The following is a 93,289-nucleotide window of genomic DNA, read 5'->3' on the forward strand; positions in this document are numbered from 1 at the left end:
CGACTCCTCTCGGGCGCGCCATAATCTACATGAAATCGGGAAGTAGCTCAGCTTGGTAGAGCACATGGTTTGGGACCATGGGGTCGCAGGTTCGAATCCTGTCTTCCCGACCATTCTTGGGGCCTTAGCTCAGCTGGGAGAGCGCCTGCTTTGCACGCAGGAGGTCAGCGGTTCGATCCCGCTAGGCTCCACTTGGTTTCAATAAATATTTATTTGGCGGTGTAGCTCAGCTGGCTAGAGCGTACGGTTCATACCCGTGAGGTCGGGGGTTCGATCCCCTCCGCCGCTACCAATGGACCTTTAGCTCAGTTGGTTAGAGCAGACGGCTCATAACCGTCCGGTCGTAGGTTCGAGTCCTACAAGGTCCACCACTATATGGAGGAATACCCAAGTCTGGCTGAAGGGATCGGTCTTGAAAACCGACAGGGGTGTCAAAGCCCGCGGGGGTTCGAATCCCTCTTCCTCCGCCATATATATTCTTAATCATCGCGGGGTGGAGCAGTTCGGTAGCTCGTCGGGCTCATAACCCGAAGGTCGCAGGTTCAAATCCTGCCCCCGCAACCAAAATATGTGAATGAAACAAGGAGTACCTGAAGGGTACAACACCAACAATTCACTTTATACATATGGTCCGGTAGTTCAGTTGGTTAGAATGCCTGCCTGTCACGCAGGAGGTCGCGGGTTCGAGTCCCGTCCGGACCGCCATTTAAATACTTAGGCTCGGTAGCTCAGTTGGTAGAGCAACGGACTGAAAATCCGTGTGTCGGCGGTTCGATTCCGTCCCGAGCCACCATTTATCAATATATATTTTGGCGGTTGTGGCGAAGTGGTTAACGCACCAGATTGTGGCTCTGGCATTCGTGGGTTCGATTCCCATCAATCGCCCCAAATAAAATTGCGGGTGTAGTTTAGTGGTAAAACCTCAGCCTTCCAAGCTGATGTCGTGGGTTCGATTCCCATCACCCGCTCCATTTCTAAACTGTCATGGGCCTGTAGCTCAGCTGGTTAGAGCGCACGCCTGATAAGCGTGAGGTCGGTGGTTCGAGTCCACTCAGGCCCACCATGGCTTATATTCCACAGTAGCTCAGTGGTAGAGCTATCGGCTGTTAACCGATCGGTCGCAGGTTCGAATCCTGCCTGTGGAGCCAAATGGAGAAGTACTCAAGTGGCTGAAGAGGCGCCCCTGCTAAGGGTGTAGGTCGTGTAAGCGGCGCGAGGGTTCAAATCCCTCCTTCTCCGCCATAAGATTACAGATATAAGTTCTCAACCATCGGCCCGTTGGTCAAGCGGTTAAGACACCGCCCTTTCACGGCGGTAACACGGGTTCGAATCCCGTACGGGTCATCCAGAAACCTTGCATATCCTGCAAGGTTTCTTTATTTTTTATAAATGCTGATATGGCTTAGATATCATTCTATATTCTATAAACAGGCAACAAAAATCTTCATATTCGGAAAATGAAGTTAATTGTCAATGAGTATAAGCGCTTTCATGAGAAGGCTTTTTTTATTTCTTCGAATAAATACTATAAATGAAAACTATGATGTCAGAGGAGAACAGCATGTGATGCACAAAGCGAATGAAAGTGGCATTTGGACGATGTTTATTCCAGATTTAGGAGAAGAGGGACGATATAAGTATAAAATCGTGACGAAAAGCGGTGAGATCAGGCTGAAGGCAGATCCATACGCTATTTCATATATGACGTTCAGGTGAAACCGCTTCATGCATACAAACGGCAGTTGCTGAATGTTCTTCATATTATGTATTTGTATAATCGGCTCAAAGAGGACTCGGGATTTTCAATCTATCCGCAAACCTTTATTTTCGGGGCAAAGGCTTCACCAAGCTATTATTATGCCAAGAAAATCATTAAGCTGATCCATTCTGTCGCAGAAAAGGTCAACTATGATCCGGCAGTCAAACAGCTGATCAAGATCGTTTTTTTGGAAAATTACAGAGTTTCTATGGCTGAGCGGATTTTTCCGGCATCAGATGTTAGTGAACAAATTTCAACTGCAAGCAAGGAAGCGTCTGGTACAGGAAATATGAAGTTCATGATGAACGGCGCCTTGACGATTGGCACGCATGATGGCGCAAATATTGAGATACTTGAGCGGGTGGGGCCTGATTGTATTTACACATTTGGCTTAAAGGCGGATGAAGTTCTATCGTATCAGGAAAACGGTGGCTATAGATCGAGGGAATATTATCATGACCGCAGAATTAGGCAGGTAGCGGATCAACTGATCAACGGTTTCTTTGAAGGGGAAGCAGATGAATTTGAATCGATCTATGACTCGCTGCTTCCGCATAATGATGAGTATTTTGTGCTGAAGGATTTCAGCTCATATGCAGATGCCCAGGAGCGAATTCAGGCTGATTATCGCGATCGGAGGAAATGGTCTGAGCGTTCGATTGTAAACATTGCCCATTCTGGATATTTCTCAAGCGACCGCACGATCCGGGAATATGCGAAAAACATTTGGGGGATCAGGCCGATGATATGAAAAGCCGCTTAAGCGGCTTTTTAATTACAGATTCATGGAATAGATTGTGAAGGATAAAAATGTCGCAAACGCACTCCATAAAACATAAGGCAAAAGAAGATAGCTTGCGGCTCTGCTGTATTTTCTCGCTATGATCATTAAAACGAGTGCAGTGATGGCGACAAGCAGGGAGTCAATCGATGCAGCAAGCAGATTCTTTTGGGTAAATTGAAAATAGCTGAATGCCTGATTAAGCACATAATTAATCAAAAGCGTAAGCCAAAAGCTTTTCGCATTTTTAAATGAAAACGCGGCATACACAATGGCAGCTGAAAGGGAGATCAGGGCAAAAAGGATGGCCCAAACGATGCCGATCGCAGATCCGGGTGGTGTCCAGTCCGGTTTTTTCAGTGAATTGTACCATTCTTGGTCAATTGGAAACAGGTAGTCTGCGGCTGAAAACAACGCATATGTAATCACAAAAACCGCGATTGCGCCGACAATCTTCTTCATATTTGAACCTCCGTATGTATTTATTTTACATTCATTCTTACCCTTTATTTTATAAAGATCAAACCCCCGATATGCGGGGTAAATAATGGTCTTAAATCCCTGTAACGCGTTCATATTCAACTGCCTGACTCTAAGTCTTCCTGCGGCGGTAAAGCAGACTTGCGGGCGTATTTTTCGCGAATGACATCGTAAAGTTCATAAAGTTCATAAGGAAACAGCATATCAGTTTTTGTTCGTCGGCCTCTGGCTTCATATGCGTTCAGTATCACATGAAATGTTTCTACATCCCTAACGTATCTAAAAGCGGAATAATCATTTTTTGTAAATCTCGTATAGGAAGATCAAAAGATACGGTATTTATGTCGATGATTCTGCCATTAAAGGTCACATTTTTTTACTGTTTTACTTCTACCTTATAACTTGACTATAAAAGAATCTGGTTTTTTACCCGTTTTGTTTTTGGGGCAATTCCATTCCGCACAAATTGGTTTTTCAATCAACCGTTATCTAACTTGCAGGAATGGAGCTATGTTGAAAATAACACTGATCGCCACAGAGAGCTTCCTGTCCCCTCGGCTCAAGGAGGCGTTATTCAAATCTACCTCTTGCAGTAAAAAACAGCCCGTATTTCAGCCCGAGCTGTAGGTTTTATGATTTTGCTTTCATAAAAGCTGGTTGAAAGATGATAAATCAAGGTTTTGTTAGAAAAGGCAGCGGTAATTGTTTGTTTTCCGGTGTCAGAACGGATTGGTAAACGGCATTGAGCCTTTTGGTTACATGGGTAAAGGTAAATAAAGATTCTACATTGTGCCGGCCGTTTTTTGTGATTTTGTTTATTAATTCTTGGTCTGAAAAGGCTCTGTCTATTGCTTTCGCAAATGAAGAGGGTTTGTTGTAGCTGTCGATGACAAGACCATTGACTTCGTGTTTTACAACTTCTCCGTTTCCGCCCCGGTTTGTGGTAATTAAGGGAGTTCCGGCCGCCATTGCTTCATAATTCACACGGGCGAGGGGTTCATCCCACTGAGAGCTACACACAAATACATCTGACATCAGAAAGAGGTTTGGTATGTCGTCTGCGGGGATGAATTTCGTGAATATTATGTGGTCCCTGTATGGCAGCGCCAGCTTGCGCAGATAGGTTACATAGTGGTTTTCACCGTCATCGCTGAACCACTTCCCGCCTGCTATAACAAGCACAGCGTCGGGATGCTGCTGTAAAATCCGTTTCATGCTGTGAATGAGAAGGTGAGGCCCTTTTGTGGGGCTTAAACGGCCAGCAAATAAAATGACTTTCTTATCCTCAATGCCGTATTTTTTCCGGTATGTTTCTCTGATAGCCGAACCTTTCAGCGTCCAGACAGGCGGATAAGAGTGGATGTCAACACCGGAGTATACGACTTGGGTAATGTCCTCGGCTTCAGGGAACCGTTCAATGACCGTTTGTTTAATAAATTCGCTGACGGTTGTGATCATGGAGACATTGTCGAGTACTTCTTTTCCTTGCGCGAAGGTCATCTTTTTTTCAGAAAACATTTCGTTATGCAGGCTCAGAACAATCTTGCTGTTTGGTGAGGCTTTTTTATATAGAGCAACATTTAAAGGCCTATTGAACACGTGAATAAGGTCAAAGGAAGAGGCTCGCAGTTCCTCGGTTACCGCCTCGCGGTAATGCTCTTTTGGCAGATGGATATACTGTACGCCGTCTTTTGTTTCTTTTTTTGGAAGTGATGGATCTTCTATTGAAAAAATGGTCAGATCGTACCGTTTGCTAAAATACGGCGTAACACCGTCGATCATCATTTGAATTGCGCCGCCGCGTACCGCGGGCGCCGGCAGCTTTTCTGTACAGATAAAGGCAAGCTTCATTTTCATTCCCCCTGAACAGCGACGATAAATATGCGAATTCGTTGGCCAAACCATCTTTGAAATCTCTGCTCACGTTTTGCTTGGTTCCCCTATTATTTTGACCGATAAGTGTAGTGCTGCTTTTTTACCGAAAATGTCTTCAATGAGGGAGACAACCTTTAAGATTTAAAGCACCTTTGCGCTTCCCCTGTTTCGCCAATAAGATGTGGTTTCCCAAAAACAGCGTTGATGCCTTTGACACAGTCGTCGATATAGGTAAAATCTTTTAACTGCTGCCGTTACCGAAGATGGTGAGCGGCTTTTGCTGAAGCAAAATTACTGATCATATACCAATATCCTATTAAATAAGGGCTGGTTCGTGATTCCGCTTTATGCCCAGTTTTTTCGCCTCATTTCTGATGTACAAACATCGGGGTATGCTTTTGGAATATCATGTAATTCACAGCCAGCAGCTGAGGGGAAAAAGCGGCCATTCTTGCCGACGGGAACAATGCGTTGTGATAAAAGGGGACTAGAATATGTGAAAAAGCCTAAACAAAACCCACTGTCACATACCGCAGCAGGGCGTTAAATTTTTACACCGTATACTTTTGATGAGCTGGAAACATTAGAAGCTAGTCCCGATATGCTGAATACGTAAAAGAACCCCCGACAACCGGGGGTTCAATCAGCGTGGAGGTCGCCGAATGTTGTCATGATTCCCTCTTCATCGAGTTCTTCCTCATAACGCTCATGAGCTCTGCTTTGATAAACTGTAATTTCTTTGCCTGTGATATCTGTAGCGATGAAATTTTCGTACGACTCCGTATTGCCGATATTTTCTTCGGCATTCATCGTCATATCATCATAGCTGAGCGGAGGGTTTTCCATATCCTGCGGTGTTTGCGAATTCCCGTATTTTTCGACGTCCTGGTAGGAATCTTCACTGTCATAAGGTGCTCTGATTTCTTCATCATCGTCAAATTCAAATTGCCCGAAAGGTGTTTCTTCTTCGATTGGACGGTCTTTGGAAACGACATCCTGTGACGAATACTCTGCGAGCGTTGTGGCAGTTGGAAACGCTTCAAGACGTTCGTAAGGGATTTCCTTTCCGCTGACTTCACAAATACCGTACGTACCGTTTTCTATCGCCTTCAATGAATGCTCAATGTCTCGGAGGTGCTCTCTCTCATGCAAGTCGAGGGCAATGTCTTTCTCACGCTCGTAAAGCTCTGTCGCCTGATCGCCGGGGTGGTTGTCGTAAGCCGAAAGCTCACCCCATGAATCATAAGGAAAGGCAGAGTTAAGCTGGAAATGATCATTGTCTTTGAAACGGTTTAAGATATCTTCTTTTGTTTGTTCCAGTTCCTGTTTCAAGTGTTGAAGCTGGTCTTTTGTAAGCAATGTGATCGCCTCGTTTCTCTGTGGTGCATACCTTTAGTATGAACAGATCGCCTGAGAACTTTCATAAATGACGAGTGGAGGAATATAGGAGATTTTCCTTATATGGTAAGCGGATACAACCTTTGCTATCAGTGGAGAAAGAAATTTAAGGTTTGTTTCTTTTTCATTTCTGGAATTAGGTTTATAATAGGTAAGGCAGGCCATTTGGACTGCAGGATCTGTGTGTTTGACACAAAGGAGACACAGGTGTATGGTATTAAAAGCATTTTAAGGATTATGGAGGAATGTCTCATGGTGACAACGGTGCAGCGTACGTTCCGAAAGGAAGTTCTACATGCATTACATAAAGCCAAAGAAGTCAACCATGCTGTCTTAATAAGCTATTCGAGACAAATCGAGTCTCTTGACCCTCTATCATTTTTCAATTACGGAGCAAAAAAATATACAGGCAATCGATTTTTTTGGTCAGATCCTGAAAGTGAATTGACAATAGTCGGTCTTGGCAAAGAAGCGGTTTTCCAGACAAATCAAAAAAACAGCGAGCGGTATCGCGAGGTTTTTGAACAATGGGAGCGCTTTAAAAAGACGGCTTTTCATATTTATGAAGAAGAAAAGCTGCAGCATTCTGCAGTGGGACCTGTGTTATTCGGAGGATTTTCCTTTGACCCTTGCGAAGAAAGAGGTACACAATGGGACCATTTCTCGGAAGGGGATTTCTTTATGCCTGCGCTTATGCTGACGATGACTGCCGAAGGCCCGTTTCTAACAGTCAACAGATGGGTAAGCGGAGAGGAAGACGCAGAGACAGTTTTGGAAGGCTTAAAGTCTCTTGCAGCCGAATGTAAGGTTCCTGCTTTACACCAAGAAGATCAAGCTGAAATTACAGCATCTCAAGAGCTGGATAAGGATGATTGGCTGAAAGCAATCGAAACGGCAACAAGCCAAATGAAAGAGGCACAATATGATAAGGTGGTTCTTGCCCGAGAGCTGCTGCTCACGTTTGAAGGGCCGATCCAAATTGAACCGGTGCTTAAAACGCTTCTGAACGATCAGCAGACAAGCTATGTTTTTGCAATCGAGCAGGAAGGAAAAACCTTTGTCGGCGCGTCTCCAGAAAGACTGATTAAAAAAGACGGCAGCACTGTCATGTCTTCTTGTCTGGCAGGCTCCATTAAACGCGGCACGAATGAAGAAGAAGACCGCCGGATAGGCCTAGAATTATTAAACGATGAGAAAAATCTGCTGGAGCATGATATTGTTGTAGGCATGATTCATAATGCTTTTGCATCAAGCTGTTCTGAGGTTGAAAAGCCTGATGGACCTGTGTTGTATAAAACGAAAAGTGTTCAGCACTTATTTACGCCGATTGTCGGGCAGCTTCGTGAATCTGCTTCACTTTTTGATTTAATTGAGAAACTGCATCCTACGCCGGCGCTTGGGGGAGCACCTCAAAAAAAAGCCGTTGAAGTGATCAGAGAGATCGAACCAATGTCCCGTGGCTGGTATGCGGCCCCTATCGGCTGGATTGACAGCCAGGATAACGGAGAATTCGCAGTGGCCATTCGCTCAGGACTGATCGAAGGCAGCACAGCAAGGCTGTTTGCCGGGTGCGGCATTGTGGAAGATTCGGAGCCACAGTCTGAATATGAAGAAACACAGATTAAATTGAAGCCGATGATCTCTGCATTAGGAGGTGAGAGGCGTTGACAGCCAACCCAATTACTCATTACATCGGAAGTTTTATTGATGAATTCGCCCTTTCCGGGATTACGGATGCCGTCGTCTGCCCGGGCTCAAGATCCACACCGCTGGCTATTCTTGCAGCCGCGCATCCCGATATCAGTATTCATGTCCAAATTGACGAAAGATCTGCCGGTTTTTTTGCTTTAGGGCTGGCAAAAGCGAAGCAGCGTCCCGTGCTTTTGATATGTACATCAGGAACAGCCGCGGCCAACTTTTATCCGGCTGTGATTGAAGCCCATTATTCAAGAGTGCCCATTATTGTGTTAACTGCTGATCGGCCTCACGAGCTGCGCGAGGTAGGCGCACCGCAGGCTATTAATCAGCACTTCTTATTCGGTAACTTTGTTAAGTTTTTCACAGACTCTGCTCTACCTGAAGAGTCTCCGCAAATGCTGAGATATATTCGAACACTGGCCGGCCGCGCCGCCGGGGAAGCACAAAAGCGCCCAATGGGACCTGTGCATGTGAATGTGCCGCTGCGTGAACCGCTGATGCCGGATCTTTCGGATGAGCCGTTTGCAAGAATGAGAACAGGCCGTCATGTGTCTGTAAAAACGGGTACGCAGTCTGTTGACCGCGAAACCCTCTCTGATGTAGCTGCAATGCTGGCAAAGGCTGAAAAAGGAATGATCGTCTGCGGAGAGCTCCACAGTGATAAGGAAAAAGAACACATTATTGCGCTGTCAAAAGCGCTTCAGTATCCGATTTTAGCGGACCCGCTGTCTAATCTGAGGAACGGCGCTCATGATAAAAGCACTGTCATTGATGCGTATGATTCATTTTTAAAAGATGATGAGCTGAAGGCGAAATTGCGTCCTGATGTCGTCATTCGTTTTGGGCCGATGCCTGTCTCAAAACCGGTTTTCTTATGGCTCAGGGATGAGCCGGCAATTCAGCAAATTGTGATTGACGAAGATGGAGGGTGGAGAGACCCGACACAGGCAAGCGCGCATATGATTCACTGCAACGCATCATCTTTTTCTGAAGCCATCATAAAAGAACATACTGACAGGATTAGATCATCAGAATGGCTGGAAAAGTGGCAGTTTGTCAATGAACGGTTCCGTGCGCATTTGCAAACAATGAGCAGTGAAGAGGTTTCATTTGAAGGCAATCTCTATCGAATTCTTCAGCATCTTGTGCCTGAAAACAGCTCTCTGTTTGTCGGTAACAGTATGCCGATCAGGGATGTTGATACATTTTTTGAAAAACAGGAACGTGCTTTCCGAATTTATTCAAACCGGGGCGCAAACGGGATAGACGGTGTCGTCTCCTCTGCTATGGGGGTATGTGAAGGAACAAAAGCGCCTGTTACACTCGTGATTGGAGATTTATCTTTTTATCACGATTTAAACGGACTGCTGGCGGCCAAAAAGCTGGGCATTCCTCTTACTGTGATTCTCGTGAATAATGACGGCGGAGGGATTTTCTCATTTTTGCCGCAGGCTTCTGAAAAGACACACTTTGAAGATTTGTTCGGCACACCGACAGGGCTCGATTTCAAGCATGCGGCTGCACTATACGGCGGAACATATTCATGCCCGGCCTCGTGGGATGAATTCGAAACAGCTTACGCGCCCCAGGCAGACAAGCCCGGACTCCATTTGATAGAAATCAAAACGGATCGCCAATCGAGAGTTCAGCTCCATCGCGATATGCTGAACGAGGCAGTGCGGGAAGTGAAAAAACATTGGGAACTGTAAACATAACTGTTTCAGACGGTGTCCGATATGCTGTGACAGATGAGCGGCCGGATGCTTCCGAGGCCGTCGTCTGTCTGCACGGGTTTACCGGCAGCAAACAATCATGGAATTTCCTTGATGGGATGCTGCCTGATTCCCGTTTGATCAAAATTGATTGTCTAGGGCATGGCGAAACCGATGCCCCGCTGAATGGGAGAAGATACAGCACAAACCGGCAAGTTTCTGACCTTGCAGAGATTTTTGATCAATTAAAACTTCACAAAGTGAAATTGATTGGGTATTCTATGGGAGGAAGGCTTGCTTATTCTTTTACGGTGGCATATCCCGAACGGGTATCGGCACTGGTGCTAGAAAGCACAACGCCGGGGCTCAAAACGCTTGAGGAACGGCGTGAGAGAATCATGCGGGACCGGGTGCTTGCCGATTTTATTTTGCGTGACGGGATCAAAGCCTTTGTGCAGTATTGGGAGAACATTCCTTTGTTTTCATCCCAGCAGCGGCTGGCTGAAGATATTCGGCACAGGATACGATCCGGCCGTCTGCGAAACAATAAGATTGGGCTTGCAAATAGTTTAACGGGCATGGGCACTGGTTCACAGCCTTCCTTGTGGAGCCGTGTAGAAGAAATAGCCGTGCCTGTGCTTCTAATCTGCGGGGAGTGGGACAAAAAGTTTTGCGCCATTAATCAAGAGGTGCATAAGAAGCTTCCATCTAGTAGAATAGAGATTGTTCCAAAAGCCGGCCATACGGTCCATGTGGAACAACCGAGATTTTTTGGTAAAATAGTGAGTGAGTTTTTGACAAGCTTGACTCATTCACATAGAGAATAAAGGAGGTCATCATATGGCTGCAGAATGGAAAACAAAACGGACATACGATGAAATATTGTATGAAACGTATAATGGTATTGCAAAAATAACAATCAACCGCCCTGAGGTACATAACGCGTTTACACCTAAAACGGTTGCTGAAATGATTGATGCGTTTGCTGACGCAAGAGATGATCAAAACGTTGGGGTTATCGTGCTTGCCGGTGCCGGAGACAAAGCGTTTTGTTCAGGCGGAGACCAAAAAGTGCGCGGCCACGGCGGATATGTAGGAGACGACCAGATTCCGCGTCTAAACGTACTGGATCTTCAACGTTTAATCCGCGTTATTCCAAAACCGGTTGTTGCGATGGTGTCCGGATATGCAATCGGCGGAGGCCATGTGCTTCACATCGTATGTGATCTGACAATCGCTGCCGACAACGCGATTTTCGGACAAACTGGCCCTAAAGTGGGAAGCTTTGATGCTGGTTACGGTTCTGGCTACTTAGCTCGAATTGTAGGACATAAAAAAGCCCGTGAAATCTGGTACCTTTGCCGTCAGTACAACGCACAGGAAGCGCTTGACATGGGTCTTGTCAACACAGTTGTTCCTTTGGAACAACTTGAAGAAGAAACGATTAAATGGTGTGAAGAAATGCTTGAAAAAAGCCCGACCGCACTTCGTTTTCTTAAAGCTGCGTTTAATGCGGACACAGACGGACTTGCTGGAATTCAGCAGTTTGCAGGGGATGCTACCCTTCTTTACTACACAACTGATGAAGCAAAAGAAGGCCGTGATTCCTTTAAGGAAAAACGCAAACCTGATTTCGGACAGTTCCCTCGTTTCCCGTGATCAGCAATATTTAGTAAACAAACAGCTTGAGACTTTGCGGTCCAAGCTGTTTTCTTTTCAATACAGACATTTTACCTCGGAGATGATGACATGCTGACAGAACAGCCCAACTGGCTCATACAGCGGGCACAGCTGACACCTGAGAGAATCGCTCTCATCTATGAAGACCAAACCGTGACATTTGCAGAATTGTTTGCTGCGTCTAAGCGAATGGCGGCGCAGCTTGCTGCTCATTCGGTTCGAAAAGGAGATACTGCGGCGATTTTGCTCCAAAACCGTGCAGAAATGGTTTACGCCGTTCACGCTTGTTTTTTGCTTGGTGTGAAGGCGGTACTTCTGAATACGAAGCTGTCAACACCTGAAAGGCTGTTTCAGCTGGAGGATTCCGGCGCCCGCTTTTTACTGACAGATTCAAACTTTGACCAGCAAGATTATGAGCATACCGTTAAAACCATTGATGTGGACGAACTGATGAAAGAAGCCGCTGAAGAAATTGAGATCCAGCCTTATATGCAATTGGATGAAACGGCAACGCTGATGTATACCTCGGGTACGACAGGCAAGCCCAAGGGGGTTCAGCAAACGTTCGGAAACCATTATTTCAGTGCGGTGTCATCCGCGCTTAATTTGGGTATAACAGAACAAGACCGCTGGCTTATCGCATTGCCACTCTTTCACATCAGCGGATTGTCCGCGTTATTTAAATCTGTGATTTATGGAATGACTGTCGTGCTTCACCAGCGTTTTTCCGTAAGCGATGTGCTGGATTCTATCAGCAGGCATCAAGTGACAATGATATCGGCGGTGCAGACAATGCTGGCCAGTCTTTTGGAAGAAACAAGCCGCTGCCCTGAAACCATCAGGTGCATTCTGCTCGGCGGAGGCCCTGCACCGCTGCCATTGCTTGAGGAGTGCCGCGAGAAAGGATTCCCTGTCTTTCAGTCATACGGAATGACAGAGACATGCTCACAAATTGTTACCCTGTCGCCGGAATTCAGTATGGAAAAACTCGGATCTGCGGGTAAACCGCTGTTTTCATGCGAAATCAAAATAGAGCGGGACGGACAGGCGTGTAAACCGTTTGAACACGGTGAAATCATGGTCAAAGGCCCGAATGTGATGAAAAGCTATTTTAACCGGGAGAGCGCAAACGAAGCCTCCTTTCAAAATGGCTGGCTGAAAACAGGTGATCTTGGGTATTTGGACAGCGAAGGCTTTTTATATGTACTGGACAGACGTTCAGATTTGATCATATCAGGCGGTGAAAACATTTATCCGGCTGAAGTGGAGTCAGTGCTGCTTTCACACCCCGCTGTAGCCGAAGCCGGTGTTTCAGGGGCAGAGGACAAAAAATGGGGGAAAGTGCCCCACGCCTACCTTGTCCTTCACAAGCCTGTGAGCGCAGAAGAATTGACCGCCTACTGCAAAGAACGCTTGGCAAAGTATAAAATTCCGGCAAAATTCTTTGAACTGGACTGCCTGCCGCGCAATGCGTCTAATAAGCTCATGCGAAATCAGCTGAAGGATGCGCGTAAAGGAGAACTGCTATGATCGAAATAGAGAAAATTACGCTTTACCATTTGAGCATGAATTTAAAGAAACCGTTTAAAAACAGTATTGAAACGCTTCAAGAGCGGAAATTTCTAATTGTGGAAGCTATTGATACATCCGGTGTCACAGGCTGGGGAGAAGTGTCTGCGTTCTCTTCGCCTTGGTACACCGAGGAAACCATTGAAACATGTTTGCACATGTTAAAGGATTTTTTTATTCCCAATGTTGTGGGGCGTGAATTCAATCACCCTTCCGACGTTCCGGACAGTTTGGCGCGCTATAAAGGAAATCGGATGGCAAAAGCGGGACTTGAATCAGCTGTCTGGGATATCTTTGCGAAAAAGAAGGGCATATCCCTCGCTGAGGCATTGGGCGGGACAAGAGATAAAGTGCCTGCTGGGGTGGTTGTCGGCCTGGCGCCCCTAGATGATATGTTGAAGGAAATTGAGAGTTATCAAAAAGAAGGGTATCAAAGAATAAAAATAAAAATTCAGCCTGGACAGGATGTGGAATTGGTTAAGGCCATCCGCAGCCGATTCCCAAACATCCCGCTCATGGCCGATGCCAATTCCTCCTATGAACTGAAGGATATCAGCCGATTAAAGGAGCTTGACGACTATCATTTGATGATGATTGAGCAGCCGCTCCAAGCTGACGATATCGTTGACCACCGCCACTTGCAGAAACATTTGAAAACGGCCATTTGCCTTGATGAAAGCATTTGTTCAGCCGATGATGCGAGACGGGCGATTGAGCTCGGAAGCTGTAAAATCATTAATATTAAGCCTTCCCGAGTCGGCGGTTTAACAGAAGCCTTAAAAATTCATGATTTGTGCAGAGAGCATCATATGCAGGTTTGGTGCGGAGGAATGCTGGAAACAGGCATATCCAGAGCGCAAAACGTGGCGCTAGCTTCACTGCCGCAATTCACATTACCCGGTGATATTTCATCATCTTCACGCTATTGGGATGAGGATATTGTGACCCCTGATATCCGTATCGATAATGGGTTTATTTCTGTGTCAAAACAGCCTGGTTTAGGGGTTGAAGTGAATCAGGACATTATGCGAAAATATGTGACCAAAATGGATGTTTTCACACAACATGGATGAGAAAAAAGCATTTTGCCATTTTGAGCGAGTGTCAGTGTGCTGTTATAGTAAAAGCGTTCGATGAATACATCCCTTCTCGTTTGGACCGGCTGCCCAGCCGGTTTTTTTATGCATTTGTTGCTTGACAAAAATGGACAAACGCGATATTTTTGCACAAAGGAAACTTTTTGTCCTGTCTAAATAAAATATGCTTTTGGCTAATTTAATGTCACATGTCTAAGAAATAAAAACATAAGATAATACAATCGGACATTGTGGCAAGGAGGAGGGAAATGATGAAACAGTTACTGAAGGCAGCAGTACTTTCCGCTTGCTTTGCGTTAACAGGATGCGGTACCGATTCAGCCGGGAAAAGCAACGATCAGCGATTGCAGGTAACGGCAACAACATCCCAAATTGCCGATGCAGCCGAAAACATTGGAGGAAAGCATGTAAAAGTCACCTCTTTAATGGGACCAGGGGTCGATCCGCATCTTTACAAAGCCTCACAAGCTGATACGAAAAAATTAATGTCAGCCGATGTTGTGCTTTACAGCGGATTGAATTTGGAAGGGAAAATGGAGGATGTTCTTCAAAAAATAGGCGAACAAAAACAAGCAGCGGCAATTACTGAGGCCATACCGAAAAGCAAGCTTATTTCTGCCGGAGCAGGTAAGACGTTTGATCCCCACGTTTGGTTCAGCATTCCGTTATGGATCTATGCGGTGGATGAAATCGAAACGCAATTCAGTAAGGCGATGCCTGAGCACGCGAATGATTTTAAGAAAAATGCCAAAGAGTACAAAGAAGATTTGCAATATTTAGATAAATGGGCGCGTCAGGAGATCACACACATTCCGGAGAAAAGCCGTGTGCTTGTTACGGCTCACGATGCCTTTGCGTATTTGGGGAAAGAGTATGGTTTTCAGGTGAAAGGCCTGCAGGGACTAAGCACAGATTCGGATTACGGATTGAAGGATGTTCAAGAACTTGTCGATCTCCTAACAGAAAAACAAATAAAAGCTGTTTTTGTAGAAAGCAGTGTGTCTGAAAAATCAATAAATGCAGTCGTGGAAGGGGCTAAAGAAAAAGGCCATACAGTCACAATCGGCGGTCAGCTCTATTCAGATGCCATGGGTGAAAAAGGCACAAAAGAAGGCACATACGAAGGAATGTTCCGCCACAACATTAACACTATTACTAATGAGCTTAAATAAAGAAAAGAGGTGAGGGACATGTTCCCTGTTGAGCTCGATAATGTAACGGTCGCCTACCATAAAAAGCCTGTTCTGCAGGACATTTCGCTGCAGGTCCCTGAAGGAAAACTGATTGGCATTATCGGTCCAAACGGCGCGGGCAAATCAACCTTGATCAAAACCATTCTCGGTCTTGTGCCCAGGGCGTCAGGAGACATCTCTATTTACGGCAAAGACTATAAGGATCACCGGACAAGAATCGGATACGTTCCGCAGCGAGGTTCAGTTGACTGGGATTTTCCCACAAACGCGCTCGATGTCGTGCTAATGGGGAGATACGGCCGGATTGGCTTATTGAAAAGGCCGAAAAAAGCCGACGTGGATATGGCGAAGGCTGCTTTAGAAAAAGTCGGGATGCTTGATTATGCGAAGAGGCAGATCAGCCAGCTGTCAGGAGGCCAGCAGCAGAGGGTGTTTCTTGCCAGGGCACTATGCCAGGACGCTGACATTTATTTTATGGATGAACCGTTTGCCGGCGTTGATGCAGCGACGGAGCGGGCAATTATGACGCTTTTGGCAGAACTGAAAGAAAAAGGAAAAACAGTGCTTGTCGTCCACCATGATCTGCAGACTGCCGAGGATTATTTCGATTGGATTCTACTGCTTCATCTAAGAAAAATCGCTTTCGGACCTGCGAAAAATGTTTTTACAATCGAAAACTTGCAGAAAACGTATGGAGGAAGGCTGACATTTCTAAAAGATAAAGTGCTGGCAGAAGGACATAAGGGGTGAGAGTATTGTTTGAAAGTTTGTGGCTGCAGCTCCAGCACCCGAATACACAGTGGGTGCTGGCTGGAACGCTTTTGCTGGGAGCGGCAAGCGGTGTTTTGGGCAGCTTTGTGCTGCTTAGAAAGCAAAGTTTAATCGGCGATGCAATGGCCCATTCAGCTCTGCCGGGAGTGTGTCTCGCTTTTTTGTTTACCGGGCAAAAATCACTGCCTTTCTTTTTGCTGGGGGCAGCGCTTGCCGGGCTGCTCGGAACGTGGTGTATTCAGCTGATTCCACGGCTTTCAAAAACAAAAGAGGACTCGGCAATCGGGATTGTTCTCTCAGTGTTTTTTGGCGTTGGGATCATACTACTGACATATATTCAGCAGCAGGGAACAGGAAGTCAAAGCGGGCTTGATTCTTTTTTATTCGGCCAGGCCGCTTCATTGGTCAGGCAGGATATCATTTTGATTGCAGGAATATCAGCTGTTCTATTGCTCCTTTGTGTAGTTTTCTTTAAGGAGTTTACGTTGATTACTTTCGATCTCGCGTTTGCAAAGGGATTGGGACTGCCGGTGCGTTTTTTAAACGGGCTTTTGGCTTGCCTTATCGTCTGTGCTGTCGTCATCGGGCTTCAGGCAGTTGGTGTGATATTAATGGCAGCTATGCTAATTACACCTGGCATAGCTGCAAGGTTTTGGACCGAAAGATTTACCGGAATGTTAGTCATTGCCGGGGTCACAGGCGGGGTCAGCGGTGTGGCCGGAACCTTGCTGAGCACGACGATGAAGGGGATGGCGACAGGGCCATTAATGATCTTATCAGCAACAGTGATTTTTCTATTTTCAATGATTTGCGCGCCTAAGCGGGGATTGGCTGCAAAAGCAATAAGGCTGATCAGGCTGCGGCGCAAAACAAGCAGGGAGCAGGTGCTGCTGACGATATATGAGCAGTATGAAAAGAACGATCTTTATATAATAGCTGAACGTGTTAGAAAGACAAGGCGCCTATCCCCTTCATTATGCCATAAGGTATTGAATGGCTTGGAAAAAGAGAGGTGCATCGTGCGGGTTGAAAATGGGATTTGGCAAATAACACGTACCGGGATAGAAAAGGGCTATCACATGGCTTTGAAGCATCGGATGTATGAAATGTACCTCATGCACGAAATGGAGCTTGCGAATCTGGAAATTGATCAGGATCATTTTGACCCGGATCGTTTGCCTGGGGAAACAAGAGAGCGGCTTCTTTCACTCTTAAAGCTGTATGACCGGATGCCTAAGCTTCAAAAGGCGGCTACTGATACCGGGAAAGGACAGATCGCAAATGAGTTTTGAAGCATGGATTATAGCTACAGGTGTACTAGTCGGTGTAAGCTGCGCATTGATCGGAACATTTCTCGTGTTGAGAAGAATGGCGATGCTGGCCGACGCGATCAGCCATACAGTGTTGCTTGGCATTGTCGGTGCTTTTCTTGTGACAGGAAGTCTTGACGGAATTCCTATGTTGATCGGCGCTGCAATTTCTGGTCTGTTAACGGCATTTTTGGTTCAGCTTCTTCACAGCAAAGGGGTTCAATCTGATGCCGCGATAGGAGTTGTGTTTACATCTTTATTTGCAGTTGGCGTTATTTTGCTTTCTGTGTATGGAGCGAATGTCCATCTCGATATTGAGCACTCGTTAATGGGAGATATCACGTTTGTGCCATGGAATACGCTCTCAGTATTCGGAGTTGACATCGGGCCGAAAGCGTTTTGGATGCTGGCATCTGTCCTAGTTTTAAATGTCTTGTTGATCAGTGTGTGCTATAAGGAATTCAAAATCGCTTCGTTTGATCCGCAAATGGCTTTAGCTCTGGGGATACCGGTTTTGCTGATTCATTATGTGCAAATGGGCATGTTGTCGCTAACGACCGTTGCTTCCTTTGATTCGGTTGGTGCTGTCTTGGTTGTAGCCATGCTGATTGTCCCACCTGCTGCGGCTCATTTGCTGACGGACCGGCTGCTTTATATGCTGATTCTCAGCGCGCTGATCGGCGGGCTGTCGGCGTTTATGGGCTATTTCTTCGCAACATGGCTTAATGTTTCAATTTCCGGAGCAATGGCGGCCATGACAGGTGTATGTTATGCCGGCGCCATTTTGTTTTCGCCTGCAAACGGGATCATGACAAAAAAGCTGAGAACACTGAACATGAAAAAAGAAAGAGCTGGCTGACGCAGCTCTTTCTTATGATTACAAATCATGCGGCTTAAACGTTTTGCAGTCCGTTTCCTGGCTGTTTTCAGCCGTTTCACCAGTATGGCTGACAACATAAATGGCATCAGCGGTGCATTTGTTTCCTTTGCCCCAATAAGAACAGTTGTTGACTTCGCATAGAATTTTCTGCTCCATGCCATCCCCTCCTTATAAAGGTTCTGGCTTAGTATAGCCGTCGGGTATGTCCGCTATTCCTCTTGGCGGATATACCGTTTATCTCGCATAAACATTTTCCAGAAAAAATAAAATCCTGGAAAGAGAATGATAAATGCAACGATATACGTCGCAAACAGCGCTCTGAACGTTGCTGGCTCTGTGAAACCCGACATGATTGTCACATCGGGATAAATCATATACGGGAGATGCGCCCGTCCGTACGCGTAGCTTGCCAGAAAATACTGGATTGCAATCGCGACAAGTGCAAGCCGCGGCTTTCCGATGTTTTTGCCAAAGCTCTTGTTTGGCAGAAAAAGTGCGATTCCCGCGATGACAAATGTAATGAACGATGCAATAATCCAAGAGAAATCATTCATCATTCCGCTGTACAGCCAGTTTGCTTCATTCCGCAATGTCATTATAATGCTAACAGCAAATAGGAGTGAAATTGGGCCTGTAATCAAGGCGCTTTTTCTGTAGGCGCGGTACGCGTCCTGTTCCTCCGCCACATTTGAAAAATCAGCAAGCAGCAGCGAAGACAAAAACAAAGTGCTTAAAATTGCAAACCCGATAAATGAGTAGGCATTGGGGCTTGAAAAGATTTTAGACATGTTCAAGTTATAGATTCCGTTCGTTTTTTCTATAAACCCTCCGTGTGTCACAGGAAGCACTAATATTAAAATAGCAGGGATGATAAAGCCGGAGATACCGGAAATATATCTTAATATCTTCCGCTCCTTTGCTGTGTTAGAAAAAACGAGAAAACCGCTTCGAATCGCTAAAAAAAGTAAAATCATGCTGCCGGGAATTAATAAAACGGTTCCGAGCACAAATGTCGCGCCAGGAAAAAAGCTGAAGAGCGCCACGACGATGGCCACAATAAAAACGTTTGTGACCTCCCAAGTCGGGGACAGAAAGCGGTTCGCAATATCGGTGGCCTTCATGTGCTCCTTGTTTAAATAGATCATAGACCAAAATCCCGCTCCAAAATCCATAGTCGCCATGACGGCGTAAATAAACACAAAGCCCCAGATAATTGAGATGGCGATCAGAGCGTCAGTTGAAATGTCCATTTGTCGATCTTCCTTCCATTTGGTTTCCTGTTTGCGGAGCCATTACGACTCCGCAGTATTTAAATCCTCGTCAACCGGGTGCTTGCGGAAATAGTACAGCAGCACATAGACGACAGCTGCGCCTAACACGGCGTAAACAAATGTGAAAAATAAAAAGAGCACCCCGATCGAGCCAGTCGTTGTCACGACATCCGACGTTTTTAGGAGATGATAGATGACCCAAGGCTGCCTTCCCGTACAGGCGAAAATCCAGCCGAATTCAATGCCGATGAGACTAAAAGGGCCTGCTGTAATGAAAATGACCAATAGCCACGTTGGGAAGCGGTCTTTCTTGAGTACCTTTCTCCAGACCACACCGATAATGGAATAAAGAATAAGCAGCATTCCTACGCCGACCATCGCATTAAACAGCGTGTGAATGAAGAGCGGCGGCCATTCGTCTCTAGGAAATGCATTTAATCCCTTTACAACAGTATCAAAGCGGTTCGCTGCCAGAAAGCTTAACGCCCATGGAATCTCGATGGCCCATTTTACTTTCTCTTCCTTCGGGTCTGTAAAACCTCCGATAGCAAGAGGGGCGTGAGATCTTGTTTCAAACAAGCCTTCGGCGCCTGCTAATTTTTCAGGCTGATATTCGTACAGCATTTGTGCGGATTCGTGCCCGTTCAAAGCGGTCAGCAGTGAAAAAATGCCGCCGATCGTCAGTGCAAGCAAAAGGGCTTTCCGGTGAAAGCGATAGACCGTTTCCTTTTTTCTCGACCGAATCATTTTATATGCAGCAACAGAAGCAACAATAAACGCGCCCGTCATAAATGCGGATAAAACGACATGTCCTGCGGTGATAAAAAAGCTTGGGTTGAAGAATGCAGCCCACGGATCAACATCTGTAATTTTTCCGTTTGAAATTTTAAAACCAGCCGGCGTTCCTTCAAAGGCATGGACATTCGTGATCAGAACAGCTGATGCTGCTGCCCCAACTAACACAAAGAAAACGGCAACAATCCTCATTGCAGGTGACAAGCGGTCTGCGGCGTATACATAAATCGACATGAAAAGGGCTTCAATAAAAAAAGCATAAATCTCAATTTGAAACGGCAGGGACATGACCCGGCCGATGACCTCCATAAAACCGGGCCATAAAAGCGCGAGCTGAGTGCCCGCAATCGTCCCGGTCGGTATGGCGACCCCCAGCAAAACGGCTTGTGCTTTCGTCCATCTTTTTGCCATGATCGCATAATGGTCATCTTTCGTTTTTTGATAGATCAATTCTGCCACTAAAATCATGAGCGGCAGACCTACTCCAAGCGTTGCGAAAATGATATGAAAGCCCATTGTCGTGCCAAAAAGGCTTCTGGCCAAAACTAAATCATCCACAATCATAAACCACCTTTCTAAAAAGACGTTCTGTATGTATTTTGGGTTTATTATTTGCTTCCTCGGCTAGATTATTCTTCCTATTCTTAAATGCGATGAGGTTTACAATGCAAAGACGCAGGGAAGGATGTAGGAAGATTGACAAAACGTCTGTGAGGATATAAAATAAAACGTAATTATTACGATTTGAGGAAGGGAGATATACATGAAAGAAGGAATTCATCCAAAGAACCATAAAGTCATATTTCAGGATATCAACAGCGGCTACCGTTTTCTTAGCACCTCTACTAAAACATCTCATGAAACAGCAGAGTGGGAAGACGGCAACACATATCCGGTCATTAAAGTAGAGGTCAGCTCTGACACGCATCCGTTTTATACAGGCCGCCAGAAATTCAATGAAAAAGGCGGAAGGGTGGAGCAGTTCAAAAAACGTTATAATATGGGAAAATGAGGCAGACCCTGAGGGTTTGTCTTTTTTCTTGCCCAGTTTAATTTTTGATAAGATGACGAAAAGACAAATGCTGTGATATATTTGAGAGTAAAAAGACCAGAAAGGAATACAGTTAGCTATGAGCCTTCTAAATGATATTCTTGATTTTAACAAGACATTTACTGAACATAGGGAGTACGAAAAGTATCAAACATCAAAATTCCCGGATAAAAAAATGGCGATTCTTTCTTGCATGGACACTCGTTTGGTTGAATTGTTGCCGCATGCAATGAATATGCGAAACGGTGACGTGAAAATCATTAAAAGTGCCGGTGCGCTTGTGACACACCCATTCGGAAGCATCATGAGAAGTTTGCTCGTTGCTGTGTACGAGCTCAACGCAGATGAGGTATGTGTGATCGGGCATCACGATTGCGGCATGAGCAAAATCAGCAGTGAAAGCATGCTTGATAGAATAAAGGAAAGAGGAATTCCGGAAGAACGGATTGAAACATTGAAGTACTCCGGAGTTGACTTTGATCAATGGTTTAAAAGCTTCGATTCAGTGGAAGCGAGCGTAAAAGACAGCGTGAACGTCATTAAACATCATCCGCTGTTCCCGGAAAATGTGCCTGTCCATGGTTTAGTCATCGATCCTGAGACAGGAAAACTGGATGTTGTCGTGAACGGCTATAACGATTAATGCTTTCGTTTCTTTTCAGGAACAGGATCGACCCCTCCCGGATGGAACGGATGGCATTTCAAAATCCGTATGATTGTCAGCCAGCCGCCTTTTAAAGCGCCATGCGTTTTAATCGCTTCGATTCCATATTGAGAACAAGTCGGATAAAAGCGGCATGTTGGGGGCGTCAAGGGAGAAATGAATTTTTGATATCCTCTGATCAGCGCGATAAATAGGGTTTTCATATGTCTTCAGCAACCTTTCTGATGCAAGTATAAGAAAAAAAACACAGATTGAAAAGTTATTTGATAATTCTTATCGGAAAGGTGTGTTATAATGAATGTACATTTTTTTAAAAGGAGAGTGCCATTATGCCTTCAGTAGAAAGTTTTGAGCTTGATCATAATGCGGTTGTTGCTCCATATGTAAGACATTGCGGCGTGCATAAAGTAGGAACAGACGGCGTTGTAAATAAATTTGATATTCGTTTTTGCCAGCCAAATAAACAGGCGATGAAGCCTGACACCATTCACACACTTGAGCATTTGCTCGCGTTTACGATTCGTTCTCACGCTGAGAAATACGATCATTTTGATATCATTGATATTTCTCCAATGGGCTGCCAAACAGGCTATTATCTTGTTGTGAGCGGAGAGCCGACATCAGAAGAAATCGTTGATCTGCTTGAAGACACAATGAAGGAAGCGGTAGAGATTACCGAGATTCCGGCTGCGAATGAAAAGCAGTGCGGCCAAGCGAAGCTTCATGATCTGGAAGGCGCTAAACGTTTAATGCGTTTTTGGCTGTCACAGGATAAAGAAGAATTGCTGAAAGTATTTGGTTAAACAGTAAGGGACCTTTTTGCGCTTATGCAAAAAGGTCTTTTTTGTGTCGTGTCATTTTTTTGCTACCATTTGCTGTAAGCGTTTGCTACTATTTATGTAAATGATGAAAGGGTGATGGCATGAAAAAGATGTTGGTTGTTCTGCTTTTTTCTGCTTTTTTGCTTAATGGATGCGGTACTGGTGAAAACAAAGCAAATACTGCAGCTGAGACGCCTGAGGTATTGGATGTCAAGCTGACTGGCCCTGAAAAAGTAAATCCAGGAGAAAGCGCCGCGTATGAAGCAGCGGTATCATATGGTAACGAAGCGGTGACGGATGCCGATGAAGTGGAGTTTGAAGTGTGGAAAGAAGGAGAGAAAGACGCCAGCCAAATGTTTAAAGCGAAACAAGAAAAGGGCATATATCGATTGGAAACAACGTTTAAGGAAGCTGGTGTCTACACTGTCCAATCCCATGTCACAGCAAAAAAACAGCATAGCATGCCGACCTTAAAAGTCCAAGTCGGTGACGCCGATGCTGTCAGCAATCAGTCTGAAGACGCGCATTCACATAATCATTGATTTTTTGAATCAACACGAGTTTCTTGCGGAGGATCAATGGTGTGTTTAACATTATAAGCTTTGACAGTCGTCCAAATGGTGACAAGCAAAACAGCCAGCACAATCAAGATACTTATTGTAATGAGAAGCGCCATGACATTCCACCACCTCCCGTTTTTTAACAATTGTAGCATAGGAAAAGAAATCTTGACAGATAAGGGTAAAAAAGAGGTTTTGACGTACGATATAGAGGGTATACATAGTCATATAACAAGGAGGAAGATAATCATGTCAGAACAATTGATTCAAGCAGTGAACAAACAAGTAGCCAACTGGACAGTCATGTATGTGAAACTACATAATTATCACTGGTATGTGAAAGGGAAAGATTTCTTCACTCTTCATGAAAAGTTTGAGGAGCTGTATAACGAAACAGCAACTTATATTGACGACTTAGCAGAACGTCTTTTGGCGCTGGACGGTAAACCGATTGCGACAATGAAGGAATCCCTGGAAACGGCTTCTGTAAAGGAAGCGTCAGGAAATGAAACGGCTGAACAAATGGTTCAAAGCGTATATGATGATTTCACAATCATTGGGGAAGAGCTGAAAAACGGCATGGATTTAGCTGATGAAGTCGGTGATGAAACAACAGGAGACATGCTTCTTGCGATCCATCAAAATATTGAAAAACACAACTGGATGCTGAAAGCTTACCTGGGTTAAGTCCAAAAAAAGTAGAGCCGGATGTCTTATAATTAGACGTCCGGCTTTTAATTTTACATTCAAAAAAATAGGCGACAACTAGTCCATTTTTCTGAAAAATCCAATCCGTTCGGCTTGTTTTCCATAGAATATCGTAAGGCCGTTTCTGTGAAAGGATGTTGGGATAAATGGATAGAGACTTTGGCATCTTTTCATTAATAGCAGTCAGCGTTTCAGCAGCGGGGTTTTTCTTCGGAGGTTTTCAGTATTCATTTCTGATTTTGCTCTCTCTAATGGCAATTGAATTTATCAGTACGACCTTGAAGGAAACGATTATTAACAGGTTGGCGTTTAAAAAGGTATTTGCCCGGCTTGTCAAAAAATTAGTCACGCTGGCTCTGATCTCTGTATGCCACTTTTTTGATCAGCTGCTGAATACACAGGGGTCAATACGTGACTTGGCTATTATGTTTTATATTCTTTATGAATCTGTGCAAATTGTAGTAACAGCCAGCTCTCTCGGTATACCGGTCCCTCAGATGCTTGTCGACCTTTTAGAAACGTTAAGAAATAAATTCAAACGCAAACCGTAACTTTTGCCTGTTCACGGGTCATAATAAAGCCCAGAGCGTCAGTCGCACATTCTGGCAAAAAGCACAGCAAAAAACTGTACGAGCTGGTCTGCATGCTTTAGTCCTTGATGGCGTGCTGGGTTTCCCTTATTTTTTGATTAAAGGCTTCCGAAGAAACATAACTGTGGTATGATGTATGGAAGATAGTAGGAACGGATTTGAGGGATAAACATGTACGAGTTTAAAGATTATTATCAGAATACTGTTCAGCTTTCCTTTGACGATCAGCCTTTCTCGGACAGCCCGAAGCATGTCTGGGTGATTTGCCGTTTTGGCGGCAAATGGCTTTTAACAGAACATGAGGACAGAGGCTATGAGTTTCCAGGCGGGAAAGTAGAGCCGATGGAGTGCGCAGAAGAGGCGGCGCTCCGGGAAGTCAAGGAAGAGACGGGCGCGAGAGTGAAAAGCCTCAAATACCTCGGACAGTATAAAGTTCTCGGTAAAGAAAAAGTGATTGTGAAAAATATCTATTTTGCAATTATAGAAAAGCTTGAAAAGCAAGCTGATTACTATGAAACGAAAGGCCCGGTTTTGTTTCATGAGCTTCCGGAGAACCTTTCCCGCAATAAAAAGTTCAGCTTTATTATGAAGGATTCCGTTCTTCCGATCAGTTTGAGTAGACTGAAAGAAGCTGGATGGATTGAATAAAAAAACCGGCATATTTGCCGGTTTTTTTATGCCCTGCCCTTCGTCCATTTCTTTTCCAGCAGCTCTACGCCCTGATACATCAAAGTGGCGAATATGGCGATGATCAGCAGACTTAAGAAGACGAGTGTAAAATTAAAGACTTGGAAACCATAAATAATCATATATCCTAATCCGACCTTAGAAACAAGGAATTCTCCTACAATGACGCCAACCCATGATAAACCGACATTTACTTTTAATGTTGAAATAATAGCGGGAGAGGATGCGGGCAGAATCACTTCTTTAAAAATGACCCATTTTTTTGCGCCAAATGTTTTCATGACTTTTATATAGTTTTCGTCCACTTCCTGGAAAGCAGTGTACACGACGATGGTTGTGATAATAACGCTGATGATGGCCCCCATCGCAATAATGCTGATAAAACTGGGACCGAGCGCGACAATCAGGATCGGGCCGAGAGCCACTTTGGGCATTGCATTCAGAATAACAAGATACGGATCTAAAATCCTGGCAAGCCGGTTGGACCACCATAACAAGGCAGCGAGGCACGTGCCCATAAACGTACCAAGCAAAAAGCCAAGCACCGTTTCAAATAAAGTGACGCCGATGTGGGACAGTAAAGACCCGTCACCGAGCTTCTCCAGCAATAAATGCCATACAGCTGACGGAGAGCTGAAGATCAGCGGATCAATCCAGCCGAGCCTGCTGGAGATTTCCCAACCCGCGAAAAAGAGAATAAATATGGCAAGCTGAAAGGAATGGACATTCCGTTTTTCCTTTTTCTGTTTGAATTGATATTGCTCGTGAAGCAGATCAATCGTTTCTTTGCTGTTTCTCAAGAGAATTCAGCTCCTTCCATATCGTTTGAAACAGCGTCTGGAAGGATGGCTCCTGGCGGGCGTCAAAAGGCATCATCGCGGCCAATTCTTTAGGAATGGTAAAAATCTGATGGATGGTGCCCGGCTGGTTTGAAAATAAAAATATTGTATCGCTCATCGCTATCGCTTCCCCAATATCATGTGTGACAAGCACTGCAGTTTTTTGATACTCCTTTAATGTACGGAATACCAGATTTTCCAGTGCCAGCTTTGTCTGAAAATCAAGCGCGGAAAATGGCTCATCCAGCAAAAGCAGACTTGGATTTGGCGCAAGAGTTCTTGCAAGCGCGGCTCGCTGGCGCATTCCGCCCGACAGCTCCTTCGGATATTTTTTCTCCACATCTATGAGGCCGAACTCCGGCAATAAACCGAGTGCAGCAGCCTTGCTTTCTTCCGTCAGCGTGTCGGCGATTTTTAAACCGAGAAGCACATTTTCCTCGATAGATTTCCAGGGAAATAAGTAATCCTGTTGAAGCATGTAGCCGATATTATGTTCTTTTTGATTCGGCTCACGGCCTTCAATCAGAACTCTGCCTTCCGAGGGCTCAATCAGGCCGGCAATAATAGAAAGCAGTGTTGTTTTTCCGCAGCCGCTTGGGCCGAGAAATGAAATGAAATCACCTTTTTCGGCATTGAAATGAATATCCCGTACGGCCGTCGTTTTTTCTTTAACAGAAAAATAAGTATGGGTTACATGGTCGACATGTAAGAAAGACATAGATGGCGCCTCCTATTTTTCCGAGGTGACTTTTTCGGCAATTTGTTTATTTACAAGCTGATTGTATGGAATATGTTTCGGCAATTCTCCCGATTGATCCATAATGGTTTGGAGCAGCTCCCATTCTTTTTCGTTGAGAAGAGGGTCTGGCGAATACGAATGCTGTTTTTTATATCGTTCAATGGATGTTTCAATGACTTCTGGATCGGTATCATCAAATTCATCTTTAATGGCGTCTGTGATTTCTTTCGCCGAGTGTTTTCCCACCCACTGCTGCGCCTTATAAATAGCTCTTGTAAACTTGACGGCTGTGTCTTCATGTTTTTTCAGATAGCTTTGTTTTGCCATAAAAGTCGTGTAAGGAACCTGGCCTGATTGTTCTCCGAACGAAGCCACGATATGGCCGATGCCTTTTTTCTCAAAGAGTGAAGCTTGAGGTTCAAAGAGCTGCACATACTCGCCTGTTCCAGAAGCAAATGCATTGGCGATATTGGCGAAATCTATGTTCTGGATGAGGTCAATATCCTTGTGCGGGTCAATCTTATGGTTGTTCAGAACAAACTCGCCGACCATTTGCGGCATGCCGCCTTTTCTTTGGCCGAGAAACGTTTTTCCTTTCAGCTGATCCCATTCGAACTTTTCAACATCTTCTCTCGCGACGAGAAAGGTTCCGTCTGTCTGAGTCAGCTGGGCGAAATTAATGACAGGATCTTTAGCCCCTTGCGCTTCTACATAAATAGATGTTTCTGCCCCGACAAGTGCGATGTCTGAGCCGTTTGAAAGAAGCGATGTCATGGTTTTGTCGCCGCCCCAGGTCGTATTTACATCGACATCAAGCCCTTCTTCTTTGAAAAATCCTTTAGACTCAGCAACATATAAAGGCGCGTAAAAAATTGAATGGGTCACTTCGGATACTTTGACTTTGGTGAGCGTTTCCTCCTGCTTGCAAGCCGCTAGGGCGATCATCAGAAATATACTGCCGACACAGGCACAGCCCAGCCTTAACCATTTGTTCACATAGACAACCTCCTTATTTAGCATCAAGTTAATATCCTTTTTTGCTTTACATATCGTATGATGGGTATAAAAATGTGTGAATGCCTAATCAGGTTCTCAGGATGTAATTTTGGAGTAAGGAAAGCATATAAAAAAAGGAGGCGGATGCTATGATTGTTGAGAAAAGAAGATTTCCGTCGCCAAGCCAGCATGTGCGTCTGTATACGATCTGCTATCTTTCGAATGGCTTACGGGTAAAGGGACTTCTGGCTGAGCCGGCGGCACCGGGACAATATGACGGATTTTTATATTTGCGCGGCGGGATTAAAAACGTGGGCATGGTTCGGCCGGGCCGAATCATCCAGTTTGCGTCCCAAGGGTTTGTTGTGTTTGCTCCTTTTTACAGAGGAAATCAAGGGGGCGAGGGGAATGAAGACTTTGCAGGAGAAGACAGGGAGGATGCTTTTTCCGCTTTTCACCTGCTTCAGCAGCATCCGAATGTCAAGAAGGACAGAATACATATTTTCGGTTTTTCCCGCGGCGGCATTATGGGAATGCTCACTGCGATTGAAATGGGCCGGCATGCTGCTTCATTTGTTTCCTGGGGAGGCGTCAGCGATATGATCCTTACATATGAGGAGCGGCAAGATTTGCGGCGAATGATGAAAAGAGTCATCGGCGGAACACCGAAAAAGGTGCCTGAGGAATACAAATGGAGAACACCGTTCGACCAACTTTACAAAATTCAGGCACCCGTGCTATTAATCCATGGAGAAAAAGACGAAAACGTTTCGATTCAGCATTCCTATTTACTTGAAGAAAAGCTAAAACAGCTGCATAAGCCAGTGGAAACATGGTACTACAGTACATTCACACATTATTTCCCGCCAAAAGAAAACCGGCGTATCGTGCGGCAGCTCACGCAATGGATGAAAAACCGCTGAAGGTGAAATATGTTATGATAGAGCAAAAAGAGAACGAAAGGGGATTTCACTTTGGGAATGCCTGTTGAATTTAATACACTGATTGTGACAAAAGGAAAAGAAGTTCGCATAGATGAAAATATATTCACGTTAAAGAAAGACGGATACCGTGTGTATCCGATGGAGATTCCGATGGATGTGCGCAAAACAAAGTTCGGCGAAAAGTCAGGCACAGCTGAAGTGCAGAAACTTCAATGGGAAGACGGTCGGACCATTATTACGTACAAGCTGACTTCTTTGCATTCTGTCAATTAAAACAAGCCAAGAGCGTAATTGCTCTTGGCTTTTGCTTTTTAAACGAGAGGGCCGCCTGCCAGTGCAATGGCATCTGTATGCGCGAACTTTTTAAAATTCTCTTTGAAATCATTTGCGAGATAGACAGCCTTTTCTCTGTAATCTTTCTTGTTGCTCCACGTGTTTTCAGGCTGAAGGATTTGATCAGGAACGCCAGGAACATGGACCGGTATATGCAGGCCAAAAATATTGTCAGTTATCGTATCTGTATTCTCTAATTTGCCTTCAATCGCTGCTTTGACCATTGCTCTTGTGTAAGAAAGCTTCATGCGTTCGCCTGTACCGTAGCCGCCGCCGGTCCAGCCGGTATTAACTAAGAAAACGTCTGCACCGTGTTCATCGATTTTTTTGCCGAGCATTTCAGCATAGACGTGAGCAGGAAGCGGCAGGAACGGTGAGCCGAAGCATGTGGAAAACGTCGTCTCAGGAGATGTCACACCGCGTTCGGTTCCGGCTAGCTTGCTCGTATAACCGCTCAAGAAATGATACATCGCCTGCTCCTTCGTCAGTTTGCTGATCGGGGGCAGGACTCCGAATGCATCAGCCGTCAAAAATACAATTGTTGACGGGTGGCCTGCCATGCTTGGTGTCACGATGTTGTCAATCATATGAATCGGGTAAGCCGCACGCGTATTTTCGGTATAGAAGGAATCATCATAATTGGCTTCTCGTGTATCTTCATCAACAACAACATTTTCGAGAACAGCCCCAAAGCGGATCGCGTTAAAGATCTGAGGCTCCTTTTCTTCGCTTAAATGAATGCACTTGGCGTAGCATCCGCCTTCAATATTAAAGACGCCTGTGTCAGACCATCCGTGTTCATCATCGCCGATCAGTTTGCGGTCAGCATCGGCTGAAAGAGTGGTCTTGCCTGTACCAGACAATCCGAAGAAAAGGGCAACATCGCCTTTTTCACCGACATTGGCAGAGCAATGCATAGATAAAATATCTCTTTCAGGGAGCAGGAAATTCATAATGGAGAAGATGGACTTTTTCATTTCTCCGGCATACTCTGTTCCCCCGATTAAAATCGTCCGTTTTTCGAAAGAAACAATAATAAAGGTTTCGGAATGGGTGCCGTCTGTTTTTGGATCGGCTTTGAACTTCGGAGCAGAAAGAATGGTAAAAGGCTGTTCAACTGTTTTCTTATCATTGCCTTCCGGGCGGATAAACAGCTGTCTGGCAAATAAATTGTGCCATGCGAACTCATTTACGACGGTGATCGGCAGTCTGTATTTTTCATCTGCGCCGGCAAATCCTTCAAAAACAAACAACTCATCTCGCTGTTTCAGATAGCTGACGACTTTCGTGTACAGCCGCTCGAACGCTTCTTCTGAAATCGGCTGATTCACCGTTCCCCAATCGATCTTATTCTTCGTGCTTTCTTCCTCCACGATAAATTTGTCTTTAGGAGAGCGTCCTGTATAAGCGCCTGTTGTCGCCCGAACAGCACCCGTAGAAGTTAACATCCCTTCGCTCCGGGAGAGTACTTTTTCTGTAAGCTGTGCTGCTGATAAATTATGACGCACATTTGGGCTTGTTAATAAGGCTTGTAAATCAGCGGTTAAATCAACTGAGTTCATATATGAAACCTTCCTTTACCGTTTTTTGTGTTATACTAATTGTGAATTAGTATAACATATATTTTCAAATAGTCTATACTATTTAACGTTTTTTGTGTGTGCGTTTTCCAATGTTTTCCCTCAATACAGGCGCCTATTTCTTCTGAATCATATTGACATTGCAAACCCTTTTACGATAAGATATTTCATTGAGCGGATACTCTTATCCCGAGCTGGCGGAGGGACAGGCCCTATGAAGCCCAGCAACCGGTTTCTCTGTCATTTATTATGTGAACTGTGTGAGACAACCAAGGTGCTAACCTGTTGCAAGGTTGTATGATTCCTTGAGCGATAAGAGTGAAAGGCACAAAGACCAAACCCTTTCCTCGATGGAAAAGGTTTTTTTATTTCATAAATATGCCAATTAACATTCTCTAATATAACGTTACATTGTATAAGAGGGAGCGAGTTCCGTATCATATATACAAGGTCTTTCGGGAGGCCTTGTGCAGGAGGAAGCAAATCATGAGTGAAAATCGTCGTTTATTTACATCAGAATCTGTTACGGAGGGGCATCCGGATAAAATCTGTGACCAGATTTCTGACAGCATTTTAGATGAAATACTAAAGAAAGACCCTAACGCGCGTGTTGCTTGTGAAACGTCTGTGACAACTGGATTGGTTCTTGTCAGCGGAGAGATCACAACATCTACGTATGTTGACATTCCGAAAACGGTTCGTCAAACCATTAAAGAAATCGGATACACACGTGCGAAATACGGATTTGATGCGGAAACTTGTGCAGTTTTAACATCAATTGACGAGCAGTCTGCGGATATCGCGATGGGTGTAGACCAGGCGCTTGAAGCCCGTGAAGGCACAATGAGCGACGAAGAAATTGAAGCGATTGGTGCGGGTGACCAAGGTTTAATGTTCGGTTACGCGTGCAACGAAACGAAAGAGCTTATGCCTCTTCCAATTTCACTTGCTCATAAATTGGCCCGCCGCCTGAGTGAAGTCCGTAAAGAAGATATTCTTCCGTACCTTCGTCCTGACGGCAAAACACAGGTAACGGTTGAGTATGATGAAAATAACAAACCTATCCGCATTGATGCGATTGTTATTTCAACTCAGCATCACCCTGAAATTACGCTTGAGCAAATCCAGCGCAACATTAAAGAACATGTGATCAATCCGGTTGTTCCTGAAGAGCTGATTGATGAAGAAACAAAGTATTTCATCAACCCTACGGGACGTTTCGTTATCGGAGGCCCTCAAGGGGATGCGGGACTTACAGGACGCAAAATCATTGTTGATACGTACGGCGGCTATGCACGCCACGGCGGAGGCGCGTTCTCTGGTAAGGATGCAACAAAGGTAGACCGTTCTGCAGCTTATGCAGCGAGATACGTTGCGAAAAACATTGTTGCGGCTGAGCTTGCTGATTCTTGCGAAGTACAGCTTGCTTACGCGATTGGTGTTGCACAACCTGTATCAATCTCAATCAACACATTCGGTTCCGGAAAAGCTTCTGAGGAAAAACTGATTGAAGTTGTCCGCAATAACTTTGATTTACGACCTGCCGGCATTATCAAAATGCTTGATTTACGCCGTCCGATCTACAAACAAACTGCTGCGTACGGCCACTTTGGACGCCACGATGTTGATCTTCCGTGGGAACGTACAGACAAGGCGGAGCAGCTGCGTAAAGAAGCGTTAGGAGAATAATTTTATAGCCGCTTACTGGTTAAGCGGCTTTCCCTTTTTTATGTTGTATTCATGATTATTTTTTTACATAACCGTGAAACCAAATACTATTCCCAGCGTCTATAAATAGGGGTTCAATGATGACAATTTTAATTATGGAGGCAATACTATGTGTGGATTTGTCGGGGTTTTTAACAAGCATCCGTTAGCTCAAACCGCTGATCAAGAAGAACTAATCAAACAAATGAACCAAATGATCGTTCACCGCGGTCCTGACAGTGATGGATATTTCCATGATGAGCACGTTGGATTCGGATTCAGACGGCTCAGCATTATTGATGTAGAAAATGGCGGACAGCCTTTATCATATGAAGATGAAACATATTGGATTATCTTTAACGGAGAAATCTATAACTATATTGAACTGAGAGAAGAACTTGAAGCAAAGGGGTACACATTCAACACGGATTCGGACACAGAGGTTCTTCTTGCGACATACCGTCACTATAAAGAAGAAGCGGCGTCCAAACTCCGCGGTATGTTTGCCTTTCTGATTTGGAATAAAAACGATCATGTGCTTTATGGAGCAAGAGATCCATTCGGCATTAAACCGTTGTACTACACAACGATCAATGATCAGGTTTATTTTGCCTCAGAGAGAAAAAGTTTAATGGTCGCACAAAATGATATTGAAATAGATAAAGAGGCATTGCAGCAATACATGTCTTTCCAATTCGTTCCTGAACCAAGCACGCTTGATGCCGATGTGAAAAAAGTGGAACCGGGTTCACAGTTCACAATCCGCCCGGACGGTGATATTACATTCAGAACGTATTTCAAAGCGAACTTTAAGCCAGTTCAAACTGAAGAAGACAAGCTTGTAAAAGAAGTGAGAGACGCGATCTACGATTCTGTAAACGTTCATATGAGAAGTGACGTTCCTGTCGGTTCATTCCTGTCTGGCGGAATTGATTCTTCCTTTATTGTATCCGTTGCAAAAGAATTTCATCCAAGCTTAAAAACATTCTCTGTCGGATTTGAACAGCAGGGCTTCAGTGAAGTCGATGTAGCGAAAGAAACTGCAGCGGCACTTGGCATTGAAAATATCAGTAAAGTCATTTCGCCTGAGGAATACATGAACGAGCTTCCGAAGATCGTATGGCATTTTGATGATCCGCTTGCAGATCCGGCAGCGATTCCTTTGTATTTTGTTGCAAAAGAAGCGAAAAAACATGTAACGGTTGCTTTATCAGGGGAAGGTGCCGATGAGCTCTTCGGCGGATATAACATTTATCGTGAGCCGCTTTCGCTTAAACCGTTTGAACGCATTCCGTCAGGTCTGAAAAAGATGCTGCTGCACGTTGCAGCTGTTATGCCTGAAGGCATGAGAGGAAAGAGCCTGCTTGAGCGCGGCTGTACTCCGCTTCAAGATCGTTATATCGGTAACGCGAAAATTTTCGAAGAATCTGTCAAAAAACAGCTGCTGAAGCATTATGATCCGAATCTTTCATATCGTGATGTGACAAAGACTTACTTTACAGAAAGCAGCTCATACAGTGATATCAACAAAATGCAGTATGTCGATATCCACACTTGGATGCGCGGCGATATTTTGTTAAAAGCGGATAAAATGACGATGGCGAATTCTTTGGAATTGCGTGTGCCGTTCTTGGATAAAGTCGTATTTGACGTCGCTTCTAAAATTCCTGATGAGCTGAAAACGAAGAACGGCACGACGAAGTATCTTCTTCGCAAAGCCGCTGAAGGAATTGTGCCTGAGCACGTATTAAACCGCAAAAAGCTTGGTTTCCCTGTACCGATCCGTCATTGGCTAAAAAACGAAATGAACGAATGGGTGCGAAACATTATTCAGGAAAGCCAAACGGATGCTTATATCCACAAGGATTATGTTCTTCAGCTCCTTGAAGACCATTGTGCGGACAAGGCTGATAACAGCCGGAAAATCTGGACTGTACTGATCTTTATGATCTGGCACAGCATCAATATCGAAAAACGGTACATGCCTGAAGAGCTGAGCCATCAGCCTAAAGAAGTCATCTTTGTGTAACAGACAACAAGGCTTTCGATTAATCGAAAGCCTTGTTATTATCCTTTTATTTCTTCATCATCATTGATTTACCCAATCCACACGGAAAATTCAGAAAAATGATTTATTGATATTTTTTTCTAGGGGAGAAGAAAGCATGCAAAAACAAAAACAAGAGCTGCACCGCGGACTCGAAGAAAGGCATATTTCTTTAATGTCTTTAGGAGCTGCCATAGGGGTGGGATTGTTTCTCGGCTCCGCATCAGCTATTCAATTAGCGGGTCCGGGTATTTTGGGAGCGTATGCCATAAGTGGGATGGTCATGTTTTTTATTATGAGAGCGCTTGGAGAAATGGCCATTCAAAAACCAGTCGCTGGCTCTTTCAGCCGCTATGCCCGTGATTATTTGGGACCGCTTGCGGGCTATTTAACAGGGTGGAACTACTGGTTTTTATGGGTTGTAACCTGTATGGCTGAAATCACTGCTGTCGGGATTTATATGGGGTACTGGTTTCCGGACGTACCAAACTGGATTTGGGCACTATCGGCGCTGGTCATTATGACGGGTGTTAATTTCCTAGCTGTCAAAGCTTACGGAGAGCTTGAATTTTGGTTCGCTTTGATTAAAATTGTCGCGATTTTATCTATGATTGCTGTCGGTTTATTGATGATCATCGCAGGGGTCGGCAATGGAGGCATCGCAACTGGAATCAGCAACTTGTGGAACAACGGAGGATTTCTTCCACATGGAATAAAAGGGGTTTTATTGTCACTGCAAATGGTGATGTTCGCCTATTTAGGGATTGAAATGATCGGGGTGACAGCTGGCGAAGTGAAAAATCCGCAAAAATCGTTAGCCAGGGCAATTGATACGGTATTTTGGCGTATTTTGATTTTTTATGTAGGCGCTTTATTTGTCATTATGTCTATTTACCCATGGCAGGAAATAGGCTCACAAGGAAGCCCGTTTGTCCTCACATTTGAAAAGGTGGGCATTCCATCGGCAGCAGGCATCATTAACTTTGTCGTCTTAACAGCCGCGCTGTCTTCATGCAACAGCGGCATTTTCAGCACAGGGCGGATGCTGTTTAATTTAGCGGAGCAGGGTGAGGCGCCGCAAGCATACGGGCAGCTGACGAAAGGCGGTATTCCGGGTAAAGCTGTTCTGGCTTCAGCGGGCGCTTTATTAGTCGGAGTGCTGTTAAACTATGTTGTTCCTGCAAAGGTGTTTACTTGGGTCACAAGCATTGCGACATTCGGAGCGATTTGGACGTGGGCGATCATTTTGCTTTCTCAAATTAGATACCGGAAAAGCTTGCGGCCAGAAGAAAAGAAACACTTAAAATACAAAATGCCTTTCTTTCCGTTTACATCTTATGTATCATTGGCATTTTTAGCATTTGTCGTGATTCTTATGGCTTACAGTCCAGATACAAGAGTAGCTGTGATTGTCGGACCGGTTTGGTTTCTTATCTTGCTTGCTGTTTATTATGGAAAGGGTTTTCATAAGAAAAACGCGGCTGATGCCAGCGAAAGAAATATCAGCTGACCAAAAGAGCTCCCAGCGGGCTCTTTTTGTGTGTGCTCATAGAAAATAGAGAACAGGAAAGAATAGGAATATAATTTTTGCAGAGGCAGCTTACAATTGCGGAACATGTTTTATGATAAGATAAAAGTCATACGTTTGATGCCGGATGTGAACGTTTTATGGAGAAAACAAAACCCGAACTGTCATTACGTCCGGGTCAGCAATGGTTATTGCTTTCAAACATAATTTGAAAAATGGTAAAGTAAGACGAAGCAGGTCTTATGCTTTTTGAAGTGATTTATAGTATTGGCCCTTTGTTACATATTCCGACCGTATTCTATGCATATCTTGTCGGTCTTCTTCGGTCAATGGGCGGAAGACTTTTGCAGGACGGCCAAAAGCGAGATGGCCAGGCGGAATGATCTTTCCCGGTGGGACAAGACTGCCGGCACCAATAAAGGCACCTTCGCCAATCTCGGCTCCGTCTAAGATGATTGAGCCCATGCCGATTAAGGCGTTCTTGCGGATAACAGCGCTATGAAGTGTAACCTGATGGCCTATCGTGGCGTCATCTTCAATGAGAAGCGTCCGGTTCGGGCTTTGATGGAGGCAGCTTAAATCTTGTATATTGACTCTGTTTCCGATTCTAGTCGGCGCGACATCTCCCCTTATGACAACAGAAAACCAAATGCTGGACTGTTCTCCGATAACGACATCACCGGTAATTGTTGCATTATCAGCTACAAAGGCTGTTGGGTGGATATCTGGTATGTGTTCCTTATAAGGGTAGATTATAGTATTCATCCTTCTTTCTCTATTTAAATTTCGTATGAGGTGAAGAGCATGTGGACCTGGAAAGCAGATAGACCTGTTGCCGTGATTGTGATGATCCACGGGGCAAGTGAATATCACGGGCGATATAAATGGCTGATTGAAATGTGGAGATCTTCGGGTTATCACGTTGTCATGGGCGACTTGCCGGGTCAGGGGACAACGACAAGAGCCAGAGGTCATATTCGCTCATTTCAAGAATACATTGATGAAGTAGATACTTGGATAGATAAAGCACGAACCTTTGAGCTGCCGGTTTTTCTTCTCGGTCACAGCATGGGCGGCCTGGTCGCGATTGAATGGTTTAAACAGCAAAGAAATCCCCATATTACGGGAATTATTTTATCATCACCGTGTCTCGGACTGCAAATTAAAGTCAACAAAGCGCTTGACCTTGCATCAAGAGGTCTGAATGTCATCGCTCCGTCGCTTAAGGTTGATTCGGGATTATCAATTGATATGGCGACGCGTAATGAGGAGGTCATCGAGGCCGACCAAAATGACTCGCTATACGTCAGGAAAGTATCTGTCAGATGGTACAGAGAACTGTTAAAAACAATTGAGTCAGCGATGGTGCCGACGGATGCGTTTTTGAGAGTGCCGCTCCTTGTGATGCAGGCCGGTGACGATAAGCTTGTTGACAAAATGATGGTCATCAAGTGGTTCAATGGTGTAGCTTCCCACAATAAAGCGTACAGAGAGTGGGAAGGGCTTTATCATGAAATATTTAATGAACCCGAAAGAGAAGATGTCTTTAAAGCGGCAAGAGCGTTTACTGATCAATATATTTGAACTAGTTGGGGGTGCATGTGTTGACAGTACCGGAACATCCTTTTGGACTGATGGCAAAAGTATATCGAGATATATTTCCGCTCGTTCATCAAGAGCTGGACATATGGAAGCAAAAATCAGAATCAATTTCTAACAGTGAATTAAAAGCACAGGCAACCGCAAGTATTCGAGACAAAACGTTCCACTGTGAGGGCGGCGGCATACTGGCCTTGTTGTCAGGCAATCAAAAGCAGAAATGCGTCGAGTTTATCATTGCGTATCAAACGATCAGTGATTATCTGGACAATCTGTGCGACCGGAGCACCTCACTTGACCCGCAAGATTTTCGGATGCTCCACACCTCAATGCAGGACGCACTGACAGTGGGAGCGGAACCGCAAAATTATTATCAATTCAGAGAAGAACAGGATGACAGCGGATATTTGCATGAACTGGTCAAAACGTGCCAGCGTGTTCTTGGTTCCATTGAGCACTACGACATGATTAAACCTTACCTGCTTGAACTGTGCGGCTATTATTGCGATTTGCAGGTACATAAGCACGTCATTGAGCATGAGCGTGTTCCGCGGCTTGAGAAGTGGTTTATTCAGTATGAATCAGAGCTGCCTGAGAAGATGGAATGGTATGAATTTTCAGCGTGTGCAGGCTCTACGTTAGGCATATTCTGTCTTGTTGCATATTCGTTCCAGCCTGATTTCACAGAAAACACCGCTAAAAAAATCCGCAATAGTTATTTTCCTTACATACAAGGTCTTCACATTCTGCTTGACTATTTGATTGATCAAGAGGAGGACTTGCTGGAAGGGGATTTGAATTTCTGCTCGTATTACGAGTCGCATGAAGAAATGATGAAGCGGCTTGAACACTTTATCCAAAAAGCCGACGAACATTTACAAGGCATTCCGCATGAAAATTTCCATCGTTTAATCAATCGCGGCTTGCTGGGCGTTTATTTGTCAGATGATAAGGTGGCTGGCCAAAAGGAAATGGGCCGGCTCGCGAAGAAGCTGATCAAGGCAAGCGGAAAAACCTCCTTTTTCTTTTATATCAACGGCAGAGCCTACCGGAAATTTCAAAAAATGGGCTGGATGAAAAACGCAAAGAAAAAAGCTCAAATCATTTGCTGATTTGAGCTTTTTTTTCGATGGCAACAATAAATGGCGGGTCATTTTGTTGATTGATAAATCCGTATGTTAAGACACGGGCTGCTTGCTGATCCAAGTTCCGGCAAAAGTCAAGCACGTCGTTTTTTTCAGCTTTGCCTTCCGGGTGACCATGATAGACGACCAAAACAATCAGGCCATTATCTTTCATGATGCTGAGAAGCTGTTCAATTGCTTTGATCGTTGAACTGCCGTTCGTTGTAATCGATTTGTCCCCGCCCGGCAAATAGCCGAGGTTAAACACAGCGGCCGCCACTTTGCCGTGTGTTTCCGGCGGAAGGGATTCAGCGATTTTGTCATGGCTTTTGTGAAATAACGTTGTTCGCGCTTGATATGTCTCACCGAGCCGTTCCTTCGTATTGGCGACGGCTGATTCCTGGATGTCGAATGCGTACACATGGCCGTGTTCACCGACCAGCTCCGCTAAGAACTGTGTATCGTACCCGTTGCCCATCGTTGCATCGACGACGATATCTCCTTCTCCCGCGGCCATTTTCAGCAGTTCTTTGCTGTAAGGGAGGATTTTTTTCAAAATCATAGAGCTGATTCCTCCTCAAATCGCTGAAAGAACTTCCCTTGATAGCTGCCGCGATTTTCAAGCTCTTTATTAATGGCGCCAAGCACTTCCCATTTGTTGACGCTCCACATCGGCCCAATCATCAATTCTATCGGTCCGTCACCTGTAATGCGGTGGACGATCATTTCCGGCGGAATGATCTCAAGCTGATCGCAGACGAGCTGAACATATTCGTCTTGAGAAAGGAATTCGAGTTTTCCTTTTTCATATTGCTTGACCATCGGTGTTCCCTTCAATAGGTGCAGCAGATGGATTTTAATGCCCTGGACGTCCAAATCTGCGACAGCCTTAGCAGTTTCCATCATCATGTCCCGGTCTTCCAAAGGCAGTCCGTTGATAATATGCGAGCAGACACGTATGCCGTGTTTTCTTAATTTATTGACGCCTTCCACATAGCAGGTGAAATCATGTGCGCGGTTGATCAGAAGAGCAGTCCGTTCATGAACCGTTTGAAGCCCAAGCTCCACCCACAAATACGTGCGTTCATTCAGCTCTGCCAAATAGTCAACGACATCATCAGGCAGACAGTCCGGACGTGTGGCAATCGAAATGCCGACCACATCATCAAGTGCGAGGACAGATTCAAATTTCTCACGAAGCACCTCAACCGGCGCATGCGTATTGGTGAAGGCCTGAAAATAGGCGATGTATTTGCCGTCCTTCCATTTTTCGTGCATGCGGTTTTTGATGTCATGGAATTGCGTAATTAAATCATCGGCCCGGTTCCCGGCAAAATCGCCGGAGCCTGCTGCACTGCAAAATGTACAGCCGCCGTGGGCAACGGTGCCGTCCCGGTTCGGACAGTCAAAGCCGCCGTCCAGCGCCACTTTAAACACCTTATGGCCGAAATGTTCTCTGAGATGATAATTCAATGTATGATAGCGTTTTTCCGTATTTGAATAAGGAAAAGGATTGTTCTGCATCACAATTCATGTGCCTCCTTGCGTACGATTGCATCCTAAAATTGTAGCACGCATTTGACAAGAGAACAAATGAATATCGACCATAAATTACTTTATTGAACGAAGTCAGATGGGGCTACAATATGAATGATGGATTGTTTCCATTACCAAGAGGAGGGGTTACTGTGGCAACAAGACAATCAGTAGATGAACATCTCCAGCAATGTATGCAGGCATATGATTATGCTGAAGAACAGCTGACAATCGCTTCTAAACAAGAGCATTATAATGACCAGGAATACAGCGATGCACAAATGCAGCTTGAAAATGCGGTAAATGCCATAAATAAGCTGTGGCTGTCATCAAATGATCAGCAAAGAGAACAGCTGTACAGAATGAGGCTTCAGCTTCAAGCTTTACAAAATAATATGATCCTGCAGCACCCTCTTGATGTGTAAGAAACGGACCCTTTTGATAAGGGTCCGTTTTTTTGTAGAAAAGGATTGACTTTGTGGATCATAGTGTTTATTGTATTAGGTGTACTAATTGAAGTAATACACTATAGACACTGATGAAAGTCATTTATATATTGAAATTAAAGGGAGGCAGTTATGAAACATAAAAAACGTAACAAACGCAATGTGCCGATGCTGATCGCGGCATCTGTGATCGCTTGTTCTTTTTTTCTTATTCTTGTGATGATCGGATTTGAATGGCAAAAAAGTATAATTGATCAGTTTTATCTATAAAAGGTTCAGATCGTATAGAAAGTAGGGAAGTAAATGATTCAAATCGATCCAAGGAGCTCAACACCTATTTACGAACAAATTATTCAGCAGATGAAAGAGCTTTGTTTGAAAGGGATCATGAAGCCTGGTGATAAGCTTCCTTCTGTCAGAGAATTGGCGACGATCATTATTGCGAATCCGAACACTGTCAGCAAAGCGTATAAAGAGCTTGAGCGAGAGGGGATTATTGAAACGCTTCGGGGCAGAGGGACCTATATATCGGAGAATGCAAAAACGACACTGGTTGAAGGGAAGATGACGATGATTAAAGAGCAACTGAAACAGCTCATCATCGATGCCCATTATGCAGGGGTTGAGCTGGAAAAACTGCAGGATTGGATGAAGGAAATCAGCGCTGATGTGAAAGGAGGGCGAGAGAATGATTGAATTACGGCAGCTGTCAAAAACGATTGACGGAAATCAAGTATTAAAAGATGTTTCATTGACAATTGAAAAAGGAGAAATCTTCGGGCTGCTCGGCCGCAATGGGTCAGGCAAAACGACAATGCTTCGCTTAATCCAGCAAATCATTTTCGCCGACAGCGGGACGATCTTGTTTGATGGCGTAGAAATCAAAAAGCATCCGAAGGTCAAACGGAATATCATCTACATGCCTGTTCAAAATCCTTTTTACGACAAGTATACATACAAGCAGCTAGTCGATATCCTAAGAAGAATTTATCCGAAATTTGATGTCACGTACGCGAATGAGCTGATGAACAGATATGAAATTCCAGAAACGAAAAAATACCGCGAACTGTCGACAGGTTTGAAAAAACAGCTGTCGCTCGTTCTGTCGTTTGCAGCGAGACCGGCACTGATTCTTCTTGATGAGCCAACGGATGGAATAGACGCGGTGACAAGACATGATGTATTGCAGCTGATGGTCGATGAAGTGGCGGAGCGTGATACGAGCATCCTGATCACCTCCCACCGCCTTGAGGACATTGAGCGGATGTGCAACCGAATTGGTTTTCTCGAAGATAACAGACTAACCAACGTCATGGATCTTGATGAGTTAAAAGAAGAATACATTAAAATTCAAATGGCCTTCGATACAGATGTCAATTTGGCCATCAGAGAGCAAAACATTCCGATGCTCGATCAGGCCGGTGTGTTTTACACGGTGCTGATCCCGAAAAGCGATGAGGAGAACAAGAGCTTTTTGAGAGAGCTGAAGCCAAAAGTGTGGAATGAGCTTCCTGTCAACTTGGAAGAAGTGTTCATTGCGAAGTTTGGAGGGAAGCGGAGATGGTAGACCGAGGTCTCCTCTATCGAGAGTGGAAGCAGAATCAAGTGGTGATTTTGTTAAGTATTGTGTTTTTAGTGCTGGCAAATCCGCTTTCTATCGTTAATACGTATTTGTCTTATCAAGGGTGTTTGGCTCATCATGACCCGCAATATTGTGATTTTATTGTGAATTATCATGTAAGCAATCTGATAGATATCAACTGGGTGCCGGGTGTCATTTTAGCGGTCTGCTTCCTGGGAATGGAACGTTCCAAGGGCACGATGGATTTTATACTAAGCCTCCCATATAACAGAAGCCACATTTTTCAGACGAAATTTTGGTTAGGCGGTTTAGTGATTGTACTATCACAATTGATTGGCTTTTTACTCGCATGGCTGCTGATACTTGTTTACCAACCTGAGCATGTGTACTATTTCGAGCACAGCAGCGTTGGTGTAATGGTGATTAGTTTTATGGCTTACTGTTTGTTAATGGCCGCAGGGGCATTAACGGGGAACGTTTTTGCCCAATTATTAACGGCATTTGCTACTGCGCTATTGCCCTATTTAATTGTTGCTTTGCCAGCTGGAAACGTTGAAGTCGTGCTTGGAGTGAGTATATGGGAACTATTCCCTTCCCCAAAGGCTTATTTTTCTCTAACGAGCAATTTATTGTATCTAGTACCGATTAGTTACGTTGCAAATGAATGGCTGGCTAACAGTAAATATATTTTGTTGATTCCATCGGTAATGAGCATTCTATTTTACTTGATTGGCTTTATAAGCTTCAAAAAGCATCCAAGTGAACGAAACGGACACTTTTTCCTTTGGAAGAGATTAGACCGTCCGGTACAAATACTGGTTATGTCTTTCGGAATTCTTGGATTTGGGTTATTTGGATATTACTCTGGAAATTCCTTCATTGGTTATGTTTTGGGGATGGTTATTGGAGCTGTAGTTGGATTCTTTGTGAGCTACTTCTCTATTTATAAGAAAACGAAACATTAAGAAATACTTTCGGTTTGGAGGGAAGTGATTTGCCGGACTTTGGGCTGTTTTATAAAGAGTGGAGGCAAAATAAAGCTCTGTTAACTACGATTTTTGTGGCATTTATGATTAACAATCCTTTTACCGTTTTAAGTAAGTATAACTCATATCGAGGCTGCGCCGCTCAACAGAGTGAGTGGGGAGGAACCTGCCTATTTACAATCGATTATTTTCACGGCACATTTATCTCATTGTTTTGGATTTGGGGTGTCGTTTTGGCCGTCAGCCAGATTGGGATTGAACGTAGTAAGGGTTTGTCTGAATTTACTTTAAGCCTTCCTTATACAAGAGGCCAGGTATTTAACGCAAAGTTTATTATAGGCGGAATGGTGATTGTGGTACCGCAACTCATAGGCTATGTTTTATCTGTTTTGTTGCTGGTGCTTTTGAAACCTGATCAGGTGTTTTATTTTCATTACTACAGCTTGGGCATGATTATCGTCAGCATGTTGGCTTATTCTCTTGTCATGGCGGGCGGAGCTCTTACAGGCCATATTTTTGCCCAGCTGCTAGTGTCATTTACCGTCGTTATTTCACCTTTTTTAGTTATTACCTTGCCTGCAATTAGTATGGATATCCTTTTTGGCGGGAGATTGGCATTTTTGGATTTCCCTATACCAGAATGGATGATGTATGTATTTCCGATTACGTATGTTGTTCCAAACTGGGTTGGGCATTCACCGTATTACTTAGTAATTCCGACTGTGATGAACATCATGTTTTACATCATCGGGTACATTAGCTTCACCAAAATGTCAAATGAACGAAACGGGTCCTTCTTTTTGTGGAAAGCATTGGATCTACCGGTGCAAGTGATTGTCATTATATTTGGCATTTTAGGCTTCGGCTGCTTCGGGTACGCCGCAAGCGGGGGTATCGGAGGCTATCTCTTTGGCATGGCCGCAGGCGCTGTGATTGGTTTTCTTATCAGCTATTTTGCGATTTATAAAAAAACAAAACATTTATAAGGGAGAGAGAAAAGATGATTGATGTTCAGCATATTAACCATTCTTTCACGATCGGAAAAAAGGGCCGTGAGAATGAAGTGCCTGTCTTAAAAGATGTCTCGTTGACTGTTGCGAAAGGGGAAATCGCCTGTATCGTCGGACGAAGCGGGTCGGGGAAGTCAACGCTTCTGAATTTGATTTCAGGCTACATCTCACCAACAAAAGGGCGTATTGTGATTAACGGAACTGATGTCACGGGCTTTAATGAAAAGGAATGGGCTCAATTCCGCCTTGAACACTTTGGGTTTATATTTCAAAGCTTTCAGCTTATCCCGGGGTTAACGACGTATGAAAATGTTGAAATGCCGCTGGCGTTAAAAGGGATTAAACCATCTGAGCGCAAGCAAAAGGTGCAGGACATGCTGAAACGCGTCGGTCTGGAAAATCACGCCGCCCATTATCCGAATGAACTGTCAGGCGGCCAGCAGCAGCGTGTCAGTATTGCGCGAGCGTTGATTTTAAACCCATCCATTATTTTAGCGGATGAGCCGACGGGAAGCCTTGATTCAGAAACGGAACAGGAAGTGCTGAATTTGATTCAACAGCTAAACCGTGAGCGGGGCATTACATTTGTGATCATTACTCACGATGATGAAGTGGCTTCCATCGGACACTCGAAATTTCAGCTTCATGACGGCGTGTTAAAAGGGGGAATTACCGTTGAGGTTTAAGGATCAGGTTCATTTTATTAGAAGAAATATGAAGAAAAACAGGCTCCGTGTCTTTATGACAGTGCTGGCGACGACAATGGCGTGTGCGTTTTTGGTTGTGCTGTCATCTGTTGGATTCGGCATTCAAAAGACGATTACGGATATCACGATGAGCCAGCAGGTTGTGACCAAAGTCAGTGTAATGGGCAAGGAAGGCGATAAGCCCATTAAAAAAGCTGATTTAGAGAAATACAATCATGTAAGATCAGTTGTAGAAAGAACGCAAGTATATGAACCAAACAAAGCAACTTTAGGCAATCGTACAAATGAAAGCTCTAATTTAGTCTTTACCAATATGAATGATGAACTGAAGGCCAATATGGAGTTGGAAAAAGGAAGAGTCGCAAAGTCGGAAAACGAAATCGTAGTAGGATACGACTTTGCAAAGAGATTATTAACGAAAAAAGAATCGGAAGATTATAACAAAAAAATCGAGGAAGCAAGTGGAAACCTGGATGATATAAAAGAACCAGAGGGCTATACGAAAGATATTCTGAACAAAACGATTGAATTAAGTGTATCAAAAACAGATTCTAAAACAGGGGATGTTGAAAAAACAAAAACATATGACTTTAAAATTGTCGGTATTACAAAAAAGCCATCTCAAGATTGGATGGAGGACTCAAACATTTTTATCAGTGAGCAATTCAAGAAAGATTTTTCGGAATTCTTAGACTTCAAAGGCGGAAATGCTGAAACAAACATTAGCGTTTTTGCTGATAAATTTGATAACGTGGAACAGCTGACAAATGATCTGACAGATGACGGATACTATGTCACATCAGTTACGACCGAACTTGAAGGAGTCAACACCTTCTTCATGGTCTTTAAAATCGGCTTGATCTTTGTCGGATGTATCGCTGTAGTTATCTCAGCAATCGGCATTTTTAACACGATGACGATGGCAGTTACTGAAAGAACGCAGGAAATCGGCATTATGAAAGCGATTGGGGCGAGCCCGTCTATCATTCGCCGAATGTTTCTAATGGAAAGCGCGTATATTGGGATTTTAGGCTGTGTGATTGGGATTATTATTTCTTACGGCGTGAGCTACCTTGTCAACCTGGCCGTTCCAGTGATTCTCGCGGCGACAGGCGGAGGCGAAGCGGGCGATTTGAATTACACATTCTCCTATATCCCGGGCAGCCTTGTGATCATTGCCGTTGTGATTTGCGGAGGGGTTGCGGTGATTTCCGGTATGAACCCGGCAAGAAAAGCGACCAAAACCAACGTGCTGACTGCGTTGAGAAGAGAATTATAATGGTTACGAGCCGGCTGAGACAGCCGGCTTTCTCTATAGCGTATGAAGGTGTTTTGCTATACACTTGATAAAAAAGGAAAAAGTGCGGTGAGTCGATTGTTTAAACTTTTGCTGATTGAAGATGATGAATCGCTGTTTCATGAAATCAAGGATCGCTTAACGGGATGGTCCTATGATGTATATGGCATTCAGGATTTCAGTCAAGTGCTGCAGGAATTTGCGGCGGTTAAGCCTGATTGCGTCATTATTGATGTCCAGCTTCCTAAATTTGACGGGTTTCATTGGTGCCGGCTGATCCGCTCCCGGTCAAATGTTCCGATTCTCTTTTTATCCTCCCGTGATCATCCTGCTGATATGGTCATGTCCATGCAGCTTGGTGCAGATGACTTTATTCAAAAGCCGTTTCATTTTGATGTGCTGATTGCGAAAATCCAAGCGATTTTCCGGCGCGTGCATCATTATAATACGGAGCCGAGCACGATCAAAACATGGTGCGGGGCTGCCATAGACACAGAGCAGAACATCGTCAGCAATGACGAAGGCTCTGTTGAACTGACTAAAAATGAAATGTTCATTCTAAAACAGCTAATAGAACAAAAAAACAAGATCGTCAGCCGGGAAGAGCTGATCAGAAGCTTGTGGAACGATGAGCGTTTTGTGAGTGATAATACGCTGACCGTCAATGTCAACCGCCTGCGGAAAAAACTGGATGACTTGCAGCTTGGCACATATATCGAGACAAAGGTCGGCCAAGGCTACATGGCGAAGGAAGAGGATCATTTCTATGATTAAAGCATTCCTTACCGAAAGGCGAAGCTGGATTGCCGTGTTTTTGTTTCAGCAGGTTTTAATTTTATTCGTTGCTCTTGTTGATCCCTCTATTTCATTTGAAAATGTTCTTTATATGGTGTATTTGTGCGGCTTGTTCTTTATGATATTTCTTCTTGCCCGCTATCGGAAAGAAACGGTGTTTTATAAAAGCCTGCAAACATGGGAGAACAATCTTGATGTGACAGCGATAAATGAACCGGAAACGCCGTTTGAATCAATGGTTGAAAGAAGCATTATCGGGCAAACGGAACACTTGAAGCAGACAGCAGCCCGGCATCGCTTGGCATTAGAAAATGAAAAAGATGAGCTGATGGCATGGATCCATGAGGTCAAAACCCCATTGACAGCGATGCATTTAATCATTGATAGAATGGAAGACCAAGCTTTGAAATCCCAGCTATCATATGAATGGCTGCGTATTCACCTGCTTTTAGATCAGCAGCTGCATCAAAAGCGCATTTCATTTATTGAAAACGATCTGTCTGTGGAATTCATTCAGCTTCAGCCATTGATCTTTAAGGAAATCAAAGATTTACAATCGTGGTGTATTCAAAAAGGGATCGGCTTTGATATTCAGCTGGAGGCTGAAGAAGTGCTGAGCGATGCAAAATGGCTGGCGTTTATGATCAGGCAGCTGCTTACAAATGCGGTGAAATACAGCGAAGCCTCTGAAATTGAAATCAAAAGCTTTCAAAAAGGGGAACAGACACAGCTCCAAGTGAAAGACTTTGGCAGGGGCATTGCGCCAAAAGATATGCCGCGTATTTTTGAGAAAGGATTTACATCTACAACGGACCACCATGATCAAGCGTCCACTGGCATGGGACTGTACTTGGCAAAAAAAGCTGCGGCGCCGTTATTGATCCATATTGATGTTGATTCAAAGTTAGGTATGGGGACAGTTTTTACATTAACCTTTCCGAAACGGAATCAATTTGAACGTGTCATAAGCATGTGACGAAAATGTCACATGCTTTTCTTTTTTGTTCGCCGTATCGAAGGAAAAGCCCGGCATTCCTTTTTATAATGAGATTATCCAATATAAAGGAGATTATAGAAATGATGATCTTACAAGCAAATAAGATTCGAAAAAGCTATGGAAACAAGCTGAATAAACAAGAAGTGCTCAAAGGCATTGATATCCATATCCAAAAAGGCGAATTTGTCAGTATTATGGGGGCATCAGGGTCCGGGAAAACCACATTGCTTAACGTACTGTCTTCGATTGATCAGGTCAGTCACGGAACGATCAACATTAACGGAAACGAAATGACTTCTATGAAGGAAAAGCAACTGGCTGAATTTAGAAAACAGCATTTAGGGTTTATCTTTCAAGATTACAATTTGTTAGACACATTGACAGTGAAAGAGAATATCCTTCTGCCATTATCGATCACGAAGCTATCAAAAAAGGAAGCCAATCGCAAATTTGAGGAAGTTGCAAAGGAACTGGGAATTTATGAATTGCGGGATAAGTACCCGAATGAAATTTCCGGCGGCCAGAAGCAGAGAACATCCGCCGCAAGAGCGTTTATTCATGACCCGAGCATTATTTTCGCTGATGAGCCTACCGGCGCGCTCGATTCGAAATCAGCCTCTGATCTATTAAATAAACTGAGCCAGCTCAATCAAAAACGCAGCGCCACAATTATTATGGTCACCCATGATCCTGTCGCGGCCAGTTACTGCGGGAGAGTCATTTTCATTAAAGACGGGCAAATGTATACACAGCTGAATAAAGGAGGCCAAGACAGGCAGACGTTTTTCCAGGATATTATGAAAACGCAGGGCGTTTTAGGCGGGGTGCAGCATGAACATTAATCAGCTTATCCTGCGAAATCTGAAAAAGAATATCAGGAATTATTACCTCTATGTGTTTGCCTTAATCTTTAGTGTGGCGCTTTATTTTGCATTTGTCACACTCCAATATGACCCGTCCATTAATGAAGTAAAAGCTTCCATTAAAGGCGCCGCGGCTATTAAAACCGCTTCAATTTTGCTTGTGGCTGTTGTATCAATCTTTATTTTGTATGCCAATACCATTTTTATTAAAAGACGGAGTAAAGAGATCGGGCTGTTTCAACTAATCGGAATGACAAAGCACAAGATCTTTCGTATCTTAAGTGCGGAAAATATCATGCTGTATTTCGGTTCTTTAGCGATCGGGGTTTTTGCCGGATCTTCAATATCAAAGCTTGTGCTCATGATCCTGTTCAAAATCGTCGATGTCAAAGCTGATGCAAAACTGCATTTTTCCGGGCAAGCCTTGATCCAAACGATCATTGTGTTCTGCGGCATTTATCTTTTGATTATGATCATGAATTATACGTTTATCAAAAACCAGAGTATTTTATCTTTGTTTAAAGTGGCGTCTTCTACTGAAGATAAAGTGAAGAGAATATCATTTTTTCAGATGCTGGTCGGCGCTTTAGGCATTGTGCTGATTTTGACAGGATACTATGTGTCTTCTGAGCTGTTCGGCGGAAAATTTAAGACCATTAATGAACTGTTTGCTGCGATGAGCTTCATCCTGGGCACCGTAATAATCGGGACGTTTCTCTTTTATAGAGGATCGGTTACGTTTATCTCGAACATTATTCGAAAAAGCAAGGGCGGCTATTTAAATATTTCCGAGGTCCTGTCACTGTCATCAATCATGTTCAGAATGAAATCGAACGCGTTGCTGCTGACGATTATTACAACCGTTTCAGCACTTGCTATCGGGCTGTTATCGCTCGCTTATATTTCGTATTACTCGGCAGAAAAAACGGCTGAACAAAATGTAGCGGCTGATTTTTCATTCATGAATGAGAAAGATGCCAAACAATTTGAGCGCAGTTTGATTGACCGTAACATCCCGTTTGTAAAAAAAGTGACCCCTGTCCTGCAAGCAAATGTTGACATTGCAAATATCATGGATGGAACTCCGAAAGAGATGCAGGGGGATCCTAGCAACATGCAGCTTGCTGTTGTCAGCGACAAAGATGTAAAAGGAGTCGATGTGGAGGCTGGAGATGCCGTTTTCTCAGGATACACCGACTTGCTGCAAAAAATAATGGTTTTCAAAGACTCGGGTGTGATCAAAGCCAAAAGCAAGCATGAGACGCAACCATTACACTATAAAGGATTAAAAGAAGAGTTTCTTGTATCCTACACGTTTACAAGCGGGGGCATGCCTGCTGTCATTGTGGATGACAGCTTGTTTAAGCGGCTGAACCAAGATAAAGACCCCCGCATTCAGCTCGCGCAATCTGAATTTATTGGCATCAATGTGAAGCATGAAGACCAGCTTGAAAAAGCAAATGAGCTTTTTCAACAGGTGAACAAGAAAAACGAGCATTTATCAAGAATGGATACAAGCATTGCGCAAAAATCTCTGTTTGGTCTCGTGATGTTCATCGTCGGCTTCTTAGGATTAACGTTCTTGATTACATCAGGATGTATCCTTTATTTTAAACAAATGGGTGAAAGTGAAGATGAGAAACCGAATTATACGATTTTGAGAAAACTTGGTTTTACGCAGGGGGACCTGATAAAGGGGATACGCATCAAACAAATGTACAACTTTGGCATTCCGCTGGTTGTCGGCCTATTCCACAGCTACTTCGCCGTCCAATCCGGCTGGTTCTTATTCGGATCTGAGGTGTGGACGCCAATGATAGTGGTGATGGTGTTATACACTGCGCTCTACTCCATTTTTGGTGTTCTGTCAGTTGTGTATTATAAGAAGGTTATTAAATCTTCGTTGTGAAACAGCAAAAGCTCCAGAGATTCTGGAGCTTTTGTTTACCGTTTTGGTGCCCGGTAGCCGGCGGCTTCAGCTTCTTCAACTGAACAAAACATGTCAGCCGGGTCGGTTGTCCGGTCATAGTATGTACTGCCCGGCGTATGGTAGATGCCGTTTTTGCTTCCTTTAATATTACAGCCCGCTGCTGTGTCAGCTGTTGGGGCTTCATCGCTTTTATAGGTATTGTTTGAAGAATTTCCAGTGTCTTCATGCGAACTGGCAGTTTGGCTTTTTGCCTCTTTCAGTTGTTTTTCAAGTTTTGTTTTATCTTGGTGGAGTGTTTCATTTTCAGCCTTTACCGTTTTTGTATCTTCTTTGAGCTTATTTTGATTTTCTTGAAGCTCTTTAATCTCAGTTTTTAATGATTTCTGAGTCTTTTTTAGCTCGCTATTTTCTTTTTCAAGCTGTTCAAGCTTGTCCTGATCTTCTGTATTGTTTTTCAATTTTTTTGCTTCAGTGCTGACAGACTTATATTCTTTCTCAAGTGCTTCATGCTCTTTTGTGAGACTTTTATATTCGGCGTGTAGCGCTGAATACTTTTTTTCAGCATTAGCTGCAGCAGCATCAGGTTCTGACAATCCTGCTCCAATGAAAAGCAGCACCAGGCCTCCTATCAAAAGCGGCCAAAAGAGTTTCGTAGAGAAACGTCTTTCTTTTTTCATCACATATCTGACGAGGTGATAAAATCCATAGCCAAGCGAAATGAGACATGTGAGAAAACCTAAGAATGCGAATGTCATTTCCATAATATCCCCCTCTTTCTACTTATTTTACAATTTTTGAACAATATTTGTTAGATTTTTTCACGCTCATCAGTTGAAAAATGTGAGACAGAGAGATAGAATGAATGTGCTATGATAACTCGATTCGTACGGAGCCGTTTTAGGTTTCGTTTTTTTCATGAGCTTTTTTAGGTAAGAAAGGGGGATTAGTATGCCGCGTGCTCTTAAAATTTTAATCATTGGAATGTTTATCAATGTGACGGGTGCTTCTTTTTTATGGCCGCTGAATACAATTTATATCCATAATCATTTAGGAAAGTCATTAACAGTAGCCGGGATTGTGCTGATGCTGAATTCCGGCGCCAGTGTGGCTGGAAATTTATGCGGCGGTTTTTTGTTTGATAAAATCGGCGGCTTTAAATCAATTATGCTTGGGATTGCGATTACATTAGCAAGCCTGATGGGCCTTGTCTTCTTTCATGAGTGGCCTGCCTACATTGTGTTGCTGACTATTGTGGGCTTTGGTTCTGGTGTTGTTTTTCCGGCCAGCTATGCAATGGCTGGATCGGTGTGGCCTGAAGGGGGAAGGAAGGCATTTAATGCGATCTATGTTGCGCAAAACGCGGGGGTGGCCGTCGGCTCAGCGCTTGGCGGTGTCGTGGCGTCTTTCTCGTTTTCTTACGTATTTTTGGCGAATGCTGCATTGTATCTGCTCTTTTTCTTTATCGTATATTTCGGATTTCGAAATATACAGACGAAGGATGCGTCTCAAACATCGGTGCTTGATTATGATGCTGTAAACAACAAAGCAAAATTTGCTGCGCTCATCATATTAAGCAGCGGCTATGTACTTGGCTGGCTGGCTTATTCCCAGTGGTCTACCACGATTGCTTCGTACACGCAAAGCATTGGAATATCTCTTTCCTTATACAGCGTGCTGTGGACGGTTAACGGAATTTTAATTGTGCTTGGCCAGCCGCTTGTCAGCTTTGTGGTGAAAAAATGGGCGGAATCGCTGAAAGCGCAAATGGTCATCGGATTTATCATTTTCATTGTATCATTCAGTATGCTGCTGACGGCAAAGCACTTCCCGATGTTTCTGGCTGCCATGGTGATCCTGACTATCGGGGAAATGCTTGTCTGGCCTGCGGTGCCGACGATTGCCAACCAGCTTGCCCCTAAAGGGAAGGAAGGATTTTATCAAGGCTTTGTCAACAGCGCGGCGACAGGCGGCAGAATGATTGGTCCGTTGTTCGGCGGTTTGCTTGTCGATCACTTCGGCATACAGGCTCTTGTTTTATCTCTTTTGGTGTTGCTGTTGATTAGTATTGCCACAACGCTTTTATATGACAAACGGATAAAGCCGGCTACAGAAACAAATAAGCGAGCATCAATCTCTTCATAATAAAAGATCCCGCCGGATGAGCGGGATCTTTTTACATCATCGGAAGCACGTTCACGGCATCCTTTACATTAGAATATGTTTTCAGCGATGAGAAATTGGCGTCCAGTTTATTCATTTTCATGGCCAATTCAGGCTTGATGCCGGTAATGATTAATTCGGTTCCAGTCAATTTCAGCAAATGGCTCAACTTGAAAATCTGGTCGGCGGTTTGTTCATTTACTTGGGCCAAACCCGATAAATCAATGATCAAATAATCGTCCTTGGAAGTTGATAAGATATTCGTTAATGTGCTGACGATGTAATTAAATCGCTCCTCTGTCAGGTTGCCGACTAGCGGAAGAGCCGAAATGCCGTTGCGAATCGGGACAATAGGCGTTGAAAGTGCAGTAATTTCTGTGAGGGAATCCTCGAGAAGCTTTTCATACTCTTTTTGCTGGGTGATGTCCTTTTGAATTCCGACAAAATAGGTTTTGTCTTCGATCTCCAGCGGATCAATACTCAATTCATTCCAGAACATCGTTCCGTCTTTTTTGTAGTTTTGGATCTGAACGGTAACCGGCTCTTTATTTTGCAAAGCAATTCTGATGTTGTCTATTTCAGCGGGTTCTGTATGTTTCCCCTGTAAGAAGCGGCAGTTCTTTCCTAAAATCTCCCCGGCTTCATAACCGGTTATTTGAACAAAGCCTTGGTTTACGTAAACAATAGGATTATCTTCAAGTGCAGGATCTGTAATTACCACACCGACTCGTGCGTGGTCAAGCGCTTTTTTGATGACTTCCAGCTGTCCTTGTATTCCAAATGATTGAAAACTAGCCATATAAATCCCCCTTAGGCTGTCAGCTAACTGTGCGAAAGCCTGATATTCCCCTTTTTTTAATGAATTCTACAGTAACCGTAGCACAACACATGTTCTGATTCAAGCAAGCGCAGTTTGATGTTTGTCATCAAGGCTTGTCCTCGTATACACTAAAAATAAGAACAGAGATTGAACATATGAATGGAAGTAGCTAAGTGAGTGACTAGGTCAATGTCACTGGGTGAAAAATGAATCCAATGCATCAAGCTTACCGATCATATGTTCACATATAATGGAAGAAACAAGCTTTTCTCAGATTTGCCAGTATGTAGATATCGAAAATCATCGGAAATGTTTAAGGGGGCTGGATGGCCTGAAGTCGCTTTACGAAATAAGGGCTTTAGGAAGGTGATGATGAAGATGCTGCATCAGGTACTTATTGCTTGTGTAATTGGAGGAATCATGGGGATTCTCGGTCATGTGAAAAAGAGAGGCAGACTGGAGAAGCCCAGAATGACGAAGCGGTTTATCTACCTTGGATTTTTGGAAGATTGGTTTATCGGAATGACAGCTTCCATTTTACTTGTATTATCCGCTGACCCCGATTCAGGAATTCAACTTGTCATCTTATCCATTATCTCAGGCTACGGCGGTGAAGCTGTTCTCAGAAGTTTTGACTTTGTAAGAGAAATGAACAGCGGCGGTGAACCGGCCGAGTCCAAACGTCAAACCAAAACTCCACCCGAATAATTGTCCTCAATCTTCGCCCGTTCAGGGTACATTCCCATTGTATACAAACCTGCTTGCACTTATGAACAGAATTCTATAAAATACAGTTAAGATTACGGTTGCGATAAGAACAATGAAGAGGAGCAGTAAGAAGCAGATATTGTTGCAGAGAGTTGACGGCTGGTGAAAGTCAATCAAGTTTGTTTCCGAACTCACCTCAGAGTTGCAGCGGTGAAAAGCCGCTGACGCATAACTGCGTTAAAAGTATCAAGTGAGTGCGGCTCATGCCGCGCTAACGAGGGTGGTACCGCGGGAAAACGAAAGTCTCTCGTCCCTTTTTGGGATGAGGGAGTTTTTTTTAGTTTGGGAATATTCTGAATATAATTTTCTCCTTCCCGTCAATACTTAAACCATAAACGCCGTATTCAATCAGAAGGAGGTTTTTACTTTGAGTTTTCAGCACAAAGAGATAGAAAAGAAATGGCAAACATATTGGCTTGAAAACAAAACATTTGCCACTCTTGATCATAATGAAAAACAAAAATTTTACGCGCTGGACATGTTCCCTTATCCGTCTGGAGCAGGGTTGCACGTCGGCCATCCTGAAGGATTTACAGCGACAGATATCCTGTCCCGTATGAAGCGTATGCAGGGCTATGATGTCCTTCATCCAATGGGCTGGGATGCATTCGGCCTGCCGGCTGAACAATACGCGCTTGACACAGGGAACGATCCCGCTGTGTTTACGAAGCAGAATATTGATAATTTCCGCCGCCAAATTCAGTCGCTTGGCTTCTCATATGACTGGGATCGTGAAATCAACACGACTGACCCCGAATACTATAAATGGACACAATGGATTTTCTTAAAACTTTACGAAAAAGGCCTTGCTTACGTTGACGAAGTGCCTGTAAACTGGTGCCCTGCGCTTGGGACGGTTCTTGCTAACGAAGAAGTCATTGACGGCAAGAGCGAACGCGGCGGCCATCCGGTCGAGAGACGCCCGATGAAGCAGTGGATGCTGAAAATTACAGCATATGCGGACAGGCTTCTTGAAGACTTGGAAGAGCTTGACTGGCCGGAGAGCATTAAAGACATGCAGCGCAACTGGATCGGCCGTTCTGAAGGCGCGCACGTTCATTTTGCTGTAGATGGACATGCTGAATCCTTTACGGTGTTTACGACAAGACCAGATACGCTGTTTGGCGCTACATACACTGTACTTGCTCCGGAACACGCATTGGTGGAAAACATCACAACGGCAGAGCAAAAAGAAGCTGTTGAAGCATATATCAAAGACATTCAATCAAAGAGTGACCTTGAGCGTACAGACCTTGCGAAAACAAAGACAGGCGTTTTCACAGGAGCTTATGCGATCAATCCTGTAAACGGAGAAAAATTGCCGATCTGGATTGCGGATTACGTTCTTGCTTCATACGGAACAGGTGCTGTTATGGCTGTTCCTGGCCACGATGAGCGTGATTTTGAATTCGCCAAAACATTCGGCCTTCCGGTGAAGGAAGTCGTGAAAGGCGGAAACGTTGAGGAAGCAGCGTACATTGGCGACGGCGAGCACGTGAACTCAGATTTTCTGAACGGCCTTAACAAGCAGGAAGCGATTGAGAAAGTGATCGCTTGGCTGGAAGAAACGAAAAACGGCGAGAAGAAAGTGACGTACCGTCTGCGCGACTGGCTCTTCAGCCGCCAGCGTTATTGGGGCGAACCGATTCCGGTCATTCATTGGGAAGACGGAACATCAACGGCTGTGCCGGAAGAGGAGCTGCCGTTGATTTTGCCGAAAACGGATGAAATCAAACCGAGCGGAACAGGCGAATCACCGCTTGCGAACATTAAAGATTGGGTGGAAGTCACAGACCCTGAGACAGGGAAAAAAGGAAGAAGAGAAACGAATACAATGCCGCAATGGGCGGGAAGCTGCTGGTATTTCTTGCGCTATATTGATCCGCGCAACCCGGATCAGCTGGCATCACCAGACAAATTGGAAAAATGGCTTCCGGTTGATATGTATATCGGCGGCGCAGAACATGCCGTGCTTCACCTTCTGTATGCCCGCTTCTGGCATAAGTTCCTTTATGATATCGGTGTAGTGCCGACGAAAGAACCGTTCCAAAAGCTTTACAACCAAGGTATGATTCTCGGTGAAAACAACGAAAAAATGAGTAAATCTAAAGGGAACGTTGTCAATCCTGACGAAATCGTTGCTTCTCACGGCGCTGATACGCTGAGATTGTACGAAATGTTTATGGGGCCGCTTGATGCTTCAATCGCCTGGTCTGAATCAGGCTTAGACGGCGCGCGCCGCTTCCTAGATCGCGTATGGCGCCTGTTTGTTGAAGACAACGGTGAGCTTAATGGCAAAATCGTTGAAGGCGCTGGTGAAACATTGGAGCGTGTGTATCATGAAACGGTCATGAAAGTCACAGACCATTATGAAGGCCTTCGTTTCAACACGGGTATTTCCCAGCTGATGGTCTTTATTAATGAAGCGTATAAAGCAACAGAGCTTCCGAAAGAATATATGGAAGGCTTCGTAAAGCTTCTTTCTCCAATCGCGCCTCACTTAGCGGAAGAGCTTTGGGAGAAGCTTGGCCATTCCGGCACGATTGCGTACGAAGCTTGGCCTGTATATGATGAAACAAAACTTGTGGATGATGAAGTTGAAATCGTTGTTCAGCTGAACGGAAAAGTAAAAGCGAAATTACAGGTTCCTGCTGATGCAACGAAAGAACAGCTGGAAGAGCTTGCTCAAGCAGACGAAAAGGTCAAAGGGCAGCTTGAAGGCAAAACGATTCGAAAAATCATCGCGGTGCCTGGCAAGCTTGTCAATATTGTGGCAAACTAAGCCTTAGAAAAAACCCCCTTTGGCAAAAGGGGGTTTTTCATCAGTCTCTGAATAGCAATCGCACGGCTGACTTTGCTATACTGAACATGACCATTGTGAATAGGAGTGTTTTCATTGGAGATAAAAGAAATCAGCACAGCCGCTTTAAAAGAAAAAATTGAGGCGGACGAAGAATTATATTTGATTGATGTCAGAGAAGACGAAGAGGTGGCGGAAGGCATGATCCCGCAAGCCGTTCATATTCGGATGGGGGATATTCCTGAAAAAATGGACACTCTTGATAAAGACAAAGAGTACGTGTTTATCTGCCGCTCAGGAATGCGCAGCATGAATGTCTGCAGATACTTGGATGAGCAGGGCTTTAAAACAGTCAATGTTGAAGGTGGCATGATGGCCTGGGAAGGCGAAACAAAACCAAAAAACTAGGGGGAAAGCAGTCCCCTAGTTTTTTATTTATATTCCGGAAGCCAATCGCCGTGTGCTGCAAATAAATCATCACACATGGAGATGATGTCAGACATGGAAAGCTCCGCGCTTGTATGAGGGTCAAGCATTGCCGCTTGGTAGACCGCTTCTTTTTTTCGTGTAACAGCGGCTTCAATTGTCATCAGCTGCGTATTAATATTCGTCCGGTTTAAGGCTGCAAGCTGCTCAGGCAGTTCTCCGGTGAAGCAAGGGGTAATTTTTTTTCTGTCGGCAACGCATGTCACTTCCACAACCGCTTTTGAAGGAAGATTGGTGATCAGTCCTGTATTCAAGACGTTTCCACCGAAGATAAACGGCTCGTTCGTTTCCATTGCTTCTATAATTCTTGAGCCATATTCCTTTGAGCGTTCATGCGTAAGGTTTTTATTATTGACGATATCATCCCGCATTTTCTCCCAATTTTGAATCTGTTTGACGCATCTTCTCGGATATTCGTCGAGCGGGATTTGCAGCTCGCTGATCAGCTCGGGATAGTTCCGTTTAATAAAGTATGGATGGTATTCTGCGTTGTGTTCGGACGATTCCGTGACATAATAGCCGAACTTATCCATCAATTCAAACCGCACCATATCATGATGCTTTGTTTTTTGTTTTTCTTTCGCTCTCCTTTTGATTTCGGGATATAGATCTACGCCGTCTTTTTTGACTTCCAAAAGCCAAGCCATATGATTGATGCCCGCGATGTGCTCCTCGATTCCGTCATGCTCCATTCCGAGAGATTTGAATAAATCCTTCGTGCACACTTGAACACTGTGGCAGAGTCCGATTGTTTTGACATTCGTATAGCGGAGCATGGCGCCTGTAAGAGAGGCCATCGGATTTGTATAGTTTAAAAACCATGCATCCGGGCACATTTCCTCCATATCTTTTGCGATATCAAATAAGACTGGGATTGTTCTGAGTGATCTGAAGATCCCGCCGATGCCGACTGTGTCGGCAATCGTCTGACGCAGCCCGTATCGTTTCGGAATCTCGAAATCGATGACTGTGCTCGGTTTATATCCTCCAACCTGAATCGCATTGATGACATAGCTTGCGTTCTGCAAGGCGAGTTTTCTGTCGGCATAGCTGTTGATGGCCACGCTCGGGTTATAGCGGTCTCTGAGATTCTCGAGCATGAGCTGGGATTCCTGTAAGCGTTTTGGATCAATGTCATATAGGGCGAATTCAAATCCATTCAGCGCTTCAGTTAACAAGCAGTCTCCCAATACATTTTTGGCGAAAATGGTGCTCCCTGCACCGATAAATGTAATCTTTTTCATATTGCTTCCTCCCTTAATGTTATCCCTTTACCGCTCCGGATGACAGGCCGGCAATAAAGTATTTTTGCAGGGCCAAAAACAGAATAACCATCGGCATCATCGCCATAAGTGCGGCTGCGGCAACTAAATGCAGATTGTTGGCGTTTTCACCGAAAAACCCTGCCATGGCTACTGTTAATGTCTGAACCTTTTGATCTTGTAAAAAGAAAATCGCAAATTGATAGTCGTTCCATATGAAGACACAGGAAATAATACAGATGGTCGCAGTGATTGGCTTCAGCAGAGGAAACACAATCGTAAAAAAGATTTTCAGCATGCCTGCGCCATCTATTCTTGCGGCCTCTTCAAGCTCTTTTGGAATGGTCGAACGGATGAAGCCAGAATACAAGAATACGGTTAACGGCATATAAGCCGCTGTATTGATCAAAATGGCGATGGCGTGTGTATTGACCATTCCGGCGTCCACGATCATTCGGTACAAAGGCACCATCGACGTTAACGGAGGGATGATCATAATGGAAATCAGCAAGGCAAATACAGCTTTATTCAGTTTCGTTTCCCGCCGTGCAAGCGGGTAGGCAGCAAGTGAGCCGAATATAATTAATAACAAGGCAGAAAAACCTGTGATGATGATGGTGTTCATAAAAGAGTTTCCTAACGAAGCGCGCTCCCATGCCTCTGAAAAATTGTGAAAGGAGATATCGGCTGGAAACAGCCATTTTGAACTGTAGTCTCCTTTTGCTTTTAATGAAGTGGTCAGCAGGATGTAAAAAGGGATAACATGCGCACAGGCCACAATGGCGGCAAAAAGTGTAACGATCCGCAGTTTTTTTGAACGGGCGGCCTTCATGACGTTTCCGTCTCCTTTCTTTTAAAGTACGCAAGCGCGCATAAGCTGATGATCAAAATGACAAATGCCATAAATATGCCTTGCGTTGCGGCATAGCCGGCATCCTGCCGTTTGAAATACAAATCATACATAAATGTGGACATGGATTGTGACGCGTTTCCGGGACCGCCTGCGGTGAGCGCGATAATGACATCAAACAGCTTTAAGCCTCCGATAATGTTGATGACCATATTAATCGTGATCGAGGGCATTAACAGCGGCAGCGTAATGCTGAAAAACTGCTGGCCTTGTTTCGCACCATCCATTTGCGCCGCTTCGTAGTAGTCTTTCGGAATGCTTTGCAGGCCAGCTAAGTAGACAACCATAGCGATCCCGACATATTGATAAGTGTTAATCATGACAATGATCCACGGATTGAGCGATGGACTGGCGAGCGCATTGATTGGGCTGATGCCGAATACACCGAGCAAATCGTTAAGTGCACCTCCATCATAGGAGAAGAAAAAGTACCAAATATAGCCCATAATGAGCGGACTAATCATTACCGGCAAATAGACAATTGTTCTTGTCATCGCTTTCATTTTAATGCTTTGATTCAAGAGCAGGGCGTACAGGAGTCCGATTACATTTTGGAAAAAGGTGCTGCCGAGCCCGTAAAGCAGCGTGTTTTTTAAGATGTGCCAAGTGTCAGGATCAGAAAACAGCCTTTCATATTGCGCGAATCCTACCCATTGGTAGACTTGTGAAAAGCCGTTCCAGTTTGTAAAGGTGGTCAATGCGCCTTTCACAAACGGATAAATCATAAAGACCAGAACGGAGAGCAAAGCAGGAATATACATCCACCAAAGTGAGGACTGCTTTTTTGGCTTAACCTGTTTCACATGAACGTCTCTTGCGATCTCACTCATTGTTCTTCAGCTCCCTGTGTTTCCGATTGCTCCCGGAGTCGTTTGTATTCTCTTCCCAGCTTCTTCGAAATCTCTTGAGGCGTTAAAATATCAGCCATAAGCTCCTGCCCGACCGTGCCTAGGACATCCCACATTCCGTTTGGCAAATATAAACGGTCGAAGTAAGGCTCGACTTTGACATCTTGATAATGCTCATAGTCATTTGAGTAGAAAATATCAGCTTTGACATTGGTCAGACCTGATGGAAGCGATGTGGCTTCAGCCATTCGTTTGGCATTGGCGGGACGGGCCATAAATGCGATGAATTCTTTTGCTTCCTTTACGTGAGGGGAGTCTTTCCATGCTGCAAGTGTGTAGCGTTCACCGCCGATCCATATCGGCTCATCACCTTCATGTATGGCAGGTGTGGGGATAATGCCGACCTTGACCTTTGGATTGATCTGGGCAACGTCTTGGCCGAGCGTGCCGCCTTGCATCGTAAAGGCGATTTTGTTTTGGGCCATTAATTCAATGAGCTGTGATTTTTTTGCGGTTACGGCGTTAATATTAATCAATTTTTCTTTCTGCATTTGTTTAAGGATGTCTGATAAGTAAGTGAATTTGTTCCATTGAAAAGTGCCGTTGGTGAGCTGTTTTTTTTCATTATGGGCAGGATCTGTTATGAGAAGAGGTGTAGCGAATTGGTCGTAATATTGGGCGAATGAGCTTTTGTCATATCCGGCAAACCAGAAGGGAACAATGCTTCCCTTGCTCTTTTCTTTAATCGTTCTCAGCGCTTTGATAAAGTCATCCATGGTCTCCGGCGGGTTAATGCCATAACGGTCTAAAATATTGCGGTTATATGCCAGGCCGTCTTTTGCCTGATTGATCGGATAGGCATACACCTTTCCGCTTTTATTTTTGAGGATGCTGTTTAAATTGGGATCAAGAGCTTGGGTCCATCCCATATCCCTGAGATCCGCTGTATATTCTCCATACCTGATTTTTCCCCAGCCATGTGTATCGAAAAGGTCAGGCAAATCATTGGCTGCCATTCTGACACGCATCATATTTTCATAGTCATTGCCTGGGAAATGAAGGCTGACACGAAGGTCTCTGTGTTCCTTTTCAAACGCTGCCGCCAGTTTTCTGAACGTATCTCTTTCACTGTCAGTTGACATTGTAGAATAAATGGTTAACGTCTTTTTTGCGGTATCTGCTGAGCTTTTCTCTGCTGAGCAGCCGGGCAGAACAAGCAGAATAAGAGAGAGAAATAAAACAAAAGTGTGTTTCATCTTTTCCTCCTTATCATCGTGATGAATGCTTGCTTATGTCACCTCCTTAGCTGTATATCCGCAGCTTTGTCTCACGATTAATGTTGTGGGCAGGGTGACATGGTGAGGGAGGGTTCGGCCATTGAGACGATCAAGCAGCAGTTTTACACCTGTACGGCCCATTTCCTCTGTGTACACCTTCACCGTCGTTAAAGGCGTGCTGGCAAATTCAGCTTCTTCAATGCCGTTAAAGCTGACGATTGCTGTATCCCGCGGCACCTGCAGTCCGGCTTCCTGAAGCGCTTTTAGCGCGCCGATCGCCATGGAATCACTCGCGATAAAGAATGCTTCCGGCAGATTGCCTTTGGCGATTGCTTTCTTCATCAGGCGATAACCCTCGCGCATGCTGTATTCTCCGATCAGTACATGCTCAGGCTGGGGGGCGGAGGACTCCAAAAAGGCGGTCAGCCGTTTGTCTTCTATGGTTCTGCGAATGCTTTGACCGTCCTTCAGCGTATGCTCTTTTTCCTGCCCGCCTATGTAACCTAACCGTTTGTAACCAAGACCGAAAAGGTGATTAATCGCTTGGTGTGAAGCGGATTCAAAATCAATGCCAATCGAATCGTATGCTTGCGGATCGGGAGAATGATTGATAAATACGGCATGTTCCAGCCTTCCGCTGATATGCTTAACCGCCTTATCATGAACACGGCCGACGACAATGACACCATCCAGTGCCCGAAAGATAGGCTCCTGAAAGGAACCGAGATGAATCGAATTGGTAATGAAAATTTCCTGTTCAAAGCATTCTTTTTCAATGCCTTTGCGAATCGAAGAAAAATAAGGGTCCTGCCGTTCCTGATCAGGAGACAGACAGCTCAGCACGCCGATCAGCGGCTGGGCCCGCTGTTTTTGCCCGCGGGCTTTCCGGCGTTTGGCAACCGTTTGATAGCCGAGCTCTTCTGCGATAGTGATGACTCTTTGTCTCGTTTCGCCAGCAACAGAAAGCGACTTATCTTCATTTAAAATTCTGGAAACAGTCGCACTGGAAACATTAGCTTTCAAGGCGATATCTTTAATCCGAACCATAGGTATCCCTCTCATCTATTTAGTAAAATATTAACTTCTCTGTTTTTGATAAATTGATACTATCATATGAAAGTAAGCGGTTACAACAAATATTTTCGAAATATTTCGTCATGTTTACTAAACATTTAGTAAATGATGCGATTTGGTTTGGAAAAATAAAGGAGAAACCAGATTCGTCTCGTAAATGTGAAGTAAGCGAAAAAGGAAGGGTGAGGGAATGAGTACGGAAAGAAGAAAGCAACTGTTTCGATTGCTTGGAGATTTGCCTGATCAGGGGGAAATCAGTACAGAGATATTGCGTATTGAAGAAAGAGAAGGAAACATCATTGAAACGCTCCTGCTCCATCTAAACGGACATGAAAAGGTGCCCGCTTATTTTGTGAAACCGAAATCTGCAAAAGGGCCTTATCCAGCCGTATTGTTTCAGCATTCGCATGGCGGCCAGTATGACAGGGGAAAGAGTGAACTGATTGAAGGAGCGGATTATTTGAAAGCGCCTTCTTTTTTCCGTGAGCTGACTTCTCTTGGGTACGGCGTGCTTGCGATTGACCATTGGGGATTTGGAGATCGGCGGGGAAAAACGGAAAGCGAGATTTTTAAAGAAATGCTTCTTACCGGAAGAGTGATGTGGGGCATGATGATTTATGACAGTTTAAGAGCGTTAGATTATTTGCAGTCTCGCCCTGATGTGAAGCCTGACAGAATAGGGACCATCGGCATGTCTATGGGAGGGTTGATGGCGTGGTGGACAGCGGCGCTCGATGACCGGATTAAGGTGTGTGTGGATTTGTGCAGCCAGGTAGATCATCACGTGCTGATGAAAACACAGAATCTTGACCGGCACGGCTTTTATTATTACGTTCCGTCGCTTGCAAAGCATTTTTCTGCCTCGGAGATCCAAAGCATGATCGCGCCGCGCCCGCACCTTAGCCTTGTTGGTGTACACGACCGGTTAACGCCGGCTGAGGGTGTGAACAAAATCGAAAAAGAATTGACAGCTGTGTATGCTGGACAGGGAGCTTCTGATTGCTATCGGGTGGTCCGTTCCGCTTCGGGGCATTTCGAAACAGCAGTCATGAGGCGTGAAGCTGTCCGGTTTTTGCAAAAGTGGCTGTGACCGTTACGGGAAACTGGCAGAAGGCCAGGTGAAAGAGTTTTGTTAGAAACATATCACATTTCAATGAATTAGCGAGGGATGTGGAACCAATAGAATTACAAGACATTTTGGATTGGGCTTTCCGACGGCATCTCAATCCATTAAGCTGGTATATTCGTCCCCTCTTTTTACTCGTATTGGTTTATGCTGCGTATAAGCGCAGCTGGAAAGGCATCATCATCACTTTTGTATTGATGATGAGCAGTATGGTCTGGTTTCCGGAACCTAAGAAGATTCATCTGCAAATGCAAGAAGTGCTCGAATTCGAGCAAATGCTTTTAAGCAGTCCGGTCTCGGCTGTTTTAACAATTGCTTTCATGATGGTTTTTCTCTGTTTTATTTTGGCTGCTTTCTGGAAGCGGTCGCTTGTATTTGGTTTCATTCTATTGAATGTGACACTTGTTGGGAAGGTGGCTCTGTCCTTATTTTTCACAGGTGAGAATGGTTGGGCGCCGTTAGGCAATACGATTATTGGGCTGATGTTAGTAAATGGGACCGGCTTGTTCATCAAGGTTCGAAATCGAAAAAAAACGCAAAGGAATAGATATCTAATGCTAGGGCCGTTTTACTGTAAAACGGTCTTTTTGCTCGTTTTAAGAACCAGCTCTAAAACAAAATGAAGATTTCCTATATTGACAGAATCGTATGTGAATAATAATATTCTAATTGTTAACTTTAATTTATATTTGGTTAACAATTAGAATAAGATGTGATATACGTTCTTCAGTTATCAGTGAAAGGGCGAGAAAAGATGCAAGAAGAAGTATTTTATAGTGTCAGAATGAGGGCTTCTATGAATGGATCTCATGAAGACGGCGGAAAGCATATATCTGGCGGAGAACGGCTTATTCCTTTCCATGAGATGAAGCGTACAGTCAATTTTTTACTAGAGAAAGGGTTATCCCACTCAAGGGGAAAACCTGATTTTATGCAAATTCAATTTGAAGAGGTACATGAGCCGATAAAAACCATTCAGCCATTGCCAGTGTATACGAACGAAGTGAGTTCCCCGAAAGAGGGACAAAAGCTTGCCCGATTGTTGTTGGAAAGAGAAGGCATTTCACGAGAAGTGATTGAAAAAGCATATCAACAAATTCATTCATGGTCGGGTGTCAGGGGAGCTGTTTTGTTTGATATTCATTCAGGCAAACGGATTGATCAAACAAAAGGAAAAGGGGTGAGGGTCTCCAGAATGGATTGGCCGGACGCCAACTTTGAAAAATGGGCGCTTCGCTATCACATGCCGGCGCATTCTAGAATAAAAGAGGCACTTGCGCTCGCCACAAAGGCTAGCCGGTACCCGGCAGCCGTTGCAGAATTATGCTGGTCAGATGACCCTGATTACATAACAGGCTACGTTGCAGGCAAGAAAATGGGCTATCAGCGTATTACAGCAATGAAAGAATACGGGTCTGAAGAGGGCGGCCGCATCTTTTTTATTAATAGCTCCGAAGATGTAAATACGTACATACATGATCTGGAGAAGCAGCCTATTTTAATAGAGTGGGAGGAAGACCATGACTCATGATTTGATAGAAAAAAGTAAAAAGCACCTCTGGCTGCCGTTTACCCAAATGAAAGATTATGATGAAAACCCATTAATCATCGAAAGCGGCACTGGTATCAAAGTCAAAGACATAAACGGCAAGGAATACTATGACGGGTTTTCTTCTGTTTGGCTTAATGTCCATGGGCACCGCAAAAAGGAATTAGATGACGCCATAAAAAAACAACTCGGAAAAATCGCGCACTCCACGTTATTGGGCATGACTAATGTTCCTGCAACCCAGCTAGCCGAAACATTAATCAACATCAGTCCGAAAAACCTTACGCGAGTCTTTTATTCAGACAGCGGTGCAGAAGCGATGGAAATAGCCCTAAAAATGGCGTTTCAGTATTGGAAGAACATCGGAAAGCCTGAGAAACAAAAATTTATCGCAATGAAAAATGGCTATCACGGTGATACGATTGGCGCTGTCAGTGTCGGTTCAATTGAACTGTTCCACCACATATACGGCCCGTTAATGTTTGATAGTTACAAAGCTCCGATTCCTAATGTGTATCGCTCTGAAAGCGGAGATCCTGATGAGTGCCGTGATGAGTGCCTGCGAGAGCTCGAACAGCTGCTCGAAGAACATCATGAGGAAATTGCCGCGCTTTCAATAGAATCAATGGTCCAAGGGGCGTCCGGTATGATTGTGATGCCGGAAGGATATTTGGCGGGCGTGCGCGAGCTATGTACTAAATACGACGTGTTGATGATTGTTGATGAAGTGGCTACAGGTTTTGGCCGTACCGGAAAAATGTTTGCGTGTGAACACGAGAATGTCCAGCCTGATTTGATGGCTGCCGGCAAAGGCATTACAGGAGGTTATTTGCCAATCGCAGTTACGTTTGCCACTGAAGACATCTATACGGCATTCTATGATGATTATATAAACCAAAAAACCTTTTTTCACGGTCATTCCTACACAGGAAATCAGCTCGGCTGTGCGGTTGCACTTGAAAATCTGAGGTTATTTGAATCTGAAAACCTTGTGGAACAAGTAGCGCAAAAAAGTGAAAAACTCCATTTCCTTCTTCAAGATTTGTATGCTCTTCCTCACGTGGGAGATATTCGGCAGCTGGGCTTTATGTGCGGTGCAGAGCTTGTTCAGTCAAAGGAAACCAAAAAGCCTTACCCTGCTGATCGGCGGATTGGCTACAAAGTATCCTTAAAAATGCGGGAGCTTGGCATGCTGACAAGGCCGCTTGGGGATGTGATTGCATTTCTGCCTCCTCTCGCCAGCACAGCTGAAGAGCTCGCGGAAATGGTTGCCATTATGAAACAAGCGATCCAAGAGGTTACCAGCCTTGAAGATTGACGCCTGGTTATACGAGCGGTTAGACAGAGCAAAGGAAGCAGGCTTATACCGTAATTTGCGGACAATGAACGGGGCTCCGGTTCCAGAGAGGAACATTGATGGAGAGAATCAAACGGTCTGGTCTTCAAACAATTATTTAGGACTGGCAAGCCATAGCCGCTTGATTTCTGCAGCCCAAGAAGCACTGCAACAATTTGGGGCAGGAAGCAGCGGCTCCCGTTTAACGACAGGCAATTCGGCTTGGCATGAAAAGCTTGAAAAAAAGATTGCCGCCTTTAAACGGACGGAAGCGGCTTTACTGTTTTCGAGCGGTTATTTAGCCAATGTCGGTGTCCTTTCATCATTGCCAGAAAAGGAAGATGTCATTTTAAGTGATCAACTCAATCATGCAAGTATAATTGATGGCTGCCGGCTGTCCAAGGCTGATACAGTTGTTTACCGGCATATTGATATGGATGATCTTGAAAACAAGCTGAATGAAACACAGTGTTATCAGCGCCGTTTTATCGTAACAGACGGGGTATTCAGCATGGATGGCACAATTGCCCCTCTTGATCAGATTATCTCACTTGCGAAACGCTATCATGCCTTCGTGATCGTTGATGATGCCCATGCAACAGGTGTTTTGGGTGATTCGGGAGGAGGAACGAGTGAGTACTTTGGTGTTTGTCCTGACATTGTGATTGGCACCTTAAGCAAAGCTGTTGGCACGGAAGGAGGTTTTGCCGCAGGTTCAGCGGTCTTCATCGAGTTTTTGCTCAACCATGCCAGAACATTTATCTTTCAAACTGCTATTTTGCCAGCCAGCTGTGCAGCCGCTTATGAGGCTTTCAACATCATTGAAGCCAGCAGGGAGAAACGGAAGCTTTTATTTTCTTATATCAACATGATCAGAACCAGTCTGAAGAACATGGGTTATGTGGTAAAAGGTGATCACACGCCGATTATTCCTATAGTCATCGGCGATGCCCGAAAAACGGTCACATTTGCTGAAAAACTGCAGGACAATGGAATTTATGCCCCTGCCATTCGGCCGCCGACCGTTGCGCCAGGTGAAAGCCGGATCCGATTAACAATCACTGCTGATCATAGTATGGGTGATATTGATCATTTGCTGACATCATTTCAATCAATTGGAAAGGAGCTGCATATCATTTGAGGGGTTTTTTTGTGACAGGAACAGATACAGAAGTGGGGAAAACGGTTATATCCAGCGGAATCGCCGCTTTATTGCGAGAACATAACAAAGATGTCGGGGTGTTTAAACCATTTTTAAGCGGTATATCTCGACATCATCCGGATAGTGATACAAGTCTGCTGAAAGACATGTCACAGACCAAGCTTTCTCATGAAGATATTACGCCTTTTGCCTTCAACGCACCGCTTGCACCATATATCGCAGGAAAGCTGGAAGGAAAGGCTGTCTCTATGGAAGAGGTCTTAAGCCATTGGGAGCGGATAAGAGAAAAACATGAATGCTTTATCGTAGAAGGTGCGGGCGGTATTTCTGTGCCATTGGGAGAGGATTTTTTAGTCAGTCATGTCATAAAAGCGCTACAGCTTCCCATCATCATAGTGGCACGTCCTCATCTCGGAACAATCAATCATACCTTTTTAACCTGCCAATATGCAAAAAGCATGGGTCTGCCAATTGCCGGAATTGTCATTAATGGAATCAGTGATTCTCTTGGCGATGATGAAAAAACCAATCCAGAAATGATTGAGCGCTTATGCGGTGTGCCGATTTTAGGGATTACGCCAAAGCTTGCCAATGTGACGAAAGAAACGGTTCTACATATGGTAAAAGACCATATCAATCTATCATTACTGATGAATCAAGTGGGGGTATGAGAATGAATCAATGGATGGAACTCGCAGACCGGGTGCTTGCTGGAGCAGAAGTGAGCGACGAAGAGGCGCTTTCGATATTAAACTGTCCAGATGAAGAGATTTTGCTATTAATGCATGGGGCTTTTCATATCAGAAAACACTTTTATGGAAAAAAAGTAAAGCTCAATATGATTATGAATGCGAAATCAGGACTCTGTCCCGAAAACTGCGGCTATTGTTCACAGTCCGCAATTTCAAAAGCGCCGATTCAATCTTACCGGATGGTGAATAAGGAAACGCTTCTTGAAGGCGCAAAGCGGGCGAACGACCTAAATATCGGCACATATTGCATCGTGGCAAGCGGCAGGGGGCCGTCCAACAGAGAAGTGGATCAGGTCGTAGACGCGGTGCAGGAAATTAAAGAGACTTATGGACTGAAGGTTTGTGCGTGTCTCGGACTGTTAAAGCCGGAGCAGGCAAAGCGGCTGAAGGAAGCCGGAGTAGACCGCTATAATCATAATTTGAATACGTCACAGAGAAACCATTCCAACATCACGACTTCACATACATACGATGACAGGGTCAAAACGGTTGAAATGGCAAAGGAATCAGGGCTGTCTCCGTGTTCAGGCGCCATTATCGGAATGAAGGAGACGAAACAGGACGTCATTGATATTGCAAAAAGCTTGAAGGCTCTTGACGCGGATTCCATTCCGGTGAATTTTTTGCATGCGATTGACGGGACGCCGTTGGAAGGCGTCAACGACTTAAACCCGCTGTATTGTTTAAAAGTGCTGGCGCTGTTCCGTTTTATCAATCCGTCAAAAGAAATCCGCATTTCCGGAGGAAGAGAGGTCAATCTCCGCTCATTACAGCCATTAGGGTTTTATGCCGCTAACTCCATTTTTGTCGGAGATTACTTAACAACTGCAGGACAAGAGGAGACGGAGGACCATAAAATGCTGAATGATTTAGGCTTTGAAGTCGAATCTGTTGAAGAAATGAAGGCCAGTTTAAGTGCGAAAAGCTGAAAGAATCAATAAAAAGCAATCGGTTGATGTCGATTGCTTTTAATTTTTAATAGAGAGGAAAGGCACACATGACAATTGCATGTTCAACGGCATCTTCTGAGTTTTTGAAAAATCCATATCCTTTTTACGAAACATTGCGGGCTGTTCATCCTATATATAAAGGGAGTTTCTTAAAAAACCCGGGCTGGTATGTCACAGGATATGAAGAAACGGCAGCTATCCTGAAAGATGCCAGATTCAAAGTCCGGACTCCGCTCCCTGAGACGTCAATCAAATATCAGGATCTTACACATGTACAAAATCAGATGATGCTGTTTCAGAATCAGCCTGATCATAGACGATTGCGGACGCTGGCCAGCGGAGCGTTTACTCCGAGAATGGCAGAGAGCTATCGTCCGTATATCGATGAAACTGTCCATCACTTGCTTGATCAAGTGCAAGGTGAAAAAAAGATGGAGGTGATTTCGGACTTTGCTTTTCCTTTAGCGAGCTACGTCATAGCTAACATGATAGGTGTACCGGCAGAACATAGGGCACAATTAAAAGAATGGGCTGCAAGTCTTATTCAAACGATTGATTTTACCCGGTCAAGAAAGGCATTAACGGGGGGCAATCATATCGCTGTACAGGCTATGGCATATTTTAGAGAGCTGATTCAAAAGCGAAAACGGCATCCGCAGCAGGACATGGTCAGCATGCTCTTGAAGGAGAAAGAAAAGGATAAGCTGACGGAAGAGGAAGTGGCATCTACATGCATATTGCTTGCGATCGCCGGACATGAAACAACGGTCAATCTCATCAGCAATTCAATCCTTTGTCTGCTGCAGCACCCAAAACAGCTTTTGGAGCTAAAAGAAAACCCAGATCTTATTGCGTCCGCAGTTGAGGAATGTTTACGCTTTGAAAGTCCTACGCAAATGACAGCCAGAGTGGCGTCTGAAGATATTGATATTAGCGGGGTGACGATTCGTAAAGGGGAGCAAGTCTATCTGCTGTTAGGGGCTGCCAATCGAGATCCAAACAAATTCACGCGCGCTGATGTCTTCGATATCACCAGAAGCCCTAATCCGCATCTTTCATTCGGGCAGGGCCATCATGTTTGCCTAGGATCCTCACTTGCACGATTAGAAGCACAAATGGCGATTCATACCCTTCTGCAGCGAATGCCCGGTCTCAAGCTCGCTCATTCTGAATGGCGGTACCGGCCTCTTTTTGGTTTTCGGGCGCTTGAGAAGCTGCCGGTGACTTTTGAATAAACCAGAGCATGTGAGTGCCAAAAAAAGTGTCAGCCCCGCCGAAAATGGGCAATCTATAAAAAAGGGGAGTGAACACAGTGAAAAAAGTGCTGATTGCCGGCGGAAATGGTGTGATTGGGAGACTACTGACGGAAGGGCTTACTTCAGATTATGAAGTGACAGTGCTTGATAAAGATCATTTTGATGGCACAGCCTCTTCCATTCAGGCTGATGCGGCAAATTATGAGGAGCTGTTAAAGAAAATTCCGAAAGATACCGATGTGATTTTGAATCTATTGGCTGTCAAAATAAAATACGATGTCATGGACATCGCTGAATTCGAGAAAATGACGGATGTTTTCTATAGGGCAAGCTATTATCTGTGCCGCGCAGCAGCGGAGCTCGGCATTCCAAAGCTCGTGTTCGCCAGCAGCAATCATGTCACAGATGTATACGAAAAGGACGGGCGTTCTCTCTTAGGACGGGAAATCACAACAAGCGATTATCCGTTGTCCAAAAACTTGTACGGTGTTTTAAAGCTGACCTCGGAACAGATCGGCCATTTATTTTATTTGGAAAATAAGCTTTCAGTGATCAATCTTCGAATTGGAACAGTCGTCACAGATGAAATGGATACGCTGCATGAAAAAGAACGGACGAAAAAAACACTGCTTTCTCACCCCGATCTGCTAGCAATTTTTAAAGCCGCCATTGAAACCAATATAAGGTACGGCACTTATTACGCCGTCTCTGATAATCCGGGCCGGCCATGGTCGATTGAATCCGCTGTCAATGATCTTGGGTTTTCGCCTCAAATCAATACGGCCGAGCTTCTGAATGAGGAAGAGAACGGGGCATAATCATTTTCTAAGATGATGCTCTTTTTCTTTTGTCATCAGCTTTCATTCACACCAGCCCCCCGCCGTGCCGGGGCTCTGTTCAAATGATTATAGACATGGCAATCACAGATTTGCTACATTTTAGACACGATATCGTCACATGCTGCAGCTCGTTTAAAAAAGAATGACAACGCTTACAAAAAGAGAGGTGGGGGCTATCGCACATTCACTGAAAAATCGCCTGTTTGATATTTTGATTTACGGGTTTTTGCTGATGTTCGCTTTAATATGCGTACTTCCGTTTATTCATGTCATCGCGGCATCTTTCGCCACAGTAGAAGAAGTCGTGTCGAAGAAATTTATTTTAATACCGACCACTTTTTCGCTTGATGCTTATCGTTACATTTTTTCAACAGATATTATTTATAAGAGTTTGCTTGTTTCTGTGTTTGTGACAGTGATAGGCACTGCGGTCAGCATGTTTCTTTCATCACTGATGGCTTACGGGTTATCCCGCCGTGATTTAATCGGCCGGCAGCCGCTCATGTTTCTCGTCGTATTTACGATGCTCTTCAGCGGCGGTATGATTCCGACTTTCCTTGTCGTCAAATCGCTTGGATTGCTCGATTCTTACTGGGCACTCATTTTGCCGACAGCCATTAATGCCTTTAACCTGATCATTCTCAAAAACTTCTTTCAAAATATCCCGTCAAGCTTGGAAGAGTCCGCGAAAATTGATGGATGCAATGATCTGGGCATATTCTTTAAAATTGTGCTGCCGCTGTCTCTTCCTGCGATCGCAACGATTTCACTATTTTATGCGGTTACGTATTGGAACACGTACATGACTGCGATCTTGTACTTAAATGATTCAGCAAAATGGCCGATTCAGGTGCTTCTGCGCCAAATCGTGATTGTATCAAGCGGGATGCAGGGGGATATGTCAGAAATGGGGTCGGGCAGCCCGCCGCCTGAGCAAACTATTAAAATGGCCGTGATTGTGGTGGCAACCATCCCGGTTCTGCTCGTCTATCCTTTTATACAAAAGCATTTTGCGAAAGGAGCTTTGCTGGGATCTGTCAAAGGATAAACAATATGAATGGAGGGGTACGATGGGAAACAAATGGAGAGTGCTTTTGATTGTGCTAGTACTTGCATTTGGCGGAGTGCTGGCGGGCTGTAAAGGGGCTGATCAGTCTTCGGCTGAAGGCAAAGCTGACTCGAATTCAAAGGTGAAGCTGTCTTGGATGGCGATTTTGTATCACCAGCAGCCACCGAAAGACAGGGCGATTAAAGAAATTGAAAAGCTGACAAATACTGAACTGGACATCACCTGGGTTCCAGACGCGGTGAAAGAAGACAGGCTGAATGCAGCGCTTGCAGCCGGCAATCTTCCGCAAATCGTGACCATCCAGGATATTAAAAATTCGTCAGTCATGAATGCCTTCAGATCAGGAATGTTCTGGGAGATCGGCGATTATATCAAAGATTATCCGAACTTAAACAAAATGAACAAACTCATTAATAAAAACGTAACGATCGACGGCAAGCTCTATGGGATATACAGAGAACGTCCGCTTTCCAGACAGGGGATCGTCATTCGGAAGGACTGGCTGGACAATTTGAATTTGGAAACGCCGAAAACACTTGATGAGCTTTATGAAGTGGCCAAAGCGTTTACGGAGGATGATCCGGATAAGGATGGGAAAGACAATACATTCGGGCTGACAGACCGCAATGACTTAATTTATGGGGCATTTAAAACGCTCGGCTCTTATAAAGGCATGCCGACAGATTGGAAGGAATCAGGCGGCAAATTTACGCCTGATTTCATGACGCAGGAATACAAAGACACAATGAACTATATGAAAAAGCTGCGTGACAACGGCTATATGAATAATGATTTTCCTGTCACAAGCAAAACCCAGCAGCAAGAACTGTTTTCTCAAGGAAAAGCCGGCATCTACATTGGGAATATGGTAGATGCGGTTAATCTGCGCGACCATGCCTCCGATAAATCGATGAAGCTTGAAATCATCAACCGCATAAAAGGCCCGGATGGGAAAGAGCGGGTGTGGGCATCAGGAGGGCATAACGGCTTGTTTGCTTTTCCAAAAACGAGTGTGAAAACAGAAGCTGAGCTTAAACGGATTTTGGCGTTTTTTGACCGAATTGCCGAGGAAGACGTCTATAGTCTGATGACCTATGGCATTGACGGTGTTCATTACAACAAAGGAGAGGGCAAAACGTTCACACGCGAAGAAAGCCAAGTGAAAGACTGGCAGACTGATATTCAGCCACTGTCCGCCTTAATCGCCATTGATAAAGCCTACTTAAAAAACACTGGGGATCCGCTTCGGACGGCGTACGAGGATCTGACCAAAGACAATGAAAAGATCATCGTCTCAAACCCTGCTGAAAGCCTGTATTCCGCTGCGGAGTCGGAACGGGGAGATGAACTGAAGAAAATCATCGATGACGCGACCTATAAATATATGATTGGAGACATCACAGAAAGCCAGTTTGATAAAGAAGTGGAAAAATGGAAGTCAAGTGGCGGAAATCAAATTATTCAGGAATACGAGGAAGCGTTTAAACAATCAAAATAACACTGGAAAAACCCAAAACCGCTTGCGCGTTTTGGGTTTTTTTTACATGATTCTTTTTTGCTGGCGGTAGTTTCCCGGTGTAATCCCCTCCAGCTTCTTAAATGATCTGATAAAGTTTTGCGAGTTTTTGTATTTCAGCTTCTCGGCAATGTCTTTTACCGCCATATCGGTTTCGGCAAGCCAGCTCTTCGCCATATGGTGGCGGTAGCTGGAGACATATTCGCTGAATGAAATGCCCATTTCTTTTTTGAAAATGCTGCTTAAATAGTTTGGATTGTAATGCAGCCTGCGGGCGATTTCGTCCAGTGTCAAATCAGATTCAAACTCATGGTGGATGATATGAATAATGTTGTCGGAAATATTTTTGTACTGGGCACCCGCACGGGCATTCACTTTGTCTGTCATTGGATGAATGAACTCATTCTTGAGCCAGTTTTCGGTATCCTCAAATGTTTTCAGTTCAAAAATTTGGTCATACAGCATTTTGTTTTCTTCAAGCTCAAACAATTCGATCCCGAGCACATGCATCAGCTCAATCACATGGTTCAAAAAGCGGGCGATTGCGATTTGAAATTGATACGGGTTGGTGTTTTGGGTGAAAATAGCTTGCAAAATCGCGTGCAGGCATTTGTCCGCTTTCTCCTTGTCTCCCGCTTTTACGGCATCGAACAGCTCATGCTGAAGCTGCTTTGGAAAATGGGTTTTGAAGGTTTTTTTCTGGTCAAGGTCTTCGTAAAAGATGATCGATTTGTTTTCCGCTTTGAGCCGGTATTTCAACGCTTCTGAGCCTTCCGCATAGGCTGTTTTCGCTTTTGTGAGCGCATCAAACGGCTGGCTGATGCCGATGCTGACAGACAGCTGCAGCTCAGCTTCCGCTTTTTCCTGAATCATTCTTGCAGCCTCACTCAGCTCAGCCAAGAATTCTTCCTTTGTCCCGTTCTGGTTGATCAAAATGGTTGCTTGCTGTTTGTCCACAACAGCGGGTGCAAGATGTTTGTCTGCCGGAATGTTTCGCTCAATCAGGCTGTTGACGGCGAACAAAAGCAAATCCATATCTTTTTTCTCATAAGGCGTATGATTCAGCGTATCAATTTGAAGCACAAGCAAGGCGAGATGCCGCCAATTTTGCTTTAAACCAAGGCTTTCAAAACGGTTATTGACCTCCTCATCCGTTAGTTTTCCAAGCATGAGCCTGACCATAAAATATTGCTGCAGGTGAGTTGCCTGCTGTTTCATCGTTTCTTCAAGGTCGTCATTTCTGTTTTTTAACTGCTTAAAGCTCTGTTCAATTAACTCAAATTCATTTAGAGGCGCCTGTTTCTCTTGTATGGCGCCATGCCTTGCAAATGATTCGTAAAGCACTTTGATCGGCTTGTAAAAATGGCGTGAGCCAAGCCAAGAGAACAGTAATGAAAGCGCTAACAAAATAAAGCATACCGTAAAAGTGATCCAGCCAATTGACTTGGCCTCTTTTTTTAATTCAGGCAAGGAGACGAGAGAGAAATAAGTCCATGTGTTATAGTCAGATTTTTGATAGGTGACTTTATAATGAATCCGATCAATAACTGTTTCAAATTGACCGCTAATGGCGGTCTGCGAAAGCATTTTTTGGACAAAGTCGTCGTTTTGAAGAGATTCACCGATGTCAGACATGTTGTTATGCAGGATGATGCGTCCTTTTTCATCAATGATAAACAAGTTGTTGGCGTTTGAATAGTCAGGCATGTTTTTGACAAGCGAACAGCTCGGGATGCTTGCGGCGGCCAATCCCTTCGTATTAGTGCTGTTTAGAGGAAGCTGTTTAATCAAATTGATATTGTAGCGGCAGTTGCTTGATGTGCCTTCTTTTGTCGAAATCAAATGATTGTTTTCTTCAAGCGTCCAATACGAGCGGCTTGCTTTATGTTGCGTGTACGCTGCTGATGCTTCATGAAGGGAGTCTGTATTCAAACGATACAAGCCCGAATTGTTCATGTACCATTTTTTCACATAACTGACTAGCGTCATGTTGGACAGGTCGGTATCAAAACTTTGCAGATAGTTGAGTTCTTGGTTCACTTGGTTATAAATTTGAAATTGGTCAGAGTGCAAAGGCTCGGACAGTGTACGAAGGAGAGGCGGCGAACTCACATAGTGGGTTAAAGAGTGATCAACGGTTTTCAAAATATGCTCAATGCTTTGCTGGGTCTGCTGAAGTGTGTCGAGTTTTTCCTCCGAAACATTGGAGATAGCTGTTTTCTTAGAGTGCTCGTACGAAAACAATCCGACCAGAATGACCGGAATGGTGCTGAGCAGACAGAAAAACGTGATGAGTTTGTAATAAAACTTGTATTGGCTTCTTTTCATAAAACCCCCCATTTCATAACATCCACTCCATCATAATACAATTAATCCAAAGATTAATAGATATTGTCAATAATCATTTTCTAATATCGGTGTCTTTTTTTCAGGTGGAACGGCTGAAGCCTTGTTCATAAAGGGATAAGGCAGGATGTGATCATATGATTGTAGACGGACTTTTGCCTGCTGCGCTACAGTGAATGCAAGAACCCGTGAAAGGAGGCTTGGAAAAGATGAAAACAGCAGAAGCGCAAGCACCGGCTGTTGAGGCAGTCATTTTAAAAAAAGAAAAAAGAAAGCGCTTACTAAGTAAGCTTATCCAACAGAAATATTTGTACTTAATGATTTTGCCGGGGTGTATTTATTTTTTGCTTTTTAAGTATCTCCCAATGTGGGGAGTTGTGATTGCGTTTCAGGATTATCAGCCGTTTCTCGGTATTTTGGGCAGTGAATGGGTCGGGCTGAAGCATTTTATCAGGCTGTTTACAGAGCCTACATTTTTTCTCCTGTTAAAAAACACGCTCGTGTTATTTGCTTTGAATCTGGTTATATTTTTCCCGGTACCGATTTTGCTGGCGCTTCTATTAAACGAAGTGCGGATCGCTCTCTTTAAAAAGTTTGTTCAGACATTGATTTATATCCCGCATTTTATGTCTTGGGTCATTGTTGTATCGCTTTCGTTTGTACTTTTAACGGTAGACGGAGGATTGATTAATGAACTGATTGTGTTTTTTGGCGGCGAAAAAATCAATTTTCTGCTGAACGAAGATTGGTTCCGGCCCTTGTATATTCTGCAGGTCATCTGGAGGGAAGCGGGCTGGTCGACGATCATTTATTTGGCGGCCATTACAGCGGTTGACCCCCAGCTGTATGAAGCGGCAAAAATGGACGGAGCGGGACGGCTGCGGCAAATGTGGCATATTACGCTGCCCGCCATTAAAAGCGTTATCGTCGTTTTGCTGATTCTGAAAATCGGAGACACGCTGGAGCTTGGCTTCGAGCATGTGTATTTGCTATTAAACGCGACAAACAGGGAAGTGGCGGAAATTTTTGATACGTACGTTTATACTGCAGGGCTGAAACAGGGCCAGTTCAGCTACAGTACAGCGGTCGGCGTGTTTAAAGCTGCGGTCGGGCTGATTTTGGTCATGCTTGCGAATCGTTTGGCGAAGAAATTTGGCGAGGAAGGAATCTATTAAGAAAGGAATGGGATCAATGGATCAATCAATCGCTGTAAAATCGCCTCTTACGTACGCGGAGGCATTGGCAAAAACCATTATGAACAAGTACACAGTGGAGGAGCTGCCGCCTGCAAACCGCTGGCACTACCATCAGGGTGTTTTCTTATGCGGTGTATTGCGGCTGTGGGAAGCAACCGGGCAAAAGCGGTATTTTGAGTATGTGAAGGCTTATGCAGATCTTTTAATCGATGGTTATGGCAATCTATTATTCAGAAGAGATGAGCTTGACGCTATTCAAGCGGGTCTTATTCTTTTTCCATTATACGAGCAGACCAAGGATGAGCGGTATGTCAAAGCGGCAAAGAGGCTGCGGGGCTTGTATGGGACACTGAACCGGACGTCTGAGGATGGCTTTTGGCACAAGGACGGCTATCCTTATCAAATGTGGCTTGACGGTTTATACATGGGCGGGCCGTTCGCACTGAAGTATGCGAATCTGAAGCAGGAGCCGGAGCTGTTTGATCAGGTCGTGCTCCAAGAGTCGCTAATGAGAAAGCATACGAGGGATTCAAAAACCGGACTCTATTATCACGCTTGGGATGAAGCGAAAAAAATGCCTTGGGCCAATGAAGAGACAGGCTGTTCACCGGAATTCTGGGCACGTTCCATCGGGTGGTACGTCATGTCTCTTGCTGACATGATTGAAGAGCTACCGAAAAAGCACCCAAACCGTCACGTGTGGAAAAAAACCTTGCAGGACATGATTAAAAGCATCTGCCGCTATCAAGACAAGGAGACGGGGTTATGGTACCAGATCGTTGATAAGGGCGACAGGTCCGATAACTGGCTGGAAAGTTCAGGATCCTGTCTGTACATGTACGCAATCGCGAAAGGAATCAATAAAGGATATCTAGACAGAGCATACGAACCAACCCTGTTCAATGCGTATCAAGGTTTGATTCAGTATAAAACCGAAACGACAGCCGACGGTGCGTTTCTCGTCAAAGATATTTGTGTCGGAACGTCAGCCGGTTTTTATGACTATTATGTCAGCCGGGAAAGAAGCACAAACGACCTGCACGGGGCCGGCGCGTTTATTTTGGCCATGACAGAGCTGGAGCCTCTTTTTAGGTCAACGGGGAAATGACAACAAGTATACGTACGGCTTTGTGTGTGATCGTTTCATTGCTCTTTTTGGCATCATGCTCAAGCAGGCCGGACGGAATGCATGTCATCCTCTTTTCTGATATGCAGGCAGGCGTACAGAAAAACATCAAAGAGGCTGCTGAGCAGAAGGCCGGGAAGGTTGATATCTTTCCAGCCTTTCCGGAAAAACTGCTGACTGAAATCACCGCTCACGAGGGAGATGTTTTCATCGTGCCTGAAGACATGTTTCAAGCGTACGATGATCCGGAAAATTTTCAGCCGTTAGACGGCTTACGATTGGAAAAAACATCTCCTTATACAACTGTTAATAAAAAAACAGGAGAGAAAACGGTCTATGCCGTTCAAATCAAAAAAGGGAAAAAACAGCTGAATGGCTATTCTTTTCAATTGAATCGAGATATGGCGGCGTTTATCCCTGTGTATGCTAAAAAAACAGAGGAAGCGCTGCAGCTGATTTCTCAACTAACTGAAGCCCGATAGAGGTGAGGACATTGAAGAACATCGTCATTTGCGGATTGAGCAGCAGAGCTCTCAGTATGTTTATCAAACCGCTGATGGAGCGGTTTTCAACACATTATGAGATTACAGGGTTGCTGGATGCAGATCCGAAACGTTTTGCCGTATGCAAGAAGAAGTTTCCCGAGCTTGCCCACGTACCGGAGTACAACGAAGATGCATTTGATGAGATGATGCGCGTTTCAAAGCCTAATATCGTCATTGTGGCAGGCAGGGATGACACACATGTCACATATATCTTAAAAAGCCTTCAGTGGGATACGGATGTGATTACAGAAAAACCAATGGTGACGACGGTGCAGGATGCGAATCGGGTGCTTGAGGCTGAGGCGAAAAGCAAAGGGAAAGTCACCGTCACGTTTAACTATCGCTATAGCCCGTTCCATCGGAAAATAAAAGAAATGATTCTGGACGGAAAAATAGGCAGGGTAACCTCTGTAGATTTGAATTGGTATATTGATACGTATCACGGCGCCAGCTATTTTAAACGCTGGAACCGGTCAAGGCCACTTTCCGGCGGTCTTTCTGTCCATAAATCAACACACCACTTCGATCTCGTTAATTGGTGGCTCGGGCAAAATCCAGCAGAGGTATTTGCTTACGGCGCCTTGAATTACTATGGGCCGGACAGTGAGTGGAACCCGCTGCCGGAAGAAGACGGGCGTTTTTGCGGGACGTGCCGGGTTAAAGAAAAATGCCATTACTATTCAAGATGGCATCCCCGCTCCTCTAAAGCCTCTGTTAAGGATGATCATCTCCAAGCGGGAGACCAGTCCAGCTTATATACCGCATACAGGCCTGACGCGTGTATTTTTGACGAAGAGATTGACATCGAAGATACGTACGTGGCGGCTGTCAAATATGACGGCGGCGCGCTTTTAAGCTACTCAATCCTATTTTCCGCCCCGTATGAAGGCTACCGGCTGACGATCAACGGCACAAAAGGGCGTATCGAATCAAATGAATTTCACGAGCCTTCCAGAATTCCGTTTGCTTTTCCTGAGCAGACGATCGAATACTATCCGCTATTTGAATCAAAGCAGACGATACAAGTAGTCAAAAACGAGGGAGGACACGGCGGCGGCGATCCGCTTTTGCTTGAGGATCTTTTTTTAGGAAGAGACCCGCTGCGCCGCTATGACATTTTAGCCGGGGCTGAAGCAGGAGCCTACTCCATCGCGGTTGGTGAGGGGATGTGGCGCTCGGTTGCCGAAAAGAAGCCGATCGACATTAAAAGGCTTTTACAGATGCAAAATGTATAATGCGGAAAAGGAGGGACCGCCGTGGAGCATGATGGTTCAATGGGGCGGGTGTTGCGCTTTTGCGAGTGGATCATGAGATTGGCGTATACAAACTTGCTTTGGCTGGTTTTTATGTTGCTCGGTCTCGGTGTGTTCGGCGTCATGCCCGCGACCGCGGCTTTATTCGCTGTCATGCGGAAATGGATTCAGGGCCAGGACAACATTCCAGTGTTAAAAACGTTTTGGCGGGAATACAAGGCTGAATTTTTTCGTTCAAATCTGATTGGCGCTGTATTGGCGGTCATCGGATTGATCATTTATATCGATTTGGCCTTTATTTATCCGAGCCATTTCCTTCTGCATGTTCTGCGCTTCGCCATTATGATATTTGGGTTTTTGTTCGTATCCATGCTTTTTTATGTGTTTCCGCTGCTTGTCCATTTTGATTGGAAAAAACGTCTATATGTGAAGTTTTCGCTCTTGCTCAGTGTGGCGTATTTACAATATACGCTCGTCATGCTTGCGCTGACTGTCGCTCTCTTTTTCTTGCTTGCATACCTGCCCGGCATTGTCCCTTTTTTCAGCATCAGCCTGATCAGCTACTGTCATATGCGAATTGTTTATGCCGTGCTGCTGAAAGTGGAGCAGCAAGACGGTGTGGCGCAGAAGAAACACCATACACGGAAAGCTTTTTATCCGGAGGCGAGGTGATCATCATTTCTCTATCATAACGCTGTTCCAAACGGAATAGATTGATAGAGAAAGGAGAGCGGATAAGATGCTGAAGGTGGCAGTATTTGACGAAGAGCATGAAAAAGACTTGCAGACGGAAATCAATTCATTTTTAAAAGGAATATCGGAGGAGCAGCTAATTGATATCAAATATACGGTTTCGGCGGCGTGTGACCCAGACGGTGAGCAGCTTTACTGTTTTTCCGCCCTTATTTTATATCGCAAATAAAAAGATCTTTCCGCAACTGCGGAAAGATCTTTTTTGTTAATATGCCTTCTTCACTCTTGGACTTCTCGGTTTGTCGATTTTCTCTGCTTTTTTAATCTCTTTCCGTTCTTTTGAGAGCGATTTATAGAGTGAGACAATCATCAGCAGGATGACGATAGAAAAAGGAAGCGCTGCTAGGATCGCTGTATTTTGCAAAGCGGAAAGCCCGCCGGTATACAAGAGGACAGCAGCCACGGCAGATTGAATGATGCCCCAGCTGAATTTTACTGAAGTGGCCGGGTTCAATGAACCGTATGTCGTCTGCATGCCGAGCACAAATGTTGCGGAGTCGGCAGACGTGATAAAGAACACAGTGATCAGGATTAATGACAAAATAGATGTCAGCAACGTCAGCGGATAGTGGTCGAGTGTTCCGAACAGCATCGTTTCACTTGACAACTTCGCTACATTGAAGATACCTTTTTGCTGAATATCCATAGCAGAGACGCCAAAGATAGAGAACCATAGGAACGCGAGAATACATGGTGTTACCAAGACGCCGATCAAAAATTCACGAATCGTCCGCCCTCGGGATACCCGGGCGATGAAAATGCCGACAAATGGAGACCAGGAAATCCACCATGCCCAATAGAAAATTGTCCAGCCGTTAATCCATTCACGTTTCTCAAGTTCGTACGGCGTCAGTCTGAAGCTCATTTGCACGATGTTTTGGATATACTGTCCGATAGAATCTGTAAAAGAGTTCATAATCAATACAGTGGGGCCAGCAAATAGCACAAACAGCATTAACAGTCCAGCCAATACCATATTGGAGTTGCTCAAATACTTCATGCCTTTTCCGAGTCCGCTCCACGAAGAAACCAAGAAAAGGATCGTAACAACTGCTATTAAAATAAATTGAACGAGAAAGTTATTTGGTATCCCAAATAAGTAATTCAATCCGCCATTGATTTGAGTTGCCCCGATACCAAGGCTTGTCGCTACCCCGGCAACTGTGGCAAAAACAGCGATACAGTCAATCAGTTTTCCGATCGGGCCGTTCACTTTATCGCCGAGAATCGGTGTCAGCGTACTGCTGATTAATCCCGGAGCGCCTTTTCGAAATTGGAAATAAGCGATACATAATGCCACAACGGCATAAATGGCCCAAGCGTGCAGACCCCAGTGGAAAAACGTATAGCGGAGTGCATCTCTAAAGGCTTGGGGGGTTTCTGTTTCACCTGATGGAGAGCTAATTGCGTAATGGCTGATCGGTTCAGCCGCACCGTAGAATACCAAGCCGATTCCCATGCCTGCGCTGAACAGCATGGCAAACCATGATAATAACCCGAATTCCGGTTTTTCATCGGGCTTTCCGAGTTTAATTTTGCCGATCGGGCTGAAAATCAAAAAGAGACAGAACCCGACAAACAATGAGACAACTAAAAGATAATACCAACCAAACGAATTGGTGATAAATGCTTGTGCAGATTGGGATACGTTTTGCAGGCTGTCAGGAGAAATAACGCCCCACAATACAGCGGCAGCTGTGATCACAATCACAATCCAAAATACACTAGATATATTTTTCAAATATTCTCACCCTCTAAATTTTTTGTGTACGCCTATATCTGCTCGTAGGCTTAGTATGGTCGTACGCTGGCAGATCATTCCTCTCTTAAAATTACCCCGCAATCAGGTGAAACAAAACAAGTCTCACCCTACCATGAATGCGGGGAATTTTCAAATGTTCAGCGTTTTGTAAAAATTTGAAAAGGCTGGTCAAGCGCGGGCAAAGCGACCGGCATTGAACCCCGCAAGCCTTCCTGTTACAAGGGCTGAGGTAATATTGTATCCTCCTGTGTAGCCATGGATATCCAGAATTTCACCACAAAAATAAAGGCCCTCCATTTTTTTAGAAGCCATCTTTTTCGGATCAACTTCTTTTACAGAGACACCCCCTCCTGTGACAAATGCCTTATCAAGAGACAGTGTGCCGTTTGCGAGAACGGTAAACTGCTTGCAGTCCTTTACAAATTGTCTGAAAGGGTCCTTCGGCAGCTCAGAAAATGATACGTTCGGAGAGATGCTGTTTTTTTCGAGCAAGAATAAGAGATAGCGCTCCTGCATCCAAGGTTTCAGCACGTTTTTAATGGCTTTTTTCGGTGCTTCCTTCATTTCTTTATACATCTTTTGGAATAGTGTTTCTTCATTGATATCTGGATACAAATCAATTCTGATTGGCACTTGCGGCTGTTTTTTCAGCTCTTTCACGACAAATTGGCTGCATCTGAGAATGGCAGGTCCCGAGAGGCCGAAATGGGTGAACAGCATGTCCATTTTATGTGTGATGATCGGTTTGCCTTTTTTATTTAACACACTGACAGCAACATCTCTAAGTGATAATCCTTGAAGTGTTTTTTGCTTAATGAACGGTTCGGCAGAAGTGACGGGAACCTCTGTCGGAAACAGCTCTGTTATTGTATGCCCAGCGGCTTCAGCCCATTCATAGCCGTCTCCTGTGCTTCCGGTATGAGGCACGCTTTTACCGCCGACAGCGATAATGACTGCCTGACTATGAATTATTTCGCCGTTATTCGTCACAATCCCTGCTGCTTGCCCATCTTCATAGATGACAGATTTAATTTTCTCGTTCGTTCTAATTGTTACGCGGAGCTGTTTCAGCCTGTTTAACAGCGCGTCAACGACGCTTTGGGCTTTGTCTGTTACAGGAAACATCCGGCCGTGATCTTCTTCCTTCAATTGAATGCCGAGATTTTCAAAAAACTTGATAATGTCTTCATTGCTAAATTCAGAAAACGCACTGTATAAAAAACGCCCGTTGCCGGGGATGTGCTTAATTATTTCCTCTACAGGAAGGCGGTTCGTCACATTGCAGCGGCCGCCCCCGGAAATCGCTAGTTTCCGGCCTAATTTATTTCCTTTATCTATCAGCAACACATCTGCGCCCTGTTCACCTGCTGCAATCGCAGCCATCAAGCCTGAGGGGCCTCCGCCGATTACGATTACGTCGTATTGTTTCATCTTTATCATCAACTTTCTTTATCCGTTTCGTGTTCGAACACCTTGTCCGCATTACTATTATAGCGAAAGAAAGCCTCTCCTTAAACGTCTTTTGCCGCGAACCTGAATGTTCACCAGATTGCTTTTGTATTTATTACCGTCTAAATGCCCAGTTGTGGTAAAATAGAAAAGTTGAATCTTCGTAGAAAATGGTGATGAAGAAACATGTCAAGCAAACTGTTAAGAGGCACGTTTGTATTAACGCTCGGTACATATATATCGCGGATTCTGGGAATGGTCTATTTAATTCCTTTCAGCATTATGGTCGGGGCGACAGGCGGTGCATTATTTCAATACGGATACAACCAATACACTTTATTTTTGAATATTGCTACGATGGGCTTTCCGGCCGCTGTTTCTAAATTTGTTTCCAAATATAATTCCAAAGGGGATTATGAAACAAGCAGAAAAATGCTAAAGGCGGGCATGTCAGTTATGCTCGTCACTGGAATGATTGCCTTTTTCATTCTGTATTTATCCGCTCCGATTTTTGCGGAAATATCGCTTGGGGGCAAGGATAATAACGGCGTGACAATTGATCATGTCGTTTATGTCATTCGCATGGTCAGCTTAGCGCTTTTGGTCGTGCCGATTATGAGCCTTGTCCGGGGATTCTTTCAAGGGCACCAAATGATGGGACCGACAGCTGTTTCCCAGGTCGTTGAACAAATTGTCCGCATCATCTTTTTACTGAGCGCGACATTCTTGATTTTGAAGGTTTTCAACGGCGGCCTTGTGATCGCCGTCGGTTATGCAACCTTCGCAGCGCTGATTGGCGCCTTCGGAGGACTGATCGTGCTGTATATTTATTGGAACAAACGGAAGGGCAGCCTGTTGGCGATGATGCCGAATACGGGGCCGACAGCAAACTTAAGCTACAAGAAAATGTTTTTCGAGCTGTTCAGCTATGCCGCTCCGTACGTTTTTGTGGGACTAGCCATCCCTTTGTATAACTATATTGATACAAATACGTTTAACAAAGCGATGATCGAAGCCGGCCATCAAGCCATTAGCCAGGACATGCTGGCGATTCTTACCCTGTATGTACAGAAGCTCGTGATGATCCCGGTTTCCCTTGCGACGGCTTTCGGGCTGACATTAATTCCAACGATTACTGAATCGTTTACAAGCGGAAACTATAAGCTGCTGAATCAGCAGATCAATCAAACGATGCAGACGATCCTGTTTTTAATTATTCCGGCTGTTGTCGGGATCTCTCTATTGTCAGGACCGACGTATACGTTCTTTTACGGATCAGAGAGCCTTCATCCTGAGCTGGGGGCAAACATTCTGCTTTGGTATTCGCCAGTTGCGATTCTGTTCTCATTATTTACGGTCAACGCAGCCATTCTGCAGGGCATCAACAAACAAAAATTTGCGGTTGTCAGCCTTGTGATCGGCGTCGTGATCAAGCTTGTGCTGAATGTTCCGCTGATCAAGCTGATGCAGGCTGACGGCGCGATTTTAGCGACAGCGCTTGGATATATTGCTTCACTTTTATACGGATTTATCATGATTAAGCGCCATGCAGGCTATTCGTATAAGATATTAGTTAAACGGACTGTTTTGATGCTGGTCTTATCAGCCATTATGGGTATTGCCGTGAAAATCGTACAGTGGGTATTAAGCTTCTTTATTTCCTACCAGGATGGCCAGGTGCAAGCTGCGATCGTTGTGGTGATTGCGGCAGCTGTTGGCGGAGCTGTTTATCTGTATTGCGGCTACCGGTTAGGATTTTTGCAGAAAATATTAGGCCGCCGTTTGCCGGGGTTCTTAAAGAGAGGCAGACATGCTGGCTGATGAACAAGATTGAAACTGAGAGCTCGCAGCTGCGGGCTTTCTTTTATAAAGGAGAGATCGGGTATGAGACTTGATAAGCTGCTTGCCAACAGCGGATATGGTTCCAGAAAAGAAGTCAAAGCTGTTGTGAAGGCGGGTGCCGTCATGGTCGACGGTAAACCGGCAAAAGATGTAAAGGCGCACGTTGATCCTGATACGCAGGAGGTTACTGTATACGGGGAACCGGTTAATTACCGCGAGTTCATTTATCTGATGATGAATAAGCCCCAGGGAGTGCTGTCGGCGACTGAGGACAGCCGGCAGCAAACAGTGATCGATCTGCTGACGCCAGAGGAGATGAGATTTGAGCCGTTTCCCGCCGGCAGGCTTGATAAAGATACAGAGGGCTTTTTGCTGCTTACAAATGACGGCCAACTCGCACATCGGCTCCTTTCGCCTAAAAAGCATGTTCCCAAAACGTATGAAGTCCATTTAAAATCACAGATTTCACCGGAAGACATCTCTGATCTGGAAACGGGTGTCTACATTGAAGGCGGCTATAAAACAAAGCCGGCAAAAGCGGAAATCAAAGCCAACGACAATGGCAATACCGTAGTATACCTTACGATTACAGAAGGAAAATACCATCAGGTCAAGCAAATGGCAAAGGCTGTCGGCAATGAAGTCATTTATCTGAAGCGGCTTTCGATGGGTCCAGTTTCCTTGGATCCCGCTCTGGCGCCGGGAGAATATCGTGAGCTTACAGAAGAAGAGTTTAAGAGGCTGAATGAGCCGCAAGCATGAAAAAAATCCCGCATTTCGATGCGGGATTTTTTTTATTTATAAGCACACAAAAACAAGGCTCAGACGTTTCTGCGCCCTATATCTATCAGGCCGCTCACAGGCGGCCCTATGTAATTTTTCAATTTATGAGGTAATCTTTACTTTCTTTCTCGTTGTCTCCCACTTGCCACGGCTTGGACTATGAACAAGATCATTATATGCCAACACATTTAAGTCTCTTTGAATCGTTCTAGGTGTAATGCCGAATTCGTCAACCAGTTCCTGTGTTGTCACAAGACCTTTTTCTTGAATAAACATGTAAACTGATTTGATTCGAGTTAGCATACGGTTTGTTGAAGGTTTCAAAAAACCACTCCCTATCATAAGATCGGATGGACTTGACTAACCACAACTCACGACTATCAACTGCGTACGAAATAGCAACAAAGGCAGACATCTGTAATCTTTATAAAATAATTCGCCCTCATTATACACGATATCGCAGTGATGAATCTAGGGATAACTCCTATAAAATTTTTCCAATTTGAGTTGGGCAGCCATCCTTGTTGGATAACTATGTATTTCGACACAATATTATTATGGTTAAAGAAACTTTTTTTATTCTGTTTCGTAGTAAATTTTGGAGGTGGGTGAGATTTGACAATATTGCTTGAAGCTTCAATAGAACAGGCAGGGTATACAAGCCGAAAAAAAGTGCTCACCAATGTTTTTTTGGAAGTTGGAAAAGGAGAGCTAGTCGGTCTGATCGGAGCTAACGGCGCCGGAAAAAGCACCGCAATCAAGGCCATTCTGGGACTCTCAGAAGACTTTAAAGGGCATATTGCCTGGAACGACTGTTCATTTGCGTATATTCCGGAGCATCCGTCCTTTTACGAAGAACTGACGCTGTGGGAGCATTTGGATCTGATTAGCACGCTCCATGGTATTGAGGAAAGTGAATTTGCGCATCGGGCCCAAAGCCTGCTGGAGACGTTTTCGCTTCATCATGTCATGCACGAGCTGCCAGTCACCTTTTCAAAAGGCATGCAGCAAAAACTGATGCTTATCCAGGCTTTTCTCTCTAAGCCGGATATGTATGTGATTGATGAACCATTTATCGGTCTTGATCCGATATCGACAAAACGTTTTGTGGACATGCTTAAGGCAGAAAAAGATCGAGGAGCCGGCATTCTCATGTGTACCCATGTACTCGATACCGCCGAAAAAATCTGTGACCGGTTTTACATGATTGAGAAAGGTTCTTTGTTTCTCCAAGGCACGTTAAAAGATATTCAGGGCCAGACCGGATTAGAGGGACAATCATTGCTTGACTGTTTTTATCAGGCGGTCCAAGGTGATCGGCCATGAACGGGCGATCGCTCTTTTTTCGAAGGCTGTTTGACTATTATAGATATCAGTTTAACGTATTCCATGCGGTCATTGACTGGACAGTCGCCCTCTACATTGTTTTGCCGGCGGTTGCTTTTGTCATCTATCAGTATATCGATTTGATGAACGGAAGAGGCCTTTTTTATGAGTGGTCTGAAATGATGGGGTGGAGATGGCTGTACGCTGTGTGTGTGCTTATCCTGTGCACAGGCTCAATCCATACGTTTTTAATGGAAGCAGACAAAGTGTTTTTGCTGCAAAAGAAAGAGATAATCTATTCACTCAAGCGGTACGCGCTGGTGTATACTTTTTTGGTCACGCTGGTCAAATGGCTGCTGCTCTTTTTCATTGTCCTTCCCTTTATCGGTCATTCTGTTCACGTCACATCGGCAGAAAGCACTGCTCTATTGTGTTACATGTTTGGCCTTCATACAATTTTTTTATCCTTAAAGCAAGATAGGATCAGAAAGCCGCGTTCCATTTCGGGACGGATTGCCGAAATTCTTTTCAGAGCCGTTCTTTTCTCTGGTTCTGCTGTCCTGATCGTATTCACTGAGCGGCGTTTGCTTGCGTTCATTGGCATTTTGTTTTTGATTTTTGCATTCGTCCGCGGTTGGAAAAAGACAGCTTCGATATCGGCTTTTGAAGCGGAGGTAACTGAAGAGAAGAAAAGCAGGCTTGCGCTTGCCGGGCTTGTGATGATGATGAGCCAGGAGGCGGGAATCCCGAAAGTGAAGGACAGGTTGAGAAGGAAGCCATTATTATACCGGAATTCAAAAAGGATATTTAAAAGACGAACGATCATGACTGGCTATAAGGAATTGTTTTTTAAAGTTATGCTGAGGAATGTTGAGTATACGAGGCGGATGTGCATGCTGTTGTCATCATTCATCATCTTAATTTTGATGTCCCCGATCTGGCTGAAGGTGATTGCACTGCTGGTGTATACAGGAGTTTGCTATTATATCCTTACGCTTATCTTTGACAAAGTGATGGACGCGCCTATTTTAATTGGAGCCCATAAGGAAAGTGATGAGTATTACCGAGCCAGAAAAAGCTGTATAAGCACCCTGCATTATGCATTTGTCGCCTGCTGTTTTGTAGCGGCCGTTGTTTCTTTATTGTTTACATAAAAAACCCAAACGTCAGACGTTTGGGTTTTTGCATGTGCTATAAAATAAACAGCTGGATGAAAAACAGAATGGCGAAAACGATGACGAGCGGGTGAATCTCTTTCCATTTTCCACGCGCTGCTTTAACGATCGGATACAAAATAAATCCGAGCGCAATTCCTGTAGAAATGCTGGATGTCAAAGGCATGGCCAGAATGACAAGAAACGCAGGAAAGGCCTCGTCCATCTCTTTCCAATTTATATGAGAAACCGAGTTCATCATCAAGCTGCCGACAATAATTAAAGCAGGAGAGGTGATGGCGGCTATGCCGGATAATGCACTGACAAGCGGACTGAAAAACATTGAAACTGCAAACAGCACCGCAACTGTCAAAGCCGTAAGCCCCGTTCTTCCACCGGCTGCGACACCGGCGGAAGACTCGATAAATGCGGTTGTCGGACTTGTGCCGAAAACAGCTCCTACTGTCGTCGCCGTAGAATCGGCAAGCAGCGCTTTTCGCACGTTCGGCAGCTTGTTGTTCTTCATCAGCCCGGCTTGCTCGGCAACACCGATCATCGTGCCGGTCGTATCAAATATCGTGACCAATAGAAAAGAAAAGACGACAGCGTACAGGCCGTGATGAACGACATCGCCAAAAGCGGAAAACGGATTAGAGATGATCAATCCTTCCGGCAAATGTGGAAGTGACATAAAGCCCTTTGGAAAATGCAGCTGCCCGGTAAAAAAGGCGATCAAAGCGGTAGCTGCCATTCCGATGAATAAGGCGCCACTGACATTCAGCACCATTAAGACTACACTGATCAGAAGGCCGATCAGCGTTAATATGACACCTGGTGAATGCAAATTGCCGAGAGTAACCAGGTTTGACTCATCAGCCGCCACAATTCCTGCCTGCCGCAAACCGATAAAAGCAATAAACAGCCCAATCCCTGTTGTGATTCCGTATTTTAAATTATTTGGAATCGCTTCTATAAGTTGTTTTCTTAAAGGTGTTAACGATAGAATAATGAAGAGAACCCCTGCTGTAAATACGGCACTGAAAGCTGTTGCGTACGTAATGCCGCCATCGCTTGCGCTTACGACATGAAAGGCTAAATAAGCGTTCAAGCCCATGCCGGGCGCAATAGCAATCGGATAGTTTGCTGCCAGGGCCATCCACAGCGTTCCGACAATGGAGGCAATAATCGTTGCGGTGAAAACCTGGTCGAAAGGAACTCCGGCGTTAGCCAGAATGACCGGATTAACCACGACGATATAGACCATTGTGAAAAAAGTGGTCAGTCCTGCTATGACTTCTTGCTTTATGGATGTTTGCTGCTCTTTTAGATGAAACATAGTATCCTCCAATTACGAACGTTTTAACAAAACACCATTAATATTATTCGTTTTATTTTGTTTTTGCAAGTCATATCTTGCGGAAAGGGGAACGTTATGAACTGGGAAGTCGAAGTGATCAGAAAAAAAGAGGATTTAATTCGTGATACGCAGGAATTTTTGAGAATCAACAGCGTAATGGACGAGACAACTGCCGGACCCGGCAAACCGTTTGGAGAAGGGGTAAACGCCAGCTTGACTTCATTGCTGAAGCTGGGAGAAAAAGAAGGCTTTACAACAAAAAATCTTGACGGCTTTGCGGGCCATATTGAATGGGGCGAGGGCGATGACATTGTCGGCGTACTTTGCCATGTTGACGTCGTGCCGCCAGGAGATGGGTGGACGAGTGATCCGTTTTCAGCTGATATCCGTAACGGAAGGATTTATGCAAGAGGCGCCATTGATGATAAAGGTCCGACAATGGCTGCGTTCTACGCGCTGAAAATCGTGAAAGATATGAATCTGCCGCTGTCCAAACGTGTCAGAATCATTATCGGAACAGATGAAGAAAGCGATTGGAGATGTGTGGAGCATTATTTCAAGCACGAAGAGATGCCAACGCTGGGATTTGCGCCTGACGCCGATTTTCCGATTATTAACGCGGAAAAAGGGATCATTGATGCTTCATTACTCATCCCGCACTGCTCAAACCAAGCCGATTCAGAAACAGTGCTTGTCTCATTTCAGTCGGGCCTCCGCTTGAACATGGTGCCTGATGCTGCGGAAGCTGTCATTCAAGGGCCGAAAAAAGAAGAGATTCTTGCTTCGTTTAAAGACATGCTTCGTACGACAGATCGAAAAGGGGAAGCTGAAATAGAGAACGGACAGCTCATTTTGCGTATGTACGGGCTTTCCTGCCATGCGATGGAACCGAACAATGGAGTTAATGCCGGCCTTTTATTGTGCGAATTTCTGCACCAGGCTGAGCTTGACGAAGCAGGACAGCGGTTTGTGCAAGTTGTGACAGGCAAGTTTTCAGACGATACGAGAGGGAAGAAACTGAATATCGACTGTGAGGATGACATTAGCGGAGAGCTGACATTAAATGTCGGAACATTGCGCTATACGGAAGGGCAAGGAGGCGAGCTTGGGATTAATATCCGCTATCCTGTGACCGCAGACAGCAAAGTGATCCGTGATGCATTCGAAAACGCCGATGAATTTGAGCTTGGAGAATTCAAAGACAGCAAGCCGCATCACGTGTCAGCAGACCATCCGTTAGTCAAAACCCTGCAAAAGGTTTATGAAGGCCAGCTGGGCAAAAAAGCTGAATTAATCTCAATCGGCGGGGGAACTTATGCCAGATCTTTAAAAGCCGGTGTCGCGTTCGGCCCGCTGTTCCCCGGACGTCCCGACAGTGCACATCAAAAGGATGAATATATCGAAATCGATGATCTGCTTAGATCGACAGCTTTATATGCGCAGGCGATCTATGAACTTGCAAAATAAAAGGACCGGCTTCTTGATATTATCCCCTCTAAGTA

Annotated in this window: 88 protein-coding genes, 14 tRNA genes, 5 pseudogenes, 1 riboswitch and 1 other annotated feature; of the genes and pseudogenes, 78 read left to right on the top strand and 29 right to left on the bottom strand. The window is 44.6% G+C overall.

The window, feature by feature from the left end; all coding sequences use genetic code 11:
- The first annotated feature begins 36 nt into the window (after positions 1 to 36).
- The 16 genes and pseudogenes from MOF34_RS13015 to glgP form a co-directional block, all read left to right on the top strand.
- A tRNA-Pro gene (locus MOF34_RS13015) sits at positions 37 to 113 on the top strand.
- A gap of 5 nt (positions 114 to 118) precedes the next feature.
- Positions 119 to 191 (top strand) — tRNA-Ala (locus tag MOF34_RS13020).
- Positions 192 to 215: 24 nt separating this feature from the next.
- A tRNA-Met gene (locus MOF34_RS13025) sits at positions 216 to 292 on the top strand.
- Between the two features lie 2 nt (positions 293 to 294).
- Positions 295 to 371: transfer RNA gene (locus tag MOF34_RS13030), tRNA-Ile, on the top strand.
- A gap of 6 nt (positions 372 to 377) precedes the next feature.
- Positions 378 to 470: transfer RNA gene (locus tag MOF34_RS13035), tRNA-Ser, on the top strand.
- A gap of 17 nt (positions 471 to 487) precedes the next feature.
- A tRNA-Met gene (locus tag MOF34_RS13040) sits at positions 488 to 564 on the top strand.
- Between the two features lie 64 nt (positions 565 to 628).
- Positions 629 to 705 (top strand) — tRNA-Asp (locus MOF34_RS13045).
- 12 nt (positions 706 to 717) lie between these two features.
- Positions 718 to 793, top strand: a tRNA-Phe gene (locus MOF34_RS13050).
- Positions 794 to 812: 19 nt separating this feature from the next.
- A tRNA-His gene (locus MOF34_RS13055) sits at positions 813 to 888 on the top strand.
- Positions 889 to 897: 9 nt separating this feature from the next.
- Positions 898 to 971: transfer RNA gene (locus MOF34_RS13060), tRNA-Gly, on the top strand.
- 15 nt (positions 972 to 986) lie between these two features.
- Positions 987 to 1,063, top strand: a tRNA-Ile gene (locus tag MOF34_RS13065).
- A gap of 10 nt (positions 1,064 to 1,073) precedes the next feature.
- A tRNA-Asn gene (locus MOF34_RS13070) sits at positions 1,074 to 1,148 on the top strand.
- Between the two features lie 3 nt (positions 1,149 to 1,151).
- Positions 1,152 to 1,242, top strand: a tRNA-Ser gene (locus tag MOF34_RS13075).
- A 30-nt stretch (positions 1,243 to 1,272) separates the two neighbouring features.
- Positions 1,273 to 1,344: transfer RNA gene (locus MOF34_RS13080), tRNA-Glu, on the top strand.
- Between the two features lie 207 nt (positions 1,345 to 1,551).
- A pseudogene (locus MOF34_RS13085) lies at positions 1,552 to 1,695 on the top strand (hypothetical protein); the annotation flags it as partial.
- 2 nt (positions 1,696 to 1,697) lie between these two features.
- Positions 1,698 to 2,510, top strand: a pseudogene (gene glgP, locus MOF34_RS13090) (glycogen phosphorylase GlgP); the annotation flags it as partial.
- Positions 2,511 to 2,534: 24 nt separating this feature from the next.
- Here glgP and MOF34_RS13095 read toward each other — a convergent pair.
- From MOF34_RS13095 to MOF34_RS13110, 5 genes and pseudogenes are all read right to left on the bottom strand, one after another.
- Complete coding sequence (locus MOF34_RS13095) at positions 2,535 to 3,002, bottom strand: TspO/MBR family protein (protein WP_268400441.1); 468 nt, start codon at positions 3,000 to 3,002, stop codon at positions 2,535 to 2,537.
- 91 nt (positions 3,003 to 3,093) lie between these two features.
- Positions 3,094 to 3,372: pseudogene (locus tag MOF34_RS13100) on the bottom strand (CotS family spore coat protein); the annotation flags it as partial.
- Between the two features lie 292 nt (positions 3,373 to 3,664).
- Positions 3,665 to 4,871: pseudogene (locus MOF34_RS13105) on the bottom strand (glycosyltransferase family 4 protein).
- 7 nt (positions 4,872 to 4,878) lie between these two features.
- Positions 4,879 to 5,181: pseudogene (locus MOF34_RS20885) on the bottom strand (UDP-glucose 4-epimerase); the annotation flags it as partial.
- A 353-nt stretch (positions 5,182 to 5,534) separates the two neighbouring features.
- Entirely contained in the window at positions 5,535 to 6,254 is a 720-nt protein-coding gene (locus MOF34_RS13110; RefSeq protein ID WP_268400442.1) for a yteA family sporulation protein, read from the bottom strand.
- Positions 6,255 to 6,545: 291 nt separating this feature from the next.
- On the opposite strand from MOF34_RS13110, the gene MOF34_RS13115 reads away from it, so the two are divergent.
- The 10 genes from MOF34_RS13115 to MOF34_RS13160 all read left to right on the top strand — a co-directional run bounded on the left by MOF34_RS13115 (position 6,546) and on the right by MOF34_RS13160 (position 18,182).
- Positions 6,546 to 7,961, top strand: coding sequence for an isochorismate synthase (locus MOF34_RS13115; RefSeq protein WP_268400443.1), 1,416 nt, complete (start codon positions 6,546 to 6,548; stop codon positions 7,959 to 7,961).
- Positions 7,958 to 9,700: a 2-succinyl-5-enolpyruvyl-6-hydroxy-3-cyclohexene-1-carboxylic-acid synthase gene (gene menD / locus MOF34_RS13120; RefSeq protein ID WP_268400444.1), complete on the top strand. Its 1,743-nt coding sequence runs from the start codon at positions 7,958 to 7,960 to the stop codon at positions 9,698 to 9,700. The genes MOF34_RS13115 and menD overlap by 4 nt, the downstream gene beginning before the upstream one ends.
- Positions 9,688 to 10,530 carry a 2-succinyl-6-hydroxy-2,4-cyclohexadiene-1-carboxylate synthase gene (menH, locus tag MOF34_RS13125; protein ID WP_019715486.1) on the top strand — a complete coding sequence of 281 codons (843 nt, stop codon included), beginning with the start codon at positions 9,688 to 9,690 and terminating at the stop codon, positions 10,528 to 10,530. Before menD ends, menH begins: the two co-directional genes overlap by 13 nt.
- Before the next feature lie 13 nt (positions 10,531 to 10,543).
- On the top strand, positions 10,544 to 11,362 hold the full coding sequence (gene menB, locus MOF34_RS13130; protein ID WP_003219322.1) for a 1,4-dihydroxy-2-naphthoyl-CoA synthase: 819 nt from the start codon (positions 10,544 to 10,546) through the stop codon (positions 11,360 to 11,362).
- Between the two features lie 90 nt (positions 11,363 to 11,452).
- Positions 11,453 to 12,913 (top strand): o-succinylbenzoate--CoA ligase, encoded by a 1,461-nt coding sequence (locus tag MOF34_RS13135; protein ID WP_268400445.1) that lies wholly within the window; start codon positions 11,453 to 11,455, stop codon positions 12,911 to 12,913.
- Positions 12,910 to 14,025 carry an o-succinylbenzoate synthase gene (menC, locus tag MOF34_RS13140; protein ID WP_268400446.1) on the top strand — a complete coding sequence of 372 codons (1,116 nt, stop codon included), beginning with the start codon at positions 12,910 to 12,912 and terminating at the stop codon, positions 14,023 to 14,025. The genes MOF34_RS13135 and menC overlap by 4 nt, the downstream gene beginning before the upstream one ends.
- Positions 14,026 to 14,300: 275 nt before the next feature.
- The gene (locus MOF34_RS13145) at positions 14,301 to 15,221 is read left to right on the top strand and encodes a metal ABC transporter solute-binding protein, Zn/Mn family (RefSeq protein ID WP_268400447.1); all 921 of its coding nucleotides are present in this window, start codon (positions 14,301 to 14,303) and stop codon (positions 15,219 to 15,221) included.
- 18 nt (positions 15,222 to 15,239) lie between these two features.
- A complete protein-coding gene (mntB, locus tag MOF34_RS13150; RefSeq protein ID WP_268400448.1) occupies positions 15,240 to 15,992 on the top strand; it encodes a manganese ABC transporter ATP-binding protein MntB in 753 nt (250 codons plus the stop codon).
- Positions 15,993 to 15,997: 5 nt separating this feature from the next.
- Positions 15,998 to 17,305, top strand: a complete 1,308-nt coding sequence (locus MOF34_RS13155; protein ID WP_268400449.1) for a metal ABC transporter permease — start codon at positions 15,998 to 16,000, stop codon at positions 17,303 to 17,305.
- Complete coding sequence (locus MOF34_RS13160) at positions 17,295 to 18,182, top strand: metal ABC transporter permease (RefSeq protein ID WP_268400450.1); 888 nt, start codon at positions 17,295 to 17,297, stop codon at positions 18,180 to 18,182. Before MOF34_RS13155 ends, MOF34_RS13160 begins: the two co-directional genes overlap by 11 nt.
- 18 nt (positions 18,183 to 18,200) lie before the next feature.
- Here the strand turns inward: MOF34_RS13160 and MOF34_RS13165 are convergent, their stop codons facing one another.
- From MOF34_RS13165 to MOF34_RS13175, 3 genes are read right to left on the bottom strand one after another with little or no spacing between them, the layout of a single operon-like run.
- On the bottom strand, positions 18,201 to 18,359 hold the full coding sequence (locus MOF34_RS13165) for a DUF1540 domain-containing protein (protein WP_003219337.1): 159 nt from the start codon (positions 18,357 to 18,359) through the stop codon (positions 18,201 to 18,203).
- A gap of 53 nt (positions 18,360 to 18,412) precedes the next feature.
- Entirely contained in the window at positions 18,413 to 19,453 is a 1,041-nt protein-coding gene (locus tag MOF34_RS13170; protein WP_019715479.1) for a cytochrome d ubiquinol oxidase subunit II, read from the bottom strand.
- A gap of 42 nt (positions 19,454 to 19,495) precedes the next feature.
- Entirely contained in the window at positions 19,496 to 20,827 is a 1,332-nt protein-coding gene (locus MOF34_RS13175) for a cytochrome ubiquinol oxidase subunit I (RefSeq protein ID WP_029317102.1), read from the bottom strand.
- Positions 20,828 to 21,032: 205 nt separating this feature from the next.
- Here MOF34_RS13175 and MOF34_RS13180 point away from each other — a divergent pair, with 205 nt between their 5' ends.
- Both MOF34_RS13180 and MOF34_RS13185 read left to right on the top strand, forming a co-directional pair.
- Positions 21,033 to 21,281, top strand: coding sequence for a type B 50S ribosomal protein L31 (locus MOF34_RS13180; protein WP_019715477.1), 249 nt, complete (start codon positions 21,033 to 21,035; stop codon positions 21,279 to 21,281).
- Between the two features lie 118 nt (positions 21,282 to 21,399).
- Entirely contained in the window at positions 21,400 to 21,963 is a 564-nt protein-coding gene (locus MOF34_RS13185; RefSeq protein WP_019715476.1) for a beta-class carbonic anhydrase, read from the top strand.
- Here the strand turns inward: MOF34_RS13185 and yidD are convergent.
- Positions 21,960 to 22,187: a membrane protein insertion efficiency factor YidD gene (gene yidD, locus MOF34_RS13190; protein WP_019715475.1), complete on the bottom strand. Its 228-nt coding sequence runs from the start codon at positions 22,185 to 22,187 to the stop codon at positions 21,960 to 21,962. The genes MOF34_RS13185 and yidD overlap by 4 nt on opposite strands.
- Before the next feature lie 126 nt (positions 22,188 to 22,313).
- On the opposite strand from yidD, the gene MOF34_RS13195 reads away from it, so the two are divergent.
- Both MOF34_RS13195 and MOF34_RS13200 read left to right on the top strand, forming a co-directional pair.
- Positions 22,314 to 22,787 carry an S-ribosylhomocysteine lyase gene (locus tag MOF34_RS13195; RefSeq protein ID WP_019715474.1) on the top strand — a complete coding sequence of 158 codons (474 nt, stop codon included), beginning with the start codon at positions 22,314 to 22,316 and terminating at the stop codon, positions 22,785 to 22,787.
- Positions 22,788 to 22,906: 119 nt separating this feature from the next.
- Positions 22,907 to 23,347, top strand: a complete 441-nt coding sequence (locus tag MOF34_RS13200; protein ID WP_019715473.1) for a FixH family protein — start codon at positions 22,907 to 22,909, stop codon at positions 23,345 to 23,347.
- Here MOF34_RS13200 and ytzI read toward each other — a convergent pair.
- Entirely contained in the window at positions 23,341 to 23,481 is a 141-nt protein-coding gene (gene ytzI, locus MOF34_RS13205; protein ID WP_019715472.1) for a YtzI protein, read from the bottom strand. The genes MOF34_RS13200 and ytzI overlap by 7 nt on opposite strands.
- A gap of 133 nt (positions 23,482 to 23,614) precedes the next feature.
- Here ytzI and MOF34_RS13210 point away from each other — a divergent pair, with 133 nt between their 5' ends.
- The 3 genes from MOF34_RS13210 to ytkD all read left to right on the top strand — a co-directional run bounded on the left by MOF34_RS13210 (position 23,615) and on the right by ytkD (position 25,311).
- The gene (locus MOF34_RS13210) at positions 23,615 to 24,052 is read left to right on the top strand and encodes a Dps family protein (RefSeq protein WP_019715471.1); all 438 of its coding nucleotides are present in this window, start codon (positions 23,615 to 23,617) and stop codon (positions 24,050 to 24,052) included.
- A gap of 167 nt (positions 24,053 to 24,219) precedes the next feature.
- The gene (locus MOF34_RS13215) at positions 24,220 to 24,624 is read left to right on the top strand and encodes a phage holin family protein (RefSeq protein ID WP_019715470.1); all 405 of its coding nucleotides are present in this window, start codon (positions 24,220 to 24,222) and stop codon (positions 24,622 to 24,624) included.
- Positions 24,625 to 24,834: 210 nt separating this feature from the next.
- Positions 24,835 to 25,311, top strand: a complete 477-nt coding sequence (ytkD, locus tag MOF34_RS13220) for an RNA deprotection pyrophosphohydrolase (RefSeq protein ID WP_268400452.1) — start codon at positions 24,835 to 24,837, stop codon at positions 25,309 to 25,311.
- A 26-nt stretch (positions 25,312 to 25,337) separates the two neighbouring features.
- Here the strand turns inward: ytkD and MOF34_RS13225 are convergent, their stop codons facing one another.
- Genes MOF34_RS13225 through MOF34_RS13235 form a run of 3 tightly spaced genes read right to left on the bottom strand, consistent with a single transcriptional unit; the run spans position 25,338 to position 27,924 of the window.
- The gene (locus MOF34_RS13225; RefSeq protein WP_019715468.1) at positions 25,338 to 26,150 is read right to left on the bottom strand and encodes an ABC transporter permease; all 813 of its coding nucleotides are present in this window, start codon (positions 26,148 to 26,150) and stop codon (positions 25,338 to 25,340) included.
- On the bottom strand, positions 26,125 to 26,907 hold the full coding sequence (locus tag MOF34_RS13230) for an ABC transporter ATP-binding protein (protein ID WP_019715467.1): 783 nt from the start codon (positions 26,905 to 26,907) through the stop codon (positions 26,125 to 26,127). Before MOF34_RS13230 ends, MOF34_RS13225 begins: the two co-directional genes overlap by 26 nt.
- A 12-nt stretch (positions 26,908 to 26,919) precedes the next feature.
- Positions 26,920 to 27,924, bottom strand: coding sequence for an ABC transporter substrate-binding protein (locus MOF34_RS13235; protein ID WP_268400453.1), 1,005 nt, complete (start codon positions 27,922 to 27,924; stop codon positions 26,920 to 26,922).
- Positions 27,925 to 28,073: 149 nt separating this feature from the next.
- On the opposite strand from MOF34_RS13235, the gene MOF34_RS13240 reads away from it, so the two are divergent.
- The gene (locus MOF34_RS13240; protein WP_268400454.1) at positions 28,074 to 28,847 is read left to right on the top strand and encodes a prolyl oligopeptidase family serine peptidase; all 774 of its coding nucleotides are present in this window, start codon (positions 28,074 to 28,076) and stop codon (positions 28,845 to 28,847) included.
- A gap of 51 nt (positions 28,848 to 28,898) precedes the next feature.
- Positions 28,899 to 29,141, top strand: a complete 243-nt coding sequence (locus MOF34_RS13245; protein WP_268400455.1) for a DUF2584 domain-containing protein — start codon at positions 28,899 to 28,901, stop codon at positions 29,139 to 29,141.
- Positions 29,142 to 29,179: 38 nt separating this feature from the next.
- Here MOF34_RS13245 and pckA read toward each other — a convergent pair whose 3' ends face one another.
- Entirely contained in the window at positions 29,180 to 30,763 is a 1,584-nt protein-coding gene (pckA, locus tag MOF34_RS13250; RefSeq protein WP_268400456.1) for a phosphoenolpyruvate carboxykinase (ATP), read from the bottom strand.
- A gap of 199 nt (positions 30,764 to 30,962) precedes the next feature.
- Positions 30,963 to 31,100, top strand: a riboswitch (SAM riboswitch).
- 167 nt (positions 31,101 to 31,267) lie between these two features.
- On the opposite strand from pckA, the gene metK reads away from it, so the two are divergent.
- The 3 genes from metK to alaP all read left to right on the top strand — a co-directional run bounded on the left by metK (position 31,268) and on the right by alaP (position 36,045).
- The gene (metK, locus tag MOF34_RS13255) at positions 31,268 to 32,470 is read left to right on the top strand and encodes a methionine adenosyltransferase (protein ID WP_019715463.1); all 1,203 of its coding nucleotides are present in this window, start codon (positions 31,268 to 31,270) and stop codon (positions 32,468 to 32,470) included.
- 148 nt (positions 32,471 to 32,618) lie between these two features.
- Positions 32,619 to 34,517: an asparagine synthase (glutamine-hydrolyzing) gene (gene asnB / locus MOF34_RS13260; protein ID WP_268400457.1), complete on the top strand. Its 1,899-nt coding sequence runs from the start codon at positions 32,619 to 32,621 to the stop codon at positions 34,515 to 34,517.
- A gap of 136 nt (positions 34,518 to 34,653) precedes the next feature.
- The gene (gene alaP / locus MOF34_RS13265) at positions 34,654 to 36,045 is read left to right on the top strand and encodes an alanine permease AlaP (RefSeq protein ID WP_268400458.1); all 1,392 of its coding nucleotides are present in this window, start codon (positions 34,654 to 34,656) and stop codon (positions 36,043 to 36,045) included.
- A gap of 258 nt (positions 36,046 to 36,303) precedes the next feature.
- Here alaP and MOF34_RS13270 read toward each other — a convergent pair whose 3' ends face one another.
- Positions 36,304 to 36,819: a gamma carbonic anhydrase family protein gene (locus MOF34_RS13270; protein WP_268400494.1), complete on the bottom strand. Its 516-nt coding sequence runs from the start codon at positions 36,817 to 36,819 to the stop codon at positions 36,304 to 36,306.
- Positions 36,820 to 36,867: 48 nt separating this feature from the next.
- Here MOF34_RS13270 and ytpA point away from each other — a divergent pair, with 48 nt between their 5' ends.
- Both ytpA and tbcS read left to right on the top strand, forming a co-directional pair.
- The gene (ytpA, locus tag MOF34_RS13275; RefSeq protein WP_019715459.1) at positions 36,868 to 37,647 is read left to right on the top strand and encodes a phospholipase YtpA; all 780 of its coding nucleotides are present in this window, start codon (positions 36,868 to 36,870) and stop codon (positions 37,645 to 37,647) included.
- A gap of 20 nt (positions 37,648 to 37,667) precedes the next feature.
- A complete protein-coding gene (gene tbcS, locus MOF34_RS13280; protein ID WP_019715458.1) occupies positions 37,668 to 38,774 on the top strand; it encodes a tetraprenyl-beta-curcumene synthase in 1,107 nt (368 codons plus the stop codon).
- Here tbcS and MOF34_RS13285 read toward each other — a convergent pair.
- Both MOF34_RS13285 and MOF34_RS13290 read right to left on the bottom strand, forming a co-directional pair.
- Positions 38,764 to 39,348, bottom strand: coding sequence for a tRNA (mnm(5)s(2)U34)-methyltransferase (locus MOF34_RS13285; RefSeq protein WP_268400460.1), 585 nt, complete (start codon positions 39,346 to 39,348; stop codon positions 38,764 to 38,766). The genes tbcS and MOF34_RS13285 overlap by 11 nt on opposite strands.
- Positions 39,345 to 40,313, bottom strand: a complete 969-nt coding sequence (locus MOF34_RS13290; RefSeq protein WP_268400461.1) for a TIGR01212 family radical SAM protein — start codon at positions 40,311 to 40,313, stop codon at positions 39,345 to 39,347. The genes MOF34_RS13285 and MOF34_RS13290 overlap by 4 nt, the downstream gene beginning before the upstream one ends.
- 161 nt (positions 40,314 to 40,474) lie before the next feature.
- Between MOF34_RS13290 and MOF34_RS13295 the strand changes: the two genes are divergently transcribed.
- The 12 genes from MOF34_RS13295 (at position 40,475) to MOF34_RS13350 (ending at position 50,914) form a co-directional block, all read left to right on the top strand.
- Positions 40,475 to 40,747 (top strand): YtzC family protein, encoded by a 273-nt coding sequence (locus MOF34_RS13295; RefSeq protein WP_019715455.1) that lies wholly within the window; start codon positions 40,475 to 40,477, stop codon positions 40,745 to 40,747.
- 153 nt (positions 40,748 to 40,900) lie between these two features.
- Positions 40,901 to 41,038, top strand: a complete 138-nt coding sequence (locus MOF34_RS13300; protein WP_268400462.1) for a hypothetical protein — start codon at positions 40,901 to 40,903, stop codon at positions 41,036 to 41,038.
- Between the two features lie 33 nt (positions 41,039 to 41,071).
- Positions 41,072 to 41,464, top strand: coding sequence for a GntR family transcriptional regulator YtrA (gene ytrA / locus MOF34_RS13305; RefSeq protein WP_268400463.1), 393 nt, complete (start codon positions 41,072 to 41,074; stop codon positions 41,462 to 41,464).
- On the top strand, positions 41,457 to 42,335 hold the full coding sequence (gene ytrB, locus MOF34_RS13310) for an ABC transporter ATP-binding protein YtrB (protein ID WP_268400464.1): 879 nt from the start codon (positions 41,457 to 41,459) through the stop codon (positions 42,333 to 42,335). The genes ytrA and ytrB overlap by 8 nt, the downstream gene beginning before the upstream one ends.
- Entirely contained in the window at positions 42,329 to 43,315 is a 987-nt protein-coding gene (ytrC, locus tag MOF34_RS13315; RefSeq protein WP_268400465.1) for an ABC transporter permease YtrC, read from the top strand. The genes ytrB and ytrC overlap by 7 nt, the downstream gene beginning before the upstream one ends.
- 29 nt (positions 43,316 to 43,344) lie before the next feature.
- Entirely contained in the window at positions 43,345 to 44,322 is a 978-nt protein-coding gene (locus tag MOF34_RS13320; RefSeq protein ID WP_019715449.1) for an ABC transporter permease subunit, read from the top strand.
- Positions 44,323 to 44,336: 14 nt separating this feature from the next.
- On the top strand, positions 44,337 to 45,032 hold the full coding sequence (gene ytrE / locus MOF34_RS13325) for an ABC transporter ATP-binding protein YtrE (RefSeq protein ID WP_003223334.1): 696 nt from the start codon (positions 44,337 to 44,339) through the stop codon (positions 45,030 to 45,032).
- Positions 45,022 to 46,332 (top strand): ABC transporter permease YtrF, encoded by a 1,311-nt coding sequence (gene ytrF, locus MOF34_RS13330; RefSeq protein WP_268400466.1) that lies wholly within the window; start codon positions 45,022 to 45,024, stop codon positions 46,330 to 46,332. The genes ytrE and ytrF overlap by 11 nt, the downstream gene beginning before the upstream one ends.
- A 96-nt stretch (positions 46,333 to 46,428) precedes the next feature.
- A complete protein-coding gene (gene bceR / locus MOF34_RS13335) occupies positions 46,429 to 47,124 on the top strand; it encodes a two-component response regulator BceR (protein ID WP_029317101.1) in 696 nt (231 codons plus the stop codon).
- Complete coding sequence (locus MOF34_RS13340) at positions 47,117 to 48,121, top strand: HAMP domain-containing histidine kinase (protein ID WP_268400467.1); 1,005 nt, start codon at positions 47,117 to 47,119, stop codon at positions 48,119 to 48,121. The genes bceR and MOF34_RS13340 overlap by 8 nt, the downstream gene beginning before the upstream one ends.
- Before the next feature lie 101 nt (positions 48,122 to 48,222).
- Positions 48,223 to 48,984, top strand: coding sequence for a bacitracin ABC transporter ATP-binding protein BceA (gene bceA / locus MOF34_RS13345; RefSeq protein ID WP_268400468.1), 762 nt, complete (start codon positions 48,223 to 48,225; stop codon positions 48,982 to 48,984).
- Positions 48,974 to 50,914: an FtsX-like permease family protein gene (locus tag MOF34_RS13350; RefSeq protein ID WP_268400469.1), complete on the top strand. Its 1,941-nt coding sequence runs from the start codon at positions 48,974 to 48,976 to the stop codon at positions 50,912 to 50,914. The genes bceA and MOF34_RS13350 overlap by 11 nt, the downstream gene beginning before the upstream one ends.
- Positions 50,915 to 50,949: 35 nt before the next feature.
- Here the strand turns inward: MOF34_RS13350 and MOF34_RS13355 are convergent, their stop codons facing one another.
- Positions 50,950 to 51,696: an LMBR1 domain-containing protein gene (locus tag MOF34_RS13355; RefSeq protein ID WP_019715443.1), complete on the bottom strand. Its 747-nt coding sequence runs from the start codon at positions 51,694 to 51,696 to the stop codon at positions 50,950 to 50,952.
- A 187-nt stretch (positions 51,697 to 51,883) separates the two neighbouring features.
- Between MOF34_RS13355 and MOF34_RS13360 the strand changes: the two genes are divergently transcribed.
- A complete protein-coding gene (locus tag MOF34_RS13360) occupies positions 51,884 to 53,077 on the top strand; it encodes an MDR family MFS transporter (RefSeq protein ID WP_268400470.1) in 1,194 nt (397 codons plus the stop codon).
- Between the two features lie 31 nt (positions 53,078 to 53,108).
- Here the strand turns inward: MOF34_RS13360 and MOF34_RS13365 are convergent, their stop codons facing one another.
- On the bottom strand, positions 53,109 to 53,894 hold the full coding sequence (locus MOF34_RS13365) for a blue-light photoreceptor (RefSeq protein WP_019715441.1): 786 nt from the start codon (positions 53,892 to 53,894) through the stop codon (positions 53,109 to 53,111).
- Positions 53,895 to 54,287: 393 nt separating this feature from the next.
- Here MOF34_RS13365 and MOF34_RS13370 point away from each other — a divergent pair, with 393 nt between their 5' ends.
- The 3 genes from MOF34_RS13370 to MOF34_RS13380 all read left to right on the top strand — a co-directional run bounded on the left by MOF34_RS13370 (position 54,288) and on the right by MOF34_RS13380 (position 57,891).
- Positions 54,288 to 54,623, top strand: a complete 336-nt coding sequence (locus tag MOF34_RS13370; protein WP_003223352.1) for a DUF4257 domain-containing protein — start codon at positions 54,288 to 54,290, stop codon at positions 54,621 to 54,623.
- Positions 54,624 to 54,726: 103 nt separating this feature from the next.
- Positions 54,727 to 54,941 (top strand) — a binding site (T-box leader).
- Positions 54,942 to 55,050: 109 nt separating this feature from the next.
- Positions 55,051 to 57,465, top strand: coding sequence for a leucine--tRNA ligase (gene leuS / locus MOF34_RS13375; RefSeq protein WP_268400471.1), 2,415 nt, complete (start codon positions 55,051 to 55,053; stop codon positions 57,463 to 57,465).
- A gap of 114 nt (positions 57,466 to 57,579) precedes the next feature.
- Complete coding sequence (locus MOF34_RS13380; protein ID WP_003237998.1) at positions 57,580 to 57,891, top strand: rhodanese-like domain-containing protein; 312 nt, start codon at positions 57,580 to 57,582, stop codon at positions 57,889 to 57,891.
- A 23-nt stretch (positions 57,892 to 57,914) separates the two neighbouring features.
- On the opposite strand, the gene melA is transcribed toward MOF34_RS13380, so the two are convergent.
- From melA to MOF34_RS13405, 5 genes are read right to left on the bottom strand one after another with little or no spacing between them, the layout of a single operon-like run.
- On the bottom strand, positions 57,915 to 59,213 hold the full coding sequence (gene melA / locus MOF34_RS13385; RefSeq protein ID WP_019715438.1) for an alpha-galactosidase MelA: 1,299 nt from the start codon (positions 59,211 to 59,213) through the stop codon (positions 57,915 to 57,917).
- A gap of 19 nt (positions 59,214 to 59,232) precedes the next feature.
- Entirely contained in the window at positions 59,233 to 60,063 is an 831-nt protein-coding gene (locus tag MOF34_RS13390) for a carbohydrate ABC transporter permease (protein WP_019715437.1), read from the bottom strand.
- Positions 60,060 to 60,971, bottom strand: coding sequence for a carbohydrate ABC transporter permease (locus tag MOF34_RS13395; RefSeq protein WP_268400472.1), 912 nt, complete (start codon positions 60,969 to 60,971; stop codon positions 60,060 to 60,062). The genes MOF34_RS13390 and MOF34_RS13395 overlap by 4 nt, the downstream gene beginning before the upstream one ends.
- Positions 60,968 to 62,245 (bottom strand): extracellular solute-binding protein, encoded by a 1,278-nt coding sequence (locus MOF34_RS13400; RefSeq protein WP_268400473.1) that lies wholly within the window; start codon positions 62,243 to 62,245, stop codon positions 60,968 to 60,970. Before MOF34_RS13400 ends, MOF34_RS13395 begins: the two co-directional genes overlap by 4 nt.
- 33 nt (positions 62,246 to 62,278) lie before the next feature.
- A complete protein-coding gene (locus MOF34_RS13405; RefSeq protein WP_268400474.1) occupies positions 62,279 to 63,313 on the bottom strand; it encodes a LacI family DNA-binding transcriptional regulator in 1,035 nt (344 codons plus the stop codon).
- 217 nt (positions 63,314 to 63,530) lie between these two features.
- Here MOF34_RS13405 and MOF34_RS13410 point away from each other — a divergent pair, with 217 nt between their 5' ends.
- From MOF34_RS13410 to MOF34_RS13460, 11 genes are all read left to right on the top strand, one after another.
- Positions 63,531 to 64,430, top strand: a complete 900-nt coding sequence (locus MOF34_RS13410; RefSeq protein WP_268400475.1) for a dienelactone hydrolase family protein — start codon at positions 63,531 to 63,533, stop codon at positions 64,428 to 64,430.
- A gap of 80 nt (positions 64,431 to 64,510) precedes the next feature.
- Positions 64,511 to 65,089 carry a hypothetical protein gene (locus tag MOF34_RS13415; RefSeq protein WP_268400476.1) on the top strand — a complete coding sequence of 193 codons (579 nt, stop codon included), beginning with the start codon at positions 64,511 to 64,513 and terminating at the stop codon, positions 65,087 to 65,089.
- A gap of 131 nt (positions 65,090 to 65,220) precedes the next feature.
- Positions 65,221 to 65,997, top strand: a complete 777-nt coding sequence (gene bioW / locus MOF34_RS13420; RefSeq protein ID WP_268400477.1) for a 6-carboxyhexanoate--CoA ligase — start codon at positions 65,221 to 65,223, stop codon at positions 65,995 to 65,997.
- On the top strand, positions 65,987 to 67,333 hold the full coding sequence (bioA, locus tag MOF34_RS13425; protein ID WP_268400478.1) for an adenosylmethionine--8-amino-7-oxononanoate transaminase: 1,347 nt from the start codon (positions 65,987 to 65,989) through the stop codon (positions 67,331 to 67,333). Before bioW ends, bioA begins: the two co-directional genes overlap by 11 nt.
- Entirely contained in the window at positions 67,323 to 68,492 is a 1,170-nt protein-coding gene (bioF, locus tag MOF34_RS13430) for an 8-amino-7-oxononanoate synthase (RefSeq protein WP_268400480.1), read from the top strand. Before bioA ends, bioF begins: the two co-directional genes overlap by 11 nt.
- Entirely contained in the window at positions 68,489 to 69,184 is a 696-nt protein-coding gene (gene bioD, locus MOF34_RS13435; protein ID WP_268400481.1) for a dethiobiotin synthase, read from the top strand. Before bioF ends, bioD begins: the two co-directional genes overlap by 4 nt.
- A gap of 2 nt (positions 69,185 to 69,186) precedes the next feature.
- Positions 69,187 to 70,194: a biotin synthase BioB gene (gene bioB, locus MOF34_RS13440; protein ID WP_268400482.1), complete on the top strand. Its 1,008-nt coding sequence runs from the start codon at positions 69,187 to 69,189 to the stop codon at positions 70,192 to 70,194.
- A gap of 68 nt (positions 70,195 to 70,262) precedes the next feature.
- The gene (locus tag MOF34_RS13445; protein ID WP_268400483.1) at positions 70,263 to 71,450 is read left to right on the top strand and encodes a cytochrome P450; all 1,188 of its coding nucleotides are present in this window, start codon (positions 70,263 to 70,265) and stop codon (positions 71,448 to 71,450) included.
- A gap of 77 nt (positions 71,451 to 71,527) precedes the next feature.
- Complete coding sequence (locus MOF34_RS13450; protein ID WP_019715426.1) at positions 71,528 to 72,289, top strand: NAD-dependent epimerase/dehydratase family protein; 762 nt, start codon at positions 71,528 to 71,530, stop codon at positions 72,287 to 72,289.
- Positions 72,290 to 72,497: 208 nt separating this feature from the next.
- A complete protein-coding gene (locus MOF34_RS13455) occupies positions 72,498 to 73,358 on the top strand; it encodes a carbohydrate ABC transporter permease (RefSeq protein ID WP_080010351.1) in 861 nt (286 codons plus the stop codon).
- 22 nt (positions 73,359 to 73,380) lie between these two features.
- Complete coding sequence (locus tag MOF34_RS13460; RefSeq protein WP_268400484.1) at positions 73,381 to 74,877, top strand: extracellular solute-binding protein; 1,497 nt, start codon at positions 73,381 to 73,383, stop codon at positions 74,875 to 74,877.
- A 42-nt stretch (positions 74,878 to 74,919) separates the two neighbouring features.
- Here the strand turns inward: MOF34_RS13460 and MOF34_RS13465 are convergent, their stop codons facing one another.
- Positions 74,920 to 77,235: a helix-turn-helix domain-containing protein gene (locus MOF34_RS13465; RefSeq protein ID WP_268400485.1), complete on the bottom strand. Its 2,316-nt coding sequence runs from the start codon at positions 77,233 to 77,235 to the stop codon at positions 74,920 to 74,922.
- A gap of 215 nt (positions 77,236 to 77,450) precedes the next feature.
- On the opposite strand from MOF34_RS13465, the gene rmgP reads away from it, so the two are divergent.
- From rmgP to MOF34_RS13495, 6 genes are all read left to right on the top strand, one after another.
- Positions 77,451 to 78,416, top strand: coding sequence for a polygalacturonan/rhamnogalacturonan ABC transporter permease (rmgP, locus tag MOF34_RS13470; RefSeq protein WP_268400486.1), 966 nt, complete (start codon positions 77,451 to 77,453; stop codon positions 78,414 to 78,416).
- Positions 78,417 to 78,423: 7 nt separating this feature from the next.
- Positions 78,424 to 79,545, top strand: a complete 1,122-nt coding sequence (rmgQ, locus tag MOF34_RS13475) for an unsaturated rhamnogalacturonyl hydrolase (protein ID WP_268400495.1) — start codon at positions 78,424 to 78,426, stop codon at positions 79,543 to 79,545.
- Positions 79,542 to 80,045 (top strand): lipoprotein YteS, encoded by a 504-nt coding sequence (locus MOF34_RS13480; protein WP_080010345.1) that lies wholly within the window; start codon positions 79,542 to 79,544, stop codon positions 80,043 to 80,045. Before rmgQ ends, MOF34_RS13480 begins: the two co-directional genes overlap by 4 nt.
- An 11-nt stretch (positions 80,046 to 80,056) precedes the next feature.
- Positions 80,057 to 81,343 carry a Gfo/Idh/MocA family oxidoreductase gene (locus MOF34_RS13485; RefSeq protein WP_019715419.1) on the top strand — a complete coding sequence of 429 codons (1,287 nt, stop codon included), beginning with the start codon at positions 80,057 to 80,059 and terminating at the stop codon, positions 81,341 to 81,343.
- Positions 81,344 to 81,364: 21 nt separating this feature from the next.
- Entirely contained in the window at positions 81,365 to 82,033 is a 669-nt protein-coding gene (locus MOF34_RS13490; RefSeq protein WP_268400487.1) for a YesL family protein, read from the top strand.
- Between the two features lie 67 nt (positions 82,034 to 82,100).
- Positions 82,101 to 82,283: a sporulation protein Cse60 gene (locus tag MOF34_RS13495; RefSeq protein ID WP_003223398.1), complete on the top strand. Its 183-nt coding sequence runs from the start codon at positions 82,101 to 82,103 to the stop codon at positions 82,281 to 82,283.
- A gap of 36 nt (positions 82,284 to 82,319) precedes the next feature.
- Here the strand turns inward: MOF34_RS13495 and opuD are convergent, their stop codons facing one another.
- Positions 82,320 to 83,855 (bottom strand): glycine betaine transporter OpuD, encoded by a 1,536-nt coding sequence (gene opuD / locus MOF34_RS13500; protein WP_268400488.1) that lies wholly within the window; start codon positions 83,853 to 83,855, stop codon positions 82,320 to 82,322.
- Positions 83,856 to 84,044: 189 nt separating this feature from the next.
- Positions 84,045 to 85,307: an NAD(P)/FAD-dependent oxidoreductase gene (locus tag MOF34_RS13505; protein WP_029317098.1), complete on the bottom strand. Its 1,263-nt coding sequence runs from the start codon at positions 85,305 to 85,307 to the stop codon at positions 84,045 to 84,047.
- Positions 85,308 to 85,511: 204 nt separating this feature from the next.
- Here MOF34_RS13505 and murJ point away from each other — a divergent pair, with 204 nt between their 5' ends.
- Positions 85,512 to 87,146, top strand: coding sequence for a lipid II flippase MurJ (gene murJ, locus MOF34_RS13510; protein ID WP_019715415.1), 1,635 nt, complete (start codon positions 85,512 to 85,514; stop codon positions 87,144 to 87,146).
- 63 nt (positions 87,147 to 87,209) lie between these two features.
- Positions 87,210 to 87,929 (top strand): pseudouridine synthase, encoded by a 720-nt coding sequence (locus MOF34_RS13515; RefSeq protein WP_268400489.1) that lies wholly within the window; start codon positions 87,210 to 87,212, stop codon positions 87,927 to 87,929.
- A 123-nt stretch (positions 87,930 to 88,052) separates the two neighbouring features.
- On the opposite strand, the gene MOF34_RS13520 is transcribed toward MOF34_RS13515, so the two are convergent.
- Positions 88,053 to 88,274: a DeoR family transcriptional regulator gene (locus MOF34_RS13520; RefSeq protein ID WP_003152337.1), complete on the bottom strand. Its 222-nt coding sequence runs from the start codon at positions 88,272 to 88,274 to the stop codon at positions 88,053 to 88,055.
- 291 nt (positions 88,275 to 88,565) lie between these two features.
- Here MOF34_RS13520 and MOF34_RS13525 point away from each other — a divergent pair, with 291 nt between their 5' ends.
- Together MOF34_RS13525 and MOF34_RS13530 are read left to right on the top strand one after the other, a co-directional pair.
- Positions 88,566 to 89,276 carry an ABC transporter ATP-binding protein gene (locus MOF34_RS13525; RefSeq protein WP_268400490.1) on the top strand — a complete coding sequence of 237 codons (711 nt, stop codon included), beginning with the start codon at positions 88,566 to 88,568 and terminating at the stop codon, positions 89,274 to 89,276.
- Positions 89,273 to 90,430: an ABC transporter permease gene (locus tag MOF34_RS13530; RefSeq protein WP_268400491.1), complete on the top strand. Its 1,158-nt coding sequence runs from the start codon at positions 89,273 to 89,275 to the stop codon at positions 90,428 to 90,430. The genes MOF34_RS13525 and MOF34_RS13530 overlap by 4 nt, the downstream gene beginning before the upstream one ends.
- Positions 90,431 to 90,467: 37 nt before the next feature.
- Here the strand turns inward: MOF34_RS13530 and pbuO are convergent, their stop codons facing one another.
- Positions 90,468 to 91,766: a hypoxanthine/guanine permease PbuO gene (gene pbuO / locus MOF34_RS13535; protein WP_268400492.1), complete on the bottom strand. Its 1,299-nt coding sequence runs from the start codon at positions 91,764 to 91,766 to the stop codon at positions 90,468 to 90,470.
- A gap of 96 nt (positions 91,767 to 91,862) precedes the next feature.
- Here pbuO and pepV point away from each other — a divergent pair, with 96 nt between their 5' ends.
- The gene (pepV, locus tag MOF34_RS13540; RefSeq protein ID WP_268400493.1) at positions 91,863 to 93,254 is read left to right on the top strand and encodes a dipeptidase PepV; all 1,392 of its coding nucleotides are present in this window, start codon (positions 91,863 to 91,865) and stop codon (positions 93,252 to 93,254) included.
- The last annotated feature ends 35 nt before the right edge of the window (positions 93,255 to 93,289 follow it).

This window comes from Bacillus sp. T17B1 (genome assembly GCF_026796395.1).
In the GTDB taxonomy this organism is placed as follows: domain Bacteria; phylum Bacillota; class Bacilli; order Bacillales; family Bacillaceae; genus Bacillus; species Bacillus spizizenii_A.

Excerpts from the sequence above, each read along its gene's own strand:
- MOF34_RS13095 (WP_268400441.1), bottom strand. The coding sequence starts at position 3,002 with ATGAAGAAGATTGTCGGCGCAATCGCGGTTTTTGTGATTACATATGCG.
- MOF34_RS13115 (WP_268400443.1), top strand. The coding sequence starts at position 6,546 with ATGGTGACAACGGTGCAGCGTACGTTCCGAAAGGAAGTTCTACATGCA.
- menB (WP_003219322.1), top strand. The coding sequence starts at position 10,544 with ATGGCTGCAGAATGGAAAACAAAACGGACATACGATGAAATATTGTAT.
- MOF34_RS13135 (WP_268400445.1), top strand. The coding sequence starts at position 11,453 with ATGCTGACAGAACAGCCCAACTGGCTCATACAGCGGGCACAGCTGACA.
- menC (WP_268400446.1), top strand. The coding sequence starts at position 12,910 with ATGATCGAAATAGAGAAAATTACGCTTTACCATTTGAGCATGAATTTA.
- MOF34_RS13145 (WP_268400447.1), top strand. The coding sequence starts at position 14,301 with ATGAAACAGTTACTGAAGGCAGCAGTACTTTCCGCTTGCTTTGCGTTA.
- mntB (WP_268400448.1), top strand. The coding sequence starts at position 15,240 with ATGTTCCCTGTTGAGCTCGATAATGTAACGGTCGCCTACCATAAAAAG.
- MOF34_RS13160 (WP_268400450.1), top strand. The coding sequence starts at position 17,295 with ATGAGTTTTGAAGCATGGATTATAGCTACAGGTGTACTAGTCGGTGTA.
- MOF34_RS13165 (WP_003219337.1), bottom strand. The coding sequence starts at position 18,359 with ATGGAGCAGAAAATTCTATGCGAAGTCAACAACTGTTCTTATTGGGGC.
- MOF34_RS13170 (WP_019715479.1), bottom strand. The coding sequence starts at position 19,453 with ATGGACATTTCAACTGACGCTCTGATCGCCATCTCAATTATCTGGGGC.
- MOF34_RS13180 (WP_019715477.1), top strand. The coding sequence starts at position 21,033 with ATGAAAGAAGGAATTCATCCAAAGAACCATAAAGTCATATTTCAGGAT.
- MOF34_RS13185 (WP_019715476.1), top strand. The coding sequence starts at position 21,400 with ATGAGCCTTCTAAATGATATTCTTGATTTTAACAAGACATTTACTGAA.
- yidD (WP_019715475.1), bottom strand. The coding sequence starts at position 22,187 with ATGAAAACCCTATTTATCGCGCTGATCAGAGGATATCAAAAATTCATT.
- MOF34_RS13195 (WP_019715474.1), top strand. The coding sequence starts at position 22,314 with ATGCCTTCAGTAGAAAGTTTTGAGCTTGATCATAATGCGGTTGTTGCT.
- MOF34_RS13200 (WP_019715473.1), top strand. The coding sequence starts at position 22,907 with ATGAAAAAGATGTTGGTTGTTCTGCTTTTTTCTGCTTTTTTGCTTAAT.
- ytzI (WP_019715472.1), bottom strand. The coding sequence starts at position 23,481 with ATGGCGCTTCTCATTACAATAAGTATCTTGATTGTGCTGGCTGTTTTG.
- MOF34_RS13210 (WP_019715471.1), top strand. The coding sequence starts at position 23,615 with ATGTCAGAACAATTGATTCAAGCAGTGAACAAACAAGTAGCCAACTGG.
- MOF34_RS13215 (WP_019715470.1), top strand. The coding sequence starts at position 24,220 with ATGGATAGAGACTTTGGCATCTTTTCATTAATAGCAGTCAGCGTTTCA.
- ytkD (WP_268400452.1), top strand. The coding sequence starts at position 24,835 with ATGTACGAGTTTAAAGATTATTATCAGAATACTGTTCAGCTTTCCTTT.
- MOF34_RS13230 (WP_019715467.1), bottom strand. The coding sequence starts at position 26,907 with ATGTCTTTCTTACATGTCGACCATGTAACCCATACTTATTTTTCTGTT.
- MOF34_RS13240 (WP_268400454.1), top strand. The coding sequence starts at position 28,074 with ATGATTGTTGAGAAAAGAAGATTTCCGTCGCCAAGCCAGCATGTGCGT.
- pckA (WP_268400456.1), bottom strand. The coding sequence starts at position 30,763 with ATGAACTCAGTTGATTTAACCGCTGATTTACAAGCCTTATTAACAAGC.
- metK (WP_019715463.1), top strand. The coding sequence starts at position 31,268 with ATGAGTGAAAATCGTCGTTTATTTACATCAGAATCTGTTACGGAGGGG.
- asnB (WP_268400457.1), top strand. The coding sequence starts at position 32,619 with ATGTGTGGATTTGTCGGGGTTTTTAACAAGCATCCGTTAGCTCAAACC.
- alaP (WP_268400458.1), top strand. The coding sequence starts at position 34,654 with ATGCAAAAACAAAAACAAGAGCTGCACCGCGGACTCGAAGAAAGGCAT.
- ytpA (WP_019715459.1), top strand. The coding sequence starts at position 36,868 with ATGTGGACCTGGAAAGCAGATAGACCTGTTGCCGTGATTGTGATGATC.
- MOF34_RS13285 (WP_268400460.1), bottom strand. The coding sequence starts at position 39,348 with ATGATTTTGAAAAAAATCCTCCCTTACAGCAAAGAACTGCTGAAAATG.
- MOF34_RS13300 (WP_268400462.1), top strand. The coding sequence starts at position 40,901 with ATGAAACATAAAAAACGTAACAAACGCAATGTGCCGATGCTGATCGCG.
- ytrA (WP_268400463.1), top strand. The coding sequence starts at position 41,072 with ATGATTCAAATCGATCCAAGGAGCTCAACACCTATTTACGAACAAATT.
- ytrB (WP_268400464.1), top strand. The coding sequence starts at position 41,457 with ATGATTGAATTACGGCAGCTGTCAAAAACGATTGACGGAAATCAAGTA.
- ytrC (WP_268400465.1), top strand. The coding sequence starts at position 42,329 with ATGGTAGACCGAGGTCTCCTCTATCGAGAGTGGAAGCAGAATCAAGTG.
- ytrE (WP_003223334.1), top strand. The coding sequence starts at position 44,337 with ATGATTGATGTTCAGCATATTAACCATTCTTTCACGATCGGAAAAAAG.
- MOF34_RS13340 (WP_268400467.1), top strand. The coding sequence starts at position 47,117 with ATGATTAAAGCATTCCTTACCGAAAGGCGAAGCTGGATTGCCGTGTTT.
- bceA (WP_268400468.1), top strand. The coding sequence starts at position 48,223 with ATGATGATCTTACAAGCAAATAAGATTCGAAAAAGCTATGGAAACAAG.
- MOF34_RS13350 (WP_268400469.1), top strand. The coding sequence starts at position 48,974 with ATGAACATTAATCAGCTTATCCTGCGAAATCTGAAAAAGAATATCAGG.
- MOF34_RS13355 (WP_019715443.1), bottom strand. The coding sequence starts at position 51,696 with ATGGAAATGACATTCGCATTCTTAGGTTTTCTCACATGTCTCATTTCG.
- MOF34_RS13360 (WP_268400470.1), top strand. The coding sequence starts at position 51,884 with ATGCCGCGTGCTCTTAAAATTTTAATCATTGGAATGTTTATCAATGTG.
- MOF34_RS13365 (WP_019715441.1), bottom strand. The coding sequence starts at position 53,894 with ATGGCTAGTTTTCAATCATTTGGAATACAAGGACAGCTGGAAGTCATC.
- MOF34_RS13370 (WP_003223352.1), top strand. The coding sequence starts at position 54,288 with ATGAAGATGCTGCATCAGGTACTTATTGCTTGTGTAATTGGAGGAATC.
- melA (WP_019715438.1), bottom strand. The coding sequence starts at position 59,213 with ATGAAAAAGATTACATTTATCGGTGCAGGGAGCACCATTTTCGCCAAA.
- MOF34_RS13390 (WP_019715437.1), bottom strand. The coding sequence starts at position 60,063 with ATGAAGGCCGCCCGTTCAAAAAAACTGCGGATCGTTACACTTTTTGCC.
- MOF34_RS13395 (WP_268400472.1), bottom strand. The coding sequence starts at position 60,971 with ATGAGTGAGATCGCAAGAGACGTTCATGTGAAACAGGTTAAGCCAAAA.
- MOF34_RS13400 (WP_268400473.1), bottom strand. The coding sequence starts at position 62,245 with ATGAAACACACTTTTGTTTTATTTCTCTCTCTTATTCTGCTTGTTCTG.
- MOF34_RS13405 (WP_268400474.1), bottom strand. The coding sequence starts at position 63,313 with ATGGTTCGGATTAAAGATATCGCCTTGAAAGCTAATGTTTCCAGTGCG.
- MOF34_RS13410 (WP_268400475.1), top strand. The coding sequence starts at position 63,531 with ATGAGTACGGAAAGAAGAAAGCAACTGTTTCGATTGCTTGGAGATTTG.
- bioW (WP_268400477.1), top strand. The coding sequence starts at position 65,221 with ATGCAAGAAGAAGTATTTTATAGTGTCAGAATGAGGGCTTCTATGAAT.
- bioA (WP_268400478.1), top strand. The coding sequence starts at position 65,987 with ATGACTCATGATTTGATAGAAAAAAGTAAAAAGCACCTCTGGCTGCCG.
- bioB (WP_268400482.1), top strand. The coding sequence starts at position 69,187 with ATGAATCAATGGATGGAACTCGCAGACCGGGTGCTTGCTGGAGCAGAA.
- MOF34_RS13445 (WP_268400483.1), top strand. The coding sequence starts at position 70,263 with ATGACAATTGCATGTTCAACGGCATCTTCTGAGTTTTTGAAAAATCCA.
- MOF34_RS13460 (WP_268400484.1), top strand. The coding sequence starts at position 73,381 with ATGGGAAACAAATGGAGAGTGCTTTTGATTGTGCTAGTACTTGCATTT.
- MOF34_RS13465 (WP_268400485.1), bottom strand. The coding sequence starts at position 77,235 with ATGGGGGGTTTTATGAAAAGAAGCCAATACAAGTTTTATTACAAACTC.
- rmgP (WP_268400486.1), top strand. The coding sequence starts at position 77,451 with ATGAAAACAGCAGAAGCGCAAGCACCGGCTGTTGAGGCAGTCATTTTA.
- rmgQ (WP_268400495.1), top strand. The coding sequence starts at position 78,424 with ATGGGATCAATGGATCAATCAATCGCTGTAAAATCGCCTCTTACGTAC.
- MOF34_RS13480 (WP_080010345.1), top strand. The coding sequence starts at position 79,542 with ATGACAACAAGTATACGTACGGCTTTGTGTGTGATCGTTTCATTGCTC.
- MOF34_RS13495 (WP_003223398.1), top strand. The coding sequence starts at position 82,101 with ATGCTGAAGGTGGCAGTATTTGACGAAGAGCATGAAAAAGACTTGCAG.
- MOF34_RS13505 (WP_029317098.1), bottom strand. The coding sequence starts at position 85,307 with ATGAAACAATACGACGTAATCGTAATCGGCGGAGGCCCCTCAGGCTTG.
- murJ (WP_019715415.1), top strand. The coding sequence starts at position 85,512 with ATGTCAAGCAAACTGTTAAGAGGCACGTTTGTATTAACGCTCGGTACA.
- MOF34_RS13515 (WP_268400489.1), top strand. The coding sequence starts at position 87,210 with ATGAGACTTGATAAGCTGCTTGCCAACAGCGGATATGGTTCCAGAAAA.
- MOF34_RS13530 (WP_268400491.1), top strand. The coding sequence starts at position 89,273 with ATGAACGGGCGATCGCTCTTTTTTCGAAGGCTGTTTGACTATTATAGA.
- pbuO (WP_268400492.1), bottom strand. The coding sequence starts at position 91,766 with ATGTTTCATCTAAAAGAGCAGCAAACATCCATAAAGCAAGAAGTCATA.
- pepV (WP_268400493.1), top strand. The coding sequence starts at position 91,863 with ATGAACTGGGAAGTCGAAGTGATCAGAAAAAAAGAGGATTTAATTCGT.